The 113,787-nt window shown below is 57.6% G+C and carries 115 protein-coding genes and 2 tRNA genes (2 of these 117 running past the window's edge); 38 read left to right on the top strand and 79 right to left on the bottom strand.

What is annotated here, in order from left to right:
- The 4 genes from MWU49_RS08980 to topA all read right to left on the bottom strand — a co-directional run.
- On the bottom strand, positions 1 to 19 hold the 5' portion of the coding sequence (locus tag MWU49_RS08980) for an outer membrane lipoprotein-sorting protein (protein WP_246970899.1). The gene continues 776 nt to the left of window position 1, outside the view; only the first 19 of its 795 coding nucleotides appear in the window; it begins with the start codon at positions 17 to 19; its stop codon lies beyond the left edge, outside the window.
- Between the two features lie 155 nt (positions 20 to 174).
- Positions 175 to 948, bottom strand: a complete 774-nt coding sequence (locus MWU49_RS08985; protein WP_246970901.1) for an alpha/beta fold hydrolase — start codon at positions 946 to 948, stop codon at positions 175 to 177.
- A gap of 121 nt (positions 949 to 1,069) precedes the next feature.
- The gene (locus MWU49_RS08990; protein WP_246970903.1) at positions 1,070 to 1,600 is read right to left on the bottom strand and encodes a DUF6586 family protein; all 531 of its coding nucleotides are present in this window, start codon (positions 1,598 to 1,600) and stop codon (positions 1,070 to 1,072) included.
- Between the two features lie 177 nt (positions 1,601 to 1,777).
- Positions 1,778 to 4,510: a type I DNA topoisomerase gene (topA, locus tag MWU49_RS08995; protein WP_246970906.1), complete on the bottom strand. Its 2,733-nt coding sequence runs from the start codon at positions 4,508 to 4,510 to the stop codon at positions 1,778 to 1,780.
- 278 nt (positions 4,511 to 4,788) lie between these two features.
- Here topA and MWU49_RS09000 point away from each other — a divergent pair, with 278 nt between their 5' ends.
- The gene (locus tag MWU49_RS09000; RefSeq protein ID WP_246970908.1) at positions 4,789 to 5,247 is read left to right on the top strand and encodes a universal stress protein; all 459 of its coding nucleotides are present in this window, start codon (positions 4,789 to 4,791) and stop codon (positions 5,245 to 5,247) included.
- A 169-nt stretch (positions 5,248 to 5,416) separates the two neighbouring features.
- Here the strand turns inward: MWU49_RS09000 and MWU49_RS09005 are convergent, their stop codons facing one another.
- Positions 5,417 to 6,067 carry a cyclic nucleotide-binding domain-containing protein gene (locus MWU49_RS09005; protein WP_246970910.1) on the bottom strand — a complete coding sequence of 217 codons (651 nt, stop codon included), beginning with the start codon at positions 6,065 to 6,067 and terminating at the stop codon, positions 5,417 to 5,419.
- Between the two features lie 320 nt (positions 6,068 to 6,387).
- Here MWU49_RS09005 and lexA point away from each other — a divergent pair, with 320 nt between their 5' ends.
- The 3 genes from lexA to MWU49_RS09020 are packed head-to-tail and all read left to right on the top strand — an operon-like array spanning position 6,388 to position 8,225.
- Positions 6,388 to 7,002: a transcriptional repressor LexA gene (gene lexA / locus MWU49_RS09010; protein ID WP_153501689.1), complete on the top strand. Its 615-nt coding sequence runs from the start codon at positions 6,388 to 6,390 to the stop codon at positions 7,000 to 7,002.
- Between the two features lie 31 nt (positions 7,003 to 7,033).
- Positions 7,034 to 7,450, top strand: coding sequence for a DUF1499 domain-containing protein (locus MWU49_RS09015; protein WP_246970912.1), 417 nt, complete (start codon positions 7,034 to 7,036; stop codon positions 7,448 to 7,450).
- Complete coding sequence (locus MWU49_RS09020; protein WP_246970914.1) at positions 7,401 to 8,225, top strand: TatD family hydrolase; 825 nt, start codon at positions 7,401 to 7,403, stop codon at positions 8,223 to 8,225. The genes MWU49_RS09015 and MWU49_RS09020 overlap by 50 nt, the downstream gene beginning before the upstream one ends.
- Positions 8,226 to 8,712: 487 nt before the next feature.
- Here MWU49_RS09020 and MWU49_RS09025 read toward each other — a convergent pair whose 3' ends face one another.
- The 3 genes from MWU49_RS09025 to rlmKL form a co-directional block, all read right to left on the bottom strand.
- Positions 8,713 to 9,021, bottom strand: a complete 309-nt coding sequence (locus MWU49_RS09025) for a DUF6482 family protein (RefSeq protein ID WP_246970916.1) — start codon at positions 9,019 to 9,021, stop codon at positions 8,713 to 8,715.
- A gap of 317 nt (positions 9,022 to 9,338) precedes the next feature.
- Positions 9,339 to 9,566, bottom strand: coding sequence for a glutaredoxin family protein (locus MWU49_RS09030; RefSeq protein WP_246970918.1), 228 nt, complete (start codon positions 9,564 to 9,566; stop codon positions 9,339 to 9,341).
- A complete protein-coding gene (rlmKL, locus tag MWU49_RS09035; protein WP_246970920.1) occupies positions 9,563 to 11,677 on the bottom strand; it encodes a bifunctional 23S rRNA (guanine(2069)-N(7))-methyltransferase RlmK/23S rRNA (guanine(2445)-N(2))-methyltransferase RlmL in 2,115 nt (704 codons plus the stop codon). The genes MWU49_RS09030 and rlmKL overlap by 4 nt, the downstream gene beginning before the upstream one ends.
- Positions 11,678 to 11,952: 275 nt before the next feature.
- Between rlmKL and rmf the strand changes: the two genes are divergently transcribed.
- Both rmf and MWU49_RS09045 read left to right on the top strand, forming a co-directional pair.
- Positions 11,953 to 12,159: a ribosome modulation factor gene (rmf, locus tag MWU49_RS09040; RefSeq protein WP_035229665.1), complete on the top strand. Its 207-nt coding sequence runs from the start codon at positions 11,953 to 11,955 to the stop codon at positions 12,157 to 12,159.
- A 263-nt stretch (positions 12,160 to 12,422) separates the two neighbouring features.
- Positions 12,423 to 12,851, top strand: a complete 429-nt coding sequence (locus tag MWU49_RS09045) for a S24 family peptidase (RefSeq protein WP_246970922.1) — start codon at positions 12,423 to 12,425, stop codon at positions 12,849 to 12,851.
- 576 nt (positions 12,852 to 13,427) lie between these two features.
- On the opposite strand, the gene MWU49_RS09050 is transcribed toward MWU49_RS09045, so the two are convergent.
- The 22 genes from MWU49_RS09050 to MWU49_RS09155 all read right to left on the bottom strand — a co-directional run bounded on the left by MWU49_RS09050 (position 13,428) and on the right by MWU49_RS09155 (position 32,836).
- A complete protein-coding gene (locus MWU49_RS09050; protein ID WP_246970925.1) occupies positions 13,428 to 15,500 on the bottom strand; it encodes a sialate O-acetylesterase in 2,073 nt (690 codons plus the stop codon).
- A 28-nt stretch (positions 15,501 to 15,528) separates the two neighbouring features.
- Positions 15,529 to 18,525, bottom strand: coding sequence for a host specificity factor TipJ family phage tail protein (locus tag MWU49_RS09055; protein ID WP_246970927.1), 2,997 nt, complete (start codon positions 18,523 to 18,525; stop codon positions 15,529 to 15,531).
- Positions 18,518 to 18,904 (bottom strand): hypothetical protein, encoded by a 387-nt coding sequence (locus tag MWU49_RS09060; RefSeq protein WP_246970929.1) that lies wholly within the window; start codon positions 18,902 to 18,904, stop codon positions 18,518 to 18,520. The genes MWU49_RS09055 and MWU49_RS09060 overlap by 8 nt, the downstream gene beginning before the upstream one ends.
- A complete protein-coding gene (locus tag MWU49_RS09065; RefSeq protein WP_246970931.1) occupies positions 18,901 to 19,389 on the bottom strand; it encodes a DUF1833 family protein in 489 nt (162 codons plus the stop codon). The genes MWU49_RS09060 and MWU49_RS09065 overlap by 4 nt, the downstream gene beginning before the upstream one ends.
- 1 nt (position 19,390) lies before the next feature.
- Positions 19,391 to 19,870, bottom strand: a complete 480-nt coding sequence (locus tag MWU49_RS09070) for a hypothetical protein (protein WP_246970933.1) — start codon at positions 19,868 to 19,870, stop codon at positions 19,391 to 19,393.
- Entirely contained in the window at positions 19,870 to 22,074 is a 2,205-nt protein-coding gene (locus tag MWU49_RS09075) for a hypothetical protein (RefSeq protein ID WP_246970935.1), read from the bottom strand. Before MWU49_RS09075 ends, MWU49_RS09070 begins: the two co-directional genes overlap by 1 nt.
- A complete protein-coding gene (locus MWU49_RS09080; RefSeq protein ID WP_246970937.1) occupies positions 22,075 to 22,335 on the bottom strand; it encodes a hypothetical protein in 261 nt (86 codons plus the stop codon).
- Between the two features lie 29 nt (positions 22,336 to 22,364).
- Positions 22,365 to 22,799 carry a phage tail assembly chaperone family protein, TAC gene (locus tag MWU49_RS09085; protein ID WP_246970939.1) on the bottom strand — a complete coding sequence of 145 codons (435 nt, stop codon included), beginning with the start codon at positions 22,797 to 22,799 and terminating at the stop codon, positions 22,365 to 22,367.
- Positions 22,800 to 22,808: 9 nt separating this feature from the next.
- Positions 22,809 to 23,312, bottom strand: coding sequence for a phage tail tube protein (locus tag MWU49_RS09090; RefSeq protein ID WP_246970942.1), 504 nt, complete (start codon positions 23,310 to 23,312; stop codon positions 22,809 to 22,811).
- A gap of 156 nt (positions 23,313 to 23,468) precedes the next feature.
- Positions 23,469 to 23,759, bottom strand: coding sequence for a hypothetical protein (locus tag MWU49_RS09095; RefSeq protein ID WP_246970945.1), 291 nt, complete (start codon positions 23,757 to 23,759; stop codon positions 23,469 to 23,471).
- Positions 23,760 to 23,785: 26 nt separating this feature from the next.
- On the bottom strand, positions 23,786 to 24,151 hold the full coding sequence (locus tag MWU49_RS09100) for a DUF3168 domain-containing protein (RefSeq protein WP_246970948.1): 366 nt from the start codon (positions 24,149 to 24,151) through the stop codon (positions 23,786 to 23,788).
- On the bottom strand, positions 24,151 to 24,642 hold the full coding sequence (locus tag MWU49_RS09105) for an HK97-gp10 family putative phage morphogenesis protein (RefSeq protein ID WP_246970950.1): 492 nt from the start codon (positions 24,640 to 24,642) through the stop codon (positions 24,151 to 24,153). Before MWU49_RS09105 ends, MWU49_RS09100 begins: the two co-directional genes overlap by 1 nt.
- The gene (locus MWU49_RS09110) at positions 24,635 to 24,988 is read right to left on the bottom strand and encodes a phage head closure protein (protein ID WP_246970952.1); all 354 of its coding nucleotides are present in this window, start codon (positions 24,986 to 24,988) and stop codon (positions 24,635 to 24,637) included. The genes MWU49_RS09105 and MWU49_RS09110 overlap by 8 nt, the downstream gene beginning before the upstream one ends.
- Positions 24,988 to 25,296, bottom strand: coding sequence for a head-tail connector protein (locus MWU49_RS09115; protein ID WP_246970954.1), 309 nt, complete (start codon positions 25,294 to 25,296; stop codon positions 24,988 to 24,990). Before MWU49_RS09115 ends, MWU49_RS09110 begins: the two co-directional genes overlap by 1 nt.
- Positions 25,293 to 25,892: a hypothetical protein gene (locus MWU49_RS09120; RefSeq protein WP_246970956.1), complete on the bottom strand. Its 600-nt coding sequence runs from the start codon at positions 25,890 to 25,892 to the stop codon at positions 25,293 to 25,295. Before MWU49_RS09120 ends, MWU49_RS09115 begins: the two co-directional genes overlap by 4 nt.
- Positions 25,880 to 26,422, bottom strand: a complete 543-nt coding sequence (locus MWU49_RS09125) for a hypothetical protein (RefSeq protein WP_246970958.1) — start codon at positions 26,420 to 26,422, stop codon at positions 25,880 to 25,882. Before MWU49_RS09125 ends, MWU49_RS09120 begins: the two co-directional genes overlap by 13 nt.
- Positions 26,415 to 26,807 (bottom strand): hypothetical protein, encoded by a 393-nt coding sequence (locus MWU49_RS09130; protein ID WP_246970961.1) that lies wholly within the window; start codon positions 26,805 to 26,807, stop codon positions 26,415 to 26,417. The genes MWU49_RS09125 and MWU49_RS09130 overlap by 8 nt, the downstream gene beginning before the upstream one ends.
- Before the next feature lie 346 nt (positions 26,808 to 27,153).
- Positions 27,154 to 28,575, bottom strand: coding sequence for a phage major capsid protein (locus MWU49_RS09135; protein WP_246970962.1), 1,422 nt, complete (start codon positions 28,573 to 28,575; stop codon positions 27,154 to 27,156).
- Between the two features lie 10 nt (positions 28,576 to 28,585).
- The gene (locus MWU49_RS09140; protein WP_246970964.1) at positions 28,586 to 29,437 is read right to left on the bottom strand and encodes a head maturation protease, ClpP-related; all 852 of its coding nucleotides are present in this window, start codon (positions 29,435 to 29,437) and stop codon (positions 28,586 to 28,588) included.
- Complete coding sequence (locus MWU49_RS09145) at positions 29,434 to 30,738, bottom strand: phage portal protein (RefSeq protein ID WP_246970966.1); 1,305 nt, start codon at positions 30,736 to 30,738, stop codon at positions 29,434 to 29,436. The genes MWU49_RS09140 and MWU49_RS09145 overlap by 4 nt, the downstream gene beginning before the upstream one ends.
- On the bottom strand, positions 30,735 to 32,483 hold the full coding sequence (locus MWU49_RS09150) for a terminase TerL endonuclease subunit (RefSeq protein WP_246970968.1): 1,749 nt from the start codon (positions 32,481 to 32,483) through the stop codon (positions 30,735 to 30,737). Before MWU49_RS09150 ends, MWU49_RS09145 begins: the two co-directional genes overlap by 4 nt.
- Positions 32,480 to 32,836: a P27 family phage terminase small subunit gene (locus tag MWU49_RS09155; protein ID WP_246970970.1), complete on the bottom strand. Its 357-nt coding sequence runs from the start codon at positions 32,834 to 32,836 to the stop codon at positions 32,480 to 32,482. The genes MWU49_RS09150 and MWU49_RS09155 overlap by 4 nt, the downstream gene beginning before the upstream one ends.
- 657 nt (positions 32,837 to 33,493) lie before the next feature.
- On the opposite strand from MWU49_RS09155, the gene MWU49_RS09160 reads away from it, so the two are divergent.
- Positions 33,494 to 33,727, top strand: a complete 234-nt coding sequence (locus MWU49_RS09160; protein ID WP_246970972.1) for a hypothetical protein — start codon at positions 33,494 to 33,496, stop codon at positions 33,725 to 33,727.
- A 176-nt stretch (positions 33,728 to 33,903) separates the two neighbouring features.
- Here MWU49_RS09160 and MWU49_RS09165 read toward each other — a convergent pair whose 3' ends face one another.
- From MWU49_RS09165 to MWU49_RS09195, 7 genes are all read right to left on the bottom strand, one after another.
- Positions 33,904 to 34,101, bottom strand: coding sequence for a hypothetical protein (locus tag MWU49_RS09165; protein ID WP_246970974.1), 198 nt, complete (start codon positions 34,099 to 34,101; stop codon positions 33,904 to 33,906).
- A gap of 50 nt (positions 34,102 to 34,151) precedes the next feature.
- Positions 34,152 to 34,634: a lysis system i-spanin subunit Rz gene (locus MWU49_RS09170; RefSeq protein ID WP_246970977.1), complete on the bottom strand. Its 483-nt coding sequence runs from the start codon at positions 34,632 to 34,634 to the stop codon at positions 34,152 to 34,154.
- A complete protein-coding gene (locus MWU49_RS09175; protein ID WP_246970981.1) occupies positions 34,631 to 35,101 on the bottom strand; it encodes a lysozyme in 471 nt (156 codons plus the stop codon). The genes MWU49_RS09170 and MWU49_RS09175 overlap by 4 nt, the downstream gene beginning before the upstream one ends.
- Positions 35,091 to 35,321, bottom strand: a complete 231-nt coding sequence (locus MWU49_RS09180; RefSeq protein ID WP_246970984.1) for a holin — start codon at positions 35,319 to 35,321, stop codon at positions 35,091 to 35,093. Before MWU49_RS09180 ends, MWU49_RS09175 begins: the two co-directional genes overlap by 11 nt.
- Positions 35,322 to 35,507: 186 nt before the next feature.
- Positions 35,508 to 36,104, bottom strand: a complete 597-nt coding sequence (locus MWU49_RS09185) for a hypothetical protein (protein ID WP_246970987.1) — start codon at positions 36,102 to 36,104, stop codon at positions 35,508 to 35,510.
- Positions 36,105 to 36,404: 300 nt separating this feature from the next.
- Positions 36,405 to 37,838 carry a primase-helicase family protein gene (locus MWU49_RS09190; protein WP_246970989.1) on the bottom strand — a complete coding sequence of 478 codons (1,434 nt, stop codon included), beginning with the start codon at positions 37,836 to 37,838 and terminating at the stop codon, positions 36,405 to 36,407.
- Positions 37,838 to 38,893 carry a PriCT-2 domain-containing protein gene (locus tag MWU49_RS09195; RefSeq protein WP_246970991.1) on the bottom strand — a complete coding sequence of 352 codons (1,056 nt, stop codon included), beginning with the start codon at positions 38,891 to 38,893 and terminating at the stop codon, positions 37,838 to 37,840. Before MWU49_RS09195 ends, MWU49_RS09190 begins: the two co-directional genes overlap by 1 nt.
- A gap of 101 nt (positions 38,894 to 38,994) precedes the next feature.
- On the opposite strand from MWU49_RS09195, the gene MWU49_RS09200 reads away from it, so the two are divergent.
- On the top strand, positions 38,995 to 39,375 hold the full coding sequence (locus MWU49_RS09200; protein ID WP_246970993.1) for a hypothetical protein: 381 nt from the start codon (positions 38,995 to 38,997) through the stop codon (positions 39,373 to 39,375).
- Between the two features lie 236 nt (positions 39,376 to 39,611).
- On the opposite strand, the gene MWU49_RS09205 is transcribed toward MWU49_RS09200, so the two are convergent.
- Complete coding sequence (locus MWU49_RS09205) at positions 39,612 to 40,109, bottom strand: phage regulatory CII family protein (protein ID WP_246970995.1); 498 nt, start codon at positions 40,107 to 40,109, stop codon at positions 39,612 to 39,614.
- Positions 40,110 to 40,170: 61 nt separating this feature from the next.
- The gene (locus tag MWU49_RS09210; RefSeq protein WP_246970997.1) at positions 40,171 to 40,398 is read right to left on the bottom strand and encodes a hypothetical protein; all 228 of its coding nucleotides are present in this window, start codon (positions 40,396 to 40,398) and stop codon (positions 40,171 to 40,173) included.
- A 115-nt stretch (positions 40,399 to 40,513) separates the two neighbouring features.
- Between MWU49_RS09210 and MWU49_RS09215 the strand changes: the two genes are divergently transcribed.
- The 7 genes from MWU49_RS09215 (at position 40,514) to MWU49_RS09245 (ending at position 43,541) form a co-directional block, all read left to right on the top strand.
- Positions 40,514 to 41,179 carry a S24 family peptidase gene (locus MWU49_RS09215; RefSeq protein ID WP_246970999.1) on the top strand — a complete coding sequence of 222 codons (666 nt, stop codon included), beginning with the start codon at positions 40,514 to 40,516 and terminating at the stop codon, positions 41,177 to 41,179.
- Between the two features lie 32 nt (positions 41,180 to 41,211).
- Positions 41,212 to 41,877, top strand: coding sequence for a type VI secretion system-associated protein TagO (locus MWU49_RS09220; RefSeq protein WP_246971003.1), 666 nt, complete (start codon positions 41,212 to 41,214; stop codon positions 41,875 to 41,877).
- 142 nt (positions 41,878 to 42,019) lie between these two features.
- A complete protein-coding gene (locus tag MWU49_RS09225) occupies positions 42,020 to 42,217 on the top strand; it encodes a hypothetical protein (protein WP_246971006.1) in 198 nt (65 codons plus the stop codon).
- Positions 42,218 to 42,230: 13 nt separating this feature from the next.
- Entirely contained in the window at positions 42,231 to 42,461 is a 231-nt protein-coding gene (locus MWU49_RS09230; RefSeq protein ID WP_246971008.1) for a hypothetical protein, read from the top strand.
- On the top strand, positions 42,458 to 42,709 hold the full coding sequence (locus MWU49_RS09235; RefSeq protein ID WP_246971010.1) for a hypothetical protein: 252 nt from the start codon (positions 42,458 to 42,460) through the stop codon (positions 42,707 to 42,709). Before MWU49_RS09230 ends, MWU49_RS09235 begins: the two co-directional genes overlap by 4 nt.
- A complete protein-coding gene (locus tag MWU49_RS09240; RefSeq protein WP_246971012.1) occupies positions 42,706 to 42,975 on the top strand; it encodes a hypothetical protein in 270 nt (89 codons plus the stop codon). The genes MWU49_RS09235 and MWU49_RS09240 overlap by 4 nt, the downstream gene beginning before the upstream one ends.
- The gene (locus tag MWU49_RS09245) at positions 42,972 to 43,541 is read left to right on the top strand and encodes a hypothetical protein (RefSeq protein ID WP_246971015.1); all 570 of its coding nucleotides are present in this window, start codon (positions 42,972 to 42,974) and stop codon (positions 43,539 to 43,541) included. Before MWU49_RS09240 ends, MWU49_RS09245 begins: the two co-directional genes overlap by 4 nt.
- On the opposite strand, the gene MWU49_RS09250 is transcribed toward MWU49_RS09245, so the two are convergent.
- Positions 43,526 to 44,212: a hypothetical protein gene (locus MWU49_RS09250; RefSeq protein ID WP_246971019.1), complete on the bottom strand. Its 687-nt coding sequence runs from the start codon at positions 44,210 to 44,212 to the stop codon at positions 43,526 to 43,528. The genes MWU49_RS09245 and MWU49_RS09250 overlap by 16 nt on opposite strands.
- Positions 44,213 to 44,289: 77 nt before the next feature.
- On the opposite strand from MWU49_RS09250, the gene MWU49_RS09255 reads away from it, so the two are divergent.
- The 7 genes from MWU49_RS09255 (at position 44,290) to MWU49_RS09285 (ending at position 47,110) form a co-directional block, all read left to right on the top strand.
- Positions 44,290 to 44,823, top strand: a complete 534-nt coding sequence (locus MWU49_RS09255; protein ID WP_246971022.1) for a hypothetical protein — start codon at positions 44,290 to 44,292, stop codon at positions 44,821 to 44,823.
- Between the two features lie 3 nt (positions 44,824 to 44,826).
- The gene (locus MWU49_RS09260; protein WP_246971024.1) at positions 44,827 to 45,087 is read left to right on the top strand and encodes a hypothetical protein; all 261 of its coding nucleotides are present in this window, start codon (positions 44,827 to 44,829) and stop codon (positions 45,085 to 45,087) included.
- A gap of 8 nt (positions 45,088 to 45,095) precedes the next feature.
- Entirely contained in the window at positions 45,096 to 45,365 is a 270-nt protein-coding gene (locus MWU49_RS09265) for a hypothetical protein (protein ID WP_246971026.1), read from the top strand.
- 96 nt (positions 45,366 to 45,461) lie between these two features.
- Positions 45,462 to 45,803 (top strand): hypothetical protein, encoded by a 342-nt coding sequence (locus MWU49_RS09270; RefSeq protein ID WP_246971028.1) that lies wholly within the window; start codon positions 45,462 to 45,464, stop codon positions 45,801 to 45,803.
- 4 nt (positions 45,804 to 45,807) lie between these two features.
- Positions 45,808 to 46,635, top strand: a complete 828-nt coding sequence (locus MWU49_RS09275) for a DUF2303 family protein (RefSeq protein ID WP_246971030.1) — start codon at positions 45,808 to 45,810, stop codon at positions 46,633 to 46,635.
- A 12-nt stretch (positions 46,636 to 46,647) separates the two neighbouring features.
- Positions 46,648 to 46,905, top strand: coding sequence for a hypothetical protein (locus MWU49_RS09280; protein ID WP_246971032.1), 258 nt, complete (start codon positions 46,648 to 46,650; stop codon positions 46,903 to 46,905).
- A gap of 10 nt (positions 46,906 to 46,915) precedes the next feature.
- Positions 46,916 to 47,110, top strand: a complete 195-nt coding sequence (locus MWU49_RS09285; protein WP_246971034.1) for a hypothetical protein — start codon at positions 46,916 to 46,918, stop codon at positions 47,108 to 47,110.
- Between the two features lies 1 nt (position 47,111).
- Here the strand turns inward: MWU49_RS09285 and MWU49_RS09290 are convergent, their stop codons facing one another.
- On the bottom strand, positions 47,112 to 47,711 hold the full coding sequence (locus MWU49_RS09290) for a hypothetical protein (RefSeq protein WP_246971036.1): 600 nt from the start codon (positions 47,709 to 47,711) through the stop codon (positions 47,112 to 47,114).
- Positions 47,712 to 47,779: 68 nt separating this feature from the next.
- Between MWU49_RS09290 and MWU49_RS09295 the strand changes: the two genes are divergently transcribed.
- Genes MWU49_RS09295 through MWU49_RS09305 form a run of 3 tightly spaced genes read left to right on the top strand, consistent with a single transcriptional unit; the run spans position 47,780 to position 49,672 of the window.
- On the top strand, positions 47,780 to 49,210 hold the full coding sequence (locus MWU49_RS09295) for a DNA cytosine methyltransferase (protein ID WP_246971038.1): 1,431 nt from the start codon (positions 47,780 to 47,782) through the stop codon (positions 49,208 to 49,210).
- Complete coding sequence (locus MWU49_RS09300; RefSeq protein ID WP_246971041.1) at positions 49,207 to 49,431, top strand: hypothetical protein; 225 nt, start codon at positions 49,207 to 49,209, stop codon at positions 49,429 to 49,431. The genes MWU49_RS09295 and MWU49_RS09300 overlap by 4 nt, the downstream gene beginning before the upstream one ends.
- Positions 49,424 to 49,672: a hypothetical protein gene (locus MWU49_RS09305; RefSeq protein ID WP_246971043.1), complete on the top strand. Its 249-nt coding sequence runs from the start codon at positions 49,424 to 49,426 to the stop codon at positions 49,670 to 49,672. Before MWU49_RS09300 ends, MWU49_RS09305 begins: the two co-directional genes overlap by 8 nt.
- A gap of 5 nt (positions 49,673 to 49,677) precedes the next feature.
- On the opposite strand, the gene MWU49_RS09310 is transcribed toward MWU49_RS09305, so the two are convergent.
- From MWU49_RS09310 to MWU49_RS09385, 16 genes are all read right to left on the bottom strand, one after another.
- Positions 49,678 to 50,610 (bottom strand): site-specific integrase, encoded by a 933-nt coding sequence (locus MWU49_RS09310; protein WP_246971045.1) that lies wholly within the window; start codon positions 50,608 to 50,610, stop codon positions 49,678 to 49,680.
- 548 nt (positions 50,611 to 51,158) lie between these two features.
- Positions 51,159 to 52,160 (bottom strand): quinone-dependent dihydroorotate dehydrogenase, encoded by a 1,002-nt coding sequence (locus tag MWU49_RS09315; protein ID WP_246971047.1) that lies wholly within the window; start codon positions 52,158 to 52,160, stop codon positions 51,159 to 51,161.
- 336 nt (positions 52,161 to 52,496) lie between these two features.
- Entirely contained in the window at positions 52,497 to 54,866 is a 2,370-nt protein-coding gene (locus tag MWU49_RS09320; RefSeq protein ID WP_246971049.1) for an MMPL family transporter, read from the bottom strand.
- 10 nt (positions 54,867 to 54,876) lie between these two features.
- Positions 54,877 to 56,010: a YCF48-related protein gene (locus tag MWU49_RS09325; protein WP_246971051.1), complete on the bottom strand. Its 1,134-nt coding sequence runs from the start codon at positions 56,008 to 56,010 to the stop codon at positions 54,877 to 54,879.
- A gap of 114 nt (positions 56,011 to 56,124) precedes the next feature.
- Complete coding sequence (locus MWU49_RS09330) at positions 56,125 to 57,534, bottom strand: DUF1329 domain-containing protein (protein ID WP_246971053.1); 1,410 nt, start codon at positions 57,532 to 57,534, stop codon at positions 56,125 to 56,127.
- Positions 57,535 to 57,579: 45 nt separating this feature from the next.
- Positions 57,580 to 59,571, bottom strand: a complete 1,992-nt coding sequence (locus tag MWU49_RS09335) for a DUF1302 domain-containing protein (protein ID WP_246971055.1) — start codon at positions 59,569 to 59,571, stop codon at positions 57,580 to 57,582.
- Positions 59,572 to 59,779: 208 nt separating this feature from the next.
- Positions 59,780 to 62,383: an aminopeptidase N gene (pepN, locus tag MWU49_RS09340; RefSeq protein WP_246971058.1), complete on the bottom strand. Its 2,604-nt coding sequence runs from the start codon at positions 62,381 to 62,383 to the stop codon at positions 59,780 to 59,782.
- Positions 62,384 to 62,495: 112 nt separating this feature from the next.
- Complete coding sequence (locus tag MWU49_RS09345) at positions 62,496 to 64,880, bottom strand: hypothetical protein (RefSeq protein ID WP_246971061.1); 2,385 nt, start codon at positions 64,878 to 64,880, stop codon at positions 62,496 to 62,498.
- A 229-nt stretch (positions 64,881 to 65,109) separates the two neighbouring features.
- Positions 65,110 to 65,382: a DUF1315 family protein gene (locus MWU49_RS09350; protein WP_246971063.1), complete on the bottom strand. Its 273-nt coding sequence runs from the start codon at positions 65,380 to 65,382 to the stop codon at positions 65,110 to 65,112.
- A gap of 132 nt (positions 65,383 to 65,514) precedes the next feature.
- Positions 65,515 to 66,405, bottom strand: a complete 891-nt coding sequence (locus MWU49_RS09355; RefSeq protein WP_246971065.1) for an NAD(+) kinase — start codon at positions 66,403 to 66,405, stop codon at positions 65,515 to 65,517.
- 60 nt (positions 66,406 to 66,465) lie between these two features.
- Complete coding sequence (locus MWU49_RS09360) at positions 66,466 to 67,539, bottom strand: cyclic nucleotide-binding domain-containing protein (RefSeq protein WP_246971067.1); 1,074 nt, start codon at positions 67,537 to 67,539, stop codon at positions 66,466 to 66,468.
- A gap of 110 nt (positions 67,540 to 67,649) precedes the next feature.
- Positions 67,650 to 69,008, bottom strand: coding sequence for a hypothetical protein (locus MWU49_RS09365; protein ID WP_246971069.1), 1,359 nt, complete (start codon positions 69,006 to 69,008; stop codon positions 67,650 to 67,652).
- 683 nt (positions 69,009 to 69,691) lie between these two features.
- Positions 69,692 to 69,768 (bottom strand) — tRNA-Asp (locus MWU49_RS09370).
- A 19-nt stretch (positions 69,769 to 69,787) separates the two neighbouring features.
- Positions 69,788 to 69,863: transfer RNA gene (locus tag MWU49_RS09375), tRNA-Val, on the bottom strand.
- 270 nt (positions 69,864 to 70,133) lie between these two features.
- The gene (locus MWU49_RS09380) at positions 70,134 to 70,322 is read right to left on the bottom strand and encodes a hypothetical protein (RefSeq protein WP_246971071.1); all 189 of its coding nucleotides are present in this window, start codon (positions 70,320 to 70,322) and stop codon (positions 70,134 to 70,136) included.
- Positions 70,319 to 70,912 (bottom strand): TetR/AcrR family transcriptional regulator, encoded by a 594-nt coding sequence (locus tag MWU49_RS09385; RefSeq protein ID WP_246971073.1) that lies wholly within the window; start codon positions 70,910 to 70,912, stop codon positions 70,319 to 70,321. The genes MWU49_RS09380 and MWU49_RS09385 overlap by 4 nt, the downstream gene beginning before the upstream one ends.
- A gap of 264 nt (positions 70,913 to 71,176) precedes the next feature.
- Between MWU49_RS09385 and MWU49_RS09390 the strand changes: the two genes are divergently transcribed.
- The 7 genes from MWU49_RS09390 (at position 71,177) to MWU49_RS09420 (ending at position 82,057) form a co-directional block, all read left to right on the top strand.
- Complete coding sequence (locus MWU49_RS09390; RefSeq protein ID WP_246971075.1) at positions 71,177 to 72,982, top strand: acyclic terpene utilization AtuA family protein; 1,806 nt, start codon at positions 71,177 to 71,179, stop codon at positions 72,980 to 72,982.
- 61 nt (positions 72,983 to 73,043) lie between these two features.
- Positions 73,044 to 73,913 (top strand): SDR family oxidoreductase, encoded by an 870-nt coding sequence (locus tag MWU49_RS09395; protein ID WP_246971078.1) that lies wholly within the window; start codon positions 73,044 to 73,046, stop codon positions 73,911 to 73,913.
- Positions 73,913 to 75,523 (top strand): acyl-CoA carboxylase subunit beta, encoded by a 1,611-nt coding sequence (locus MWU49_RS09400; RefSeq protein WP_246971080.1) that lies wholly within the window; start codon positions 73,913 to 73,915, stop codon positions 75,521 to 75,523. The genes MWU49_RS09395 and MWU49_RS09400 overlap by 1 nt, the downstream gene beginning before the upstream one ends.
- Before the next feature lie 179 nt (positions 75,524 to 75,702).
- Positions 75,703 to 76,860, top strand: coding sequence for an acyl-CoA dehydrogenase family protein (locus MWU49_RS09405; protein WP_246971082.1), 1,158 nt, complete (start codon positions 75,703 to 75,705; stop codon positions 76,858 to 76,860).
- 208 nt (positions 76,861 to 77,068) lie between these two features.
- Positions 77,069 to 77,875 (top strand): enoyl-CoA hydratase-related protein, encoded by an 807-nt coding sequence (locus tag MWU49_RS09410; RefSeq protein WP_246971084.1) that lies wholly within the window; start codon positions 77,069 to 77,071, stop codon positions 77,873 to 77,875.
- Positions 77,876 to 78,019: 144 nt separating this feature from the next.
- Complete coding sequence (locus tag MWU49_RS09415; protein ID WP_246971087.1) at positions 78,020 to 79,984, top strand: acetyl/propionyl/methylcrotonyl-CoA carboxylase subunit alpha; 1,965 nt, start codon at positions 78,020 to 78,022, stop codon at positions 79,982 to 79,984.
- Between the two features lie 243 nt (positions 79,985 to 80,227).
- Positions 80,228 to 82,057: a long-chain-acyl-CoA synthetase gene (locus tag MWU49_RS09420; RefSeq protein ID WP_246971089.1), complete on the top strand. Its 1,830-nt coding sequence runs from the start codon at positions 80,228 to 80,230 to the stop codon at positions 82,055 to 82,057.
- A 433-nt stretch (positions 82,058 to 82,490) separates the two neighbouring features.
- On the opposite strand, the gene MWU49_RS09425 is transcribed toward MWU49_RS09420, so the two are convergent.
- From MWU49_RS09425 to cysM, 6 genes are all read right to left on the bottom strand, one after another.
- On the bottom strand, positions 82,491 to 83,579 hold the full coding sequence (locus tag MWU49_RS09425) for a porin (protein WP_246971091.1): 1,089 nt from the start codon (positions 83,577 to 83,579) through the stop codon (positions 82,491 to 82,493).
- Between the two features lie 175 nt (positions 83,580 to 83,754).
- The gene (gene mazG, locus MWU49_RS09430; protein WP_246971094.1) at positions 83,755 to 84,537 is read right to left on the bottom strand and encodes a nucleoside triphosphate pyrophosphohydrolase; all 783 of its coding nucleotides are present in this window, start codon (positions 84,535 to 84,537) and stop codon (positions 83,755 to 83,757) included.
- A gap of 160 nt (positions 84,538 to 84,697) precedes the next feature.
- Positions 84,698 to 86,935 (bottom strand): GTP diphosphokinase, encoded by a 2,238-nt coding sequence (relA, locus tag MWU49_RS09435; RefSeq protein WP_246971096.1) that lies wholly within the window; start codon positions 86,933 to 86,935, stop codon positions 84,698 to 84,700.
- Positions 86,936 to 87,027: 92 nt separating this feature from the next.
- Entirely contained in the window at positions 87,028 to 88,368 is a 1,341-nt protein-coding gene (rlmD, locus tag MWU49_RS09440; protein WP_246971098.1) for a 23S rRNA (uracil(1939)-C(5))-methyltransferase RlmD, read from the bottom strand.
- Positions 88,369 to 88,467: 99 nt separating this feature from the next.
- The gene (locus MWU49_RS09445; protein ID WP_246971100.1) at positions 88,468 to 89,244 is read right to left on the bottom strand and encodes a 3'-5' exonuclease; all 777 of its coding nucleotides are present in this window, start codon (positions 89,242 to 89,244) and stop codon (positions 88,468 to 88,470) included.
- Complete coding sequence (gene cysM / locus MWU49_RS09450) at positions 89,241 to 90,146, bottom strand: cysteine synthase CysM (protein WP_246971102.1); 906 nt, start codon at positions 90,144 to 90,146, stop codon at positions 89,241 to 89,243. The genes MWU49_RS09445 and cysM overlap by 4 nt, the downstream gene beginning before the upstream one ends.
- 137 nt (positions 90,147 to 90,283) lie before the next feature.
- On the opposite strand from cysM, the gene MWU49_RS09455 reads away from it, so the two are divergent.
- The 5 genes from MWU49_RS09455 (at position 90,284) to MWU49_RS09475 (ending at position 98,740) form a co-directional block, all read left to right on the top strand.
- Positions 90,284 to 92,980, top strand: a complete 2,697-nt coding sequence (locus tag MWU49_RS09455; RefSeq protein ID WP_246971104.1) for a response regulator — start codon at positions 90,284 to 90,286, stop codon at positions 92,978 to 92,980.
- Between the two features lie 55 nt (positions 92,981 to 93,035).
- Entirely contained in the window at positions 93,036 to 94,136 is a 1,101-nt protein-coding gene (mnmH, locus tag MWU49_RS09460) for a tRNA 2-selenouridine(34) synthase MnmH (RefSeq protein WP_246971106.1), read from the top strand.
- Positions 94,137 to 94,648: 512 nt separating this feature from the next.
- Positions 94,649 to 95,956 carry an acyl-CoA dehydrogenase family protein gene (locus MWU49_RS09465; protein ID WP_246971110.1) on the top strand — a complete coding sequence of 436 codons (1,308 nt, stop codon included), beginning with the start codon at positions 94,649 to 94,651 and terminating at the stop codon, positions 95,954 to 95,956.
- A gap of 14 nt (positions 95,957 to 95,970) precedes the next feature.
- Complete coding sequence (locus tag MWU49_RS09470; protein ID WP_246971112.1) at positions 95,971 to 97,176, top strand: acyl-CoA dehydrogenase family protein; 1,206 nt, start codon at positions 95,971 to 95,973, stop codon at positions 97,174 to 97,176.
- A gap of 241 nt (positions 97,177 to 97,417) precedes the next feature.
- Positions 97,418 to 98,740 carry a GGDEF domain-containing protein gene (locus MWU49_RS09475; RefSeq protein WP_246971127.1) on the top strand — a complete coding sequence of 441 codons (1,323 nt, stop codon included), beginning with the start codon at positions 97,418 to 97,420 and terminating at the stop codon, positions 98,738 to 98,740.
- Positions 98,741 to 98,746: 6 nt separating this feature from the next.
- Here the strand turns inward: MWU49_RS09475 and MWU49_RS09480 are convergent, their stop codons facing one another.
- Complete coding sequence (locus MWU49_RS09480) at positions 98,747 to 99,181, bottom strand: hypothetical protein (RefSeq protein WP_246971138.1); 435 nt, start codon at positions 99,179 to 99,181, stop codon at positions 98,747 to 98,749.
- Positions 99,181 to 99,510, bottom strand: a complete 330-nt coding sequence (locus tag MWU49_RS09485) for a winged helix-turn-helix domain-containing protein (protein ID WP_246971141.1) — start codon at positions 99,508 to 99,510, stop codon at positions 99,181 to 99,183. The genes MWU49_RS09480 and MWU49_RS09485 overlap by 1 nt, the downstream gene beginning before the upstream one ends.
- 102 nt (positions 99,511 to 99,612) lie before the next feature.
- On the opposite strand from MWU49_RS09485, the gene MWU49_RS09490 reads away from it, so the two are divergent.
- The gene (locus tag MWU49_RS09490; protein WP_246971144.1) at positions 99,613 to 100,866 is read left to right on the top strand and encodes an NADH:flavin oxidoreductase/NADH oxidase family protein; all 1,254 of its coding nucleotides are present in this window, start codon (positions 99,613 to 99,615) and stop codon (positions 100,864 to 100,866) included.
- A gap of 123 nt (positions 100,867 to 100,989) precedes the next feature.
- Here the strand turns inward: MWU49_RS09490 and MWU49_RS09495 are convergent, their stop codons facing one another.
- From MWU49_RS09495 to MWU49_RS09560, 14 genes are all read right to left on the bottom strand, one after another.
- Positions 100,990 to 101,904: a hypothetical protein gene (locus MWU49_RS09495; protein WP_246971148.1), complete on the bottom strand. Its 915-nt coding sequence runs from the start codon at positions 101,902 to 101,904 to the stop codon at positions 100,990 to 100,992.
- An 11-nt stretch (positions 101,905 to 101,915) separates the two neighbouring features.
- A complete protein-coding gene (locus MWU49_RS09500) occupies positions 101,916 to 102,677 on the bottom strand; it encodes a TadE family protein (RefSeq protein WP_246971150.1) in 762 nt (253 codons plus the stop codon).
- Positions 102,678 to 102,712: 35 nt separating this feature from the next.
- Entirely contained in the window at positions 102,713 to 103,174 is a 462-nt protein-coding gene (locus MWU49_RS09505; RefSeq protein WP_246971153.1) for a tetratricopeptide repeat protein, read from the bottom strand.
- Entirely contained in the window at positions 103,143 to 103,493 is a 351-nt protein-coding gene (locus tag MWU49_RS09510) for a DUF192 domain-containing protein (RefSeq protein WP_246971156.1), read from the bottom strand. The genes MWU49_RS09505 and MWU49_RS09510 overlap by 32 nt, the downstream gene beginning before the upstream one ends.
- Positions 103,490 to 104,377: a type II secretion system F family protein gene (locus tag MWU49_RS09515; RefSeq protein WP_246971159.1), complete on the bottom strand. Its 888-nt coding sequence runs from the start codon at positions 104,375 to 104,377 to the stop codon at positions 103,490 to 103,492. Before MWU49_RS09515 ends, MWU49_RS09510 begins: the two co-directional genes overlap by 4 nt.
- Positions 104,370 to 105,224: a type II secretion system F family protein gene (locus MWU49_RS09520; RefSeq protein WP_246971164.1), complete on the bottom strand. Its 855-nt coding sequence runs from the start codon at positions 105,222 to 105,224 to the stop codon at positions 104,370 to 104,372. Before MWU49_RS09520 ends, MWU49_RS09515 begins: the two co-directional genes overlap by 8 nt.
- Positions 105,214 to 106,893 (bottom strand): ATPase, T2SS/T4P/T4SS family, encoded by a 1,680-nt coding sequence (locus MWU49_RS09525; protein WP_246971166.1) that lies wholly within the window; start codon positions 106,891 to 106,893, stop codon positions 105,214 to 105,216. The genes MWU49_RS09520 and MWU49_RS09525 overlap by 11 nt, the downstream gene beginning before the upstream one ends.
- A gap of 3 nt (positions 106,894 to 106,896) precedes the next feature.
- Positions 106,897 to 108,210: a pilus assembly protein N-terminal domain-containing protein gene (locus tag MWU49_RS09530; RefSeq protein WP_246971168.1), complete on the bottom strand. Its 1,314-nt coding sequence runs from the start codon at positions 108,208 to 108,210 to the stop codon at positions 106,897 to 106,899.
- A gap of 45 nt (positions 108,211 to 108,255) precedes the next feature.
- Positions 108,256 to 109,158 (bottom strand): Flp pilus assembly protein CpaB, encoded by a 903-nt coding sequence (gene cpaB, locus MWU49_RS09535; RefSeq protein ID WP_246971170.1) that lies wholly within the window; start codon positions 109,156 to 109,158, stop codon positions 108,256 to 108,258.
- A 49-nt stretch (positions 109,159 to 109,207) separates the two neighbouring features.
- Positions 109,208 to 109,414 carry a hypothetical protein gene (locus tag MWU49_RS09540; protein WP_246971172.1) on the bottom strand — a complete coding sequence of 69 codons (207 nt, stop codon included), beginning with the start codon at positions 109,412 to 109,414 and terminating at the stop codon, positions 109,208 to 109,210.
- 14 nt (positions 109,415 to 109,428) lie between these two features.
- Positions 109,429 to 110,106, bottom strand: a complete 678-nt coding sequence (locus MWU49_RS09545) for a hypothetical protein (RefSeq protein WP_246971174.1) — start codon at positions 110,104 to 110,106, stop codon at positions 109,429 to 109,431.
- A gap of 8 nt (positions 110,107 to 110,114) precedes the next feature.
- Complete coding sequence (locus MWU49_RS09550) at positions 110,115 to 110,951, bottom strand: hypothetical protein (protein ID WP_246971176.1); 837 nt, start codon at positions 110,949 to 110,951, stop codon at positions 110,115 to 110,117.
- A 188-nt stretch (positions 110,952 to 111,139) separates the two neighbouring features.
- Positions 111,140 to 111,700, bottom strand: a complete 561-nt coding sequence (locus MWU49_RS09555) for a hypothetical protein (RefSeq protein ID WP_246971178.1) — start codon at positions 111,698 to 111,700, stop codon at positions 111,140 to 111,142.
- A gap of 107 nt (positions 111,701 to 111,807) precedes the next feature.
- On the bottom strand, positions 111,808 to 113,787 hold the final stretch of the coding sequence (locus MWU49_RS09560; RefSeq protein ID WP_246971181.1) for a DUF6531 domain-containing protein. It continues 3,099 nt past the right edge of the window; only the last 1,980 of its 5,079 coding nucleotides appear in the window; the start codon falls outside the window, past its right edge — the gene reads right to left on this strand; the stop codon is at positions 111,808 to 111,810.

Consider the following 113,787-nt stretch of genomic DNA (forward strand, 5'->3'; position numbering starts at 1 on the left):
TGAGAAAACGAGATGTCATGGGGACCTCATACTGTCTGGAATCATTGTTATAGCGACGATGATGCAGGCAACACCGTGTTTACCATGATACCTGCCCCGCCGGAAACGGCGAGGCTGATGAGGCCAAAATGTGCGGCCGTCGTGTCAAGAGATGTTAATAAAACCGCTTTAATGTCAGGCCGAACCTTCTTCATGGCCGGCGAAGTAACCGTGCTGGAGGAAGGTCAGAACCTGTTTGATAACGGCCTTCTTGCGCATGATGAAAGCATGGCTGGCGGGAACCACCAGATAGTCGCGCATTTCCTTCAGTCGGGTGCTGGGCAGGGAAACCTTGCCGTCATCGTCGCCGGGGATCATCCAGGAGAGCCAGGGATCCACCGTGCGGGTACCGGCGATGACGCCGATTTCCGCCGTCACGGGCTCCAGGCTCGCGGCAATACCATCGGGGCCGGTGCCCAGCTGCTGACCTGCTGGCCCTGTGAGTTTGCGAAACAGCCACCAGTCGCCCACCCGATCCACCACTTCACTCCCCTGGTTGGGCGGCGCCAGCATGACCACCCGACCCAGTTCCGGGATGTCCCGCTCCTGCAGGTAACTGCGCACCAGAATGCCGCCCATGGAATGGGTCACGAAATGAATCTGTTCCACTGCACGGGCCCGACACCAATCCAGTGCCTGGCTGATTTCCTGCTGCGCGAGGGTTTCCACCGGTGCGGAGGTGGAGGGGTAATCCTGGTTGTAGACCTGATAACCCACGTCAGTGAGCGTGTCTTCGATACGGGACATGGCCCAGGCCGATCGCCGCAGGCCATGGAGCACCACCACGCAATCAGATTGGCCACCCGTCAATGCCGGCAGCATTTGCGCCCGGGCCGGCTGCATGCTCATCAGCAACCAGCCTGACAGGACCAGTAACAGGGCAGACATCCAGCGATAGGGTTTGGTCATCGGGGCTCCGGCGAAAGGCAACGCCGGACGATTATGGCCGGCAGACCAAGCATTCCGTCTGCCGGGGGCTTTTTCAAGATTCGGGGTACCTAGCGGTCAAATCCCCGGGCTGACCTGCCGGTTACCACTCTTCCAGGTAGCCGACGCAGTGCTCAATGAGTTCACCCACCCGGGTGGCCGCCTGGGCCAGACGCTCCAGATCCCCTTCGGCCAGGGGCGCGTAGCGGTCTTCTGCCATCAGGTTAAGGGCATTGGCTTCGCTGGGCGGGGTCGGCCGACGGGCCAGCCCGGAGGCGCCCAGTGCAGACTGCATTTCCGTATCCAGCCAGGCGATCAGATCACCGCGGTCCTGACGGGCCTGGGCCAGCACCGAGACCTCCGGCGCTTCCACCCCCGCCTCCACAAAGGCCTGCTCCAGCGCGGCCAGGCTGAACAGGGCATCCGCCCCGGCTACCTGATAAGTCTTGGCGGACTGACGAATCATCCCCACCAGCGCGGAATAAAGGTGGAACACCACCGCCCCTCGCAACGCCAGACGAATAGTCGGCGAGGCTTCGCGTTGCTCATGACTCAGCTGGCGCAGCATGGCGTTGGCAAAATAGATCCGCTCACGCAGACCGCTGACGGTGTTTTCACGAACCATTCGGGACATAACAAAATCCTGGAAAGAAGCTGCAAGCTACAAGCCTCAAGCTGCAAGGCGCGGGGGAGGCCATCGCGGAGATGGGGCCGTGCCCGCGCTCCGGTGCCGTCGCAGCACGGAGCACAGTGCCTTCAGAGCATGAGACGCGAGCCTCGTGTTGTAGCTTGCAGCTTGTAGCTTGTGTCTTTACTTCTTCGCTGCGGCCTTCTTCTTGGCCGGAGCCTTCTTCTTCGCGGCGGCTTTTTTCTTGGCGGGGGCCTTCTTCTTGGTCTGCTCCTCCACCCATTTTCCGTCGCGATAGAACGCCATCCAGCCGGTGGCCTTGCCGTCGATCTCGCTCATCACATACTGCTCTTTGGCCTTGCGGCTGTAGCGCAGTACGCCTGGATTGCCGTCCGGATCTTTCGCCGGCGCTTCCGCCAGATACTTGTGCTTGGGATCCAGCTGCTCTGCCACACTCTGGATCTCTTCGATCAGCGGCGGGCGGGTTTCCCGGTTTTTCGGGAACTTGCTGGCTGCCATGAACAGACCGGAAGCACCGTCACGAAGCAGGTAGTGATCGTCGTCGTACTTCTCGCACTTGAGGTGCGGCATGGGAATCGGGTCAGCGCGCGGCGGTGCCGGCTCGCCACTCTTGAGCAGCTTGCGGGTATTGCCACAGGCCTCATTGGTGCATTTGAAGAACTTGCCGAAGCGACCGGTGCGCAGCTGCATCTCGTGGTTACATTTTTCGCAGTCCAGGGTCGGACCGTCATAACCCTTGATACGGAATTCGCCCTGCTCGACCACGTAGCCGTCACAGTCCGGGTTGTTACCACAGACATGCAGCTTGCGCTTCTCGTCGATCAGGTAATTTTCCATGGCGGTGCCGCACTTCTGGCAACGCTTCTTCTTGCGCAGTTCGTTGATTTCCGCTTCTTCGTCATCCGCTTTCACGTCCACGGCTTCTTCGCCGGGCAGCAGATTCAGGGTGGCGGTGCAGCGCTCCTTGGGCGGCAGGCTGTAGCCTGAACAGCCCAGGAAGACCCCGGTGGAGCCGGTGCGAATCTGCATGGGACGGCCACAGGTAGGGCACTGGATATCCGTATCGGTGGGCAGGTTGGCGCGCATGCCGCCGATGGCCTGCTTGCCGGAGCCTTCGCCCTGGGCCGCTTCCAGCTTGCCGACAAAGTCCTTGTAGAACTCGTCCAGCACGTCTTTCCAGTTACGCTCACCCTCGGCGATTTCATCGAGGGTTTCTTCCATGCTGGCGGTGAAGCCGTAGTCCATCAGGTGCGGGAAATTTTCCACCAACCGGTCAGTGACGATGTCACCCATTTTTTCGGCGTAGAAACGGCGGTTGTCCTGACGCACATAGCCTCGGTCCTGAATGGTGGAAATGATCGCCGCGTAGGTGGACGGGCGGCCGATGCCACGTTTTTCCAGCTCTTTCACCAGGCTGGCTTCAGTGTATCGGGCCGGCGGCTTGGTGAAGTGCTGCTCGGCATCCACCTGATCAATGGTGAGGATGTCGCCTTCCTTCACGTCCGGCAGCAGGGTGTCTTCCTGTCCTTTGCGGGAAGCCGGCGGCTGGATGCGGGTCCAGCCGTCGAATTTCATGATGCGCCCTTTCGCCTTCAGCTCGTAATTGTTGCCGGTGGCAGTCAGGGTGCTGCTCAGGTACTCCGCCGGGGGCATCTGGCAGGCAATGAACTGGCGACGGATCAGCTCGTAGAGACGCTGGGCATCGCGTTCCATGTCCTTGAGGTGCTCGGAACGACGATTCACATCGGAAGGACGAATCGCTTCGTGGGCTTCCTGGGCGCCTTCCTTGCTGGAATAGGAGAGTGGTTTCTCCGGCAGGTACTTGTCACCCAGATTCTGGCCAATCCACTCCCGACAGGCGGCAACCGCATCGGTGCTCAGGTTGGTGGAATCGGTACGCATATAAGTGATGTGGCCGGCTTCGTAGAGCCGCTGGGCCATCATCATGGTCTTCTTCACCCCGAAACCGAGGCGGGTACTGGCCGCCTGCTGCAGGGTCGAAGTAATAAAAGGTGCAGAGGGGCGAGATTTGGTGGGCCGCTGTTCCAGCTGGGTAATGGTCAGCTTGCCGGCTGCTTCCAGCGCCACACGGTGCGCATGGGCATCATCGCCGTTATTGGGGCGGAAGTTCTCACCGTTGTGCTTGGCCACCTGCAGACGCAGGGCTTCACCCTCTGCACTGTGGGTGTCGGAATACATTTCCCAGTATTCTTCCGGGATAAAGGCACGGATTTCCCGCTCGCGCTCTACCACCAGCTCCACCGCCACGGACTGTACCCGTCCGGCAGACAGGCCACGGGCAATCTTTTCCCACAGCAGCGGGGAAATCATGAAGCCCACTACCCGATCCAGGAAGCGGCGGGCCTGCTGGGCTTCTACTCGGTGCAGATCCAGTTTCCCCGGCTCTTCAAAGGCCGCCTGAATGGCTTTCTTGGTAATTTCGTTGAATACGACCCGGTCAAAACGGGCGTCATCGCCACCGATCACTTCCCGCAGGTGCCAGGCAATGGCCTCCCCTTCGCGGTCCAAATCGGTTGCGAGATAGATGCGGTCAGCTTTTTCTGCCAGACGCTTGAGTTCGTCAACCACCTTGTCCTTGCCAGGCAGAACCTCGTAGTGCGCATCCCAGCCCTTCTCCGGGTCGATCCCCATGCGGTTGATCAGCTGGGCCTTGGCCTTCTTCTTTTTATAAGCTTCGCGCTCTTCCTTGGGCAGGGAGCGGGTATAAGCTGCTTCCTTGGCACGTTCCTGAGGGGTGCTTTTTTTGGAGCCGCCACTGACAGGCAGATCCCGCACGTGGCCGACACTGGACTTCACAATGAAGTCATCGCCCAGGTAGCGGTTAATGGTTTTGGCCTTGGCAGGCGACTCCACAATGACTAGCGATTTTCCCATTCTCAGGTACTCAACATCCGATCTAAGGCTTGCGATGGGCGCTATTTAGACAGCGCCGGTATGGCCGGGTCAAGCAGGTTCTGACTTGCCCTTCCTTTTTTAGTACTAGACCAGAGGCGGCCCCAAGGGCAAGCCCGGAGTCAGAAACACGTCGTCTCCTTCACTGCCGCTCCCCCCTGAAACCCGCATGAAACAAGGCATTGATCCGGATCAGAAATCATGACCAAGGCCTCTGGAAAGCAGGACAAAGACCGTTATACTCAGGGAAAAAGCCGTTCATGGAGAAGATCGTGCCCACCCCCTATCGCAAGATCCTGGTTGCCATTGATGGCAGCGACGAATCCGCCCAAGTACTCTCCCGCGCCGCTGGCGTACTGTCCGGCAACGAAGGCGAACTGCATCTGATTCATGTGATTGAACCGCTGGCACTGGCCTACGGTGCCGATGTCCCCATGGATGTCACCGATCTGCAGACCGGCCTGATGGATCAGGCCAAGGCCATGGCATCGCGCTATGCCGCCCAGTACGACATCGCTGACGCCAATGTTCACGTGGAGCTGGGCTCCATTGAGAAAACCATCCTCGACATGGCCGACAAACTGGAAGCCGACCTGATCGCCGTTGGCAGCCACACCCGCAGCGGCCTGGCCCTGCTACTCGGCTCCACCGCCCGCGGCCTGGTACCGGGGGCGCACTGTGATGTGTTGGCGGTGAAGGTCGACCAGAAAGGCAGTTAATAGTTAACAGTGAATAGTGAATAGTTGCGCGAGCAACGGTTTCCCGGCTTTCAAAAGAATGAGGCCGCGCCCAACCCCTGGGCGCGGCCTCATTGCTTTAATCAAATCAAAACCTGGATCGCGTCGCTGTTAACTATTCACTGTTAACTGTTAACTCTCTTCACTGCTTCTAGGTTAGCTGGAGAGCCCCCGTATTCCCCTGCCCTTCCTCGTTCCATCGACACAGTAATTCTGCCAGCCCCTGGGCTTGCTCGCGCAGGGCTTCCAGCTCTTCCTGACTGCCTTTTTCGCCGTGGAATACCGGTAGCTTGCGCATGGACTGGACCAGTTCGTGGTTCGGGTTGGCCATGCGTTTGACTTCCAGGGTCCAGCGGATGTGGTGGACGATCATATGGTAGAAGGCCAGACGGGTGGTCAGGGTGTAGGGGGAATCATCTTCGCTGAAGTCATTGAAATCCAGACTGGCAATTACCGCTTCACGGGCACTCTCGGAAACCCGGATATCCGCACTGCGCGGCGTTCCGAGAAGCATGGAGAGTGTGCCGAAGGCCTCTCCCGGAGACACGTAGTAAAGCGGTGGCTGAGCCGGTGAATCCGCCAGCACTTCCAGCTGCCCCCGCAGCAGAAAGTAGAGAGTGGAATCCACGTCCCCGGCGCGGATGACTTCATCACCGGAACCGGCCACCCAAAGACGGGTGTTGTTCTCCAGCAGGTCAAACTGTTCCGCATCGTCACGGTAAATTTCGTTGAAGAACGGCACACCGGAAAGCAATTGGCGGACACGTTCCTGGCCGTAATCGTTGTTATTGGCCTTTTCCATCGGTTACCCCACAAACTTGGATGGACTGAAAGCACTCTATGCTATTCGTCCCTTAAAGGGAGAACAATGTCCCACAGAATCAGATTCAGGGTTATTGCCAGAATGGCGCATTCAGAGCCCCGGAAAAGGTGATGACCGCCACTTGAGCACGGCCATAAAGCGCCATTGACCTTATGGACAGGCTGGACAAATAACACTGTTCATATTATCAGTATCCGTGCTAGCATCGAAAATATCGTACAAGAAAGCGCCGGTTTGTCAGCCTTCGCTGACACGACGGACACACCTCCGCCGCCCTCTGCGCCAACATGGAGAAGGTTATGAGCAGCAAACTCACTGATCGTCAGCAGCAGGTACTGGACTGTATTCGCGAGTGCATCGCCGATACCGGCATGGCCCCTACCCGGGCTGAAATTGCCGACATCATGGGCTTCCAGTCCAAGAATGCCGCTTCAGACCATCTCCGCGCGCTGGAGCGCAAGGGCTATATCCGTCTTCACAGCGACCGCTCCCGCGGCATCCAGTTGCTGGATAACGCCTACTGGTCCGAAGAAGAGCTGCCTATCGTTGGCAAGGTAGCCGCCGGTGTCCCTATTGAAGCCATCGAAAACGTGGAGCGCACCGTTCCCGTTCCGCAGGGGCTGTTCAAACAGCGCCCCACCTACCTGCTCAAGGTGCAGGGGGACAGCATGGTAGACGCAGGTATATTCGATGGCGATCTGATTGCCGTACGAAAGTCTAACGTTGCCCGCTCCGGCGAAATCGTAGTGGCAAGAATTGACGAAGAAGTCACGGTCAAGACATTAAAACTGAACAAGTCCAGTGCTACCCTGCTTCCTGCGAATGAGGCTTATGAGCCCATCAAGGTGCCAGCTGACCAGCTGGTGATCGAAGGCATTTTTGTGGGGTTGATCCGTGATCCGAATTCTTACTAGCTTATTTATTATGGTGTTGAGTAGCAGCGTCATGGCAGAAGACAACAACTTGCTTCCTCCCTGTCCGAACTCACCCAACTGTGTGTCCAGCCTGAGTGGTGACAAGGACCGCTGGGTGGCACCTTTGCAGGTGTCGGACAACCGTGAAACGAGCTTGCAGCGTGTTCAGTCCGTGCTCGATGGCCTGCCCCGGGTGCAGTATGACGTGGTTGGCCAGGCTCGCATCCAGGCCCGCTTCAAGAGCATGGTGCTGCGCTTCACTGACGACGTGACCTTCTATGTCCGTGAGAACGGTGTTGTCGAGGTACGCTCTGCTTCCCGTGTCGGTTACTGGGATTTAGGTGCCAACCGTCGTCGGGTAGAATCCCTGCGCGACCAGCTGGCAGAGATGCAATCCAATGACCGAAGCGCACAACTCGACAACGAATCCGCCCGTCCAGTGGGCTGATATCGGCGTCAATCTTACCGACAAGCAATTCCGCGATGACCGCGATGCGGTCATCGTTCGCGCCCGGGAGGCGGGTGTCAGCTGGCAACTGATCACCGGTACCAGCCTGGACGAATCCCGTGAGGCCATTGCGCTTGCAGAGCAACACGACGATCTGTTCGCCACCGCAGGACTCCACCCGCACAGCGCCCGTTTTTATTCCCCTGATCTCGAGAAAGAACTGCGTGATCTGCTTCAGCACCCTGCCGTGCGCGCAGCGGGTGAAATGGGGTTGGATTTCAATCGGGATTTCTCCCCCCGTCCGGATCAGGAAGCCGCTTTCGAGGCACAGCTGGGTCTGGCCGTCGACGCCGGGCTACCGGTGTTTCTCCATGAGCGTGATGCCCACGAGCGTTTCCAGCCGATTCTGAAAGCCTTCCGCGATGATCTGGTCGGCGCGGTGGTGCACTGCTTTACTGGCTCCAAAACCGCCCTGTTCGACTATCTGGATCTGGATTGCCATATCGGCATTACTGGCTGGGTGTGTGATGAGCGTCGGGGCAAGGAGTTGGCCGATCTAGTGCACAATATCCCTGATAACCGCCTGCTTATCGAAACCGATGCGCCCTATCTGCTGCCGCGAGACCTGCCGGAAGCCCCTCCGAAAAAGCGCCGCAACGAACCCTCACTTCTACCCTGGATCGGCCAGCGAATCGCCACTCTGCGAGGCCAGAAAATGGAAGCCGTGGCGGCCATGACCAGCGCCAATGCAAGGACGTTGTTTACGGCTCGGTAGAAAAGAATTTTTTACCACAGAGATCACAAAGGGAAGTGCTTCACGCCTCACGCAACAGGCTCCACGCTAAAGCCAAAAGCATGCAGGATCGTAACTCCCCCTCTGTAGGAGCCACAGTTATTTGCTTCGCTCACCCCTTCGGGGCCGCCTTACAGGCGTTCCTTCGTTACGCTCGGTGAGGTGCAAACCCGAGCTTCGGCGAGACAAGTACAACGCTCTCGTAGGGCGGAAATGCCTCAGGGCATCTCCGCCATTGGCGCCATGGCGGAGACAGGCCTTCACCTGTTTCCGCCCTACGCAAAGATTCTGGTTTTCGCATCTGGACGGCCACATACGCTCAGCAAGCTGAGTCTCCCATACAGAGACGCGGCATGCTGCACGCTTCAGGCTACACGCCAAAACCAAAGACACCATTAACACAGGAAAAACAGAGAAATACCAAAGGCACTTAGTGTCCTCTGTGTGAAAATGCTTTTGATCTGAACTGTCAGGCGTGATCGCTACGCCAGTGAAAATCCACTTTCAGGGGCGGAATCACCTCCCCTTCCGGCTGCCCTACCATCTCCGCATGGGCGGAGTGATGCAACAGCGTAGCCTTGGGCGTGGAGACTTGGCTTAACAGGTTATTGGCGTGTTCCGGGCCGTTGAAGCGCTGGATCTTGCCATGTTGATCCGTGACCCAGTACCACTCACCGTCGAGCCGAACCCTCACGGTGCATACGGACAAACAGGCTGAGGTAATTTCAATTTCCTCGGCCTGACGTTTGTTGAGTTTGTGAGCGCTGATCGTTTTCATGGCTTTAGAATTACGCCACTACCGTGAACCCCGCGTCATGAGGAGACGATCCCCCCTGGCCATGCTACCAACCCACATGGACTGCGCTGTTCCAGTCACAAGGAAAAGCCGTTTACCCCAGATGCCACAAAGCACCCATTGGGAAACCTGTCTATTGCTGCCTGAATCCTGTCTTCTGGAATCCGGGCTCCGTATCCAGGCTGGCGGTGATCGCCATGCGAGCATGGGCTCCTACGGCTACCGTTTGTGTATTGCCAAGTGCGCAATCTTAATCACGATCAAAAGCAGCCTTAGCGACATATCTCAGCCTGAACCGCTTACGGCTTTTGCAGAAACGCCTGTACATCCAGCAAACCGAACGGCCAGGCCAGTTCATGGCCGTTGCGGGACAGCACCGGGATACGCTCCCCGTACTGCGCAATCAGATCGTCGTCCTCGGCCACATCCACTGACTCCAGTTCCACATTGGGGTTGACCATCATCAGCAAATCCTTCGCCTGCTCACACAGGTGGCAGCCGAGGGTGGTGTACAGCACAACGGTCATGGTTCCTCCACGTGGCGAATGGCGTAGAGCACATGGATCTTGTCATTCCGGCGGAAGTCCTCCGGGATGCTCCAGCGGGTCAGGTCTTCCACGTCGTACCATTTGGTAATCGACTCATCCAGTTTGAAGCGGCGGAAGTTACAGGAGAAGTACAGCACCCCGCCCGGCTCGAGCCGGCGCATGATCTTGCGAATCAGGTCGCCATGGTGCTCTTCCACCACAAAGTCACTGCGTGACTTGTTGTTGGAAAAGGTGGGCGGATCGCAGAACACCAGATCGAACTGCTCCTTGCACTCATCCAGCCAGCGCATGGTATCGGCCCGCTCCAGGCTGTGCTGGTCGGTGGAGAAGCCATTCAGTGCCAGATTGCTGGCCGCCCACTCCAGATACTTCTTGGAGGCATCCACCGTGACCGTACGCTTGGCGCCCCCGACCGCGGCATGGACAGTGGCCGAACCGGTGTAGGCAAACAGGTTGAGGAAACGCTTGCCGGACGCTTCTTCGGCAATACGCAGCCGGACCGGACGGTGGTCGAGAAACAAGCCGGTATCCAGATAATCCTGCAGGTTCACCAACAGCTGCGCCTGCCCTTCACGGACCGGGCGATAGTGCCCCTGACCATCCAGCTTCTGATACTGCTGCTTGCCCTTCTGCCGTTCGCGGGTACGCAAATGCACTTGCTCGCGATGCACCCCCAGAGCCGCCCGCACTGCGGTGACCGCCAGATCACGGCGCTCACGGGCCTTGTCCGGGTCCACAGTCTTGGGGGCCTTGAATTCCTGCACCAACACCTGATCGCCGTAGATATCCACCGCCACATTGAATTCCGGTAAATCCCGGTCGTAGAGGCGGTAGCACTGGATGTCCTCACGCTCCAGCCAGCGGCGCAGATGCTTGCCGTTTTTCTTCAGGCGATTCACCAGCGGCATGGCCAACTCGGGAACTTCAAAGGCGGCACTGTCTGCCACCTGAACCACCTGGACAGCTTGCTGCTGACGCGGTGTATAAAGACGAATGAAGTTGTTGAATGGCCCGTTCCTGAGGCGCCACTGGGTATCCAGATGCATGCCGGAACGATCCATGACTTCGGCATCCGCGCCCAGCAGTATCACTTTCCATTGCGGTGCCAGTCTGGCCATGATGCGGCCCAACCCCAGGTGCAGCCAGCCAGCCTGCTCCTGCTCTTCCAGGCGTTCCCCCCAGGGCGGGTTGGTCACCATGATGCCGTCGTCTGCCACATCCCGGGGGCGCAGGGCGCCCAGTTCGCGGCGCTCGAAGTGAATGGCGCTGCGCACACCGGCACGTTCGGCATTCTGCTGGGCCAGCTGGATCGCCTTGAGATCCGCATCGAAGCCCTTCAAGGACAGTGACGGCACGGGCCGATCTGCACTGGCAGCGGCTTCGTCCATGGCGGCCTGCCAGAGTTGCCGGCGGCAGCCACGCCATTGCTGGAAACCATAGTGTCGGCGCATGGCGCCCGGGGCGCGACCTGCGGCCATCAAGGCAGCCTCAATCAACAGGGTGCCGGAACCGCAGAACGGGTCCAGCATGGCGCCGGGACGCTCAGGCTTGTGCCAGCCCGCCGCCCAGAGCATGGCCGCCGCCAGCGTTTCGCGAAGGGGAGCACGGCCACCGGCAAGGCGGTAGCCACGACGGTGCAACGGGTCACCAGCCAGATCCAGCCACAGGTGCGCTTCGTTCTGATCCAGTCGCGCACGGACACAGCAGCTGCCGCGCAGATCACGGGAAATGGTGAATTGCGGCGGCAATGCCTGGATAAAACGCTTGGCACTGATGCGGTTATCACCGCGCACACCGGCACCATGCTCCACATTCACATGGATGGGTGCATCGTTACCCACCAGTGAAAGCCAGTCCTGGCTGGCAGCCAGTTTCTCCGGTGCGATGTCCGGTGTTACCCCCAGTGTGGCCAGCGGTAACAACACCCGCTCGGCAAGACGGGACCACAGGCAAACCCTGAGCGCATCAGCGGTGCCACCGGAGAATTCCACGTGGGCCTTGCCAGTCTCCGTTACTGTTATGCCCAATGAGCTCAGTTCATCGGCCAGCAGAGGCGCCAGCCCGGGCATGCTGGTGGCAACAAATTCCATTATCTCTTCCTCGTAAGTGACTGTTTCGTGCAATCACAAAAATTAAATATTCAACATTTTCAATTAGTTACACGAACTGTCATCTTGCTGTCCTTTAGACGTCATATGCCTAAAGAAGCGCTCTGATATTGCTACTTGGTATTCGACACTACTCTAGCCGTTTTCCATACTGATTTTGTCGACCCCGGAAGTGAAGTCCAAAACACAACGGGCCTGTTCACATTGCCCGGGGTTATTTCTTGTTTGTACCGATGTATGTGAAAGGATAAGCGTCTATGAAGCGACAAAAACGAAACAGAGACGACCGCGCCTACAACAAAGGCTACAACGCTGGCCTTGATGGTAAATCCCGAGAAGATTGTCCCTTCGGCTCACTTCAGGCCCGTACCAACTGGATGGGTGGCTGGCGTGAAGGTCGTACCAACCTCGCTCAAGGCATGCTGGGTGTCGCCAGTATTCAGAATCTGAAAAATATCGGTTAATTCATCCCAAGTTCATCCAAGCCGACGCGCTCGCCGCGCCGACCCACAGGGCCCCACCAGGGCCCTTTTTAATGCCTGACATTCAGCAACTTACCCTACCTTTGGCGTAAATATGGCGTAATAGAAAGCAGCGGGATTGGGCCCTACGCCAGGCTGAGGGCGCTATTCTGATGAGCCCACCCGCAAAATGCCAGCAAGAGAAAATAGGAAAGGAAAGGATGCGGTACTACACTGTCCACATAGACAGTACTGGAGCCACCGACATGCACACCGTTCTATTATCTATGTTCTCAGAAACCATCAGCGCCGGATTTCCCTCCCCCGCCCAGGGCTACATGGAGGATCCTGTCAGCCTGAATGATTTGTGCATCAAGCACCCTGCCGCCACCACGCTGATGGTCTGCGACACCAACGCCATGGAGGGATTCGGGATCTTCGAGGGTGACATTCTGGTGGTAGATCGGAGCCTGACGCCCCGCAATGAGGATGTGGTGATTGTGGAGGTGGGTGGCCAGAGCCTGGTGCGCAAGCTGCTTACGCGGGTGAAGCCGAGACTGGTGGCCAGTACCGGCGATGCCATCATGCTGGAGGATCACCGGATCATTGGCGTGGTGTCGAGCAGGCTTAAACCGCTGCATGACGGGAGCAACAGAGGTTGTGCGGAGGGTTTGACAGCTGGGTGGAGCGAGTAGCACCTGACGAACGGGGCCAAATTCCTTTTGACTGCGAACACAGCACTGATACCATCAACATATCTCGCGGCTATATTCAACAGAAAGTGTGTTGTATTTCGGTAAAGAAATGTAACCAGAACAAGCTGTGATTTTGGAATGCTGACTGGTGGCGAAAGCCCCCAGAGGGAGCAGGCCCGGGCGGGGCCTGCTGTGACACTAACCCGCAGGTGTGGGCTGGCGCCGTTCGTTGTGGTAGGCGAACAAATCCATTGTTTCAGCGCAGTGGCATGGCGTCAACTCCCACCGGCACCGCACAGGAGAAGGCCATGATCGCCCATGAGTACGACCCGATCTGGCTGGTGATTGCGCGATCGCTTGAGCTGCTGCTCTTCGTTTTGCGTAAAAACCGTCTGAAGTAACGCCCAGGCCGGCAGCAATGCCGGCCACCTACATTCCCCAGGGCCATTTTCCTGCGCCAGCTTAATCCATCGCCTACAGACGCCTTCCCTGGCACCTGAGACGATGACCCTGCCCGTCGCCGGTACACACCAGCGACAGACGTGTCAGCGCTATGCGGCGGGCTCCATCACTCGATCAGATCAGCCCCGCTACATTGGTTGCTGCGATTTCACCGGCCTCATTAAGCGCAGACTGGTCCCAGTGCACGCTATCCACCAACTTGCCCTGCCCGACAAAATCCTGGTAAGGCATGACCAGGTGAACGTCCGCGTTTTCGCTTGCGACTTCTGACAGCGCATCCCTGACTTCTGCAAAAGCTGCATCTTGCCCAGAGTCGGTGGTTCTATCGATTGAGAACAGATAGGCCGGCATGTCTGCAATGTCGGCACGCACTCGCACCGCATCAATGACTGTCATCATGTTGGCTTTCACTGTCGCCTTCGCTATGCCGGAAGTGGCGTCTGTCTCGCCACCAAGGTAGCACATGGCCACATTGTTAATTTTTCCGCCGCGCCCCTCAACCAACGCTTTGGCCTCCAGATACATATCCACCATCTGATTTCTGTAAAGATCACTCCCTGCCCAACTGTTAATGCCAAGACCACTCACACCACCACCTACGATTAACGCTATTCTTCCGGTCAGTTCGTAGTATTTGTTTGCGAAAGCGGGCCATGCAGACCCTGTATCAGACACATTGCCAGCAACGTTTGTAGCGTAATGACGCGTCGGGTCTGCCAGCGCTTTGAATACGCCGCCCTGCTGGTATTCAGCCCCTTCACCGAATGAAACGCTGGTCGATGTCAGGCTGTCACCCTGGCCGCTGCAATTAGATTGCCCGCCGCACATGAACACGTCGTATTCCAGCTGCTCAAGATGGCGGCTACCTGTGCGAACTTTGAAAAATTCTGACACCCGCCTGATTCCTGCTTCCTGCATGTCGCCGCCCGTGATGATGGCGCCGCCATAAAATCGGTCGCCCACAGTGCTATACGGACCGCCTACTGTGTACCTTGTTCCCGCTGGTGCAACAGCAGTTTCAGGCGAAAAGGCAGAGGATGTTTCAGGGGAGCCATTGATTGAGTTTGTCATCTGGCCCTCGATATAGCGCCCAGCTATTACAAAAGGCAGATCGTCAGAGACAGATCCCAGCGCGGATGTGGTGCCATTGACGCCGGACGCCGCGTTTGTCAGCTGCGAAAAACCCCGGAATGAGCTGCCCTGTTTCAGATACATCCCGTAGGAGGTGGCTCCCTCGTGCATCCCAAACCAGCACCCATTTTGCACTGCGGCTACGATGCTTGTCGGGAATGAATACGTAACGCCAGGTGCAGAGACCAGCCGCTGCCCGTATGCTGTTACTGCCAAGTAAGGCACTCCTCGCTCGTCGATTCGGTATGTCATCCGGGCTGAGTCAGTCGGTGCAGCCAAATGGTCACCGTGTCCAGACAAGTCACGGATGAAGCCCACCTTCTGCTCAACCGCCGTGACCGGCACAAGCCCAAGTATGTCTTGAAAAAGGGACGGCCTCACAATAGCGTCCCACCAACGGACCTCGCGGCCACCGTTTGCAAATCGAAGCGGCGACGCCACAGGCACCCCGTCATCATCTATGCCATAACCATTCATAACGCCGGTAAAAGATGACGCTATATCTATGTCTGCGTCACGCAAGCTGGAAATTCTTGCCGAGCTAGGCGCCCTCCCAACCTCAGTTGCAGTTGGCCCGGAGTCGTGCCGATAAAGAATCAGCAGCTCGCCAGATACACCGGAGGGCACATAGAAATAATCATCAACACTAGTAGCCGCCAAACCAGCTGTGGTGTCGGCATAAATACTTGGAGCAGCTGCGGCCGCATCCGCATACGTTTGGGCGTCACCTGCGCTGGTGGCTGCTGCTGAGGCAGACACACCGGCATTGGCTTCTGCTAACTCAGCACCCGCTTGCGCGGCAACCGCATCATCCCTGGCATCCTCCGTTTCGCCTTGAGCGACCAAGGTATCTGCCAGCGCCGCTTCCGCCCGATCCGCATCCACGCCGGCCTGCGGGTAGTCATCCTCCAACCGCTTCAGCGTAGGCCGAGAATTCCCCAGGCGATCCGTCCAGCTATCGCCCGTGCCATTGACGGCCTCATCCATGTTTTCGGCGTTATCAACAAGGTCGCGCGGATCCTTCGACGGAACCGGATTACCAGTGTCGTAAGACATTCTGAAAGCCTCTTTTCAAACAGCCTGATCAGGCTGGCGGGGTTTGGTCATCGTAGTCGTACACGCGGTCGTCGTAGTTGGTGGCGGTGACGCTGGCCCCCAACATCCCTCGCGGGCGGACTGATGTGATCAATGCTTTGAAGGCCCACCGTTCGGTGGTGCCGAAGTAAACGTGGGGCGGCTCTTGCCGGGCAGTGAGATCCGGCCAGGGCAGCGGGATGTCGGCGATGATGTGGTAATCATCATCGCCCCGGGTGGCTGGCCATGGGCCTGCCACGGTGCCGTCCGGATTGCGATAGGCCACTACATAGCTGGCACCAGAATCGCTCCAATCCATAGGCTCGCTGACCGTGAGCAGCGCGCCGCTGCTACCTGCATACTCAATAGCCAGCAGGATGCTGCTTTGCCCGTAGCTGGGCAGGTCGTCGAGGATGGGCACATAGCTCATGTAATTGGCGTTGAGGCCATCCAGCTCCGTATCGAAGCTGAACTCCCAACGGCGATACTTCATGGCTAGCCGGGCACGCATACCGATCTGCCAGGCCTGGGTGCGGTCGGTAACACCATCGAGGCGGATCTTTTCAACCTTGATGCCAAGATCCCCCGGCAACCGGCATTCCACGGTTTGCTTCGTCCAGTTCGACCCGTTGGTGAACTCCACATCCACGCCATCAGCATCATCAGGCCGCTGCGCCTTGAAGCTGCGGGTGAGCGGCCCGGTCATGTTCTGAGGCGAAAAGCCCTGCCCTCTTTCGAAGGTGGTGCGGGGTTCGTCCCTCACCGGCAAGATGACACCCTGGTCCAGCGTCAATTCCGACATGCCAGCCCGCAGCACCATCTTCATGGCATCGCGAACCGTGGTTTCATCAAACACGAACCCGAACTTGTCACCGCGACCCTTCCAGATGCCATCCAACCGCACCAGCTCATCGTGGTCGATCTCCATGCCCACAGACTCCGCGATGTGGTAGAGCGCCGGGGCAATGTCGCTATTCTCTTCTGCTGGCTGCCAGACGCCACCAGATAGCACTGGAAGCTTCCGCTCGGCCTCAACATTGATCTGGTTTTCGGAAGCGCTGGCAATTTTGCTGGAGTTCACCAGCTTCACAGCCATGGTGGTCCATGGGTAGCTGGTTGGCGGATTCAGCTTCGCCCGCATCCCATACCACTCAATATCCCGGTTACCCTTTGCCGTGGACGGGCCGGTGCCACGGCGAACCCTCACCTCTGCCTGGATACTGGACGGGAGATTAAGCGTTTCCGTAAAGCCGATCTGGTTCAGTGTTGATTCGAAGTAGCTGAAGCCCACATCTGTCCAGCTGTCCGCCGTGCCAGCCTCTCTCCACTGAACGCGAACGCTCGCATTGAGGTACCCCGTACCACCGTCACCACTGAAGTACACCAGCCCCTTGGGGAACATGAAATCCAATTCAATTTCATCTGTTACCTCGCCATCAGGGCAAGCCAAAAATGGACCCGCCCACCCTACAGAGGCCGAGTTCCCCTCAACATAGACCACCCCATCGGTAGTGGTGACTGTGTCGAACCCTGGCCAGCCTGAATCGGCGTTCAGTTCGTCATCAAGCCGGGTCAGCTCTATCTCGCTGGTAGTGGCGCCATCGACCAGGTAGAGCATGCCGCGATAGCCGATAGCCATGCGCGCAGCGTCTGGCGTCAAGCCGGTCACCGGATCGCCAGAATCGTAGGAGAGCGTCATTTCGGCTTCAGCCGCCACCGTGGTCTCATCGCCAGTGACACCCACCGGAGAAGCTCCCAGCACATCGGTGTAATCGCCACTCACAGTGATCGCAGCGCCGGAGTAACTTGGGCCCTGCTCCACCAGCTGCACTTTTCCGCTGCCGTCATCCTGCGCCTGAATGGTGGCGTCCAGCTGGCTGTTCAGTTCCGTGATCAGCCCAGACAAATCCGTGACATCGGTGTTCAGGGTGACGGTTTGGCTGTTGCCATCCAGTAGCACGCTGAAACTGGCTGATGTCACATCAAAGTCGTAGCGCGCCGGTACGGCGTTACCAGTTAGCGTTGAGGCAGAGCCAGTAGCGTCAGGCACTGACGCTGTGAAACTTTCCACCGTGTAGTTGCCGAAATTGTCACCGGCGATCTCAATCAGCATCCCCGCGAAGGCGCCCAGCTGATCCAGTGGGCCGCGGATAATGTCACGGGTGCCGCCGGACTCAATGGTGTAATCCAGGTATTGCTCAACCCTTACCACCAGCGTGTTATTCCACCCCGCCGGAAAGCTACCGGCACCAGCAGGGATACTGATGGTGTCACCGCTGAAGGTGAATGCAGAGGCATCTGGATAATCAGAAACATTCGATACACTGCCTAGGGCAATGCCGGCATTCCCGCCCGCTGTTGCCCCGACCTCTCGGCAGTTGTGCCACCACTCTGCCGCCTCCTCAGCAGACAAATCCGCGTTCGGCTCGTAGATAGTGAATTCCGCATCCGCCCCCAGCGCCGTCAGCGGGGTATTACCCACCTTCACTCCGCTGATGGGGATGTCGTACTCACCGGGCCCAACACACAACAGCATATTTAACTGCTGCTTCTTTTTCCCGGTAAACCACCGGCGAGGAGGCAATAGGTAATCCGGATACCGGCGGTATCTGCCAATAGGCTCCGGGACGGCCTGCCCCAACCTGGCAATGTTTGCCTGGGCGCTGACAGGCGAGAATGCGGAACCGCTGCCAGTCTGAGACGGGAAGTCTGGCTGCAGGGCGTTGATGATCGGTCGGAAGGTTTCGCGCAGCGAAATCGCGCCGATCAGCAGCTGCACCCCAGCCGGCTGAATCCGGATAGCAACATTGTCCGGCGCATTAACCACCGTGCAGCCCCACCGGCTTGGCGGCAAAAGATCACCGTTGATGGTGATGCTCACAGGCTGGTTATTGCCCGGCTTATATTCGGCCACATTGTCCGCCATCCACTGCCCAACAGTGATGCCTTCGACTTCGTGCTCCTCGATAGGCTCACAAGGGCCAATGCTGGGATAGACCTTAATCATCGTAATAGGTGACCTTCAGAAAGCGGGCTTCAAAATCACGGATGCGGGTAAGCACCGGGCCGGTACTGGAATCGGTTTCCAGCACCCACTTGCGTCCGTCGACTTCCACTACAATGCCGACATGGATGCAGAGCCTGCCGCGCCACCCCATTGCCATTGCGCCCGGCACTGGATTGGCTGGCTTCAGATGCTTGTGGATGGTTGCGTTGACTGCCTCTGTCATTTCCCGGGCCATCTGGCCGCCGATCTCGCCATAGCTGGCAAGCAATGGCTTGCCAAACATGACGGCACGCGCTTCACGCACCAGTCCCCAGCAGTCATAGGCGTCCGGCCCACGGCCATACCGGCGGTAGGTGCTGCTCAAGTAATGCTGGATCACAGGTAGGCGATGCCGGGGGCATTCAGTTGGGTGTAGCGTTCACGAGGCCATGCGGTGTTCAGGATGTCGTAATAGCTGGCCTCAAGCTGCACTTCCACGCCCTCGAAACTGCCACCCACCAGGGTGAAGCTTTGCGGCAGGCTGGCCGGGGCGCTCAGGTCGCTGCTGTCGAATTCCCGATAGATGATCTCCGTGGGCGTGGTTGCTTCCAGCGCGGCCACCACTGCCGCCTGGGCGTCGCCGTTGGCGTTCCACAGGCCAAACTTCAGGGTCTGCTTCCCGGTGTCGTTCTTCTCAGGAAGATCGATCACCAGATTGCCCGCAGTGAAGGTGACCGTGCTGTCATCTTCCAGCGTGACCTCAATATCCTCGAAGCCGTTACACACCCGGATCGGCGCCTCACCCGGAACGCGAATATCCAGCGTCGGGATCAGCACCACCCCCGTAGGCGCGCTGGCATAAATTACATCCAGTGCAGTAGGCATATCAGGGCTCCGGCCATTCCTGGTTCATGGCAATGTCGATCAGCGACATACCCAGCACCAGATCCGGGAAGAGGCCCCAACCTACAGGGATCAGCGGCCGCTCGATGATTTCCAGCTTGGCACTGATGCGCCATTCAAAGGCACCAACCGGTGCCGGCCCGGAATACATTTCCGTGAAGCGGCATTCATACTGGCTCACGCCCGGGTTGTCCCGACCATCCAGCGGACTGCGCAGCTCACAATTGAACCAGTCCGCACCGTCATTAATAGAATCACGGAACCACCCCTCGAACAGGGCCGCCTCCTCTGGCGTCATCAGCCAGGACACATCCACCATGGTCGGCACATTGGTAAAGGTGCGCCGCTGCCTGGCCCGCCCGGTGGCCATGGGCGTGCGGGCAAACGGCTGCACCGGCTGCAGGCTATACCCTTCACGCTGACCACAGGGCAGCTGCGACGGGAAATCGATATCAGTCGCCATCAGCTGCCCACCCTTTTCAGGCCATAGGTTTGCTCAAGCGCCCGCGCTGCAGGGCCATCATCACGGATATTCGACACGAACGCGGTGATATCCATCCCCCCTGCCCGCGGGGTTTTCTGCACCTGCCCTGCCTTGCTGGCATCCTCCACCAGGTTCACCGTCACATCACCACCGCCAAGCATCTTGGCGGTATCGGCCCGGCTGGTGACATGGGCCGGGCCCTGGACGATCTCGGGGCCACGCTCACCGACGATCCCGAAGGAACCGCCCGGGATGGTGCCGCCTTTGTCGAAGGCACCTGCGAAAGCAAGCGCCCCCACTGATGCGGCCAGAGGTTCGGCCGCAGCCGATGCAGCCGCAGCGGCTGCCGGAGCCGCTGCCGGACCTACAATTGGAATGGCAGCGGTGCTTGCATACGCACTCAGTGCTGCCTGCTTCGCTGTAGCCTGAGCCTGGAACGCCATGGCAGATGCCGCAGAGGCCGCCGTTGATTTCCCTACCAGCTGCTGCACAACGGAATAAGCCACCCACTCCGCTGCCATCTTGCCCAGGGCATTCACGATGGAGCGGGCCATACCTTCGCCCAGCTGCTGGAACGCCTCGCGGGCTGTTTCAGCATCGAAAATCATGCCTTCCAGTGCGTCACCGATGCCACTGGAGAAGCGATCCACCGTGGACAGCGCAAGGTCATCCAGGGAGGTTAACGTCCGCTCTGCAGCCAGGAGATATTTTTCCCAAAAGCTGCCATTGATCTCAGTGAGCTGTTCGTTGGTTTGTTGCTCAAGGCGAGCGAGAAGATCACGCCGCTTAAGAGAGGTTTCTTCCGTATTCTGCAGGATGATGTCCCGCCGGCGGCGATAACTTTCCAGGATGGTATCTTCTTCAGTCATCAGCGACTGAGTGACAGAATCCAGCGCAGCTGCTGACGATTCACGGGCCTTCCGCCATTCAGCGGTGGACGCACTAGCCGATTCAATCAGCTTGTCCAGCTCCTCCGCTTGAGCCCTGGCTGCCTCTGCCACATCGAAGGAACCGCTACCACCCACTGCAGGCGGCGAGGTATTCATCATGTCAAGCAGTTCACGCACGCGCGAAATAGAGGACCCCGTCTTGTCGCCAGCCTTCTCTCCGATCTTGTCGATGGCCGAGCCATACTTCAGCAGCGTTGCCTCGACATCCTCAAAACCAACAGAGAGCGCCGCTTTTCCCTCTCCAAAACCTTTGTATATCTGCTTAAGCACAGCTGCAGGGTTCATCCGCTCAGCAATGGAAAGATCATTCAAGCCGGCAGCATCCACAGCCGCAGCAAGCGCGCCCATGCTTTTACCCAGAAGATGAACCGAAGCCACCGCGCCAAGCCCGGCCTTTGCAATCCACTCCATGCTGGTAGCAAGCGCCTGCCCCAACTCGCTGGCAATTGCGCCATCAGTGGACAGATCCGTGAAGGCTTCGGCCAAGTTCGCCACAATCGGCAGAGTTTCAGCTGCAATGCGATTACGGAATCCTTCAGTGGATTGATCAAGCAGATACATGGCCGCCTGAAGGTCCTTGGCAGCATTGATCGTGTTGTCATCCAGGATCGCACCGGCACGCTCCGCCTGGTCACCCAGCTCCTTAAACCCTTTCGCACCGTCACGCAGCAACGGGGCCAGCGCTGGCGCCTGATCATTAATTTCCTTGAGATAGAACAGCATCTGGCTCTGATCCAGATTCGCTTTCTCAAGCGCCGAGAAGTACAGCTCCAGCCCCTGCGGGCCGCTCAACTTCTTGAATTCCTCAGCCGTGACACCAGCCTGCGGCGCAATGTTCTCAAAGAAATCAGCCAGCGGGCCCGCCCCTGTTTCCAGGAAATCCCCCACCTTCTCGCTCAGGTCGGAATACACATCCGACAGGCCATCCATGTCCACACCAACCAACTTGGCTGCCGCTGCGCCTTTCTGGAATTCCTGAACACTGGTATTTGAGATGGACGCCAATCGACTGAACTGTTGCGCAGAGTCGTAAACCTCCTTGTTCATCAAGGCCAGGCTGGCTGCTACACCCGTCGCCATGCCAGCGATCGCAGTACCCAGCAGCTTCGCATCACGCTTGATGTCGCCCATGCGCTTTTTGGAGGCACGAGCAGCGGCATCCATGCCTTTCTCAAAGCCCCCTGTACGAGCAATGAGATCCAGCGTCAATGTGCCAAGGCTACGACTTGCCATTTATTGCCACCTCTCCATTGCCTCACCGAGGCTGATTTCTTGTTCATCCGCACTGGCGTATGGCATGAAGTCCGCCATCTCCGCCGTTCCGCCGCCCAAGCGATTCAGGTACATCGCCAGCAGAGCAAAAGGCCATTCCATCCGACGCTGCATGGCCAGGGAGCCACGCTTGCGCATGTAGGCCATCCATTGCTGTACTTCGCGGTAGCTAAGTGCCAGCTTGGCTTCCGCAATGGTTCGCCCACCCACACCGGCCAGCACGAGTTCGTGCCAGAACTCATCGGCAGGCGTTATTTCTTTACCGCTACAGATTCCCCAATGGCCTTCATGAAAGCAGCCGCCAAAGAGGGTTTGAGTTGAAACGCCTGCTCATAAGTGAGCTGCTCTTCACCCTCTTTGCCTAAACGGATAGATTCGGAAATCATTACCGCTTCGATACTCCGAGAAGGGTTCTCCGGATCCACCGGGGTATTACGGATACGGTCCACATCCCCGAAAGAAAGCTGCTTCACCCAGGCGTCGAAAGTCACCACCTCACCCTTGTAGGTAGGCACCCAATTCGGGTTGTCCACCGCCACAAGTTTCCCGGTAGCATCCAGCTGCTTGAGCATGGGCAACCGGCCTTCAGGGTCGGGCAATTTCACCCGATCGTCCCATTCGATTTCACAGAGTTCCGGCTTGGCGGACACCAGCCCGCCAAGCGATTGCAGCTTCTTCAGATCCATGGGGATTCCTTACGGGGTTTTCTTGATCCAGCTGCTACCACCCGTGCGCTGAATTGACACGTTGGTGGTCACCACAGCGTTAAGCTGGAAGTCGAACGGAAAGTCAGCCACATACCCTTCAAACACGAACCAGGTACGGTCAGCCGGCAAGTTAAAGTCGCCACTGCTATCGATACCCGGGATTGAGGTCGGCAGGCCATCCGCATCCAGCGGGCCATCAGACCAGCCCACAGCCCATTTCAAGGACGGGGAAGGGTTGTCTTCAGAGAGCTCATGCAGGCGGATATGGCTAGCATTCTCCGGGTCTGCATTGATCGTCATGGAAGCTTGGCCAGGAGTACGCAGCCCAGGCTTGTAGGACCGGTTATTCGCCGCCAGGCAGGTATCTTCAATCTGATCCGCCGGGGCACCACCGGGGTTGAACGAGGTGGCACATTCCACTTCCACCACAGACGGGTCACTGCCCTCCGGGTCAATGAAAAATACCTGGGTGCCTTGAGTAAGCTTACTCATGGTTGGGTCTCCATCGTTGGGATTGGCCCCGCTTAACAGCGGTGCTGTTACAGAAATAGTGCGCCACACCCCCTCGCCTCACGGCGATGACATGCAACGGCTTTAAACGGGCATAAAAAAACCCGCCGAAGCGGGTTTTCATGAAATGGGGTAGAACTAGTTATCTAAACAAGCCTTAAAGACGGCATTACTAAATCTATTGACCATCTCTTCCTTATGACCATCGGGCATTACATCAATATCATAAGCAGCCCGAATCAAAGGCAAGATCAGCTCAATAGCATCAGGATCAATGCGATCTACCAGCTCATACATCGGGACATCCTGCTGCCGCGCAATCATCGTGCCCTCTGCCAGCTTAGCAACATGCTTACAGTGTCCAATTTTTTCTTCGCTAGCGACGACGAATGAACACCAAAATAAAAATAATACCACCAGATATCGCATAACCACTCCCTTTACTAACGGTTAAATCATAACCGCAAATGCAGAAAGGAGGCATCAAAATTGACCCGCCATCGCTTAGTCGCCGGATCTTGACTATGGCCACCCCAGCGGGAAATATACGCCCGCGCTTCCATGGCATCACGAATAGCCTTGGCCACTGCCAGCACATCCGCTTCATCTCTGCCGTACACATCCATCTGCACGTCGTAGCTGTCAGCGTCCGGGCGATCCTGCAGGTAGTTCTCCGCCGCACCGCCGATGACCTGCCAGACCACATACGGGTCTTGCACGCCTTGCGGGGCACTGCCGAACGGATAGCAGCGGATCGGGTTGCCCAGCAGGGCCACCACGGCGGCATTGGCAGAAAGTATGGGATACACCGGCGGGACCATCAGGCGGCACCCCCTTTCTTCTTCGCACGCTTGATAGCGCGATCAATGCCCTTCTCGAACTCGCGGATAAATGTGTCCGTTACGGGGTTGATGTTGTCTTCCAGTGCCGGCCGCAGGAAAGGCTGCGCCCGCATCTTCTCGGTACCGAGCTCCCAGAAGCGCCAGTGCGGAGTGGGACCTGCCACCCCCTCATCCGGGTTACCCTTTTTTTCCACCTTGGAACCATGGCGCACACCAACACGAAATGCCGGGTCACCCGTTCGCTTGAAGTGCTTGGTGTTCCATTTGATTGCCACGTTGTCCGCTATGGAACGGCCCGTGGCGGGGTCATCCAACCGCTCAGCATTCTGCTTGGCAGCATCCCGCACCAGATTGGCAGCTTTACGCAGTGCAGCCCGGCCCGTCTTACGGCGAGTTTCCTGCTTGATGCTGTCGAGCTTGCCCAGCAGGGTATTGAGGCCGGTGATGCTGAACTTAATGTCATCAGCCATCACTCACCCCCTCTTTACAGGTGAGGCGCCACTCTTGCCGCCCGGTGCGATCGGTGGCCATGCCATCGATGTCGTAGATACGGCCATCCCAAAGGATCCGCATCGCCTGGTTGAGCCCCGGGAACCAGCGCAGATTAATGCGCGCATCGGTTTCCGCCTGCACGGCACCTGCCGCACGACTCTCTCTGCCCGGCCCAGTCAGCACTTCCGCCGGTACCGAGCCCATGGCTGTGCCGCTGATCACCAGCGTTTGCCAGCTGTAAATCTGGCCCCCGGTGTCCGGGTTCCGGCCGGATTCCACTTTTTCCTGAATCTCGATGCGATGGCGCAGGCGATAGCTGAGCATCAGACCCCCAAGCCGCAGCGATACGGCATGAGTATCACTTCAGCTACATGGCGCAGCTGCTCGGCATCATCCGGGCTGGCCTGGTAGGCCGCCTGCAGCAGGATCAGTACGCCCAGCCGCACACTGGCTGGCATCACCGAGCCGCTGCTGCTGGAGCTGCTGCACTCGCAGACTTCTCCGAAATCACTACGGTTCATGAACTGCAGGGCCTCATCGTGGGCCGCATCCAGCAGCATCTGCAGCTTGCTGTCATCCGCATCATGGATGACATCCAGATAATCTTTGGCTTCATCCAGAGAGATGGTCATAACGGCAATACCCATGATTGTTTGGCAGCCCAGGGCCGCGGGTTACCGTGAAAGCACACCACCCGGGCACCGTGGGGAATCTGTTTCTGGCAGTGCACTTTGTATGACACCACCTTGCCCGGCAGCGCCTGCTGCCAGGTTTGTGCAGGGAGCACATCTTGCAGGAAGCCCTGATCACCCCAGCGCTCCCGGGTTTGGCACCGAGCCTGATGACCTTCCGGATCTTCCAGCCAGGCATCCCACACTTGCGCTTTGTCTTCTTCGCGGATGTACATCAGGCCAGAGGCCAGCAACCCTGGCTTGTAGAAGTCATCCAGCAGGGTGGTCTCCCCTACCCCCTCTAGTGTGGCGAGGTCGCCAATAACCACGGTATCCAGATCCAGATAGAGCAGATCGCCCGGGATGGCACTGGAAAACAGGTTCATCTTGCTCCACCAGCCAGACCAGCCATGCTGCAGCGGCACCACCGGAACACCCGGCACAGGCACATCAGACAGACAGACCAGCCCTGGCACTTGCCGCGCCAACCACTGCACGTGCCTGGGCGTAAACTCACCACCGGATTTCAGCACACAGACGCGGGTTACTTTGTCCATAAAGCGGGATCCACCCAGGCCGCAGCGGCCTCTGCAGCGAATTCAATGCCGAGGGCATCCAGCACGGGCTGCAGGCCAGTGAAGTTGCCCTCTGCGAATTCGTCCGGACGAACACTGTGTGCACCGGGGATCTCGCCCATGAGCTCCCAGGCACGCTCGGTATGCCGATCGCTGGGGTCAAACCCTGCTCGCTCCCGGCTGGCCCGGATGGCTCGCAAGTCCCGGTAGCAGCACACCACCACCGGATTGAAAGCCTTGAACACAGGCCACCACTCGGGCCCCGCTTTTACCGCCCACTGCTGAGGAGCAGCATGCTGATCAAGCCATACCCGCCAGCTTTCCTGCCTGGCGATCGGGCCCGCGTTTTGCCAATCCATTTTCAGGAAGCGGGATTCATGGAAGCCCTTGGTATTGATGGGGCTGGCCGGCACACAAGGGCCAAACCAGACACCATGCGCCGCAAACAGGCCGGCCGTCATGCTGGTACCAGAGCGGGAGGCCCCGGTAATAAAGAGCGGACGGTCATGCATGCAGCGCTGCCTCCAATGAGATTCGCGGCCAAAGCTGGATGGCGGTTTCCCGGCTGGCGTTCAGAACTTCCGCACCATGCAGAAAGCTGCTGGCTTTCTGGAACTCTGCGGGCCACCGGTTTACCGACACCGCATTGCCCAACCCCTTGGGGTGATCACCATGCCAGTGCCGCTTGCCATCCGGGGCGTATTTGCAGTCGTACCCCAGCATGATGATCCGGCGAGCACCGTAGTGATGGGCCAGGATCAATGCACCGGCGCCACTGTTGCCGGAGTACGGCAGATCCACCATCGCCGCTCCGCGGGCATTCTTGGCGATGGTGAGCTTTTCACCCTTGAAGCCATGGGTGTCGTCGTAATGCTTACGCCACCAGGCGAGATCCATTGCATAAAGGATGTCGGCCCAGGGCGCTATTCGGAAGGTGGTGTTGGTGACGATGACGCCGCGCGTTTCCGGCGAGGCTTCCTTCCAGGCTTTGACTTGTTCAACGTCTGCTTCGTTGAGGCTGGGGCCACTGGCGAGGCAGACGACTTCGTGCCAGCGGCCTTCCGGGGGTGGGCCTCAATCTCCCGAACCAGCTTCTTCGCCGCCAGCTCGCCGGCCAGATGCGGGGAACAATGGAACCGCTCACCTTGCACCCGGTTATCAAAATACGTCAGGGCTACCACTTCTGGCATGGTTCACTCCTGGTAATAAAAAAGGGGCCCGAAGGCCCCAATCACGCCAGTGATCAGCTACCGCTCAGCGGGCCCTTCACAAAGGCTTCGTCACGGTAGATGGCCAGCACCGCGCGCTCTTCAATGCGAATGGTCGCCATGTTCCGTTCGAAGTTGTCCTTGTTCTCGTAGGAGATCGCCACGCTGGCATCTTCGCGATCCAGCAGCTGGGCATGGGTAGCGAAATCGCCCACCACCGTTTGACCCTGCGGCATGGACTGGGTGGACACCACATCACGGCCCCAGATGCGACCCGTGGTAGTGTTCTGCGGGTTGGTGAACAGGTACTGCTTGTTCGCATCCTTCTGCAGTTCGATGTTCGCCCAGTTGACGGGGTTGAGAACCACACCGGTTGCCATGGCTTCCGCCAATTCGACCTGCAGCATCATGAGGCGCAGGCGGTCGAGAGGGGTTTCGTCAGTGACAACAGCACCCGCCGGCTGAGCGTACGCAGCAGCTGCAGTAAACAGGCCTTCCAGGTTGCCACCGGTACCGGAGCCCAGCAGCAGCTGCAGTTCTTCTTTGAGCTTCAAGCCATGCATACCACGGCCATCCAGGTAGCTCATCAGGTAGGGCACATCGGACAGCATCTGGATAGAGACATCCAGGGTATGCGCGATAGTGGCTACGGCCCGGGTCACATCCTCAAAGGTGATTTCAGACTTACCTTTCAAGCCCCCCTGGCTGGACTGGATGCCCGCGTTGTTGGTGAAGCCGGATTCACGCGGGAAGAAGATGGCAGAGCTGGAAGTGCGACCAGGCATCAACAGGTCACGAATCGTGAGACGACGCTGCAAAGGCGCCACCAGACCCCGATTATCCGCCGGATAGGTCAGGGAGCTACCGCCACCGCTGGTGTCAGTGAGCGCTGCCTGGAATGCACTACGTGGCACCGCCACACGCATGGTCTGACCCTGCACCGGGTTCGCCAGGAAGGCACGGGCATCTTCATGCTCTTCAATGTGAGCAGCCAGCAGCTGGCCACCAGTCTGCGCTTTAGCAGGGCCAGCATTGGCGGAATCCTGCAAACCCGCCATGGTCTGCTCCAGCGCACGCAGATTTTCCTGCAGGCCACCCTGGGTAGTCAGCAGTTCGTCTACCTTGGCTTTCGTCTCTTCGCTCATGGAGCGATGCGCCTTGATGTCCTTCTCCGACTGCTCGGCGTGCGCCTTTAGCTTGTCACCAATGTCTTTCAGGTTGGTCTGTACTTCCTTGTACTGGGCTTCGATATCTTCTTCCGAACCCACCTTACCGAACTGGGCACGCATGCCACCGCGATAGTGAGTATGACCGGGCTCGACCAGCAGGCCAGAGGCTGCAACGATCAGGACAGAGGCCACGATGGTTTCCGGGGTAATACCGAAAGCCAGCGGCAGGGACGCCGCAATGGCGATGGTGGCCAGCACAAAGCCAGCCGTCAGTTGAAAGCGTTTCATAACGGTTTCCTCAAGCAGGGAATTGGATTTTGTTCAGGGGTTGCAGGTCGTACTCAGCAGCGTGTCGCGTGCTGTCATCGGTAGCGTTACGCATACCGGGGCCACCAGCGTTGCGCGTGGTGGACTTGAATTCGTTGAGCAACTGGCGGCGATCGGCACGGCTGAGGCCGGCTTTGGCCAGGGCGATATCCAGTTTCTTGGCGGCGTACTTGCCGCCGCTGGCATTGGCATCCGCATCGATCTGGTCGGAATCCAGCAGGGAGTCGGCAAAGTTCTGCGTCACTGCATCGCTACCGCCAATCCAGGTCTCTTGATCCATGAGTGCCTGCAGATCGTCCAGATCATCACCAGTGCGGGCGCTGTACACATCTGCCATGGAGCGATCCAGCGGCTCAAGGAAGTCCGCAATGTCACGGAAGTCGTGCCGGTTACCGGCGGCCAGGGTCCAGGCATTGTGGATCATGAAGAAGCCAGCCCGGGAGATCTGCACTTCATCACCCGCCATGGCGATGATGCTGGCCGCGCTCGCAGCCAGGCCCATCACTTTTACAGTGACGGTGCCTTTGTGTTCCTTGAGCAGGTTGTAGATGGTGAGGCCTTCGAACAGGTCACCACCCGGGGAGTTGATGTTCACGGTGACCGGGTTGTCGGTACCGATGCCTCGCAGCGCCGCGGCGATGCGCTTGCTGCTGACGCCCTCACCCCAGTAATCCTCACCGATCACATCAAAGATGCCGATGTCGCTGTCACCTTCTGCCGCGGCCTGGACGCCGGGGTTCCAGCGCTGCAGGGCCACCGGGGACAGATCGAAACGGACGTTGGCGCCCTTGTGCAGTTGCGGGAAGCGGGTGCGCAGGTTCATTGCAGGGGCTCCTGTTTTTGCGTGGCGTCATCGCCTTGATCCAGCCAGGCTTTCAGCGCCGCGCGGGCGCTGTCGCCATCGTTCTGGGTACCGATCAGATCCAGCGGCACCATGGCACTCTGGACGGTCAGCACGTTGGCGTTGCCACCCCGTGCCGGCATGTTCTCTTTCTCGCGCACTTCGTCACGGCTCCAGATGCCGTTGTTCACCATGACGGAGTACAGGGCAGCCCGGGCAGCAGCGTCGCCGCGCAGCAGGCCTTCAATGCTGAATTCAGCGTAGTAGCGGCCCTGATCCTGTGGCGGTAGCAGGCTCTTGTTGATGGCCTGCTCAATACGGGTGAGCCAGGGGCGCAGGGTAAAGGTGATGAAGCGGAGCATTTTCTGCTCCAGCCCGGTGCCCCAGTTGCTGTCCTTGTTGCCGTGGCCAACCATGCTCGGGTCCACCAGGTACCAGCGGCAGACTTCTTCCACCGAAAAGGAACGACTTTCCAGCAGCTGAGCATCCTTGGGATTGATCCCAATGGCTTCGGCATCCATTCCCGCTTCCAGCAGGGGCGCTTCACCTGCCTGCATGGAACCGCGGATCGTTTTCAGGTTGGTCCGGAATTCATCGCGCTGCTCTTTCTTCAGCACACGATCCAGCTTGAAATAGACCGCAGGCTGCAGCCCTTTCTCAAAGGTGCTATTGGCTGCCTGCGAGGCAGCCAGTGCGGAACCGAACACCCGCGCCCCATAGCTGATGGCAGAAACGCCCCAACGCCCATCCAGCGAGAAGCCCGGCACATGGAACAGCCGGCTGTTCTGCACCGGGCGCTGCTGGCCGTTGTCTTCGGTGTAGAAGAACTGGTACTGGCCGTCAGCCATACGGCGCCGGGTGAGTCGATTCGGCGCCAAAAACTTCAGGCCAACCAAACGCCCATTCAGGATCTGCTTTTCAGAAAGCCCATTGCCCTGGTTCAGCAGGGCAGCGGATTTTGCTTCCCAGTAGGTGCTGGCCGTGGCATTGGCATTTGGGCTGGAATGCAAGATCCGGTACAGCGGGTGCTCTGTGGCCAGCCGGCGCCCGGCATCCGTGCGCTCATAAAGCTGAAGCGGCAAGGTACCAATGGTTTCAGAGATCAGACGCGTGCAGGCCCAGGCAGCAGACAGGGTCATCACGCTGTTGGGCGTGATGTTTTGCCCAGCGGTATCGGTGCTGGCCGGGACGGTGGAATCCAGCGTGCGCCAGTCCACACCCAGCCAGCCCAGCAGCGCCGCTTTGAAGCGCCCAGGCTTTTCTGCGTTGCTGCGGTTTTTCACAGTATCGGATCCTTCAGGAAGTCATCGATGTCGTCTTCATCGTCCGGCTCGTGCGCGGCAATGAAGGCCATCAGCGCCGCCACGGCGCCATCGATCTTGCTGTCTCGGTTTTCTTTAACGGGGCGTAGCATCTTCCCGTCTTCGGTTTCCTTGGCCACCACGTTGCTGAACATCCAGCTGAGGCAAGGGTTGCCATCGTGGTGGATTCGCCCGGCCTTGAGCAGGCGCTCAAAGTCACGCATCGGGGCGGAAAAGTTGGTGTAGGTCTGCCCGACCTTCACGGCCTCAATGCCGTGGTGCTTGTCCAGGCGTTGTGCCAGGTGCGCCGCGCCATGCGGATCGTAAAAGCTCTGCTCGATATCGAACTGCTCCGCATCCTGGATAATATGGTCTTCCACATCGTCATAGTCGATGGTCTCGCCATCGCACTGGATCAGATGGCCGCTCTGCACCCATTCGTCGTAATGATCGTGGTCCTGCACTTTCGCTTCAGTGGCGTAGTAGCGGCCGAAGAAGTAATAGTGCTGTTCTCCATCCACCACCCGGGTGAAGCACTTCACCGCGGCGGTGAGGTCATCGGTTTCAGACAGGTCGATGCCCAGCTTGGCGGCTTCGCCCTCGAACTGGCTGACATGCAGCGCGGGATCTGCCTGACGGTTCCAGTCCAGCATGTTGAGCCAGGCGTTCTTGCCGGTAACCCAGACATTGAAGTGTTTGGTGAGCACGATGCTCCGCTTGCGTGGGCTCTGCTCTGCATCCCGCACCCGGGCTTCCAGGAACTCACGGCTCACAGAGATCCCCATGTTGGGGTTGGCCTTGATCAGGCCCTCCTCAGTGCGCCACTCGTTTTCCGGGTCATCCACGGTGTAAATCACACCGAAGAGTTCTTCATTCACGATGCTGCCCTGCAGCACCGCTTCCAGTTCCTTCTGCTGGGCATAACAGGGCCCGGCAATGTTCGACCCGGCAGTGGTAATCATCAGCAGCAACGGCTGATCCCGTGCACCCATGCCGGTAAGCATGGTGTCGTACAAGGTGTCATCCGGGTGTTCGTGCACTTCATCCAGGATGGCGCAGCTGGGTGAAGCACCGTCACCGGGTTTACCGATAACAGGTTCAAAGCGGCTGCCATCCGGGAAGCGCTTGCTGCCATCTTCCCGGGGCTTGGTGCCCACCTGGTCCGCTTCCAGCCGTTTCGCATGGCTGGTGATGCCGTAGGCTCGGCGGAAGGATGGCTGCTTCTCCGCCATCTTCTTGGCGGGCCGGAACACCTCCCACGCCTGCTTCTCGCTGGTGGCACCGCAATACACTTCAGCGCCGTACTCCCCATCCTGAGCCAGCATGTAATTTGCGATTACAGCGGCCTTGATGGATTTGCCGTTCTTGCGGGGCTCGCAGTCGTACACGATCCGGAACCGACGCAGGCCGGTGTCGGGATGCACCCAGCCGAAAATGTTGGCCAGTCCAAACTTCTGCCACGCCTCGAAGCGGATCCGGTTTGCCTTACCGCTGGCCCGGGCCCACTTCCCTTTCACGTGCGGGAAGAGCTGGCCGAAATCGATGATCTTGCAGGCCCTGGTTTCATCAAACACGTAGGGGAAGCCGTCCGTGTTCTGCCGCTCCAGATCATTCAGGAAGCGCTGCACCGCCAGGCGCTCCCACTTACAAGCAGGCCGCTCACCGCTGGTCACTGCATCGCAATAGGCGTGGATATCCGCCAGATGATCGTCACTGATCGGGATCACAGCGCCCCGAACTCATCGTCATCGAACAGGCCGGCCTGCTTATCGTTGAAGCGCAGTTCGGTAGCCGGGGACAGGCCCAACTGTGCCACCAGGGAATTCCACTTCCGCCAGTCATCGTTCAGCTGCGCCACCTGCGGGCGGCTCTTGTGCTGGATGCCATGGCGGCCGCTGGTCGCGTAGCTCCAATCTTGTTCATCCAGAAGGGAGCGCAGATCATCCATCCGCACCTTCACCACGCAGTACTGCTCGATGAAGTCAACGTAGTGAGGCCGCAGCCGACCCAGGCGGCTGAGCTCCGGAGCGATCCGGTCCCACACTTTCTTTTCGTCGCGGGTCAGCCCGCGGGGTTTCATCTGTTTGGCGCGGTCTTTGTGGAGCTGGTCGTTTTCAGCAGATGCAGCTTGGGCTTCCTCAAACTTCGGGTGCCTGGCTATCGCTGACTCTTTGTATCGACCGGCCATAACAGGTCATCACCACCAGCAAATCGGCCAATGGTGAAACTCCTTTCAATTCCAAACGCATAAAAATTCGACTGGGGGGGCGGTGTCCGTGAGGGACGGCTTAGAGTTTCGACGTACCCCCTCCATTCCGGTACTTACCAGAACAGAGCTGATAAATATAACCCTCTGAAACACCGAAACTATTTGCTAATTCTCTTGCAGAAGCTCCGTCAATCTTTCGCCGCCGAATAAGCGCCACATCAAAGTCATCAAGCCGGCAGTTTGGCGCCCTTTCTCCGGGCCCATAGGTGCCATGCTTAGCTGCATCGCTTAAATTATCTTTGGGGCTTCCCCAATAAAGATTCTCTACACGGTTATCTGTTGATTGTCCGTTTCTGTGACAACAGTAAGGCTTACCTACAGGCGGCGGACCCATGAATGACAAAGCAACTGCACGGTGAACAGGCATTCTCATTCTGTACTTTGATTTGCCAGTGCCCACAGTGAGGTTAACAACTAAATATCCACGATTATCACGAGCTTTAAGTAAACGAAGCTCACCAGACCTCATTGAATAGACACGGCCATCACTGGTCACAAAATATCCATCATGGCCTGGAACTGGCTTCACTGCTTTCTCCCTTTCTGGGCTTCCAGCTGGGTCTTCAGGTCACTGCATGGCTGGCAAAGCGTCTGCAGATTGCTCTCTGCATCACTGCCGCCCTCAGCTTTCGGGACAATGTGGTCACAAATGCCGGCTTTCGTGCCATGCAACGTGACAACCGTGACGATTCCCTGCCGTAAACATTCCCGGCAAAGGAAACCATCACGCTCGAATACGCGCTCTCGCTTGCGCCGCCATGGCCGGCCACCCCGGCCAGACTTGGCCTTCACGGGCTTCTGCCATGCCACACGGTTGGGGCAGTCACCGGCATGCACCTTGCGGCACTTACCGCACCAGCGAGACGGGCGTGTCGCCATTAGATCGGACGGCCTGAAAGATCCACACAAGGCGGAACATCAGGGTCAGGCCCCTCATCATCCAGCAGGGTTGCTATCAGCTCCTGGTTCACTGCTACCAACTCCTGATTGGTCTGCACCATCAGGCTCAGCTGCTGAGTCAGTTCCTGCTGGCTCTTGATCAGCTGGCGGATCAACGATTCCTCTTGCTCGCTCATAAGCCAACCTGCTCATCTTGCGGATCCATTCACGCCGCCGCCGGCAGCCTTCACATGCCATTGGCTTGGCACACCTCCCGAACGTAATCCTGCAACCCGCTCAGGGCGCGGATCGCTCGGTCTCCGTCTCGGGTGATGCGGATAACTCGTGCACCATGCGCGGGGTCAAGTTCGGCTCGAACTGCTCCATCATCCACGCTGGTGGTGCCGGCCGCTTCACTGGATCCACATTGCCTGATAAGCACTGACAGCCGCTGACGGCCAGACTCAACATCAGCCAGCAGATCAGCCTCACGTTCGGCAGCCGCTTGCCTGTCTTCAGTGTGCGTTGCATCAAGGGTCTCCAGTCGGTTCTGCAGGTTGTCGCGCTGTGTCATCACGTGCGCCACATCCACCAGGGCATCCAGTGCCTGCTCTTCACGATACTCAGCAAACACACCCTTCTGCCATTGCCAGGCAGACACAAAGCCAACACCGTAAATGCCTGCCACCACCACCAGCAGGGCCAAGCCGCGAATCATTGCCGGGCTCATGCATCACCCATGCAAAGCTGATATTCCGCCTCACGGCGCCGCACCAGGCCCCGCAACTTATTGCCTCCGGCATACACCCAGCGCTTCAGCTCAGGGCACCAGGCACTGTACTCAGCGCCTTGATTGATCTTCTTCACCAGCGTGCTGTTACACGCTGCACCCACACCCACGTTGTACGTCCAGCTGAGCACAGCGGCCCACTGGTTCGGGGTCAGGTAACCATCGATGCAAGCCTCAATACCGGCCAAATGCGTCAACAGCTCATGCTGCAGCGCTGCATCGCACTCAGCATCTGAAGCGGTGTCACCCAGCTGCACACCCGCTGTCACACCTTCACAGATCGTCGGGATGCCAACAGGATCCAGATAAGCCACCAGGGAACGCCCCTCGAACGGCGCCACCACGGCGCCTGCGATCGTCAGCACACCGGCAGCAACCAATCCTGCCAAACGCGCCTTACTCGCCATCGCGAACATCCTCCTGGATCTGTTCCACCTTCAGCTGGAACAGCTTCTCTTCCCGGCGATCCTTGCGCTGCTGATAAATGAAGTTGATCAGCAACGTCACAATCGCCGTCACGATCCCGACAATCACGCCCCACTCAGTCAATGTCAGGCCGGCAATCACAGAAATTCCGGCACCGGCGTAACTGGTGGCCGACACAGCCGTGTCAGTCTTTGGCGTCATTCGGGCTGCCCCTTCAGTCGGAATTCGCACAAATAAAAAAGCCCACCAAAGGTGGGCCGGGGGAGAGTATCGCGCATAAAAAAACCCGCCGCTGATTTCTCAGGGCGGGTTTTCGCACGATGGGAAAATGATGGTGTTTTTTGTCCGGTCCGTCAACAGGTCAAGAGCAGAAAACCAAAAAAACTCTCATGCCGCCTCATCAGCAAACTGGTGATAAAGGTGACGCAGCACTTTTTCCTCAAGTGACCACAGCAGCTTCATCACATCATCAGAGCGCTCTTGCCAGGCATCAGCAAACTGGCTTTTACCAATCCCCGCCACCGCCGCTTTACTGCGCACCGTCAGCTTGGCCTGGCCAGATCCCTTGCAGCGATCGCATTCCACCCAGCTGGATTCCACCGCCTTCAGTTTTCCGCTGGCACGCTTTACGGGCTTCTGTTGCCACACACTGCCGCGACCAACGCAGTGGCTACAGCGCATCGGGTGGACCAGCTCAAACACGCACAGCTGCGCCAACCCTTCGCAGTAATCCTTCTTCCAGCCATTGCGATCGCACCGCCGCTGAAATTCATCGCGTACCCACACCGCTAGATCCAACTGCGCCTGGTTGTCATCGCAGAACTTGGCACGTCCCACCAGAGCAGCCTCAAGCGGCAGCCTGCCCATGCCCAGGGCGCCCGCCACATCCACTGGACGAATCGCCACAGGCCCACTGCCGAAGCCCGCACCATCAATGAGTAAACCCTTGGCCGTCATCTTTCCCAGCAACCGGATCGGATTCATAACACTCCCCTGTCCATTTCCTGTTTGTTCAACGTGGAACACCCTGTTTTTGGCTGCCGACACCTGAATTTTAGGTGTCTGGTTAGGTGTCTAGCCGTAACTCTCTGAATTGCCTTACTGTTTTATCTATTTCCGACACCTAGACACCTAGACACATGAATTACACATGCGCATGCGTGCCTGCGCGCACCTGCGCACGAGGGCCGTTTTTATCCGTCTAGGCGTCTAGGCCAGTAACCATGCGCACTACAGCTGTCGGCCAGCTGTCGGCGCAGGTGTCTAGGTGTCGGATAAACACGATCATGCGGCCACCTCACGGAACCATTCACCCTGGGCAGCAGCATGAAACGCCCTCGCCTGCTCACCCAGCTGATCAACGTAGCCAGGCATATCACGGCCCTTATAAACCTCAGGCGGCACCCAGAGGCGCACCGTCTTCTTGGGGGTCATATCCTTGGGGATGGAAACGTCACGACGCTCTTGCTTCATCACGCGCTTCAAATCAGCAGCCAGATCACGCTGCCGCCGCTTGTATTCGTTATTGCGTTCACACCACCGCACAAATACATGCCACAGGTCAGCAGACGCCACAGCGCCATAGGGCAGGCCCAACTCGCCATCCTTCCACAGCTTGTGGAAATACAGCGCCGTACTCATCCCCATCTCTACCAGGCCTTCTTTTTCCTCGCTCAAGGGCGGCCGGGTCCAGGTACCAAAGTCACCAAGATCCAGCGATAACAGGTACTGGAAAAAACACCCCACACCATCACCATGGATCTCTTCAAACAACAACTGGAAGTAATCCGCCCCAGGCACATCATCGGCATAAAGCACCATGTACCGGCGATCACCCTGATCAAGCAGCAAAGGCACCGTCTCGTTTGAGAGGAACACCATGTTCATGTGGTTCGATTCCACCCGTTCAGGCGCGTGCTTCTCATTGATCCGCACGGTTTTCCCGGTCACCAGGTGCTTCAGCTGCCCCTTGTAATGGCTCTTTTCTGCCCGGCTCACCACTTCCTCTGCCAGAGCGAAGCACTTGCCTGCCTGCCATCCGGTAAACTGGCTTTCCAGCTGGGCCTGCCCGATCGTGGTCGCAGCATCGCCATAAATCGGCATTACCACGTTTTCCCACACCGCGCTTTTACCCGGCCCCTCAGCACCAAACATCACCACACTGGTATCCATCTTGGCGCCAGGGTACTGCAGCGGGTAAGCAATCCAACGCATCAACCAGCTGAACATCTCATTGCGGCTACCACACAACTTCCAGAAGTGCTCAATAATCCGCTTGCAACCGGCTTCACCCTTCGGGTTCGGTTCAACACCAAAGCCCCTCCAGAGATTTACCCAGTCCTTACCCAAATCTCGGCCAGGTTCAAACTTCAGCCCGTACACAATTTTCCGGCTGGGGCTATCCTCCCAGCTTTTGAACAACTCCCTGCCCACCGCATGCCGCAAATGAGATAGCCGCATGTAGATCTGGTTTCGGGAGTCCCAAACCATATCCGTGCCGTAGACCAGCATGCAGTGCTGCACCAACCCGGACTTGTTCCATTTGGTACCACCCCCCTCGCCCCCTTGCGCGTGACCGCGCTCTTCAGGAGTGGGCGCGGGAGAGGACGGTTCTTCTGTGTCATTGGCAGCCAGGGCCTGCTTCAGCCCCTCTTCCATCTGCCGCTTCGCCTCGCGCTTACCTTCCTGCTGCGCGAGATCATTCCAATCTCCATACATCAGGCAGCATCCTTCTTCGGGAAACTCGGCACCAGAATCACACCGCCAAAGGCCTCCTGGCACTTCAACGCCGCATCCTGCCCTGCACGCTTGCCGTTCTTCGGGTCTGGCTTATCGTTGTCTGCCAGCCAGATCGGCGTCTTGTCCACCAGCATGCTGGCCTTGTGCATCTCAGCCGCAACCGCCTTCATGTTCCCTGAATCGAAACAGCAGACCACGGGATAACCACTACCCAGTTCATAGGCGGTAGCCGCGGTGGCATAGCCCTCAGCAAAGCCCACCAGCTGCGCACCCTCCAGACTGCCCAGCACATGGAACAGGCCCTTCTTGCGGCCATACTTCGGGAACAGCTTGGTGCCCTGCTCGTTTACCGTCTGGATGGACCACACCATGCCCTGGGTATCACACAACGGTACCGCGATGGCGCCACTCTTGAGCAGCTGGAAGGAAATATGCTCCGGGCGAGGATTCGGCAAAGAATTGAAAAAGGCCCGTATCTCGGGCCCTAGCTTTATCTCACAGGTCTGCGCCTGGTCATCGATCACCAGCAGCACCGCATTGCGGAAAAACCGCACACCATGCGCCCCCACCCCTTTCTTGCCGAGGTAAGCACTCTTGCCCATGGTTTCGGTGTGCCGCTCCCAAACGGTATGACATGCCGAGGCAACGGCATCCTGCATGGCCATGGATCGGGCTTCATCCGCCTCGATCTCGGCTTGCCGCTCGCGACGCCGCGCTTCATGCGCATCACTCAGCTGCCGCTTTTCTTCCACGGTGAGCTCACGTTTCGGGCGATCCCAGCCGCCATCCTTCGCCAGCTTGATCAGCGTACCGATCGAGTAATGCCCCGGCTTAGCACTGCGCCAGGTAGCCCTGCAGGCCCCCTTGTCATAGGACTGCCCCTGCTGGCTCCAGCTTTCGAACATATCCCATCCAGCATCGCCGTATTCATTCTTCAGGGCCCCAGCAATGGAAAACCAGGTATCCCGATCGCAATTGGCATCGATGTAGAGCAGAGCCTGCTCGGCTTCATGGATAGGTAGCGGATCAGACATGCAGCACCTCCGAAAACTTGCGCTGATGATCAACCGGAGTTCCCGGATTACGAACAGGCGGCAATCCCGCACCACGCGCCGGCGGTTCAGCAGGAGGGTCCTTGGGCGGTATTTGGGAATTACCCTTTCTACGCTTACGAAAAGGCCAGAAGAAGGCGGCAGCTTCCACCATGCTACGATTGAGTTCACCACAAACAACAACCCACAAGAGAGGAAGCCACCATAAAAAGTGGCGGCAAAACAAAGTCATGAAACCAAAAGAATGGATCAAAACACGCTGGGAAAATCTGAAAAATAAATACTGGGATACGAAACCAAGGTACGACGCGGAAATGATAAGCATGGGAGAAGACGTACCCTGGCTCAGGCAGCAATGGGAACGCTTACAAAAGGCCAATAACGGGAATTGGCCACTAAATGCTGCTAAGTGGACGCTATTACTCATCGCCGGGGGGCTCCTGCTCAAGGCTTTGGGAATCTGAAATCCTGTCCTCTTCCAAAAGCCGCAGAATCTTACCGACAAACTCAATACGCTGAGCCTTGCTTTGATCAGGATCAAACCTGAAATAACATCGCGGATAGTCCGCATTGAGCATGAACACCTGCCCAGGTTTTCGCGCTTTCTTCTTACAATCAAGATACCCACGAGCAAGGCCTAGAACGTAAAAAATCCCAATCCATACCCCTCCCGCTATGAATGCAATCGATAAATCCGACATCACTCACCCCCAAAGCAACGGGCCGCTTCCACCAGGCTGAACCCGGACTGACAAAGGCGGTGCAGACTCTTTTCCAGCACCGCCAGTTCGTCCTGGTCCACCTTCCCATCGGCCAGCGCATCGCGTACATCACTGGTCATCTTGCCTACTCGGCTCACCAGATCGGCCAGGCCGCTGAACAGCTCCGACTCCTCTGCCCCTTCCAGCTTCGGCATGGGTAACCAGACACAACCGGTGATCAGCGACAGCGCATCCAGAATCTGATCCAGATCCCCATGGTCACGAGCGTACTCCGTGATCAGCTCGAACTGATGGAGTGTTGGATTGCGATCGGGATCGTTGAGGGCAAGGTTGTTGTAGAGCTGCTGGGGGTTCAGATCGTAAGTGACAGCGATCTTCTTGATGTTCTGGCGCTTGGCCGTCATGGACAGAGCAGTTTTCAGGTCGGGCAAGGTGCTCTGAGCAAGCTCGACGCGGCTCATACGTGAAGTCTTCATGTGGAAACTCTCTCCCGGGTTTCTCTCAACAGGCGGCCTCGCCGCCCCTATTCTGGAATCGTTAGGCGGCGGATTTACCGGTCTCAAGAAGACCGAAATGCCGAAAGACGTCGTCCAGGGAAACCTCCCCAGATGACTCTACAGAAAGCGCTTTCATTAACGCCGGTCTGGGAATACGTGTTGCGCCTTTAATGTGCCCTCGCAGGTATTTTCCTGTAGTGCCACACCTCCCGGCATAAGCATCTTGCTCAGCCTCTGTGAGGCCATCGATATATTCGTAAAGGGTCATGGTCGCCTCCTAATACCAAAAATATAACCTTTTAGGTTATGTGCATCAACACCTTTTTGGTTGTTCACCAGAAAGGTTATTTGCTGGGACAATGGCAACACTTATTGGAGGGGTCATGGATTCCAAAACTATTCGGTATAAGAACACTCGGCAGCTTGTTCACTCTGTGGGAGGAGTTTCAGCATTTGCTGAAAGACTTAGCAAACAACAATCCCAGGTGAGCGCATTTGCAGGCGAGAAACCGGTAAAAGGAATCGGCCCTAAGATCGCCCGGCAAATAGAATCAGCTTTCGGGAAGCCTAACGGCTGGCTGGACATACCCCATCAAGACTTATGGGAGGGCCTGACTAACATTGCGGAGCCCCCATCCACTTATGGCAACACCAGGACAGCCCCAGTTATCAGCTGGGTCCAAGCTGGGGAATGGACCGAAGCCATTGATATTTATCAACCTGGCTACGGAGATAGCTATGAGTCCGTTTCCGACCAATCCTCGCCTAACGTGTTCTGGTTAAAGGTTGTTGGCGATAGCATGACCGCTCCGTCCGGTTTAAGCATTCCTGAAGGGCATCTCATTCTGGTTGATCCAGATAAAGACCCCATAAACGGAAACCTAGTTGTCGCAAAGCTAGAAGAAAGCCAGGAAGTAACCTTCAAAAAGCTTGTCATTGATGCAGGACAGAAATACCTAAAGCCCCTTAATCCCAACTACAAGACATTGCCCATCAACGGTAATTGCCGAATCGTTGGCGTCGTCACGGAGGCGAAGGTTAAGCTGTGAGGTAGACCCAAATTCGCCACAAGGAGGAAATAATGGCGCTAATAAAATGTAAGGAATGCGGTAAAGAGATTAGCAAATCAGCCAAAAGCTGCCCTCACTGCGGAGCGCCGGCTGATAAAGCAAAAGGCGGATTTAACCTTGCCAAGTTCATGGTGGTCTTACTTGGAGCCGTCTTTATCATTTCTCTCTTTAATGATGAACCAACTACAAACACAAGAACCCCGGCCACCACATCAACAACACCAAAGCCCCCTCCAAAGAAATGGGATTACTATGAATCCCAGAACCCGGTTGATGACACAATCACCAACTCTTTCATTCTTTCACCTGACTCAGGGCAAAACTACAAGGGCACTTTCGACCTTGTTGTACGCTGCAAATCCAATAAAACTGAACTCTACGTCAAATGGCATGACTACCTTGGCGATGACTCCAGCAGTGTTTATGAGGACTGGAAAAACGTTATTGTCCGCGTAGGGGATTCCAAGGCGGTTACTCAGCGATGGAGCATATCGACAGATAAAACAGCCACATTTGCAAGCAGTGCCATCCCTCTACTGAAGAAGATTGCAAATGCAGACAAGCTGCTACTGCAAACAACCCCTTACAATGAGAATCCTGCGCAAGCTATTTACGACACAAAGGGCCTGGAAGAGCCCATCTCGAAGATAGCAAAACGCTGCAACTGGAAACTCTAAGCCCCAGCAATACACCCCACACCCAGCCGGCATTTTCTTTGCCGGCTTTTGACTTCCGACAAATATAACCTTTTTGGTGTTGCCATGATAACAACCTTTATGGTTATATAACCATATTGGTTAAGTCAGATGGAGTCAAGCAATGTCAATCCACATCCACCCCACTGCCGCCAACCCGGCAGACCTGCACCGCCTTCAAGTGCAAACCGGCATGGTGGCCGTCATCAGCGGCAAGCGCGCTGACCTGGTAAGCGCTGGCGAATTCGCCAACCGCCGTCAGAGCAGCCAGCGCACCACCGGCCACAACTTCACCCACGACGACGGCCCCTCTGCGGCCTGATCGGGTGACAGCCATGACCAGCATCCCAGCACGCATTCACAACGCCCAGCGCGCCTTCAAGCGCCTGCAGCCCACTGCCGACATGGATCAGGCCATGGTACGCAGCGGCCGCCTGCTGGACCGCTACATGGCCGAACTACCCGTGAGCAACCAGACGCTCACCGCCCGGGCACGCATCACCGAAGCCGCTGACCAGTACATCCAGCGATGCCGCCGGAAACACACAGGGAGTAACGCCGCATGAGACTCACCATGCAGAACGAAAGGGAATTGCGCGCAGCGATCCGGGGCGCGGGGTCTGAGATCAGCAGCAACAAACTGATCCGGGTGCATGGCATCACCCTCACCGTGGCTGTTGCCAAGCAGGCCGATACCACCGCTGTGACCATCTACCCGGCCAGCGACCCCAGCAACGTGATCTACCACGGCACCGGCACAGCAGGCGCCTGCTATGCGGATGCAGCTGATGCGATTGAGGGAGCCATCGTATGAAGACGATCTCAGAGCGCAGCGCCCACACCCTGGCGACGCTTTACCTCATTGAAGACGCCCTGCCCCTCGGGGAATGCAATGGCCGTTACCAGCGCTCGTTCGCTGATGCCATCGCCCTGAAAGGGAAACCCATTCTGGAATACACGCTGGCCGAGCTGATCACGCTGGCAGAGCAACACCGTGAACAGTGGCTGGAAAGCGAGCGCTTCTGGCAGGCCGAACACCAACACCTGGCCGACACCGGCGGACTGGAGTACACCCAATGAAAATCATCGCCTTCACTGGCCCCGGCGGGGCCGGAAAGAACACCGCCGCCCAGGCACTGGGTACCCTGTACCACACCGCAGAGGTGTCGTTTGCAGCCCCGCTGTATGAAATGGCAGCGGTAGCGCTGGGCCACACCGTGGAAGAGATTCACGCGCTCAAGCAGCAAGGCGATGAAGCCATCCGTGCCCTGCTGGAGCAGCTGGGCGATGCCGTCCGCAAGACCATCCGCGAGGACTACCTGATCGTGCGCCTGGTGGACACTCTGCGCGAACTGGAAGAGAGCCAGGACACTCCCGACCTGGCCGTGATCACCGACCTGCGCACCGAAGACGAAGCCTACTGGGTACGCGCCATGCGCGGCCTGGTGATCCACGTCAGCCGCCCGGAAGGCACCAGTGACAGCCAGCACATCACCAACCGGCCCATCGTGTACGCCCAGGGCGACCAGTACCTGCTGAATAACGGCACCGAGGAAGACCTGAGCAAAACCGTCTGCGCGATCGTCAGGGCATGGATTGTTGCGAAAGAGTGCGCAAACCGGACTGAGCATCAGGGGGCGGCATGAAAATGTGCAGCGCGTTCAATGTCCTCAAACTTCTCTGGTTCCGCGTTTCTATCGTGGGCGAACTGCTTCTCATGATAGTTCTGAAGATGCCCGTGCAGCTTGTCCAGCCGTTTACCAATATAAACGGCTTCATCCCGGTCAGCCAAAAGGGGCGTACAGGAAAGAGAGTGCACAAGCAGACTCTTCAAATCCTCGGCCATTACCACCCCAAAATTCATCAGGGAAATCGTAGCCGGATTCGGCAAATCCCCAAGCATAACTTCGCGCATTGCAGCAAGATCTTCTCTAACCGTACCCAGCGTGTCCTCAAGAGCAACACGGTACATGCCAGGGTCGTCTGGCATATTTGCCTCAATATATTCAGCAATGTTGTTAGCGCTACCAAGCAGCCTAAGGATCAGAACTTTCCCTCTGACCAAACCTTTGCTGTAAGCCTCCTGACGCTCAAATATCAGCCGGTCAATATCTTCCTTCCAGGCGCGCTTATGGAGCGCAGTCTGGTGACGCATCATTCGCCGGGCGAGACGCTGATCTTTTTGGAAGGTCTCTCTGGTTGCATTAATGGACCATACGAAAGCAGCAATTGTGGCCGCCACCTGTACCCAAGCAGCAGCTGCCGAGCCAAAAACATTGCTCCAAATACACGGCCAATCCCAGCCACACCATTCCATAGCGGTTTTCCTCCCCACAACAAAAGGCTAACCATCGGCCAGTTTGCTCAAGCAAGTCAATGGGCAGGAGGTGCGGCATGAAACTGCTCGCCCGCCTGCTCTACCGGCTCACGGCCAACCGCCCCTGCCGGCTGATCGAGATCAACGGCCACCCCTACCTGGAACGCTACTTCATCGGCCAGGTACTGGGCATCACCGTGTACCTGCACCGGTTTGTGCGCGATGACGACGAACGCCACCTGCACAACCACCCGTGGAACCATGCCCTGAGCGTGGTGCTGTGTGGCCGCTATACCGAAACCCAGGCCGACTCCACCACCCACGCCCGGATCTGCACCTGCAGAGAAAATCTGGTGTGGCTGAGCAAGCACACCGTGCGCTGGGTGAATTACATCAACCGTGATCACTTCCATCAGATCACGGGCGTAAAACCGGAAACCTGGACGCTGTTCATGCATACCCCGTGGCGCCACCGCTGGGGCTTCCTCTGCCGGATCGACCAGCAGGTACCGCTCTACGAATTCCAGACCTACATCACCACGCGGCCCCGGGAATGGTGGCATCACGCCCCCGCTGCGAAGCATGCCGGCCGCTGGCCATTCGGAGCCTGAACCATGAGCCAGCCCGCCCTCCGCATCAGTGAAGCCGCGCAACGCCTGGGCACCAACCCCAGCCACCTGCGCCAGCGCCTGCACCAGCTGGGCGCCATCACCCCGGAAGGCCGGGCCCACCCGGAATGGGTGCGCGAGGGCTGGCTGAAAGAAGAGCAGTTTCAGTATCAGCACCCCGTGGTGGGCTGGCGCTGGAGCACCCGCATCGACATCACCGAAGCCGGCCTGGTGGAACTGTTTGGCCAGCTGGACAACGCCGCTTGAGGGAGCACATGGAATGGACGCAAAAGCACAAATACGCGCTCAAGGCCGGGGTCTACCAGGTAAGCAAGACCTTCTCAGCCGGCAATGCCGTTTACACAGCATGGCCACCCAAACCGGCCTACGAAAAGCTGAACTGGCGGGCAACCCTTCACGCCTGCATCGGCTGCTACAGCACTGCAGAACAGGCAAAAGCCGCCTGCGAGGCTCACGCCGCCACACAGGCGCTGTGCAGCTACGCCTGCCAACTGAGCCACCGCGGCACCACGGCGAGCGGGTAATGATCGCCCTGCTCTGCGCCGCCGGTACCGGCCTGTTTCTGATTCTGACGCTCACCTGAGCACCAACAAACCACCACCCTTATGGGAGAGAGAACCATGTCTACCAAAGTAGATGATTTCGTGTACGACCTGGACGGCGGCGTCTTCGCCGAAAAACTCAGCCGCGCCCTGTCCGATGTGGCTGCCGGTACCGTGGATCACGGCAACGGTAAGAAGAAGGGCAAGGTCGTGATTGAGCTGGATATGCAACAGATCGGCGAGTCCCACCAGATCCAGATCAGCCACACCCTGAAGGTGTCCCGCCCGACCTTGCGCGGCAAGGCCACGGAAGAAGACACCACCACCACCCCGATGTATGTGGGCCGCGGCGGCAAGATGACCATCGCCCCGGATGCCCAGATCGATTTCCTGAAAACCCCTGCCAACGAGGAGCAATAAGCCCATGGAAGCGAACAACACTGCTACCCTGCTCAAATACATCCAGGACAACACCGTGCGCCTGGAATTCAACCGTGCCCACAATGGCACCGAACTGGATGTGGCCGCCCTGCCTAACGATACCAAGGTGCTGAACCTGGAACAGTACCGCCCCTTGCGTAGCCGCTTCCGTGGAGAGTTCATCACCCGCCGTATTGATGACTTTGTCAGCTACACCACTGCCAAGGCTGATGCTGGGGCGGAATGCTTTGTCTGGGCCGATGATATGACGGCTAAAGCCGTATTGAACCTGGGCGACCTGCATAACCCCGGCCATGCCGACAACACAGCCACGATCAAGCTGAAAACCACAGCCGCCTTCGATGCGATTAAGCGCATGGACGGTAACACTCGCACCCAGCAGCAGCTGGCCGAATGGCTGGAAGACTGGCGCGACAACATTCAGGGCCTCACCAGCGACGGCCAGCAGCTCAGCCCCAGCAAGGTCATTGCCGCCATCCGCCGCATCACCATCAAGGCCAACCGCTCAAGCGACCACACTGAGGGACAACTCAGTGCCTCCCGCTCTGCCATGGAGCAAGTGGAAGCCAGCAGCAACAGCGAACCGCTGCCCAGCTTCATTATGTTCCACTGCGAGCCCTACACCGGCCTGGCGGAACGCACCTTCATGCTGCGCCTGAGCATGCGCTTCGATGAAGAAAAGCCCCTGCTGGCCCTGCGGATTATCCGCCCGGAACAGCACGAAGAAGAAATGGCTGAGGAGTTCGCCACCCTGCTGCAGGAGCAGTTCGGCGACAAGCTGCCCGTCACCATCGGCAGCTTCACCGCCTAACCGGAGCCAATCATGCTGATCGCCCGTTACTCCGTACACGACGCCGAGCCCTGGATAAGCCCCAACGCCAGCGGCATGGGTTGCCGTAAGTGGCTGGTGCGCCTGCACGCGAGTAACGGTGACGACAGCAGCACCGACAAGATCCGCAACCAAAACCCCTGCAACCTGGTGGACATGCTCGCCACGGCCCAAGACTGCATTGATGAAATGCTGGAAGAGCTGGACATGACGGTCACGGATGCCGGGTTTCAGGTGTTTTTGTTGAGGTAGGGAGAGAGAGATGACTTCACTAGCAGAGAGCCACCAGGAACTGCTGCGCTTTGTGATCGCTGAACGTGACGCGTTCTACGATTGCGCCACTGACGCCGAAGGAAACTTCACCGATCCGACTGACCGGGTTGAGCTGGATCGCATTGATCAGATAATTGACTGCGCGCAGGCCTTCCATGCCGAGAAAGACCTAAGCCATGAATAATTTAGCGAAGCCTCTCCAACTCAGACCGCTTATCCTGCATTACCTGTTCGATCATTGTTTCCGTTTTAGACAAGCGGCTGTAAAGGTCGGCAGTATTCAAGTTATCAAAGGCCGCTTCTTCAGTGAAAGCTTTAAGGAGTTCCGGCGCATCAGCTGGCTCCGCATTAGTGGAAAGCAAAAATTCATCAATCGCAAGAATGAGCAGCTTTACCTCCTTTGTAAGCTCAATGACAGCATCAACTATTCTCCTATCTCCCAGATCATGAAGGGGGATAGAGTTGCATGCGGATTCATTGATATGGAAAAGAATCTGAATTCGCTTGAGCTGCGGGATACCGCCATTTTTGTCATTAATCCATTGATTCAAAAGTTTTCCCGTTCCCTTAAGCCTATCGTCCATGGAAGAAAGCAACTCCAAAATCCCAATATGGGTACCAAGTTTGGCTTTGCTCTCCTTAACAGCCTGGTGTTGGCGTTCCCTTCTGGGAGCCCAAATCGCAATACATGCAATAGCAAAAGAGGCAAGCGCTTGAAGCCAGCGAACCAAGCTGGTGTCAATCCAAAGCATCCAACAACCCCAATCATTGCCACACAATTCCATATCAGCACCCTCCCTTTCGATGCCGCAAGCATCAACCAGAGATGCGAAACAAGTCAACGAGGGAAGACATGAACCGATTCCGCACCCACCCCCAAGCCGGATTCAACTTTGACGAACTGGTCGTGGACAACTTCGCCGGCGGCGGCGGCGCCAGCACCGGCATCGAGCAGGCCATTGGCCGTCCCGTAGACATCGCCATCAACCACAACCCGGTGGCGCTGGCTATGCATGAGACCAACCACCCCCACACCAAGCATTACTGCGAATCAGTCTGGGATGTGGATCCGCGCAAGGTCACCCAGGGCCGCCCGGTTGGCCTGGCCTGGTTCAGCCCGGACTGCCGTCATTTCAGCAAGGCGAAAGGTAGTAAGCCGGTTTCCCCGCAGGTGCGCGGCTTGGCCTGGGTAGTAATGCGCTGGGTGGGCACGGTGAAGCCCCGGGTGATCATGCTGGAGAACGTGGAAGAATTCGTTACTTGGGGCCCGGTGATCAAACAGGAAACCCCTGACGGCATCACCCATCTGCCCTGCCCCAAGCGCAAGGGCCACACTTTCCGCAGCTTTGTGAACGCCCTGAAGCGGCACGGCTACCAGGTAGAGTGGAAAGAACTGCGCGCCTGCGACTACGGCGCCCCCACCATCCGCAAGCGCCTGTTTCTGGTGGCCCGCTGTGATGGCCAGCCCATCGCCTGGCCAGCAGCCACCCACGGCCCGGGCCTCAAGCCCTACCGCACCGCGGCAGACATCATCGACTGGAGCCTGCCCTGCCCCAGCATCTTCGAGCGCAAGAAACCACTGGCCGATGCCACCTGCCGCCGAATCGCAGAAGGCATCCGCCGCTTTGTGGTGGAATCCGGCGATCCCTTCATTGTCCCGATCGCCAACTTCAATGGCCGGGACACCGTGCATGACATCCGTGACCCGCTCCGGACGATCACGGCATGGCCCAAAGGGGGTCACTTTGCACTGGTTCAGGCCTTCCTTGCCAAACACTACACCGGCGTGATCGGTACCGACCTGCGCAAGCCCCTGGGCACCGTCACCACCGTGGATCACCACAGCCTGGTAACCAGCCACATGGTGAAGCTGAGGGGCACCAATGTCGGCCACGATGCCCGGGAGCCCCTGCATACCATCAGCGCCCAAGGCACCCACCACGGGGAAGTCAGGGCCTTCCTGATGAAGTATTACAGCGAGGGCGGCCAATGGCAGGCCCTGAAGGAGCCATTACACACCATCCCCACCAAGGACCGCCTGGGGTTGGTGATGGTAAAAGGCGAGCCCTACCAGATCGTAGATATCGGCATGCGCATGCTGCAGCCCCACGAACTGTTCATGGGCCAGGGCTTCCCGGCCGACTACATCCACACCCACACCTTCGACGGCGCCCGCCTCACCAAGGCCGACCAGGTGAAGATGTGCGGCAACAGCGTTTCCCCCTACCCGTGCAAGGCACTGGTGGAAGGCAATATGATGGAACCCATGGAGGCAGCAGCATGAAGACAGACGAACAACGCCTGCAGGAAATGGGGCATGAGATCCTTTCCGATCGCGCCAAGGATATCTGCGCGGTGCAGTACCAGAAGGCCGGCCCCATCGAGGGCTGCACCACCTGCCCGCTGGCCGCGCCCTGCCGGGACATTCGACTGAATCCGACCTACGAGCAGCACCAGGGCAGAATCAGAGCGATCAACGCCGCAGCGGAGCAGTGCCATGAGTGAACAAAACGTACTGGAAGCCATTCTGGAAGAGCTGCGCCGGCAGAGAATCCCGGACGCGCTGTGGAGCACCAAGGAGATTGGCACCTATTTCGGAGTGACCGCCAAGCGGGCCACCTACATCACCAACCTGCACACCTTCCCGGATCCGGTGCACGCTCCGGACATTGGCCGCCGCTGGATTCCGGATGAGGTGCGAGACTGGGCAAAGCGAAACCGGCAACCCAAGCGCCGCGCCGCCTGATGGGCTCAGCCCAGTTGCGCGGCAATCTCGCTGGCGGTGGCGTTGTAGTACACCTGCAGGCTGCGCAGATCCCGGTGGCCGGTCATGCGGGCCAGATCCAGCACATCCAGTTTCTTCGCCAGGCGGGTGATGGCCTCATGCCGGGTATCATGGAAGGTGAAGCCCGACAGCTTGGCCTTCTCGCGGTAATAGTTGAATGACAGCGCCAGCTGGTTGGAGTTGATGGAAAACACCTTGCCCCCTTCCACGGCTGACAACGTCAGCAGCTGCCTGGCCCGCTGCGACAACGGCACCCGCCGAGCATCCCCATTCTTGGTGGTACTCAGCGTCAGATAACCCTCATTAAGATGGATCTGGCTCCACTCGAGGCTCAATATCTCTCCTGCCCGCATGGCGGTTTCCAGTGCCAGCTGAAAGGCCAGCGCCATTTGTTCCGGTGTGCTGCTGGCCTGCGCCCCTTCCCTGTAGCCGGCGGCAGCCATGAGCGCTTTGATTTCATCGTCACTGATGCGCCGATCGCGGGCTTTGCCCGAAGGCGGCTTGCGGACCCCCTTGCAGGGATTCTCCGGCAGCCAGTGCCACTCCTCGACGGCATATCGGAACACCCCGCCCATCAGGTTCATTTCACGCCGCACGGTGGCAGGCAGCACTTTCTTCAGCCTGGCATCGCGATATTCGATCACGTGGATGTTCCCCACGTCTTCGAGGGGAACGTCAGCCAGCGGCATGGAGAGCATCAGTGAGATGCGCTCACCATCACGACGGGCACCCCGGTTGCGCGGCGCCACCTCATCGGCGTAACGCTGCAACACATCACGAACGCGTCGCCCGGTCGATCCGATGGCTTTGCCGGCACGGATCTCACCTTCCACTTCTGCCGCCCAGGCCTGGGCCTGAGCTTTGGTTTGCCAGGTGCTGGACGCATACTGACCGCGCATGCGAACCTCTACCCGCCATCCTCCTGCACGCTTCCGGTAACTGGCCACTTCTCCCCCATGGCGTAAATTTGGCGTAATGATTTAGAGAATGTACAGGATTGCGGGGGAAAATACTGTACATCCGGTCTTAAAAAACCCTTTACGGGCGTACAGATGGGAAAATACAGGAAGAATGGGGAGTATAAAAAAGGCGGTTTAGGGCCCCACCAGGGCCCTTTTTAATGGGCGCTCCGCGTAGAGTGCCTCATCCAGCAGGCAACGATCCGACCCGTTATCACCGCAGGAGAGCCAACGCATTCGCCGAAAGGCTTTCAGGTTGGCTCTCCTTAAAAGACTCCCCCCTACCCTTAAACAGCGTTTCTGGGATCCTTACCTCGCTTAAGCTCGGATCGCCCCCTGGAAGGGGGCTCCTACAGCGGCTTCATAGAAATGCAAAAACGCGGGAACCTTTTGGGTTTTCCTAATCCAAGCATAGCTTGTAGCTTGTAGCTTGTAGCTTGTAGCTTGTAGCTTGTAGCTTGTAGCTTGTAGCTTGTAGCTTGTACTTCCTACTTCCAGGCGCGGGCGATCTTGCTGATCAGGCCCGGGCCCTGGTAAATCAGGCCGCTATAGATCTGCACCAGTTCGGCACCCAGAGCTTTCTTGGCCAGGGCGTCTTCCGGGCTGTTGATGCCACCCACGCCGATAATCGGGATGCGGCCGTTGAGCGCCTTGCTCATGATCTCCAGGGCCTGGTTGGCAATGGGGGTCAGCGGTGCGCCACTGAGACCGCCCTGCTCGTCACCATGAGGAAGATCGCTCACCCCTTCACGGGACAGGGTGGTGTTGCCAACGCAGACACCATCGATACCGTGCTTCACAAAGGCCTCGGCCATGGCCTGCAGCTCTTCGGCGCTGTTGTCCGGGGCGATCTTGATCACCAGCGGCACCTTGCGACGATGTTGTTCATCAAGACGATCCTGGGCTTCGCGCAGGGTGGCCAGCAGGGTGTTCAGGGCATCACCGTGCTGCAGTTCACGCAGACCCGGGGTGTTCGGGGAAGAGACGTTGACCACCAGGTAGGTGGCATAGGCATGCACTTTCTGCTGGCAGATCAGGTAGTCATCCACGGCATTTTCCACCGGGGTGTCCTTGTTCTTGCCGATATTGATGCCCAGTACGCCCTCGTACTTGCTCTGCTTCACCGCGTTGACCAGGTAATCCACGCCCTGGTTGTTGAAGCCCATGCGGTTGATGATGGCGCTGGCTTTCGGCAGGCGGAACAGGCGCGGTTTCGGGTTACCCGGCTGGGGCCGCGGAGTGATGGTGCCGATTTCGATAAAACCGAAGCCCAGATCCGCCAGGCCATCGATGCAATCACCGTTCTTGTCGAGCCCGGCGGCCAGCCCCACCGCATTGGGGAATTCGATACCCATGACCTTCACTGGCGCCGACACCTGACAGCCCGGCCACAGCTTGCCTGCCCGCTTGCGCAGCATGTTCAGGGTCAGGTCATGGGACTGTTCGGCAGAGAGGGAAAACAGGAATGGTCTGGCAAGGGAATACAACATGAGGGCGTCCGCAACTGGTGAGCTGGCGCGCATTATAGCCAAGGGGGGCGGCTACTTCGATGCTTTGTGTCGGACGAAGAGACGCTGCATGCTCCACGCAACACGCGGCACGCAAAACCCGCTTTCTTTTCCGCCGTAGGCGCCTGCCTGCAGGCGATTCACCCACGACACGGAAAGGATCACCTGCAGGCAAGCGCCTACGGCGGAGTGGTGCGATGAATTTAGGTTTTGCGTGAAGCGTAATGCGTGGTACGTGGTGCAGCCGCGAAGCGGCCACAAAAAAAGCCCGGCTTTCGCCGGGCTTGCACACACAACCAACAATAATCAGCGCGCCGGTTATTTCGCGGCGCTGGCCGGCTTGAGCAGGAAACGACCCAATGCCGGGAGTAACCACAGGGCACCAATCATGTTCCACAGGAACATGAAGGTCAGCAGGATGCCCATGTCCGCCTGGAACTTGATGGAGCTGAAGACCCAGAAGATCACGCCAACGGCCAGGGTAATGCCGGTGAACGCCACCGCCTTGCCTGTGGTCTTGAGCGTCTCTTTATAGGCTGATTCAAGATCCATACCTTGTTTCAGGTACTCGGACAATTTGCTGTAGATATAAATGCCGTAATCCACCCCGATGCCCACGCCCAGCGCGATCACCGGCAAGGTAGCCACCTTCACACCAATGCCCATCTGCGCCATCAGCGCCTGACAGAGGATAGAAGTCAGACCCAGCGGCACAATGATACAGATCACTGCACGGATGGAACGGAAGGCAATCAGCACCAGAATGGACACCACGGCGTAAACCAGTGCAAGCATCGGGTACTGGCTGGCTTCGATAGTCTGGTTGGTGGCAGCTTCCACACCGGCGTTACCCGAGGCCAGTTTGAACTCAATGACATCCGCGTTGTTACGGGTTGCCGAGAACTCCGCCACCGCCTTGGTGACCCGATCCAGGGTTTCTGCCTTGTGGTCATCCAGGAACACGTAGATAGGTGTCAGGGAACAGTCCAGGTTGTAGAGACTGTCCGGCATGAAACTCATCACGTTGTTCAGGGCAAACTGATCACGGGAAATGGTGGCCCACTTCATGGAGCCTTCATTCATGTTGGTAGAAATCAGCTTGGTGGCAGAGGCGATGGTCGCCACATCCTGCACCCCTTCCACGTTCTGCAGGGTCCACGCCATGTCATCGGCGGCCTGCATGGCCTGGTAGGTGTTACAGGATTCCTGCGGGGTCTTGCCCATCACCACCAACACGTCCGCACTCACGGAATAGTTGGAGACCAGGAAGTTCACGTCATGGTTATAGCGGTAACGATCCTTGGGTTCGTAGCCGCGGGGACAATCCATTTCTTCACACGGATCCGGCCACAGTTCCGGCGCGCCCTTGTCCAGATCCCCGATTTTCAGGTCCTGACTCAGGTAGATACCCCCGGCGTAGCCGACAACCGCAACCAACACAGAGGCCGCCGCCATACCCGGACGGGTGAAGCGTGCAAACAGGCCAGCCAGCGGGTGATCCTTCTCGTCACCAGCCTTGATCTTGCGTACCGCGGCAGCACCAACTCCCAGATAGGACAACACCACAGGAACCACGATCAGGTTGGTGATGATGATCACCGCCACACCGATACTGGCTGCCATGGCCAGCTCACGGATCACACCAATATCGATCATGTAGAGGGTGAGGAAGCCGATGGCATCGGATACCAGCGCCACCATACCCGGCACCACCAGTGCATGCAGGGTGGACTTGGAGGCATCCAGCGAACTCAGCCCGGACGCCACATAGTTGGCCAGGGTGTTAACGATCTGCACACCATGGGACACCGCAATGGCAAACACCAGGAACGGTACCAGCATGGAGTAGGGATCGATGGTAAAGCCGAGGGTGCTGACAATACCCAGCTGCCAGATCACCGCCACAAAGGAACAGATGGAAACGGTAAGCGCACTGCGGATACAACGGGTATCCAGCAACAGCAACAGGGCAATCAGGCCCAGGGTCAGGAAGAAGAACATGGCCACTTCCTGGGCCGCAGACATCACGTCGCCCGCTTTCTTGGCCAGACCGACAATGTGAATGCGCACATTGGGGTACTTGTCCTGATAGGTCTGACGAATCTCTTCCAGGCTGGCTGTCAGGGCAGGAATATCGATTCCCTCCTCACCCAGCGCATCCAGCAGATAGGCATGCACCACACTGGACTGGAAGTTGTCCGCCACCAGGCGACCCACCTGACCGGAACGCAGCACATTGGTACGCAGCTGCTCGAGACTGTCAGAAGAGCCATCATAGCCAGCCGGGATCACCTCCCCGCCCTGAAAGCCCTGCTCGGTCACTTCGTTCCAGCGTACGTTACTGGTCCACAGCGAACTGATCTTGCTGGGGTCCACGCCTTCCAGAGCAAACACCTCATCGGTGATCTCCTTCAGAGCGTTCATGTACTCTTCGTTGAAAATATCCTCGCCCTTGGTCTCCGCCACAATCAGGCGGATATCGTTCCCCAGGCTGAGATCATTCTTGTGTTCGAAAAAATTCTGGATATAGGGATGGTCCAGCGGGACCATCTTGCTGATATCCGTGTTGAGCTGAATCTTGGACGCCTGGTATCCCAATACGGCAGTCAACGCCACAAAGAGGACCAACACGACCTTGCGCGCCTTGAACAGCGCACCGGCAATATTCTGAGAAATGCTACCTGACATGCTGGGCCCCTTATTTCACGTCTTCAATCACACGCACACCACCCTGACCGGCGATCAGGATGCCGCCCTTTTCACGGGGCAGTACGGCGGAGATGGATTCACGGTCCGGCAGGAACCGCAGAGAAAAGCTCTTGCCTTCATCGTCACTGGTAAGAATGCCGCCCGCATTGGTAACCAGTACCAGAGAGCCGTTGGCCAGTACCGCACCATCGTTGATTCCCCGGCTCAAACCACTGGGCACCTTGCTCCAGCTCACACCACGGTTGCCGGTGAGCCAGATATTGCCTTGCAGGCCATACACCAGTGCCTTGGCATCAGACAGAGCCAGAGCGCCAAACAGGGTGCCACTGTAGGGGCTTTTCAGACGTTCCCAGCTGGCGCCTTCATCCACGGAACGGAACATGGCGCCCTTTTCACCAACCAGATAGCGGGTAGCACTTTTACTCACCGCGGTCAGATCATAGAGATGCCAGCCATCGCCGTTTTTCAGTCGATCCAGCTTCTTGCTCCAGCTGGCACCACCGTCGGTGGTTTCCAGATAGTAGCCATAGCCACCCACGGCCACCGCATGGTCACGGCTTTCGCACTGCACATCCAGCAGCGGCGCACCGGAGGTATCTACCGGCCCGGATGAACTACCTGCGTCATCCGCATAGGGATCATCGCTGTAGGGGTCGTCGCCGTAGGGGTCATCGCTATATTCTTCGTCGGCATAGGGATCACCATAGATATCGTCCATGGACAGATCATCCATGGCCACGTCTCCGCCGTCTGCGATATCGCCGGCATCATCGGTGCCGTCGCCACCCAGGGGATCGCTGTACTGCAGTGTCCAGGTTTCGCCGCCATCACTGGTGCCGAGCACCAGGGCATCATGCCCCACCGCCCAGCCATGACGGGCATCGGCGAAACAGACACTGGTCAGCAACACTTCCGACGGGGTGCTGGCTACTTGCCAGTGGCCACCTTCATCGTCGGAGTAGAGAATTTTTCCACGATCGCCCACTGCGACAATACGGCCACCTGCATCAGCAAGATCCAGGTAGGTATTGGCTTTCACCAGAGGGGAATCGCCTGCGATAAAGTCTGCCTGCACAGTTGCAGACAGGGCGGCCGAAACGGCCAAAAGCATTATTTTTTTCATTGTCCCATCTCTTCCCGAGAGCTCCCTGAGCGGGAGCCGAGTACAAAACGACCGGGGTAAAAGCCCCGGCCGTCTTGTGCATGCGAACAGCAGACTGATCGCGGTTTTCCAATGTTAGCCACGGCCACGACGACGCAGGGCGGCGGGATGGAAATAACGGTCATCCGGAACCGGCTGGCTGTAGTCGAGGATGGAAGGCTCTTCGTTATCCAGGAACTGTACGTGGTAACGCTGCGCACGCAGGTCGTGGAAGGTATCCAGAGCAGTCCACTGGGCCGGCACTTCATAGTAGTTCTTGATGAAGGCCAGGCTAACACGCCACAGCTCACCACGACGGTCATACTGGTCGATGGCGGCGATCTGCCAGGAATCTTCGTCAATGTAGAAGCGACGCTTCTGGTAGATGTGACGCTCACCATCTTTCAGATTGGCTTCCACTACCCACACGCGGTGCAGTTCCCAACGCTGGTAGTCAGGGTTCACGTGACCTTTCTGCAGCAGGGTCTCGTAGCTCACGTCCGGGCTATCCAGCTTGTAGTTGTTGTAGGGAATGAACATTTCCACCGGCTTGGCGTGTACCAGCTTCCAGTTGTACTTGTCCGGAGCACCGTTATACATGTCGGTGTCGTCCGCAGTACGCAGGCCATCGGCGGCAGCAATCGGGGTATCGTAGGCCAGGTTCGGCGCACGACGCACACGACGCTGACCGGCGTTGTAGCCCCAGGCCTGACGCGGCATCTTCTTCTGATCCTGCATTTCGTGTACCAGTACCGCACCACCGGCCAGACGCGCCGGCGCCTTGGTGAAGGACAGGTAATAGAACAGTACGTTATCCAGGGTCTCGTAGTTGTACTTCGGATCGTAGTAACGGAAGTAGATTTCCTGCTGGGAGGTGATCAGGGAATACGCACCGCTACGCTGTACCGCCACTTCGGACGCACGACGCACCACGTACAGACCGCGCCAGCGCAGAATGTGGTTCCAGATCGCCTGCATGGCCTGCTCTTCATTGCTGCCGCTGAGGATCGGGAACGGGATACCGCCAAAGGTATCTTTCACACCGGTTTCGCCCAGCTCCGCCTTGGTAGCATTGCTCTTGGTGTTGTCATACACCCACTGCGGCGCAGAGGTGGAGCGGTGGCTCGGGTACACATTCAGCTTGAAGGTATCCGGGTAGGTCTTGAGCATGGCCTGCACACCATCTGGCAGCTTGTCAGCATACTGACCTGCATTCTGCGCAGTGATGGTGAATACCGGCTTTTCACTGGCATAAGGATCAGGGTGATGCTGGCCCGGACGGGTATAGCTCTTGGGAATGTCCTTGCGCTGAATACCGCCAGTCCAGTCCGGGATACCCAGACCGGTAGAAACGGCCTTGCCGTTACCTTTTACCTGTGCGCCAAAGGGAGTAAGGCTCTTGCCCAGTTTGGCAGCCTCGGAAGCGGGAACAGCCGCCTGTACAGTGGCCGCCACGCTCAGGGACAACGCCAGTGCGCTCCCCATTGCGGTCAATTTCTTCAACATGATTTGCTCTCCGATAAACCGGGCCGCAATGCGGCCCGCAAAAATTTAGAAAGAGTACTTAACAGAAACCGAGGCGTTGTTACGGTCGGCCAGCTTGTTGGAGTAATCGGCACCCCAGAAGGTGGTACCAGACATGCCCACTTCCAGGTTGTTCAAGTACACAAAATTCACGCCCAGCGTGGCGGCTTTACGATCTTCCATAAAGTTGCCGCCGATGGGGGAGTTGCCGTTCACATCATGGGCGAAACGGAAACTCGGGCTCATGGAAATACCTGCGAAAACGTTGCTGTAATCCGCTTTCACGACCGCACGGTAACCCCAGGAAGTGGGATCCATGTAGTACTTGTCGGGATTTTCCGGGCTCAGGATCTGGGCTTCGCTGTCCAGAATCGCGGCAGTGGAGTTGTAATTCAGGTCTTCGTTTTCCAGACCTTCAATGTGCTCCACACCCAGTTCCAGCAGGGCAACCAGACCATCAGAACCGAAGGTCGGGCCGAAGTTGAAAATGCTGACAAGGGAACCGTTATAGCTTTCTACTTCGTCATAGAAGTAATAAAGCTGGCCATCCTGAACAACGGTATCCTTGGACAGACAGCTGCCGCCCATTTCGGCGCGAACACAGTGGTCGGTCAAGTTACCCAAAGTCACAGGCGCAGGGCTGAGTGCTGACTGACCTGCTGCCCCTGCAAGAGCCGCGATCAGATTGTCACCGCCTTCGTTAATGATGGCGCGCTCGGGACGGTAAGCCACTTCACCAGCCAGGGACATGTTGCCCACCATGGTGTTGAAGCTGAAACCGAACATGTCCTGATCTTCCGCGTAGGCCATCTGATACTCCGCGGTATCGATGATCAGCGGAATGGCACCAGCACCACCACCCTGACCTGCCTGTACATTATTCAGGCGCGCACCGACAACCGGAGTGCGGGCGTGAGTGCGGGTGTAGTAGAGCGCGAATTCGGTGCCGTTCAGGTTCTCGGCGAAGTAGCGATACGCCAGACCAAACTGACCATTGTCATCGGCTTCCAAATCGCGGATACGATCCACAGTCACCTGGGTGGATTCATACTGATAATTGCTATAGTTGGCGGAGGTATAAGTATCAAAGGCTGCTTCCAGACCCGGCGCGCCAGCACTCAACGCAATCACGCGGCCATCCAGAATCACATTATCCGCCCCTTTGCCCGGGAAGGCATCGTGGGTGGAGAAATAGGTTCCGGTAGGCGCATCTTCGGAATTTTTCCACTCAAACTGGTAGAAACCTTCCAGGGTAGCGTTGTAGGTCAGACCGTAGGAGAAGTAGACACTGTCCAGCGGCAGCAGCGCTTCCTTGATCTCGGAGCCGGGCAGACGCAGCGCATTGAGATCAAAGTAGTTGGCGGTGTTGATACCGTTCTGCATGAACAGGGCTTCACCCCAGTTGATCACCTGCTGACCGAGACGCACGTTCAACGGACGCTCGAACACATCGAAGTTGCCCCACACATAGGCATCCAGCAGACGGGCCCGCTCACCGGCATAACGCTCGGCATCGCTGGTGAAATCGTCACCGGTACCGTTGTTGGCGTAGTCCGAGTAAAGCGCGTAACGATTGAAGCCATTCACATTGGTCGGCCCACCAGGAATGAGCAGGCCACCATCGTGACCGCCATCCATGATTACCTGATCATAGAAAGCGGTGCCACGCAGGAACATGCCGTACTTGCCCTGCCAGCTCAGATCCAGTTCCGGGGTGATCTTGTAAACCAGGGATGCCAGACCAGTGTCAAAATTGTTGTTGGCATCGTTCTTGTTGATCTGCGAGCCATAACCCATTTTCGTCATTTGAATGACGTCATCGGTAGCAGCCAGCATGGGATCCTGGGATTCGGTCCGGAACAACGCACCCACAGACAGCGTGGTGTCGATTCGGCCTTGCCAGTCAGGATTTTCAAACTCAAGTTGAATCGCCGACGCTGGCGCAGAGAAAGCCCCGAGGGCTGAGATACTGGCGACAGCCATCGCCAGCCTGGTTTTACGCAGGTGGTTATTATTCATGTAGCTACTCCGAGTTGCCAAATGGCTTTATTGTTCTCACTGCTGCGTCCCTATACGGATTCAGATCCCATCTTTCCTACTGAAACACGCCGCAAACAGCTAATACCTAATTCTTACACATTGAAACCTAAAATAAATCCCCCCTGAGGGGCGATTTACGACCGGCCGGTCACGATTATTTCAGGGCTCCAGCGTATGCAACTACTGACTAATTTTCCGCCAGAATCCGCCCCAGCACTTCACCCAGATTGGACGATGCCGACGCATTGACGCCCTGCAACAGAGACCGGAAGACCTGCTGGCGGCCAGGCTCCAGTCGATGCAGACGGGCCGCTGCATTGGCAATGCGCGCGGCAATCTGCGGATTCAGGCCATCCACCGTCCTCAGCGCATCGGTAAAGAGACGGTAGCCTTTGTCAGTATTGAAGGCGGAAGGGTTACTGCCCGCCAGCACACCCAGCACGGAACGCACCCGGTTGGGCACCTTCCAGTCGAACGCAGGGTGGGCCAGCAAGCGCTCCACCACATCAATTGTCACCTCACCCGGCGCGGACGCCTGCACCGAGAACCACTGATCCATCACCAGCGCCTCTTCTACCCATTTGTGGGCAAACTGCTCCAGTGCCTGTTCGGCACCCGCCAAGCGATGATGCACCAAGACACGCAGCGCTCCCAGCTCCTCCGACATGCACAGAGGCAACTCAAATAGCTCTATGGCGATACGTGCTGCTTCCGGATGGCCGCCCGCCGCCAGGTAGTCCAGTGCCAGGTTGCGCAGCTGACGACGCCCCATGGCCACACCGTCCATTTCCAGCTCCGTGGCCAGCAGGTTCTCCGACAGGGACAGCCATCGCGATTGCAGGGCAACGCCCAGCGCCCGCTTCAGTGCCTGATGCGCCACATGGATCGCCGCCGGGTCCAGCGGCGTGTGCCGATCCCCCAGGGCAATCTCGGTGGGCAGGGTCAGCAACAGCGCCGCCTGGGCCGGGTCCTCCCCTGCACGCTCGATCACCTGCTCCAGCACCGGCGCCAGGGCAGCAGCTTCGTCCTCTGCTCGACCCTTGCCAAGCACCAGACGATCAAGAGCCGTGAAGTAGAGTCGCTGGGCCGCAGACCAGCGGCAGTAGCCGTCGCTGTCATGGGCCAGCAGAGTAGCCAGCTGATCGGTACCATAATCAAATTCCAGCACCACGGGAGCAGAAAAACCGCGCAGCAGGGACGGCGTCACCGGCCCACTGACCGGGAAGTGGAACGTCTGCTCCGCGTCCTCCAGGATCAGCACCGTCTCACGCAGCCCACTGTCATCCAGCGCCACCGGCTCACCATCCTGGCCCAACAGCGCCAGACGCACCGGAATCACCAGAGGCGCCTTGTCGGCCTGCCCCGGCGTCGGCGGGGTGTGCTGCCGGAAGGTGATGGCATAGCCATCCGCCGTCTGCTCATCGCTCACCGACAGGATCGGGGTGCCCGCCTGACTGTACCAGCGACGGAATTGGGTCATGTCCCGGCCGGAGACTTCCTGCATGCAGTCGACAAAGTCATCACAAGTCACCGCCTGGCCATCGAAACGCTCGAAGTAAAGATCGGTGGCTTTACGGAAGCCCTCGGCGCCCAGCAGGTGATATTGCATGCGGACAATTTCAGCCCCCTTCTCATAGATGGTAAGGGTGTAGAAATTATCGATTTTCTGGAACTCCGCCGGACGCACCGGATGCGCCATGGGCCCCTGATCTTCCGGGAACTGATGGTTCACCAGAAAATCCACATCGTTCACCCGCTGCACCGCATCGGAATTCATATCAGCGGAGAACATCTGGTCACGAAATACGGTAAAGCCTTCCTTGAGACTGAGCTGGAACCAGTCACGACAGGTAACCCGATTACCGGACCAGTTATGGAAATACTCATGGGCCACCACGGATTCCACTCGCTGAAAACCGGCATCGGTAGTGGTGGCCGGGTGCGCCAGCACGCAGGAAGTATTGAAGATATTGAGCCCCTTGTTTTCCATGGCGCCCATATTGAAGTGGCTCACCGCCACGATCATGTAGATGTCCAGATCGTACTCCCGGCCATAGGTTTCCTCATCCCAGCGCATGGCATTCTTGAGGGATTCCATAGCGTGATCCAGCTTGTCCAGATCCCGGTGCTCGGCATAAAGGCGAAGCGCCACTTCGCGACCGGACATCGTGGTAAAGCTGTCCTCCAGGCAGGCCAGATCCCCGGCCACCAGAGCGAACAGATAACAGGGCTTCGGGAACGGATCTTCCCAGGTCACCCAGTGACGCTCACCCTCTTCGCCCTGCGCCACCGGATTACCGTTGGAAAGCAGCAAGGGATAACGCTGCTTGTCCGCACGCACCGTGGTGCGGAAGCGGGAAAGCACATCCGGGCGATCCGGGAAGAAGGTGATGTGGCGGAAACCCTGGGCTTCGCACTGGGTACAGTACATACCGTTGGACATGTACAGGCCTTCCAGGGCAGTGTTCTTTTCCGGTTCGATATCCACAACGGAAACCAGGGTTGCCTGTTCCGCCAGACCGGAAAGCAACAGCTCACCATTGTCGTAACGGTACTCCCCCTCCCCAAGCACCTTGCCGTCCAAGGTCAATGAACGAATCACCAGACCTTCACCGTTGAAGGTCATGGCATCGGAAACCGCCGCATCCGGATTACGCCGCAACGCCAGCTCACTGGTAACGGTGGTCACACCATCGCGAATATCCACATCCAGTTTCACGCTATCCACCAGATAGGCCGGAGGCTGGTAATCCGCAAGACGGGTGGTGACAGCAGCGTGGGCAGTTTCCATGCAAAAACTCCAGACAAGGGAAATGTGGGACTAGTTTAACGCGTCCCGAAAACGACAACACCCCGCTAAAGCGGGGTGTTGTTTATCACCGTGAAGTCAGTAAAAAAACGTCTTACGGACCTACTACTTCAACGTCCTGAGGAGCCTGAGAGCCGATGGCTACCTGAGCACCGCCGGAAAGCACAAAGCTCATGACCTGGGCCTGCAGTTCCGCAGTCACCTGCGGAGCGCCACCGGAGGGAGTCAGCAAGGAACCATGGCCACCCGCAGTCATCTTCACAATACCGGCATTACCCAGAGCCGTCAGATCAACCGCACCCGGAGAAAGCTGGACCGCACTCGACAGTGAAGCCATGCCCTCTGTGCCCATCATCGGCAGTGAGGGATCACCATTCGGGACAACGGTGTCACCATTCACCTGCTGCAGCAAGACAGGCAAACCCACAACCGCCAAAGCACCAACGTTGCTTGAGAAGTTGACAGGATCACCGGATGAAACCGTGCTCTGAGCAACATACAGGAAGCTTTCGTAGTCAGAGGTACCCACATTCACGCCGTTCGCCGCCAGGCCTGCCTGGATGCGCGGTGCAAACGCCTGGGAGTTATTCAGCAGATGCGCCAGCTGGGTACCACCCACAGAGGCAACCAAGCCGTTAATTGTGTTGAGGTTACTGCCAAAGTTGCTATCTGCCGAGATCGCCACCTGGTTGGTGCTAGTGAAGGTAGTCCCAACCATCGCACCCAGAGAAGCCCCGACGACGGTAACATTCCCCGTATCCAGCGTGCCATTACCATCAATATCCAGTGTGCTGATGGCGCCCAGGCTGGCATTCAGGTTGAGCAGATCCATCACGGCCTGGCGCAGGTTATCACGGGTGTTCTTGAGATTGGCCAGGTTAATGAACCAGCTACCGGAACCATCCAGCGCCGTTGGCGACTCAAAGTTCATTGGCGCCGGGTTGCCAGAGGCATCCTGTGCCACATTGAAGTGTCGCTCATGCAGGCCAAGACCATCATAGATGGCTGCGAGAGGACTATTTTCTACATTCAACGCAGTCGCAAACGCGCTGTTCGCCGGCACACCATGGACTGGCAAGTCGATAGCTACGGTTGCAATACAACGAGACGCCAGGGTATGCGCCAGTGCCATCACTGAAGTACGGTCGCTGGTAATACCGTGCACGTAGATTACCGTCGGGTAACCAGTGTTGTCACGAACATTGGCACAGGATGCGCCCTGTAGCTCAGCAGGAGTCAAGGCAGGATTCGGCAGGGTCACCTGCAGCGGCACGGTTTCCACGCCGGTCTGGGCTGCAAACGGATAGCGGTAGGTCACATTGTAGCTACCGTCCACATCCATCGGAGGGATACCCATACCCAAATAGGACCCAAGCACCTGATCCGCAGTCCAGGATTTTTGCAGGAAACTGAAATCTCCCGCGCTGGCCGGTGCAGACTGGTAGTAAGGCAGCTCAATGGCACCCGTAAACAGCTTGCCGACATTCGGAGCCAGCGCGTTTAGGGTGAGGTTAGCAAAATCTACCCCGGACAAATCGCTTACAACCACATCCCGGGCTTTCGGCGTGCTCAGCAAACCAAGCCCTTCCAAGTCAGCGGCATTACCCAAGGCGGTTTGTGCATCGACACCCGCCTCAATTTGAGACAGCGCGATGGCTCCACGCGGTGCCGCCATGGCGGTAAGTGGAGTTTGAGGATCGGTAGTGGTGAAGGTGTAGGAAATCGCCACACTATCCTTGGCCACATCCACCGGAATACCACCCATGGAGAGGGCATTGATCAAGCCCCCGGCAATAGTTTCCCAGCCCTGGATCGCGCCACGAACGGGAGCCAGCGAGCTGGTCACTTCTGGCTGGTCTTCACCCAGGATGTTATAGGCCGTGGAAGCCTTGATCGGATCACCATTGGTATCCAGCACGCCATTGGTGACAAAAACCAGGTACTTGGTTTTCGGCATCAGAGGCTTCAGGGGTGTAATCCGCAGCGTATTGTCAGTGCCGCCATTCAGTGACACGACTGAAGCACTGATCGCCGTGGTGCCAAATGCGGCCTGGTTCACCCCGGTGATATTGGCAGGGTTCAGCGCATCACCATCACCACCGCTTGTATCAAGTGGAACCAGATAAACATTTGGCAGGCCTTCGCAACCACCGGGAACACAGACGGTGGCAGCATCAATGCTTCCGCCCGCAAAACCGATATCGAAGTAAGCGGTGGTGGAAAAACCGTCAAGCGCGTTTACCGCGGCTTCGATGGCATTTTCCGGAACACCCACATTCGCAGTACCGTCACTGGTCGCGGCATCTGCAAAAATCAGATCGGTATTCAGCGGAAGTTCAGAGGTTACCGGGTTAAATTTGGGATAGGTACCCGCGGGGTTACCGCCGGCAGTCTGGTCCTCGAAAGAGTCGCTACCGCCACCGCAGGCAGCCAGCGCCATAGCAACTGCAGCAGGCAGTACTTTCTTGTAAATATGCATGTGGTCTCCCGAACCGTTTGTTATTTAATTCTTTTATTACCCATAGGGTAAAACATCGTTACAGACAGGCAGTCTGTTGGTCCTTTCGGCCAGATAAAAAATACCTAGCCCGGAATTGGTCTCATAGGAAGATTACAGTATGTAATGCCACCGACCAATGCCAGATGACAGCAAAACACCCCGAAGGGCCAATAAAAGGATGACTTGCCGGTCACTCTTCACGTGAATTTTACTGCAGCGTATCCGGCCCACGCAGGGTTATCGGCTGCTCTTCCACTTCATCCTTGTCGCCCTTGCAGGCCTGCTCCATATAGCCAGTGCGCTGCTCTTCAGGCAGGTTCTTCGCCTCCCAGGCCAGCACCGCCTGCATGCACGTCTCACGCTGCTCTTTCGTCAGCACCCGGCCATCCGGCCACTTGCCCAACTCCACCGCACGACGCATGTTGTCGCAAATTTCCGGCGTCATGGTGGCAATCAAATCTTCAAAGCTTTGGTAGGTCATGGTCTGTTCCAGTAGCGATGAGCGCCATCAATCGGCGGAGATCGGCTAACGCCGATTTCCGCCCTACGAGGGGCTTCTGTCTGTCTTTTGACTTTCGCTATTAACTATTAATTATTAACTATTAACTGCTCTTCAGTTGCCCTCACCCGGCCGGGTACTCCAGCCGAGCTTGGAGCGACAGGCCTGATAGAAATCATGGCCCGGCGGATGAATCAGGTAAAGGCGATGGGGCTTCTTGCGGATCACCAGCACGTCATCCACCTGCAGACGAATGCCCTCAGTACCATCACAGCTGACCAGCGGACGCACCTTTTCCGTGGTGATATGAATCTTGATTTCCGAATCGCCGGCCACCACCAGCGGGCGGCTGGTGAGGGTGTGCGGGTTGAGCGGCACCAGCACCATGGCATCCAGCTTGGGATGCATGATCGGGCCACCACCGGACAGGGCGTAGGCGGTGGAGCCGGTAGGCGTGGAGATAATCAGGCCATCGGAGCGCTGGCCATAGACAAAGTGGCCATCAATACCCAGCTCGAAATCGATCATATGTACGCTGTCACCGGACAGCAGCACGACGTCGTTGAGTGCTGTGCCCTCGCCCACCACGGTCTTGCCACGGCGCACTTCCAGATCCAGCAGGAAACGCTTTTCCGTGGTGTACTCGCCATCCAGCACCTGCCCCACACGGGACTCGATTTCAGAGGGGAGAATATCGGTGAGGAAACCCAGGTGGCCACGGTTGACGCCCAGCACCGGCACCTTGAAGCGGGCCAGGGTACGGGCCGCTCCCAGCAGGCTGCCGTCACCGCCTACCACGATCACCAGATCGCAGGCTTCACCCATCTGCGCAGGCGTCGCCCCCTGCAGACCCATTTCCGGCAGGTTGTCGATGATGTTCTTGTCGAGGATGACGGTGCAATCGCGGCCGTGCAGAAAGTGAATCAACTGGCGCAGGGAATACAGCGCCTGCTCACTTTCAGAACGGGCAATCAGACCGATATTGCGAAACTTGTCGTGAACCACAGAGATCCCGGGGCAGCGGCGGCTGCTGTCGGTTGCGGGGGCCGCCACCGTCAGCAGCGATCACCCCTGGGTCATGCTCTCGTTCAGGGTAGCAGCATTGGCATTCAGGCCGCCATCCAGGACGATCACATCCAGGCCGGCGTTTTTTAACAAAAATGCCGCGGTTGCGCTACGTCTTCCGGTGTCACAGTAGGCCACATAGGTGCGGGATGGGTCCAAAAGACGGGATTTCAGCCGCAAAACGTTGAGCGGCATGTTGGAGGCACCCTCCAGGTGCCCCTGGTCGAATTCATCGCTGGTGCGCACATCCAGCCAGGTGGCGCCTTTCTCGATGGCGTCCTGCACCTGATCCACCGGCAGGGTATTGATGATCGGCTCGCGCAACAGGGCATCGAAATCCTTGCGATCCAGACGCATCAGCACGCCATCGGTGGCCATGGTCACGGTGGCATTACGGGGCTTGCCGGACAGCAGCGCCTCCTCACCGAACCACTGCCCTTCTTCCAGCATGGCCACCGGGGTGGGCTCGCTGTCACCCATGCTCACCGCCACCTCACAGACGCCTTCCTTGAGGATGTAGCAGCAATCTGCGGCCTCCCCCTGGCGAATGATCACATCGCCTTCTTTCTGGCGGAATGCGCGCAGGCGACGGAAGATTTCCAGGATATTGGTGGGCGGCACGCGGTGAAACAGCTTGGAACGCAGCAGACGGATCATCCACTCGCGGTCGTTCTGGTAGGCCGAGTTGGCATTGATATCAAGAATCACGTAACCAGCAGACTGGTCCCAGGACAGGATGGTATCCAGACGGAAGCTGTCGAACCGGACCACACTGACTTCGCTGATCGCGCGGGCAGTGCTGCGGCGGGGCTGAGCATGATCCAGGGGGTGCCAGGAGGCGGAATCGCCGGCGCTGACCACTTCGGTGTTGCCGTTTTCGTCGGTGAGCTCCACCTTGCCGCTGAGCAGGTAAATCGTGGTGTTGTCCTCGTCACCTAACGAAAAAAGGACATCACCTGACACATAGCGGCACACCTCTTGCTGATCCAGCAGCCAATCCAGCTGGTCGCCAGACAGGGCATTTACTGGCACAAACGTCTGCAAAAGGCTTTTATCAATGGATTCTCGCGCCATAACTGCCGCTCCCGGTCTTTTTGATCACGCGTTTTCTGGTTATATCCAGACTAACTACTGCAAAAAGCCGACCACTTCCGCCTTTGAGGGAACTGGTTCACAGTTTTTGTTTACCGAAACTTCAGCACATTGTCGATGGCAGAGTCATTGCGGCAGTTGGGGCAGCGATTGGCATTACGGTCGGAGACGCCCGGCTTGAACTGGTTGGGCACTTCCACACGGATCACCCGCTTGCCGCACACCTGCCCCTCAACACCGGCGCTGACCTGACACACCGGGTTTTCGTAGTGGGCCAGCCAGGCGCGGTAGTGATCCTCGGTGACCAGACACTTGCGCGCCGCAAAGGCCACCGGATTTTCCATGTATTCGGCAATCTGGTCCGCCGGGATGGAGATATGCCCTGCCCCCGGGTGGAAGGCGATAAAGCTCAACCCCAGGTCTTCCAGCTTTTCCAGCACCTTCTGGGCGCCAGAGCTGGCTTCACGGGTCTGGTTACGCTTGAGCTCGGCAATCTCTTCCTTCTGCTGGCTGATCAGGTCATCACGGGTGAGCACGTCCATTTCCTTGGCATGGATCTCCTCGGACAGCTTGGCACGCTCTTCCTCAAGCCGCTGCTCCAGGGCCAGCTTGTACTGCTCGGTGAGCACTTCCAGTTCGCTCCCCTGATTGGCGCTCTGGTGGCTCTGCTCCTCCAGGCTCTTGTTCAGGCTCATCACCTGGGCCTTGAGGGAATCATTCTGCTCTCGCAGGGCACCGCTCTGGGCTTTGAGGGTCTTGAACTGGCCCAGCACCTTTTCCAGCTGGGCATTGAGAATTTCTTCTTTCTGCTGGGCGGCATAACGCAGCTTGGCCACTTCCTCACTCTGGGAGTTTTCCAGCGTCTGCACCCGCAGGCGCAACTCCTTGATGATCCGTGCCAGACGGACACGCTCTTCATCATCCTTCTTGCGGGCGTCTTCATCATCTGCAGTGATGGTGGGCAGCACCGGAGGCGAAGTCGGCGCAGAGGTGTCCATGTCATCGTCGATTTCCAGGCCCATCTTGGGCCCGCGTTCGCGGATCAGATCACGGATAGCGATAAAGTCGTTACTGCCCGGCTTCATGCCCGGATCCCACAACTGATCCTGATGCCAGGCCACCGGACACTGGCTGCGGCAGGCCAGCCGGATGGGCCCAGCCCCCATATCCGGGCCCTGGGCACCGTGTTCGGCGAGATGTCGCAGGGGCACATTCCAGGTGGTGTCGGCCATGCCATCTTCATCGAAATCGATGGTGAACAGCACGATGGCGCGCACTCTCAGGCGCCCGTCCACCAGGCAGTAGGCACCACGCATTTCCTTGTCCGCGAACTCAGGCACCCCAACCATGCCATCGAGAATCGCCTCGAAATCCGAGTACAGCATGCTCTTGCTGATGCCCCGATGGTCAAAAAACAGAATGGCTTCGGAGGTCACTGCAGATGCAGACATGTGCGCCTTTCCTTTCCCTGAAATTATTGTAAGTGGCTACCGACCCAGACGGCGCCCCACCCAAAAAGTGACGCCCAGAGTCAGAATGCTGCCAATTATAGTCAGCCCCAAAACTGAAGTGTGACCTGAATGGCTCGCAAAAAAAAGCACATTCGTTGACCCTCTAGCATGCCGCAGAGGAATCCCTGCAACCGCAACCGGGATCACGTTGTGAGACTTATGTGAAAAAATGCATCAGGTGAATCTGATTCTTTTAAACACGGGGCCAGTGGAGCAGGATCAGGGGAGATACAGGAAAGACGGGAGGGGGATCAGGGGCAGGATTTCAGGACGGGGACGGGAGGATTAAAGTTCCTCGCCGTCGTCAGCCCAACCATCTTCTTCCAGCCATTCTTCCAGGCTTTCCATCATCTGGCGCTCTTCCAGGCGCTCTTCAAACAGCTCTTCCATTGTTTCTTCCTTCTTTTGGTTTGGTCTTTTCACATGTTGTGAGAAGGATTAGACAGGGGAAACGTGACAAGTTCATTAAGAGACGCAACAGGCAGCACGCTTTACGCAACACGGGAAGATCAAAGGCAAGACAACGGCAGGAAAAAGCGGGCGTGCTGCGTGAAGCGTGGTGCGTGCAGCATCTCCTGAAACAAAAAAGGCCCTCCTTTCGGAGAGCCTTTATTGCGAAATAGTGGCGGAGCGGACGGGACTCGAACCCGCGACCCCCGGCGTGACAGGCCGGTATTCTAACCAACTGAACTACCGCTCCACATATTCCTTTCGGAATTTGGTGGGTGATGACGGGATCGAACCGCCGACCCTCTGCTTGTAAGGCAGATGCTCTCCCAGCTGAGCTAATCACCCCTTGCTTGCGTCGCTTGCGCGTCGCTGCGAAGTGGGCGCCATTTTAGGGATTGGGCCGGGGGTGTCAACGGCTTTTTTCAGAAAAATGATCGTTTGCCTACAAATTGGTCGAAACGGCCAAAAAAGGAGCAAGCTGCAAGCTTCAAGCTGCAACACGGCTTATCCGCCGAAGGATTTTCCAAGATTATCGCCGCGCTCAAGCCCGGTTCGCGACAGCATCCTTTCTCTACAAACCTGACACTTGATCGCGTTGTAGCTTGCTGCTTGTAGCTATTCTTTCTCCAGGGCCTCGATCTTCGCTTTTGCCTCTTCCAGCGTATAGCGCCCGGGCACCGGGTCGCCGTTAGGTTTGGCGATCAGGTAGTGGTGGATATCCAGGGCCCAGGTCTGGCGATTGAGCTCACCCTCTTCAAGGATGGTGTAGCCGGTGTGGCCCCAGGCCATGGCGTTGCCAATCATGGTTTTTCACCAATGATTCTGGCCAGCATGATGTCGGCCAGGTCATCCAGACTGAGGGGCCCGTCGCGGTCGAACCAGTTGGGGGTCCAGCCGGTCATGCCGGTGAGCAGCCGACGCATGATGAAGGGATCATCTTTCATGGCCCCCTCGGCATGGAGGGCATTGAGAGCATCCAGCCACAGCTGCTCATAGATGCTGCGCAGGGCAAGGGCCTTGCGCTGCTTGTCCTCACTCAGGCAGCGCCACTCGGTCACCATCACCGTCATGGCCTCGGCAGTATCGCCGACAATGGATTGCAGCTCGGCACGAATCAGCGCTCGCAACTGCCCTTCTGCCGTGCTTTCACTGGCCACCGCCTGCTGAAGACGGGCGGTATTGAAATGAATCACCTCCTCCATCACCGCATAGAGGATATCTTCCTTGGTCTTGAAATGATGAAAGATCGAACCGCTCTGAATACCCACCGCCGCAGCAATATCCCGCACTGTGGTCCGGTCAAACCCCTTGTCCCGGAACAGGTGCGCCGCCGCACTGAGCAACCGCCCGCGAGGAGAATCATCGATTCCATTGATTGCCAGTGATTCAGCCATTGTTACCCTCTTCTATTAAGCCGCGCATTATCTCAGGACAGTTACAAGCTGCAAGCTTCAAGCTGCAACACGGCATGACCGCGACAAGGACCTCAAATGTCACGGCCGCGCCCCAAAGCCGGTTCGCGACAAGGGGCTGCCAGCAAACCACAAACACATCATCGCGTTGTTGCGTGAAGCATGTTACGTGCAGCGGCTCTTTACAAACCAAGCGCTTGCTTGGTAGCTTACGAGACCATGCTCAAACAGGCAAATGGAGCCAACATGACCGATCCGATTCGCATCGGCTGTGCCGCCGGTTTCTGGGGCGACACCAATACTGCGGCCTTTCAGCTGGTCAAGCAGGCGGACATTGATTATCTGGTCTTCGACTACCTGGCCGAGGTGACCCTGTCGATCATGGCCGGGGCGCGGATGAAAGACCCTTCTGCCGGCTACGCCCATGACTTCGTCAACAACGTGATGGCGCCGCTGGCGAAGGACATCAAGGCCAAAAAGATCAAGGTGATCAGTAATGCCGGTGGGGTGAATCCGCGGGCCTGTCGCGACGCTCTGCAAAAGGCGTTTGCTGAAGCGGGTGTGGAGATGAACATCGCCCTGGTGGAAGGGGATGATCTAAACCCGCGCCGCAACGAATTTGCCGATGCCACTGAAATGGACACCGGCACTCCCCTGCCCCCCATGACCCTGACCATGAATGCCTATCTGGGGGCCCTGCCGATCAAGGCGGCACTGGATGCCGGGGCCGATATTGTACTCACCGGGCGAATCGCCGATTCGGTGCTGGTGCTGGGCCCACTGATGCATGAGTTCGGCTGGGCGGAAGACGACTACGACAAGCTGGCCCAGGGCTCACTGGCCGGCCATGTGATCGAATGCGGCGCCCAATGTACCGGCGGCAACTTCACCGACTGGCGCGAGGTGCCCGACTTTCACAACATGGGTTTCCCCATCGCCGAATGCCATGCCGATGGCCACTTCATTATCAGCAAGCCGGACAACACCGGCGGTCTGATCACGCCGGCCACGGTGGGCGAGCAGATCGTCTACGAAATTGGCGATCCCCGTGCTTATCTGCTCCCGGATGTGGTGTGCGACTTTACTGGCGTGCAACTGGAGCAGGTGGGCGCAAACCGGGTCAGCGTCAGCGGTGCCCGCGGCCGCGCCCCCACCGACAACTACAAGGTGTCCGCCACCTACCCGGATGGCAACAAGATTACCGCCTCTTTTCTGATGGGAGGCATCGATGCGCCTGAGAAAGGGCGCGTTGTTGCCAATGCCATCCTGAAAAAGGTCAGCGGCCTGTTCCAGCAGCTGGGTATGGCCCCCTTCCGGGAAACCAGCGTGGAAATTCTCGGCAGCGAAAGTACCTATGGTTCCCAGGCCTTGCGCAGCGATACCCGCGAAGTGGTGGTCAAGATCGCCGCCCTGCACGATGACAGGAAAGCACTGGGTCTGTTTGCCCGCGAAATTGCCCAGGCCGCCACCGGCATGGCGCCGGGCCTGTCCGGCCTGGTCGGCGGCCGACCCAAGCCATTCCCTCGCATTCGTCTGTTCTCGACACTGGTGAACAAAAGCCTCGTTCCCGTCACCGTGGATGTGAATGGAGAAACGGTACCCGTGAGTATTCCCGCTGGTCAGCCGTTCGACGTAACTCAACTGCCTGCCGACGCGACACTGGATCTGGCCGATGGCGATGTCACTGTTCCTCTGGTCAAGCTGGCCTGGGCACGTAGTGGCGACAAGGGCAACCACGCCAATATCGGTGTCATTGCCCGCCAGCCCGAGTATCTGCCCTTTATCAATGCGGCGCTGACCGAACAAAGCGTTGCCAACTACATGCAGCACGTGATCGACCCGGATAGCGGCAGCGTCAGCCGCTGGGCCATGCCGGGCATGAATGCCTTCAACTTCCTGCTGAAGAATGCGCTGGGCGGCGGCGGTATTGCCTCCCTGCGCATTGATCCGCAGGGCAAGGCCTTCGCCCAGCAGTTGCTGGATATGCCCATCCCGGTCAGCAAGGACATTGCACAACGTCTGCAGGCTTCAGAAGCTGATCCAAACCACTAATTTTTTGCGTGATGCATTCCGCGTGATGCGTGCTGCGCTTCAGGACTTCAAGGACTAAAAGATGTCATATCGCTCCGTTTTCAAACCCGACCTGTTCGCCGGCAAGAACATCATCGTCACCGGTGGCGGATCCGGCATCGGTCGTTGTACCGCCCATGAGCTGGCCTCCCTCGGCGCCCGGGTAGTACTGATCGGACGCAAGCAGGAAAAGCTGGACACGGTGATAGCCGAGATCGAAGAAGATGGCGGACAAGCCATCGGCTTCGCCTGCGACATCCGTGACGAGGAAGTGGTCAAGGCCACCGTGGCCGAGGTCTACAAGGCCGTTGAGGTTGTGCACGGTCTGGTGAATAACGCCGGCGGCCAGTTCCCCAGCCCCCTGGCCCTGATTAATCAGAAAGGCTGGGAAACCGTGGTGCGCACCAACCTGACCGGCGGCTTTCTGATGGCCAGGGAAGTGTTCACCCAGGGCATGAACCGCAACGGCGGCGCCATCGTCAATATCGTCGCCGACATGTGGGGCGGCATGCCCGGCATGGGGCACTCCGGCGCCGCCCGTGCCGGCATGGTGAATTTCACCCAGACGGCAGCCTATGAATGGGGCAGCTGCGGAGTACGGGTTAACGCCGTGGCGCCGGGCTGGATCATGTCCAGTGGCATGGACACCTACCCGGAAGGGTTCAAGCAGACCCTCAAGACCCTAAAGGCCGCCGTGCCGCTACAGCGCATGGGCAACGAGTCCGAGGTGTCCGGTGCTATCTGTTTCCTGCTCAGCGATGCCGCCGCCTTTATCAGTGGCGACACCCTGCGCATCGATGGAGCCGCCAGCCAGGGCAACATCGCCATCTTTCCGCTACCGGCCCACGACAAGAGCCAACCGTTCGACGGCTTCCACCGTGCCTCCACCCCGGATGTGTTCAAGGATCTCTAATGTCTGTTATCGAATCTGCACTGGATACCCAGAGCGAGGAATACCGCCAGAACCGCGATGCCCTGCTGGCGGCCGTGGCGGAATTCCGCGGTATCGAACAAACCGTGATGGACGCCACCGAGAGCAAGCGCCCGAAGTTTGAGAAGCGTGGCCAGTTGTTGCCCAATGAGCGCATCTCCCGGCTGCTGGATCCCGGCTCCCCGTTCCTGAGCCTGATGAATCTGGCCGGTTTCAAGATGCACGACGACAAGGACGGTACCGAAGCCGGCGGCGGCGTCATCGCCGGCATCGGCTATGTGTCCGGAGTACGCTGTCTGGTCACCGCCTCCAACTCGGCCATCAAGGGTGGCACCGTTACGCCGTCGGGCCTGCACAAGACCCTGCGCCTGCAGCGCATCGCTCTGGAGAACAAGTTGCCGGTGGTGAGCCTGTCCGAGTCCGGCGGCGCCAACCTGAACTATGCCGCCGACGTGTTTGTGGAAGGCGCCCGCACCTTTGCCAATCAGGCGAGACTGTCCGCCGCTGGCGTACCGCAAATCACGGTGGTGCATGGCAACGCCACGGCGGGTGGCGCCTATCAGCCAGGGCTCTCCGATTACGTGATCGTGGTACGCAACCGCGCAAAGATGTTCCTGGCCGGCCCTCCCCTGCTGAAAGCCGCCACCGGCGAAGTCGCCACCGATGAAGAACTGGGCGGCGCAGAAATGCACGCCGGTATCGCCGGTACCGCCGAGTATCTGGTGGAGAATGATGCCGATGGCATTCGCCAGGCCCGCGAACTGATGAAGATGCTGGGCTGGCAGCGCACAGCAGAGTCTGCCCCCGACCATCAGGAACCCGCCTACGACCCGGAAGAACTGCTCGGCGTCATTCCGGCAGATTCCAAAAAACCCTACGACGTGCGTGAAGTCATTGCCCGTATCGTCGACGGCTCCGAATTCCTGGATTTCAAGAGCGAGTGGGACAACGCCACGGTGTGTGGCTGGAGCACTATCGAAGGCAAGCCCGTGGGCATCATCGGTAACAACGGCCCGATCACCCCCCGCGGTGCCGCCAAGGCCGCACAGTTCATTCAGCTATGCGACCAGACCCGCCGCCCTCTACTGTTTCTTCACAACACCACCGGCTTCATGGTGGGTACCGATGCCGAACAGAATGGCGTCATCAAGCATGGTTCCAAAATGCTGCAGGCGGTGGCCAACGCCCGCGTACCGAAGATCTCCGTGGTCATTGGCGGCTCCTACGGGGCAGGTAACTACGCCATGTGCGGTCGCGGCCTGGACCCGCGTTTCATCTTTGCCTGGCCCAATTCAAAGGTGGCCGTGATGGGTGGCCAACAAGCTGGCACCGTGCTGCGTATTGTGGCCGAAGCCAAGCAACGCGCCGCCGGCATTGAGCCCGATGAAAAAGTGCTGGAGATGCTGCAGCAAAGCACGGCGCAGAAACTGGACAGCCAGTCCACCGCCCTCTACGGCACCGCACGACTCTGGGATGACGGCATCATCGACCCCAGAGACACCCGCAAGGTCGTGGCCTACGCACTGGATGTCTGTGCCGACGCCGACCAGCGGCAGCTGCACCCGAATGCGTTCGGGGTGGCAAGACTTTAGAGGCAGTTAACAGTGAATAGTGAACAGTTAACAGCGAAACCCCGGGCTCGCGGGCTCTTACAGGTTTTGACTTCGCTGTTCACTGTTAACTCTTAACTGTTCACTCAACCACTAAATTCATAAACAACGACAGATCAAGAAGCGCTCGGCAAACCGAGCCAAACAACAGGACGCTTCCAATGATTTTCACTCAGGAACACGAAGAACTTCGCCGTACCGTCCGCAATTTTGTGGAGAAGGAACTGAACCCCCATGTGCGTGAGTGGGAGGACGCCGGGCGTTTTCCGATTCATGAGGTTTTCAAGAAGATGGGCGATCTGGGCCTGCTGGGGGTGACCAAGCCCGAAGAGTTTGGCGGCATGGGGCTGGATTATTCCTACGGTCTGGTAATGAGTGAAGAGATGGGCCGGGTTCACTGCGGCGGTGTACCGTTGGCAGTAGGCGTGCAGACCGACATGGCCACCCCGGCACTGGCCCGTTTCGGCAGTGACGAACTGCGCCGCAACTATCTGGCACCCGCTATCGCCGGAGACATGGTGGCGTCCATTGCGGTGTCCGAGCCCCATGCCGGTTCGGATGTTGCCAACACCCGCACCAGCGCGAAAAAAGATGGTGACGACTATGTGATCAACGGCACCAAGATGTGGATCACCAACTCCCCCAGCGCCGACTTTTTCTGTCTGCTGGCCTGCACCTCCGACGACAAGCCCCACGTCAACAAATCCCTGATCGTGGTGCCCCGTGATGCGGCCGGCATCACCGTGGACAAGCCGCTCAACAAGCTTGGCATGCGCTCCACCGAAACCGCCCAGGTGTTCTTCGACAACGTTCGTGTGCCGCAGCGCAACCTGATCGGCCAGGAAGGCATGGGCTTCATGATGCAGATGATGCAGTTCCAGGAAGAGCGCCTGTTCGCCGCGGCCAACAGCCTGATGGGCATGCAGCATGTGATCGACGAAACCATCGCCTACGCCAAGGATCGTGAAATCTTCGGCATGCCGCTGATCGATAACCAGAGCGTGCATTTCCGTCTCGCCGAACTGCAGACCGAAGTGGAAGCCCTGCGCGCCCTCACCTATCGCGCCTGTGAAATGTATGTGGGTGGCAAGGATGTGTTGCAGCTGGCCTCCATGGCCAAACTGAAAGTGGGCCGCCTGAGCCGCGAAGTGGCCGACAGCTGCCTGCAGTACTGGGGCGGTAACGGCTTCATGTGGGAAAACCCCGCCGGCCAACTCTACCGCGATGGCCGCCTCGGCTCCATCGGCGGCGGCGCGGATGAAGTGATGCTCGGGATTATCTGCAAGACCATGGACATCCTGCCGGGCAAGAAGAAATAACAGGAGCAAGCTACAAGCTTCAAGCTGCAAGGCGCGGATTAGGCACCTGTGAATTTGTACGCTTTGGCCGCGCACCAATCATTAAGCGCGGGCAAGGCGGCTCAAAACAGCCAAAGCCTCGACCGCGTTGAAGCTTGTAGCTTGAAGCTTTCGTCTCAGCAATTGCGCCTCAAGTGGCACTTCGGCAGCGGCTCTATAGAGAGGATTTATGACTTTACCCACAACCGAAACACTCAACCTCAACCTGGACGGGCCGGTGCTGCACGTCACCCTGAACCGTCCTGACAGCCGTAATGCCATGAGCCTGACCATGGTCAACGAGTTGATGGCAGTGTTCGAGGCGGTGAAGGACGACCTGGCTATCCGCGCCATTGTGCTGCGCGGAGCCGGCGGCCACTTCTGCGCCGGTGGCGACATCAAGGATATGGCCGGTGCTCGCCAACAGGCCGCGCAAGGCAATGGCGACGCCTATGTGAGCCTCAACCGTCGCTTTGGCGAAATGATTACTGCGGCCAATCAACAGCCCCAGGTGGTGATCACGGTGCTGGAAGGCGCGGTGCTGGGCGGCGGTTTCGGGCTGGCCTGTATTTCCGATGTGGCACTTGCCCATAGCGAGGCCACCTTTGGTCTGCCAGAGACCGGCCTGGGTGTGATCCCCGCGCAAATCGCCCCCTTCGTGGTGGAACGAATCGGTCTGACCCAGGCACGCCGGCTGGCGTTGACCGGGGTGCGTTTCAAGGGCGAAGAGGCTCTGCGTCTCGGCATTGTCCATGAAGTCGCCAATGACGAGGCTGCACTGGAAGCCGCTCTGGCCAACACCCTCAAGGCGGTGCGCCGCTGTGCGCCCCATGCCAACCGGGTGACCAAAGCGCTGGTTCTCAAGGTAGGCCATGAAGCCATGGATACCCTGCTCGATCAGGCCGCCATCGACTTCGCCGCCGCCGTTAACGGCGAGGAAGGCCAGGAGGGCACCATGGCCTTCGTGCAAAAACGTCCGGCAAGCTGGAATCAATGATCCTGATTTACCACAGAGGTCACAGAGCACACAGAGTAAAAAAATTTGGTACTGCCTGGTGGAGCAATCCCGCTCTTTGGACTCTGTGCCCTCTGTGGTGAAAAGTATTTAGACCACCGGCCGGCTGACCGGTAAGGAAACACAATGAGCTTTGAAAAAATCCTGATTGCCAACCGTGGCGAAATTGCCTGCCGGGTTATCCATACCGCCCAGTCGCTGGGCTATCGGACGGTGGCTGTGTACTCCGAACCGGATGCCGGGGCCCGTCATGTATTGATGGCCGACGAAGCCGTGTGTATCGGACCTGCCCAGGCCGCCGCCTCTTACCTGAATGTAGAGGCACTGCTGGAAGCCTGCCGGAAAACCGGTGCCGATGCGGTGCACCCGGGTTACGGATTCCTGTCCGAGAATGCGGGCTTTGCCCGGGCCTGCAAGGATGCCGGCATTACCTTTATCGGCCCGGACGAAGACGCCATTCACCTGATGGGCTCCAAACGTCTTTCCAAGATCGCCATGATCGAAGCTGGCGTACCCTGCATTCCCGGCTACGAAGGTGAGGACCAGAGTGACGCCACCCTGTTGAAAGAAGCTGAACGCATTGGTTTGCCACTGATGATCAAGGCCAGCGCCGGGGGCGGTGGCCGCGGCATGCGCGTAGTCACCGATGCCAGTGAGATCCCCGCCCAACTGAAGAGTGCCCGGCAGGAAGCCGCCAGTGCTTTTGGCAGTGACGAATTGATCCTGGAACGCGCGGTGATGGAACCCCGTCATGTGGAGATTCAGGTGTTCGGCGATCGCCATGGCAATGTGATTCATCTGGGCGAACGCGACTGCTCTGTGCAGCGCCGTCACCAGAAGGTGGTGGAAGAAGCCCCCTCCCCCGTCGTCAGCGAAGCGCTGCGACAGCAAATGGGCGAGGCTGCCGTGAACGCCGCCAAGGCCTGCAACTATGTTGGCGCAGGCACGGTGGAGTTCCTGCTCGCCCCCAATGGCGAGTTCTATTTCCTGGAAATGAACACCCGCCTGCAGGTGGAGCATCCCGTTACCGAGCTGGTTACCGGTCAGGATCTGGTGGCATGGCAAATCAAGGTGGCCCGCGGAGAGGCCCTGCCGCTCAGCCAGGAACAGGTCACGCTGACCGGCCATGCCATGGAAGTGCGCCTGTACGCCGAAGACCCGGCACAGAATTACATGCCCCAGACCGGTCCGGTGCTGCAGTGGCAGCCTGCCCGGGGCGATGGCGTGCGCATTGACCACGGGCTGGTAGAAGGCCAGGAGATTGGCAGCCACTATGACCCCATGCTGGCCAAGATCATCGCCTGGGGCGATACCCGCGACGATGCCCGGCGACGCCTGATCCGCGCGGTGGAGGACACCGGCCTGATGGGAGTGAAGGATAATCGCCGCTACCTGGCGGCCATTCTACGCCACCCGGTGTTCGCCAACGGCGAGGCCACTACCGCCTTTATCGGCAACGACTTTGCCAGTGACACCAGCCTCAGCGACACCGCCGTGCCTGACAGCCTGTGGGCACTGGCCGCGCTGCTGCTGAGTCGGCAGCACAAGGCCCACCCCGCGCTGGCCGGCTGGCACTCCAGCTCGGTAGGCCAGCAGCCGCTACAACTGGGCTGCCAGGGCGAGGAAAAGGCTGTTTCCCTGCACTATCAGGGAGACCGGGTGGACGTCACCCTGGGCGACACCACCCTTTGTCTGGCAGAAACTGCCAGCGGCCGCATCAGTGTGGACGGCATCAGCCGCGACTATCAGATTTATCAGCATGAGGGCCAGCTGTGGCTGACTTTCATGGGCCACACCGCCTGTTTCGAGGACCGCACCCATGTGGCCGTGGGCGGTGCGGAACAGGCCGGCTCCGGCCAGATCCGCGCGCCGATGGATGGCGCCATCGTGGAGGTGCTGGTGCAGGCCGGCGACACGGTCAGCAAGGGGCAGGTGCTGGTCACCCTGGAGGCCATGAAAATGGAGCACAGCCTCAAGGCTGACTGCGACGGCGTGGTGGAATCCCTGTCCCTGAAAGCGGGTGATCAGGTTAAACGTCAACAAATACTGGTTAACCTGACAGCCACAGACAGCGCTTCGGCCATTGCGTGATAATGACGCAAATATCGGCCGTGCATTTTGGGCCAAAACCTTCCAGCCCCCGTGTTTCGTGGGCTGGAAGGGGGCTGTCAACTTGCCCTGCCCTGGTGCTGCGGTTAAGGTAAGCGCCCCGCTTGCCAATTTCCAGGGCCTGACCGAGACGTCAGGGTGACACAGTTATGCCCACTCGGTCAGGGCACTGTTTCCCCTCAGACTTCTCCGGCCTTACCAAGAACACACAAGAATGGAGCGTCCATGAGCAGCGCAGACATCATTACGTTGCCCCAGATTTTGTCCCGGGTTCCCGAGCTGGTCTCCAACCTCCCTGCCATGGTGAAAGGTTCGCGGATGGCCAAGACCACCGACACCCGCAAGCCTCTTGGTCTGGGTGTTGCCATCGAGCATGCCACCAGCATCAACCCCAACGGCGCCGCCGTGCTCTATCAGGACACCGAACTGACCTACAAGCAGTTCAACGCCTGGGCCAACCGTATTGCTGACTATCTGGCTTCCATCGGCCTGAAGAAAGGCGACACCATCGCGGTCAACATCGAGAACCGCCCGGAGTTGCTGGCCACCGTTGTGGGCTGTGCCAAGCTGGGTATTTGCGCCGCCCTGATCAATACCTCCCAGCGCGGCAAGGTGCTGATCCACTCCTTCAATCTGGTCAACCCCAAGGCCGCCATCGTTGGCGCCGAACTGGTGGATGCCATTGAAGAAGTCCGTGCGGATCTGGACCTGAAAGACAACTTCTTCTACTTCGCGGATCAGGACACCCTGGAAAACCCGGGCGACGCCCCTGAGGGTTACAAGAACCTGGCCACCGAAATCAAGGATTGCTCCAGCGAGAATCCGGCCTCTACCAAGCAGACCTTCCTCAAGGATCCGCTGTTCTACATCTACACCTCAGGCACCACCGGCCTGCCAAAGGCGGTAGTGTTCAACCACGGGCGCTGGGAAAAAGCCTACGGCGGCTTTGGTTTCTCTGCTGTACGCCTTGGCAAGAACGATCGCATCTACACCACCCTGCCCTTCTACCATGCCACCGGCATGGTGGTGTGCTGGGCCTCGGCCATTGCCAACGCCGGCTCCCTGGTCATCGCCCGCAAGTTCTCAGCCAGTGGTTTCTGGGACGACATCCGTCGCTATAACTGCACCGCCTTCGGTTACGTGGGTGAACTCTGTCGCTACCTGCACGAGCAGCCGGAAAAGCCCAACGATCAGGACAACCAGATCCACACCATCGTCGGCAACGGCCTGCGCCCGAGCATCTGGAAAGACTTCAAGCAGCGTTTCGGCATCGACCGCGTGGTCGAGCTGTATGCCTCCTCTGAAGGCAACGTGGCGTTCTCCAACGTATTCAACTTTGACAACACCGTGGGCTTCTCCCCGGTGAGCTATGCCATCGTCAAATACGACAAGGAACGCGAAGAGCCGGTCCGCAACAGCAACGGCAACATGATCAAGGTGAAGCGCGGCGAAGCGGGCCTGATGCTCGGTGAAATCACCGACAAGACCCCCTTCGACGGCTACACCGATCCGGAAAAGACCGAGAAGTCCATCTTCCGTGATGTGTTCAAGAAAGGTGATGCCTGGTTCAACACCGGTGACATGATGCGTGACATCGGCTTCCGCCATGCCCAGTTCGTGGATCGCCTGGGTGACACCTTCCGCTGGAAAGGCGAGAACGTGTCAACCACCGAGGTGGAGCAGATTCTGGATGGCTTCGACGGCATCCAGGAATCCGTGGTCTATGGAGTGGAAATCCCCAACACCAACGGCCGCGCCGGCATGGCCCAGGTACGCATGACCTGCTCCCACGAGGAGTTTGACTATCAGGGGCTGTGTGCCTACCTGAAGCAGGAACTGCCCGCCTACGCCATCCCGGTATTCCTGCGCATCAACGAGCAGGAAATGGAAACCACCGGTACCTTCAAGCACCAGAAGAACAAGCTGAAAGATCAGAAGTACGATCTGGCCCAGCAGGACAACCCGGTGTATGTGCTCCTGCCCGGCGAAAGCTGCTATCAGCGTCTGGACGAAGAGACCCAGAAAGGCATCGACGGCGGCGCTTACCGTTTCTAGGATACGCTGCAAGCATCACGCCTGAGGCAACACGCTCAGGTATGCCACAAAAGAGCCGCGCCCAATTGGGTGCGGCTTTTTTGTTACCCGCTTCGCGGGCGCAAGAGGCATCGCGCTTCACGCAGCATGCTAAAGGCAAAACCGGGAGAAGCCGCACCGTGCGAGCAGGCTGGCGCGCGAAACGGTTTTGGTAAAGGTTGGGAAAGGCTTCGTTTGCAAGCAAACTCCCACAGCGGAAAAAGGTACCTGTGGGCAGGCTACTACGGAGAGAGGTGCGACGCATTTCAGGTTTTGCGTGATGCCTGTTGCGTGAAGCGTGACGCAGCCGCAGAGCGGCAACAAAAAAAGCCCGCCAAAAGGCGGGCAGCTGTCACTTGCGTCGAGGAAATCATGGCCGGGGTTCCTCAGTGACGAAGACCCCGGCCTTATTATTTTAGAACTTGTGTTCCATACCGATGCCGAAGGTATCAGCAATCGGATCGTCCAGACCCGGGGCGTCGTCGATGGCCAGTTCCAGGTTGCTGTAGTAGGCGTAAACCTTGGAGGCTTTGGCCAGCTTGTAGTCAGCACCCAGGCTCCACTGAGTCAGCTCGTCCTTCAACACGTCGCCTTCGGTCATGCCGTACTGGGCCTTCAGCTTCACACGGTCAATCTTCATGGCGCCGCTCAGGACAACAGAGGTTTCTTCACCTTTGTCGACACCCGGCAGGGACTCGGTTTCTTCAGCCATCTGGTACAGGGCACCAAATTCGAAGTTGCCCGGCTTCAGGCCAACGGCCACACGGGTAATGTCGATGGTGGTGCTGTTGCCAGTCTCATCGACAGACAGCTCGTCTACCATGTCGCTGTCGTGGGAGATGGCACCGAAGAACAGGTCTTTTTCGGCTACCAGGGACACAGACAGGGTATCGGCCAGGCCAGTTTCCGGCTTGCCGTCGTTGTCCAGATCCGCGCCTTCAGCCGGGATGAAAGCGGCGTTCAGGGTCACGATGTCAGCCAGCGCAGGAGTGCTGTACTGGATGATGTTCTTGGAACGGTTTTCACCGGACAGGATGTTCTTGATATCGCCACCGATATCATTGAACTGATCGATCTTGCCCTGGGCTTTCTTGGTGGGGGTGTCGAACATACCGGCTTTCAGGGTACCGAAGGCGCCTTTGAAACCACCGAAGATGTTACGCTGCTTGAATACTGCATCACCGTCGTCTACGGCAATTTCATATTCCAGCTGGTAGATAGCTTTCAGGTTGGCCACGTCCAGATCAAAATCACCTTTCACACCCAGGCGAGAGGCGTTGCTGTTCAGGGCCCACACATCTTCAGCATCGCTGATGGCGGTGTTGGCTTCTTCGATGGTCGGTACGGCGGCACCGTCCAGGTAGTCAAACAGCGCTTCCACTTCGTCAGTGCTGTTTTCCAGAGAAACGTTAACTTTACCGTAAACGGTCGGACCGTCAGCCAGAGCTACAACAGGCATGGCAACGGCAGCCCCCACAGCGATCGCAAGCAAATTCTTCTTCATTCCAACACTCCTCAATCAGGCAATATGTAATTGGCAAAGCAGCAGCGTGACTGATGCTTTGTCTTAAAAGCATTGATTAACTGCTTGGCTGCGCAGTATGGGGAGGGGTAATGACGGAAAAGTTGCTCTTATGTGAAGTTTTTATTTCAGTGGAACCTGAAGGGGGCAAAACCGGTCAATCTGCAGTTTTTTTCGCAGCTTTCCAAGCCTGCTCCAGAGCCTCCACACCCAGAGAATTCAATGGGTTAGCATTATTTCGCTCCATGGTGCGAAAGCGCCTTTCAAACTTGGCCGTGGATTTTCGCAAGGCCTGTTCGGGGTCAATTTTCAGGTGCCGGGAGAGGTTGACCAAGGTAAATATGACATCCCCGAGTTCATCTTCGATGGCATCTTTGTGACCGTTGTGCAGCGCCTCATCCAGTTCCGCCAGCTCCAGATTCACCTGTTCCCGCACCGGTTCGACATCCGGCCAGTCGAATCCCACCCGAGCGGCCTTTTTCTGAATCTTGGCAGCACGCTGCAAGGCCGGCATGCCCGCAGGCACGCCATCCAGGGCACTGTCATGCTCGCGTCCCTTGGCGGCGCGCTCCTGCTGCTTGATCTGCTCCCAGTTCACCTTCACGGCCTGCTCGTCCGCCGCCGGGTCATCCGCAAAAACATGGGGGTGGCGACGAATCATCTTGTCGCACAGCACCTGCACCACCTCATTGAAATCAAACAGCCCCTGCTCCCGCGCCATCTGCGAGTGAAAGACCACCTGTAACAACAAGTCACCCAGCTCTTCCTTCAACTCCGGGTAATCCCGCTGCGCAATCGCCTCCGCCACCTCAAACGCTTCTTCGATGGTATATGGCGCGATGGAATCAAAGTCCTGCTTGATATCCCACGGGCAGCCAGACTCGGGGTCGCGTAGCTGGGCCATGATGGAAAGGAGCTGAGAGATTGGCGAGTCAGACATAGCAGTGAACAGTTAACAGTGAATAGTGAACAGCGGAGCGATCACTCGCCGGTCATTCTTCATGGCTTTACGCCGCGCCCAAACCCCGGGCGCGGCCCCCTGCTTTCAGCAAAGAGAACACGCGCTCGCGAACTGTTAACTATTCACTGTTAACTGTTCACTATTTTTTATAGCGCCGCACCTCAAGCACACCCTTGAGCTGATCCATCTTGGCCAGCACCTTGCCCAGGTTGCCCAGGGAGGCGATTTCCAGGGTGAGTAGCATGGTGGCGGTGTTGTCGTCCTGGTGGGACTGGGTGTGCACCGCGGTGACGTTGACCTTTTCGTTGGCCAGTACCGCAATGACATCCTTGAGCAGGCCCTGGCGATCCCAGGCGCGCAGGAAGATATCCACCGGATAGGTAATGCGGTCGGCTTCGCCCCAGCTGACTTCGATGACCCGGTTGGGATCTTCGCTCTGCATGGCCAGCAGCTTTTCACAATCGGCCCGGTGCACGGTAACGCCACGGCCCTGGGTAATGAACCCCATCACCTGGTCACCTGGTACCGGCTGACAGCACTTGGCCATGTGGGTGAGCAGGTTGCCCACGCCCTGAATGGTCACATCGCCAGTCTGGGTCGCCTTGGGACGGGACGGGACAAAATCCAGTTCCTGCTGGCTGCTGTCTGGCTGCAGGGCCTGCACCTGATTGACCACATGGCCGGGACGCAGATCGCCCGCTCCCAGCGCCGCCAGCACGTCCTCACCGCTCTTCAGGTTCAGATGCGGGGCGAGCTCTTCCAGATCCACCTTGTCCAGCGCCAGGCGGGAGATCTCTTTCTCGAGAATGGCCCGGCCCTGGGTGATGTGCACATCACGGTCCTGTTTCTTGAACCATTGCTGGATACGGGCGCGGGCAGAGGAACTGGCCACATAGCCCAGCGACGGGGTCAGCCAGTCGCGGCTGGGACCGCCCTCCTTGGCCGTCAGGATCGACACCTGCTCGCCAGTGTTGAGGGTGTAGTTGAGCGGCACGATATGGCCGTTCACCTTGGCACCGCGACAACGATGCCCGACTTCGGTGTGGATGTGATAGGCGAAATCTACCGGGGTAGAGCCCGATTCCAGATCCACCACATGGCCTTCCGGGGTGAACACATAGACCCGGTCGCTGGCCATGCCGTGACGCAGCTCGTCGACCATGGCATCCGGGCTGTCTTCACCCAGCTCTTCATGCCACTCCAGCACCTGCCGCAACCAGGCGATACGCTGCTCGTAATCGCTGACGCCACCCTTGCCCTTCTTGGCGCCTTCCTTGTAGCGCCAGTGCGCGCAGACACCCAGCTCCGCTTCTTCATGCATGTCGAAGGTACGAATCTGCACCTCCAGCATCTTGCGCTCCGGGCCAACTACCGCGGTGTGCAGGCTCTGGTAACCGTTACCCTTGGGGCTGGCAATGTAATCATCGAATTCCTTGGGCACGTGCTTCCACAGGGAATGCACGATACCCAGCACGCCATAACAATCACGGACTTCCGGTACCAGGATACGCACCGCACGCACATCGTAGACTTCACCGAAGTCCAGATGCTTCTTCTGCATTTTCCGCCAGATGCTGTAGATATGCTTGGCGCGGCCATGTACTTCCGCACCCTTGATACCGTTCTTGTCCAGATAGCCGCGCAGCTGTTCCAGCACATCCTGAATGTACTGCTCGCGATCCAGCCGCTTCTCGTCCAGCAGTTTCGCAATCTTCTTGTAGGCACCGGGTTGCAGGTAGCGGAAGGACAGATCCTCCAGCTCCCACTTCAGCTGCCCTACCCCCAAGCGATGGGCCAGCGGGGCATAGATATCGAAGATTTCCTGGGCGACCTTGCGCTGCCGATCAGGCTCGGCTTCCTTCACCGCACGGATGATAACGGTCCGTTCCGCCAGCTTGACCAGTGCCACGCGGACGTCGTCCACCATGGCCACCAGCATCTTGCGCATGTTGTCGAGCTGACCATCCTGCTGGCCAAGCACCGCCTTGCGGGTGGGATTCAGAGAGGTACTGATCGCCGCCATGCGCAGCACGCCCTCGATCAGGCGGGCCAGATCCGGTCCGAATTCCTTCTCCACTTCTACCAGGGAGATCTGCCCTTCACGGACCGACCGGTAGAGGATGGCGGACGGCAACACGTCCGTATCCGCACCCAGATCCACCAGCACTTCGGCCATTTCCAGGCCGATATCCAGACAGCCCTTGCCGTAGGGCCAGTGACGCCCGGCGGCTTCACCCGCTTGCTGACATTGCTCGGCCCGTTCACAGGCCTGCTCCAGCTGCTCACGGTTACGCAGCGGCGCCCGGGCTTCCAGCTGGGCCAGCCAGTCACGCCAGTGACTGGCCGCCCCTTCGGGCTGTCGACGAACAGTTACCATTTGTCTCTCCGAGGCGCTGGACGCGCGACGCATGACGCCTGACGCTGAAGAACACTACGCGTCAGGCGTCCGGCATCAGGCGTCCGGCGCTTTTATTTCTTTTCAAACAGCGCGATGGATTCCACATGAGTGGTATGCGGGAACATGTCCATCACGCCCGCCGCCTTGAGACGGTATCCCAGGGCAGTCAGTTCCCCTGCATCCCGAGCCAGCGTGGCCGGGTTGCAGGAGACGTAAACAATCTTCTTTGCACCAAATTTGGGCATGAGCTTCACCATCTCCAGCGCACCGGTGCGCGGTGGATCGATGAGAATACGATCATACTCCTTTGTGGCCCAGGCCTGACCATGCACATCCTGGCTCAAATCCCAGGCGTGAAACTCCAGGTTATTCAAGCCGTTACGCTCGGCGTTCTCGTAGCCACGCTTGACCATGGCCTGACTCACTTCCACGCCAACCACCTTCGCGGCACGCTTTGCCGCCGGGATGGTGAAGTTGCCCAGACCACAGAACAGATCCAGCACCGTGTGATCCGGCGCTATGTCCAGCAAATCCAGTGCCAACGGCACCATCTTGCGGTTGATCTCTCCGTTCACCTGGGTGAAATCGGTGGGATGGAAGGCCAGTTCCACATCCGCAGAGGGATGGCGGTAGTAAAGCCGTTCTTCATGCTCTGCGCCGGTCAGTGCCGGCCAGATGCGATGCACCGTGCTTTCGTTGCCCGGTTGCAGGTACAGATGCCAGCCAAGGGGCTGACAGAAATCCAGCAGCGCCTGTTGATCCTCATCAGGAAGCGGATCCAGATGGCGAATAATCAGCGCAACAATGTCATCACCGGCAGCCAGCTCGATCTGCGGTATACGGCTACGACTCTTGAGGCTGTGCATCAAGGCCCGCAGCTCATCAAGGCGATGCCCTACTTGTGGCACCAGCACTTCACAACCATGCAGCTGGGCAATGAAGCTGTTTCGTTTCTCGCGGAAGCCCACCAGGGTTTCATCCTTGGCTTCCACATACTTCACACCCATGCGTGCCTTGCTGCGGTAGCCGGTGACCGGCCCGGTGAGTGGCGGCAGCCACTCTTTCGGCTCCAGGCCACCAAAGTGTTGCAGCTGTTCACGCAGCACCGCTTCCTTGCGCGCGATCTGCACTTCGGGGCTCATGTGTTGCAGGCTGCACCCGCCACACAGGTTGCTGTGTTCACAAGGAGGCGTCACCCGGTCCGGCGATGCCTTGACGATCTCCACCGCCTTGCCCTCGTCGAACTTCTTGCGCATGTAGGTGAACTTGAACAGCACCTCTTCGCCAGGCAGGGCATTGTCAATAAAGGTGGTCTTGCCATCCCGGCGGGCAATGCCCCGGCCGTCGTGACTCAGGGTTTCAATGCTGGCGGGTTCCGGCGTCTCCGGAAGCGGCTTGCGTTTACGTGCCATGGTTTCTCAATCGGTGGGATTCATGAACCCCAGGACGTCATCACCGACGTCCTGCAGAGTATCGGATTGGTTTCGCTGTTAACTGTTCACTGATAACTGTTAACTGCCTTTTTGCCAGGAATTCAGGAAAGACTGGAAATGCGCCAGGCCTTCTTCCGCCAGGTAGTCTTTCAGCAGGGTCAGTTCCTGCTCGTAACCGACCGGATCCAGCTCCCCGCGCATCAATTGGAAGCGCAGATACACCAGCCAGGTATTCAGCACATCGGTTTCGCAGTAATCACGAATCCCCTTGATGTCGCCGTCCTGGAAGGCATCGAACACCTTGGCGCCACTCATGCCCATCTTGCCGGGGAAGCCCAGCAGGGTAGCAATCTGGTCCAGCGGCGCATTGGCGCGGCCATTGTACATGGCCAGCACATCCATCAGGTCCAGATGGCGCTGGTGGTAGCGGCTCAGATAGTTGTTCCATTTGAAGCTGGAATCCTCGTTCCCGGTATCCCAGTAGCGGCGTGCCTGCACACCATGCTTGAGGGCACGGTAATGCAGCACCGGCAGATCAAAGCCGCCGCCGTTCCAGCTGACCAGGTTGGGAGTGAAACGCTCGATACCGTCAAAGAACCGTTCGATCAGCTCTTTCTCGGTGCTGTCTTCATCGCCCAGTGACCACACCTTGATGCCCTGGGTGGAACGCAGCACCACGGAAATGGCGACGATGCGATGCAGGTGCAGACGCAGAAACTCGGTGCCGTTTTCCTGGCGGCGCAGGTTGAACAAGGCACTGGCCGTGTCCTTGTCATTGAGGCCATTCAGATCATAGATCTGGCGCCCCCCGTCCAGATCCGGAATGGTCTCGATATCAAATACCAGTACGTTCATCCCTGCTCCCCGTTTGCCTGAAATACGCCGGTAGACAGATAACGATCGCCGCGGTCACAGATAATCGCCACGATCACCGCATTTTCCAGCTGCTCGCTAAGACGCAGGGCGCCCGCCACCGCGCCCCCGGAGGAAACACCACAACAGATGCCTTCTTCCCGAGCCAGCCGGCGCATGGTCTGTTCCGCCAGCGCCTGATCCATGTCCATCACCTGATCCACGCGGCGATCATCGTAGATGGACGGCAGGTACTCTTTCGGCCAGCGACGGATCCCCGGAATGGCGGAGCCTTCGGTGGGCTGCAGGCCAACAATCTGGATATCCGGGTTCTGTTCCTTGAGGTACATGCTGCAGCCCATGATGGTACCGGTGGTGCCCATGGAGCTGACGAAATGGGTAATGCTGCCCTCGGTATCACGCCAGATTTCCGGCCCGGTGCTCTCGTAATGGGCCAGCGGATTGTCCGGGTTGGCGAACTGATCCAGCACCCGGCCTTCGCCGCGAGCCTGCATGGCCTGAGCCAGATCCCGCGCTCCCTCCATGCCTTCTTCCTGGCTTACGGAGATCAACTCGGCGCCATAGGCAGCCATGGCATCTCGACGTTCCTGGCTCTGGTTGGCCGGCATGATCAGCTTCATGCGGTAGCCGCGCATGGCCGCGGCCATCGCCAGGGCAATACCGGTATTGCCGCTGGTGGCTTCGATCAGGGTGTCACCGGGCTTGATCTCCCCGCGGCCTTCCGCCTTGAGGATCATGTTCAGGGCCGGACGGTCCTTCACGGAACCTGCCGGATTGTTCCCTTCCAGCTTCACCAGAATAGTATTGGTGGTGTCACCCGGCATCCGCTGCAGGCGCACCAGGGGCGTATTGCCCACGGTCTGTTCGATGGTTTTCACATTCATGGCGCGAATTGTACCTAATTCCAGAAGGCTTGGGCGGTCAGGATGAAAATGAGTTCCTTGCCCGGGTTGCCAGCAGTCCGGCATTCTCGGGCATAATGGAATGAAACAACAGACCGCCAACAGATACCTGGGGATTCATGGCAAATCGAAGTCTGCAATCACGCCTGATGGTCATGGCCGTCCTGCCCGCCATGCTGGCAGCCCTGCTGGTGGGCGGCTATGCCCTGGTCAGCCACCTGCTCAATGTTCAGGAAAGCAATGCCAACCGTCAGCAGCTGATCGCCGACAGCTTTGCCGCGCAGCTGGAAAGCATCCGCCCCAATGACAGAGAGGCCCAACAGGTTCTGCTGCGCGATCTGCTGGAAGAGCAGGATGTGCGCGCCGCCGACCTGGTATTTTATGACGGCCGCCCGCATCAGCATGCCGGGCCTCGGCTGCTGCCCGCGGATGATGCCTCCCGAACTCCTGACGGCCGCCTCGATACCGGCCAGAGTTGGCAACTTCACCGGGACATCAACCCCGGCAATCCGGCCACCCTGACAGTGGAGTTCTCCCGACAGGGTCAGTACGTGGCGATTCTTGAAAGCGTGGTCATTCTTATCCTGATCATGCTGGCTGTACTCATTCTCGCCATAATTCCTGCTGTGCGTTTCGGGCGCCAGCTGACACAGCCGATCAAGGACATGGTCTCTGCGGTGCAGCGCATCCGCGATGGCGACCTGGCAATGGATCTGAACATGCAGGGCCGGGGTGAACTGGCCGATCTGGAAACCGCCCTGCAACAGATGGTCTCCGCCCTGGACGATGCCCAGGCCGAGCTGCAGCAGAACGTGGACCAGGCTACCCAGGATCTGCGCGAAACCCTGGAAACCATCGAAATCCAGAACATCGAACTGGACATGGCCCGCAAGGAAGCGCTCAAGGCCAGCCAGATCAAATCCGAATTCCTGGCCAACATGAGCCATGAAATTCGCACGCCCCTCAACGGTATTCTCGGTTTCACCAAGTTGCTGGGGCGCTCCAACATGACCTCACGCCAACAGGACTACCTCAACACCATTCACAAGAGTGCGGACTCCCTGCTGGCGATCATCAATGACATCCTCGATTTCTCGAAGATCGAGGCCGGCAAACTGTCGCTGGATCACACGCCACTGAATCTGCATGACCTGATTGAAGATGTGCAGACCATGCTGGCGCCCATGGCCCAGGAGCGAGGCCTCGAACAGGCCGCCATCATCTATTCTGACGTCCCCCTGAATCTGCTCGGCGACCCGCAGCGCATTCGCCAGGTACTCACCAACCTGATCAGCAATGCCATCAAGTTCACCGATCAGGGATCTGTGGTGGTCCGCGCCATGCTGGAAGAAAACCGCGGCGCTGAAGCCGTGATCAAGATGACCGTAACCGATACCGGCAACGGGCTCAGTGTCGAACAGCAAAAATCCCTGTTCAGCGCCTTTACCCAGGCAGACCAGAGTGCCCGCCGCCAGGAAGGCGGCACCGGGCTGGGGCTGGCCATCAGCAAACGTCTGGTGGAGGGCATGGGCGGCGAAATTGGCATTGAGAGCAGCGAGGGCAAGGGCTCCACATTCTGGTTTACCCTGCGCGCGGAGCGGGACCCGAGACAACATACCGCCATGTTCACTGAAGAACTCAGGCACAAGACTGTCACCCTGGTGGAAACCGATGAATACGGCCGCCTTGGGCTTTATCACATGCTCAGTCACTGGCAGATGGAAATCCGCGAATACCATAGCCTCAAGCATTTGATGGATGCCGCCGACAAGGGCGAGCTGGCAGAAAGTGATTTCATGGTGGTGGGTGTACCCAATCTGAACACCACCCCGAATCTCCAGCAGCAAGTGGACGACCTTGCCGCACTGGGGCGCCCCATGCTGGTACTCAGCAACAACCCGGAAACCGTATCGCGCTGGCTGGAAGACCTGCCACATTGCCAGGTACAAGGCAAACCAGCCACTCGCCAGCGGCTGCTCAATGCCCTGCTCGCACTGGGCGGTGAAGATAACACCGACAACCTGGTCATGAACCCTTCCCTGCAGTTACCCCAGTCAGTCTCGGTAATGGTGGTGGACGATCACCCCGGCAACCTCAAGCTGGCCCGGGTATTCCTGGAAGAGCTGGGTGCCGATGTCACCGCCTGTGACAGTGGCGCCGCAGCACTGGACGCCTTTCGGGAAGAGGATTTTGACCTGGTGTTCATGGACATCCAGATGCCGGGCATGGACGGCAAGGCCACCACGGCCAAGATGCGTTCACTGGAAACCGGCAGCAAGCATACCCCCATCGTGGCACTCACCGCTCATGCCCTTGAGAATGAGCGCCGCGATCTTCTCGACAGCGGTCTCGATGACTACCTCAGCAAGCCCATCAGCGAGAAACAGCTTCGCCATACCCTGGAGAAATGGGTGCTCAAGACCACCCGTGATGACCTGATCCAGAAACCGGAAGTGCCGGACACCGGCACCCTGGAAGTCTTTGATGCCGCCCTGGCCCGGCGCCGGGCCGGTGGCCGGGAGGGCCTTGCCAACGAAATGCTGACCATGCTGCTGGAAAGTCTCGGCACCGACCGGCCAGCCATTTCAGCAGCCTTTGACAGTGGCGATGACGAGACCCTGCTGGAAAAAGTGCACAAGCTGCATGGCGCCACCCGTTACTGTGGCACACCGCGGCTCGAGCGGGCTGCCAAGGCCCTTGAGGAGGCCCTGAAAACCGGCGTCCCGCGGGAAGACTTTGCCCCCATGGTGGCCACACTCTGTGATGAAATCTGCGCGCTGGAGCATTACTGCCAGGCACCCGCGGTCACCGAATAGACGCTAACAGGTTACGCATGGATCGCCTCAATAATCTCCATTAAACTCGGCCACCATGCGTGACAATACCCGTGATTACCTCGACCTGTTTCTGAACGACATCCCGTTGCTGGATGTCCGCGCCCCTGTGGAATTCAGCAAGGGCGCCTTTCCTGGCGCGACTAACCTGGCGCTGATCAACGATGATGAACGTCACCAGATCGGGATCTGCTACAAGCAGCAGGGCCAGCAAGCCGCCATTGATCTGGGCAACAAACTGGTCAGCGGAGCAGAACGGGACGCTCGCATGCAAGCCTGGCAGGACTGGTGGCAGGCCAACCCGGAAGGCTACCTGTACTGTTTTCGTGGCGGGCTGCGCAGCCAGACCACCCAGGCCTGGCTACAGGAAGCCGGGATTGACGCGCCACTGGTGACCGGCGGCTACAAGGCCATGCGTACCTTCCTGCTGGAACAGCTGGAGCAATGCATCGCCACCCTGCCCTTCGAAATCCTCTGCGGCCGCACCGGCTGTGCCAAGACCCGGGTGATCGTCGCCCAACCCAACGCGGTGGATCTGGAAGGTCTGGCTCACCATCGTGGCTCGGCCTTCGGCCGCCGCCCCGGCGGGCAACCGAGCCAGATCGATTTCGAAAATGCCCTGGCCATTGCCCTGATCAAGATGCGCGCACAGCAATACCCTGCCGTGCTGCTGGAAGACGAAAGCAAACTGATTGGCCGCTGCCACCTGCCCTTCTCCCTGCAGGACAAGATCAAGTCTCAGCCTCGCATCATCATCAATGAATCACTGGAATCCCGGGTGCAAGTCACGCTGGAAGATTATGTGGCAGGACCACTGCAGGAGTATCGCCAGCACTTCGGCGATCAGGAAGCGTTGCAACAGCTGGGCGAGGCCTTGCTGTCTGCCATGGATCGCATCAAGCGCCGCCTCGGCGGCTTGCGCCACCAGCAATTGCGACAGCAGCTGGAAGAAGCGTTGGCGGTGCAGGCCATCAATGGCGACACCGAACTGCATCGCGAATGGATCCATACCCTGCTGGCGGATTACTACGACCCCATGTATGACTACATGATGTCGAAACGCGAAGGCGAGGTGCTTTTCGAAGGCAGCCGCGATGAAGTCAGTGCCTTTCTGAACGAGCGCGCCGCCACCAGCTGAAAAGACGGTTTTACCACAGAGGTCACCGAGATCACGGAGGAAGATGGGAGGTTGTCCCTGAGCCTTGGCGTTCGCTGTGATGAGGGTGGTGCTCACGCAAGCCAGATAAGAAACAAACATCGCCAGCAGGCTGGCTCCTACGGTAAAGAATAGCGACAAGCCTCAAGATGCAAGCTACAAGGCGAGGGCAAGGTCCGATGGTGTTGCAGGGCCATGCCCGCGCCTGAGTTATCGGCGCGGCTGAGGGCGGAGAAGCTACCTCCAAATTTCGGCTCGCGTTGTAGCTTGTAGCTTGTTGCTTGCGCTCCTTCGCCAGCAGGCTGGCTCCTGCGGCAAGGGATCATCACCGGCATAGCGGCCATGCCATACCCTTTACGGGTGGTAATGGCTAGGCCTGCAGCGTCATTACGGTTGCCTGCTGGCCCGACCGGCCGGTCACATTGGTCAATGTGACTCCCCGCCCCATCTTCATAATCGACTGCATCAGTCAAAAACAACAGGGACAACAACCCATGGCTAAAGATGCAGTTGGTTACGCGCTTACCGCGCTGAACCGTCTCGCCAGTTCAGATGTGCTCGACAAGCTGGGCATGCGCAAGAGTGTCGAGCGCCTTGCCTACACGCTCACCAAGGGCGGCTTCCAGGTGATCACCACCAGCGCCCGTACTTTCAAGTCCAGCAAACCAGGCAGCAAGCCCGAGCGGCTTAATGCCCCCGGCCATACCCGTGACCTGTTTGATCTGGGCATCACCGATGAACAGCAGATGATCCGCGAAAGCATGCAGGCGTTCGCCCGTGACGTGCTGCGTGAACAGGGTGAGCATGCCGACGCCCAGCAAAAGACCAGTGATGAAGTCCTCGCCCAGGCGCAGGAACTGGGGCTCAATTTCTTTGCGGTACCGGAATCCCTCGGCGGCGCGGCCAGTGAACGTTCCACTGTAACCACCATGCTGATTGCCGAAGATCTGGCCCACGGCGACATGGGTCAGGCGGTTGCCATTCTGGCGCCCATGGGCGTTGCCAATGCGCTGACCCAATGGGGTTCCGCCCTGCAACAGGACAAGTACCTGAGCGCCTTTGCAGAAGAGAACCCGCCCAAGGCGGCCATTGCTGTGGCTGAACCCCGTCCGCTGTTCGATCCCATGGTGCTGCAGACCACCGCCCGCAAGGACGGTGACAGCTATGTGCTCAATGGCGAGAAATCACTGGTGCCTCTGGCCGGTGAGGCAGAGCTGTTTCTGGTCGCGGCCCAGACCGAAGAAGGTCCGGCGGTCTTCATTGTGGAAGGTGGCAGCGAAGGCTTTACCGTCGGCGAAGATCCGTCCATGGGCGTTCGCGCCAGTGCCCAGCGCCCGCTGAAACTGGATAACGTGCGCGTCCCCGCCGAAAACCGCCTGGGCAATGGTGACTTTGATTACCGCGCCTTTGTGGATCTGGGCACCCTGGCCTGGTGTGCCCTGGCCATCGGCACCTGTCAGGCAGTGCTCGACTATGTGGGCCCTTACTGTAACGAGCGCACCGCCTTCGGTGAGCCCATCAGTCACCGCCAGGCTGTGGCGTTCATGATCGCCGACATGGCCATCGAACTGGATGCCATGCGCATGCTCACCTACCGCGCGGTGTGCCGGGCAGAACAGGGCAAATCCTTCCAGCGTGAAGCCCATCTCGCGCGCACCCTGGTCAAGGACAAGGCCATGAAGATCGGCACCGACGGCGTGCAATTGCTCGGCGGCCACGGCTTTACCCATGAGTACCCGGTCGAGCGCTGGTATCGGGATCTGCGTGCCATCGCTGTCGCCTTTGGCGGCCTGCACCTGTAAGGAGGGTTCACACAATGAATATCGAGATTCCCAAGAAGTTCAAACCCCTGATCAACAATGCCTATCAGGTGGCGCAAAGCACCCTCCGCCCGCTGTCCCGCAAGTACGACCGTGGCGAGCATGACTATCCCAAAGAGCTGGACATGCTGGCGTCGGTACTGGACGGCTTCAATGAAGGCGACCCGGCCAATTCCGCCGGTGCCGCCACCACTGGCAGCGGCAAGGTTCAGGACGACGGCAGCGTCAAGAACGGCGGCAACATGGGCGTGTGCCTCGGCGCCATGGAAATGTGCTATGGCGATACGGGCTTCCTGCTGGCCATGCCCCGTCAGGGCCTGGGTAATGCCGCCATTGCAGCGGTTGCCAACGACGAGCAGCTGGAACGCTTCAAGGGCAAGTGGGCGGCCATGGCCATCACCGAGCCCAGCTGCGGCTCCGACTCTGCCGCCATTCGCACCACCGCCAAAAAGGACGGCGATCATTACGTTCTGAATGGTGAAAAAATCTACGTGACATCCGGCCAGCGGGCCGACTGCGTGGTGGTCTGGGCGAGCCTGGATCCCAAGCTGGGTCGCGCCGCCATCAAGTCCTTCGTGGTGGACTGGGGCACCCCGGGCATGGAACTGGCCCGGCTGGAAAAGAAACTGGGCATTCGCGCCTCCGACACTGCGGCCATCAACTTCATTGATTGCCGTGTGCCCGCAGAGAACCTGCTCGGCAGCCCGGAGATCGACACCAAGAAAGGGTTTGCCGGGGTCATGGAGACTTTCGACAACACCCGCCCCCTGGTCGCGGCCATGGCCATCGGTTGTGCCAAGGCATCCCTGGAGCGCATCAAGGAGCTGCTCAAGGATCACATGCAGTACGACTACGCAAAGCCGGTGGATAACTGCTCAGCCATCGAAGCGGAAATCTACAAGATGGAAGCGGAATGGGAAGCCGCCTACTGGCTGGCCGTGAAAGCCGCCTGGATGGCCGACAACAAGAAGGCCAACACCCTGGAAGCCTCCATCTCCAAGGCCAAGGCCGGCCGGGTAGGTAATGCCATCACCCTGCGTTGTGTCGAACTGGCCGGCACCCTGGGCTACACCGAAGATGAATTGCTGGAAAAATGGGCTCGTGATTCGAAGATTCTCGATATCTTCGAGGGCACTCAGCAGATTCAGCAACTGGTTATCGCCCGCCGGGTACTGGGGCTGAGTTCCAAAGAACTGAAGTAACTTGTACCACTCCACACCACTCCCCGGCACAGCCCGCTCGTGCGGACTGTGCCGGGTTTCCAGCCATTGATCAAAAAACAGAAAAACCGACAGAATCAACCATTTAGCCCCCCTCTCAACCGGCCATCCGAAATACCTTCCGGCCAACCTTGTGACCTAGGTGACCGCACAGTCAGATGTTATTTTGCTATCGTATGGGAAAGGGATTTTGTCCGCTCATGGAACCACACGATATTTGCTAATGACCCAGCATAAAAGCGAAGAAAAACAACAACAAAACGCAGGTACCGAGGACGTCATTGTCGCCGGTGCTCCTGTCACTCCGGCAGAGAAAGCAGAGCTGGCGCATTTGAACGCCATGCTCCATCAGCGCCTGCGCGAACCCAAAGGGATGCACCGCGCATTTCCAGAACCACTGGAAACCATTTATCGACGCAGTCATCTTGAGATTACGCAGATGCTGCAGAATACCTTTTGGCCTTGGGTCGTTGTCAGTGTCGGTTTGTTCTGTATCCTGGGCGCATTGATGGCCCAGAATCAGCAAGCCGTTATCTACCCGTTAAATGCGGTGATTTCCGTGGCGGTGCTGGTACCGGTTGCCGTGCTCAAAATCAAGCGCCTGGCTCGGTTCATTCTCTACGTCAATGGACTTGCTGCCAGCGTCACCCTGCTTGCTTTCCAGATCGCCAGTGTGGTCCTGCCAGACCAGGCTCGCCAGAAAAGTGTATCCGAATACGCCATCATCTTTATCACCATTGCGGCATTCACTATTGCAAGGCTCCCTCTACGCCATGCTGTGGTCTGGGTTGGTGTCAGCATGATCTCGTCACGAGTCCTCGCCCTCATGCTGGGGCTGGATCCAGAGCTGGACGTCCTACTGTATTTTGGCGGCGGCTCGCTCATATTCGGCTATCTCCTCGGTTTCATTCAGGACGCCCGCGAGCGCACCGTGTTTGCCCAGGAATACCTGCTGGAAGAAGAGAAACGCCAGCTGAAACAACTGTCCAGCGAGCTGGCACAACTATCACGCAGCGATCAGCTTACCGGGCTGCCCAACCGACGCTACTTCGATGAGATGCTGGATATGCAGTGGCAGAAGGCCCTGCGTGAAGGCACCGACGTGAACCTGATGTTCATGGATATCGACTACTTCAAGCTTTACAACGACCACTATGGCCATCAGGCCGGAGACGACTGCCTGTTGCAGGTCGCCAAGGCCCTGGGTGGCCAGGTACTGCGCTCTTCAGACTTTGTGGCCCGCTATGGCGGTGAGGAATTCGTCGCCCTGTTCCACCGCACCAACCGTGAGGGTCTGGAGAAAATCGCTCACCGTCTGATCCAGTCCGTGGACGAACTGCAACTGCCCCACGAGAAAAGCTGTTGCAGCGACTTTGTCACCCTGTCCATCGGTATCGCCAGCCTGCGCCCCACCGCAGACAATTGCCCGGAAACATTGATCAAGCTGGCCGACGAAGCCCTTTATGAAGCGAAAAAGCAGGGCCGGCACCGTTTCCTGTTCAGCGACACCACAGAGACGCAAGCCGCCGTCAAACCAGCTTCCTGAGCGAGGTCAGCGAACGGCAAAGCCCGCGAACAAGACCAGAAAGCCGCCAACTTCGGCGGCGATCAGCAGGACCATGAAACCCGTCATGACACCACCCGGCAGGTGGGCACTGCCCAATCGGTGAGGGGACTGAAGCTGATTACGGGTGTCCTGCAACCAGCCATGCAGGATGTAGCTGCCCACCGCCAACGCAAAGAACAGCATGCTGGCCAACACCGCCGCCGTATTCACTGCATTGCTCCAGACACTGAGCGCGGCAAAGCGTTCCAGCACCAGGCAGGCAAAGGCATACATCAGGCTGGCCCGGTGGGCCACATCCACGTAGTAGTGAGCCCGGGATTTTTCACTGCGGGCGATCTGCCAGTACTTCCATACCCCGGTGAGCAAACCGGTCAGGAAAAACAATCCACCGCCCCACAACGCCCATTCCGCTGCCGTCATTATTGCCCCTCCATGGCGAAAAAGGCCGCCAGTTGTTTCTGCATGGCCGGTTCCGCATGGCAGTACCGCCGCCGCCCTGCCCGCTCGACGCGAATCAGACCTGCTTCCGCCAGCTCACGGACATGGTGTGACACCGTCGGAGCGCCAATATTAAGTCGCTTCATGAAGTCACCGAAGGCGCAGCCAGCGGGTACGTCTGCAAGATTGGCCTTACCGTGTTCACGGCAATGCGACACGATGACCTGATAAATACGCAAACGGTTAGCGTTGGAAAGCGCCCGGAATGCACCCGCCAGTTGCTCCGCTGTCTGTGTGTCCTTCTGTGCCAAAACGGTAACTCCCCGACAGAATAGTTTGACGGGTATAAAACTAACGGATAGTTTGATCAACATCAAACTAAACAGCATTGCAACTTCATACCGGGAGGCCCCGTGAGCTACGCTGAAACCCTGAACCAGTCCCTGCCCCTGCCCTGTGGCGTAAGTATTCCCAATCGTTTCGGCAAGTCCGCCATGAGTGAAGCGCTGGGCACCATCGACAACCATGCCACCCCTGCGCTGGAAACGCTTTACGGGCGCTGGTCCGACGGCGGCACCGGCCTGCTGATCACCGGCAACATCATGGTCGACCGCCTGCACACTGGTGAGCCCAACAACGTGGTGCTGGAAAACGAAAATGATCTTCCGCTGCTGACCCGCTGGGCCGAAGCCGGCAAGCGACAGGGAAATCAGATCTGGGTACAGCTCAATCACCCCGGCAAACAGATCCCGCGCATGCTCGCCAGCGGCGACACCCTGGCCCCCTCTGCCGTGCCGTTCGGCAAGGAACTGAAAAGCGCCTTCAAGACACCCCGTGCGCTCACCGAAGAAGAAATCCGCGACATCATCAAACGCTTTGCCACCAGTGCTGCCATCGCCAAAAAAGCCGGCTTCACCGGCGTGCAGATTCATGGCGCCCACGGCTATCTGGTCAGCCAGTTCCTGTCCGGCCATCACAACCAGCGTGATGATCAATGGGGCGGCTCACTGGAAAACCGCATGCGCTTCCCGCTGGAAATCTATCGCGCCATCCGCAAGGCCGTGGGTGAGGATTATCCGGTGAGCATCAAACTGAACTCCGCAGACTTCCAGCGCGGCGGCTTCACCGAAGAAGAATCCATGAGCGTGGCCCAGACCCTGGCTGAGGAAGGTCTGGACCTGCTGGAAATTTCCGGGGGCAACTATGAAAACCCGGCCATGGCGGGTGCCAAGGGCGTTCGTGACAGCACCGCTGCTCGTGAAGCCTACTTCCTGGATTACGCTCACAAGATCCGCGAGCGCGTTTCCATCCCGCTAATGGTCACCGGTGGCTTCCGCTCCGCCAAAGCCATGGCAGAAGCGGTAGAAAGTGGCGCCACCGACATTGTTGGTATCGCCCGTCCACTGGCCGTGGAACCGGACCTGCCGAAACGCATTCTCGCCGGACAGGATGGGGTGATCAGCCGTGTGACTCCGCGCAAGACCGGCATCAAGGCCATTGATGAAATGGCCATGATGGAAGTGTCCTGGTTCTCCCGCCAGCTGCATCGCATGGGCAAGGGGCAGGACCCCAAACCTGACGAAAGCGTATTGCTTTCATTGTTCAAGGTGATTACCAGCATGGGGCTTGGCAGTTTTCGGACGAGGCGTATGCGGGCAAACACCTAACAGCAGTTAATAGTTAACAGTGAATAGTTAATAGCTGAAAACAAAAAGCCCCGAACGTTCGGGGCTTTTTGGTAAATGGCTTAGTCGCGGACTGGCTTGATCTACAGCCTTTCCCCTTGTCGCTTAACCATCGGTCGCGGAGTACTCGCGGTCTCGGTGCACGATCTTTTCGTCCGGGAGAATGACGGTCAGGTCTACTCGGCGGTTGGCCTGGGATCTGACGCCCTCCTGGGCCACTCGTCCACCGCTGTTGGAGACTGATGCGTAACTGCTGTTCAGGCGGGTCAGCAACGCGCTGTGAACGGTTTCGGCCCGGTTGGAAGCGAGCACATCATTATCTTCGGTACGCTCGCCATCCGCGAAGCCTTCTACCACCACGCGGCCATCCGTATTGCGGTTGAGTGACAGGGCGATGGCTTCGACGGCAATCACGCCTTTCAGGCCCATCTCGGACTGCCCCAACGGGTAGTAGAGGGACACCTTGCCGGCCTGCTGGGGCAAGGCGTGCACCTTTTTGAGGGTGCCCGTACGAACTACTCTGGCCACGCTGCGCGGCTGGTTATCGACTTCATTCACATAGATCGACACATACTCTCCGGATCGGCCACCTTTACCCTTGTAGGCAAGCAGGTAGGACTGGTCATCCGCATTTCCGGCCACCGCACGGCCCAACAGCAGCCGCCAGCCTGCGGTATCGCCGCACGCCCGGCCTTCGCACTCATAGGCCAATTCATAACCCCGTGAGGCAAGCGCCTTGCGGTAATGTGCAGTAATACTGAGGTTGCTGTCTGCCGGACGATGGTCCAGCACGTAATCCGTGGTTTTGCCGACCACAATGATTTCTCCACCGCTGGCGTAACCCGCCTGTTCCGGATTGCTGTCCAGATAGCGCACCGGCGCGCTCTGCAGCGCCACCTTGTCCAGTGCCTCATAGTGGCGAGAGACAAGGATTTCATTCTTGAACAGGCTGGCCGGATCCAGTGCCAGAGAAACAGAAGCAAGGCTGCATAGTGCTGCCATCAACGCAGGACGAAACATGAGAAAGCTCCCTATTTGAGATTTTTGCAGTTGCGATTAGCGGTGACATTCCCTTCGCAGCGGATTGGCGTCTGCATGCGAATCACCGAGTGGGCGGATAATGGCAGGTGGTAACCACCGTGCAGAGCGCCATAGGTCTTGCAACGTAACCAGTCACCGGGCCCGCCGAAGCCACCAAACAGATCCAGGCTCTCCCAGACCAGCGCATTGATAACCGGTACGGTCATTTCCTGACACCACATGGTCCTTACGGACAACAGGTTGGCATCCTGCACGTTCATGGCGGTACCACCGGCAGAGATGGCGGTCGTTGGCCTTTGCTTGAGGTTGTCATTGGGAATCTGGTAGGGACGCCGGTTACCGGACACTTCCCGAAACTTGCCGCCATGGGGACAAGCCGAACCCGTGCAGGGCTCCAGGACCCAGGCAGGTTTGGCCAGTTGGCTGAAGACCGCCTGGGTCGGAGAGGTCACTTCCACCTTTGCCCCCAGTGCATGAGTGGTTTGATACGCCAGCACGTGCTTGAGCATCTCGGCTTCATAATCCACCAGGCCCGGGGTTTCTCCCGGAGCGACCCGGTAGTTATCCGGCATCATGCCCCTCACCAGTGCCGATTTCATGTCGGCCGTATAGGCATGATTGAGACTGCCGGCGCGGGCCGCCCTGAAGGTGGCATCGTTAAGCGTGGCCTTGGTCCGGTAGAGCATACCGAACTGGAGAATGGCAAATATCAGCGGCACACCCCAGGCGAAGGTAATCAGAAACTCCGTCATGGCTTGCCCTTTCTGGCGTCCTTGCCGAACCGGGCTCACGGTGCACCACTCCCACCCTTCCCGGTCAGAGCGGATGCCAGCCGGTCGCGGAAATTAGTGAACTTTTGCGCTTCTTCGGGAGAACTGCCGACAAAGCGCCTCTGCGCCTGCATTGCCAGTTGCAACGATTGCCGGGCTCTGACCACCGAAAGGTTATACCAGCCGCGTGCCTGCTCAGGATCCAGTTCCAGACAACGCTCGTACATGGTGACCGCGGCATCGAGCTGGCCACTTCGGGCATAAATGTTCCCCAACCGAAACCAGGCCTGGTACAGCTCGGGGTTGGCGTCGACCAGCTGCTGATAATAGGATTCAGCCTCGGACCACAATCCATAGCGATAACTTTCTTCAGCCAGCGCCAGAGTATTCGACGTCTCCTCCTGGTGCTTCGAATTCGATGCGCTAGTGGCACATCCGACCAGCAGGCTAACGGCCAGCAGCATCAATAATCTGTACATAACATCCCTCATCAAAACCTCTTGCCCGGGCCACGTTGGCCGCAAGCTCGATTACTGTGTCTGCCTTGATTGCAAAGGCCATAGTCCAGGGCTTTAGTGACTCACAAATCCGCACAACCCTTCCCGACTTGTCGAGAAAAACCACATCAATGGGAAAGCGCATAAAGAACATGTGGATGGACCGGCAGCGGCGGAAAAACAGGCCTTTATCAACAGGTAAATGGCTATAGACAGTCAGTCCCAGAAACCGCTGGGAAAACGTCCTTGCCTCGGTCAGCTCCAGATCCGCGGCGGGATCTCCGTCGATGACCACCTTCACTGCAGGGTCTCCCAAAGCTTCATGCCAATCGGGAAACCGATAACAATAAAGGTGGCGGGAAAAATGAACGCCACCAGCGGGAAGATCAGTTTTACCGGTGCCTCCATGGCTTTTTTCTCCGCCAGCTGGAAACGCTCGATACGACGCTGGTTGGCCTGGATCTTTAGCGTCTCGCCGATACTGGCCCCGGTTTTCTCTGCCTGGACCACCGCATTAACGAAGGTGTTGACCGAGTCGATATCAATCCGGTCCGCCATCAGACGGAGCGCATCAAAGCGGCCCATCCCCGCTCTCAGATCACGAACCACCTTGGACATTTCTTCCTTGAACGGGCCATCAGGGCCCTTCTCCACCGCATGATTGATTGCCCCGGTAAAGTTGGTGCCGGCCTGAATACTCATGGACAGATAATCCAGATAGGTAGGTAACTGGCGAACAATGCGGTCCCTGCGCTTGTTGGCCAACTCCCGGGACTTGAGCAAGGGCAGAATGAAACCCACCACCAGCGCACACAACACCCAGAACCAGTCAAACGCATCGAGCATAAGAGCGCCGATCACGCAGCCCACGGCTGCCAGAATCCCAACTACCATCTGCAACCCCAGAAATTGTTGCGCATTGAACATGAAAGACTGCCCGGACTGGGCCAGCATCCGGTTACGTCTGGCCACCTGCTCCGCCTTCATGGCACCACCAAAGTAGTGGGCAAAAAAGGTAATCAGGGGCCATATCAACCTGAGCAAAGGCGGCAGGGGATCCATGAACTCCCGTTCATCCTGTTCCACCTCACTGAAAACACGGCGGAACGCCACGAACAGCACCACCAGCGAACAAGCCAGCAGCACCAGGGCTGCTACCGCATAGATACTCTGCATCTCAGACATCGATCGACACTATCTTCCGGATAAACCAGAAGCCCATCAGTTCCATCACCACAATCAGGGCACAGGCGCCCCACCCAATATAGGTGGTGAAAAACTTGTCCACCGCATCCGGTTCGATCTGGGCAATGGCGAAGCCCACCACAAAAGGCAGCAATGCCATCACTGCTCCCTGCGCTTTACCCATGGCCGTTAATGAGCGGATCTTGCCTTCAATCTCGATCTTTCTGCGGATCGTATCGGAAAGCCGCTCCAATACTTCCGCCAGGCTGCCGCCCACATCCCGGGCGATCTTCATTCCCGCTACAGTCATCTGCAGTTCGTCACTGGAAATTCGCTGCAGCATGTTGTCCAGGGACACACTGAAATCGACACCCATCTTCACTTCCCGAAGCAACAGGCCAAATTCCTGCTGAATCGGCCCCTTGGATTCCTGAACCATCAGTTCCAGCGCGGATGAAAGGTTGGAGCCAGCCCGTAGCATGGCGGCAATGGAAGACAAACCGTCCGGGAGAGCGAGATTGAATTTCTCCCGACGTTTGGCATGCAGAAAGGAATACACCACCCGAGGGGATGCGGCGAGAATGGCTGCCAGAAACACACTGAAAAACAGGTTGCCGCTGATCAGCCACACCAGCAGGGACGACACCAACAGCACCCAGAAACCAATCACCAGCAGCCGGGAAGGATCGATGAAGATGAACATGTCCGCCAGATTGGTTTCGGCGTTCATCTTGAAGTGGTCCTGATACTTGTGCAGTGCCGTGGTGAAGATCTTGTACGTCACAAGCGACAGTGCGAACACACTGATACAGAGCAGAACCAGAACAACCGCCAGACTAGAATCCATGGCCAAGATCCTGAGGTTGCTGAACGTTATTGAACAGGCGCATGTCTATCTTCACATTGCGCTGTCGCAGCCCTTCGATGAAGTCCGGCACATTCCCGGTAGAAACGAACTCACCACTCACCTTGCCGTCGGCGCCATAGCCAGAGTGGGCAAAACGGAAGATTTCGGAGAGTTGAATCACCCCCGCTTCGATCCCGTTGACTTCAGTAATGCTGGTGACCTTTCTGGAACCACAGGAGAAACGGGTCTGCTGAACAATAATGTCGATGGCAGACGAAATCTGTTCACGGATGGCCTGCACCGGCAGCTCCATGCCGGACATCAGTACCAGCACTTCAATCCGCGACAGGCAGTCACGGGGGGTATTGGCATGGATGGTGGTGAGAGAGCCATCATGGCCGGTGTTCATTGCCTGAAGCATGTCCAGAGCCTCGCCACCTCGACACTCACCGACCACGATGCGGTCAGGGCGCATACGCAGACAGTTCTTCACCAGGTCACGGATGGTGACCTCCCCCTTACCTTCCTGGTTCGATGGCCGCGCCTCAAGGGAAATCAGGTTGGGCTGATAGAGCTTGAGTTCGGCCGCATCTTCCACGGTGATGATGCGCTCCCCGTCGGGAATGAAATTGGACAGCACGTTCAGCAAGGTGGTTTTACCGGAACCTGTCCCCCCGGAAATCAGAATGTTCTTCTTCTGCTCTACCGCCAGTTCCAGGAACGCCACCATCTTTTCGTCCATGGAGCCAAAACGCAGCAAGTGATCGGACGTGAGCCGTTCCTTCATGAACTTACGAATCGTGATATTCGGCCCTTTCAGTGCCAGCGGAGGAATCACCGCATTCACACGGGAACCATCCTTGAGTCGCGCATCCACCATAGGAGAGCTTTCATCAATGCGCCGCCCCAGTGGCGAAACGATCCTCTCAATGGCCGAGATCACGGCAGAATCGTCAGTAAAGGTTACCTCGGATTTCTGTAATACCCCGGACTTCTCGTAGAAAATCTCATCCCGGGAATTGACCATGATTTCGGAAATCGTCTCGTCCGCAATCAGCGGCTCCAGCGGCCCGAGCCCCACCGCTTCTGCCAGTACCTGGCGGGCCAGCTCTTCCCTGTCGATGTCGGCGTCCAGATCCGCCTGATCCTGAATGATTCTATCGACGGCTTCGGAAGTCAGTACCCGCAAGGCACTGTCATCCATCTCCGCCACATTGATACGGCGCAGGTCCATGTAGGTGACCAGAGAACGACGGATCGTGGCACGCCAGAACGCCATTCTTTGTGCCTGGGCACTGCCAGCCGTACTGATATCCGCATCATGAAGCACAGGCACGCTGTCTCCCGCGCTGCTACTGCTGCTGGCAACCTCAAGCCCCTCCGCATGGCACTGCAGGCGATAATCGCCAATGGAGATCGTATCCTCGCGTTTTAAAGGCCCATACTCGGTCACTCTGGCGTCGTTGACATAGGTGCCCGCCTTGTGGCCCTTGTCTACGATGAAGACCCCGCCTTCACGAATTTCAAGCAAGGCATGGTCAGGACCAATCTTGCGTCCCACCATGGGGACCAGACTGGCGTCACTGCGACCCAACACATGCTGGGGGCTGTCACTGCGATAACTGCCAACCAGGGTTCCCTTGCGGGTTTTGACCAGGACATACAGCATGATCTACTCCAGCAGCAGGGTGTCGAGTTCAGTATCGAGTTTGACTTCCTCGACATAGCTCTGAACCTTACTCACCAGGGCCTGATTGTCGTCATCTTCAACCTGAACAATGTGTGGAGTCACCATGATCAGCACCTCTGCTTCTTCCACTCGGTCATCCTTGCTGCTGAACAATCTGCCCAGGATCGGAATATCACCAAGGAAAGGCACTTTCTGGGTCTGGGATGAGCTGACATTGGAAATCAGGCCAGAGACGACCAACGAATCGTGATTCTTGAGATTGATGGTGGTGGCGGTACTGCGATTAAGAAGACCGGGGATACCGTTTACCTGGACGGCAGGGTCAATATTGCTGACCTCAGCCGCAAGGGAAATCATGATGTCTTCACCCTGCACCACTGGCGCGATATTCAGCAGAACACCGTAATCACGAAAATCCACATTGGTGAAACCATCCTGGTTAATCACCGGGATGGGGAATTCACCACCAGCTTGAAATTCTGCAGTCGCACCACTACGGGCAATCAGTCTCGGCGCGGTAAGGATCCGTGCATTGCCTGCCTCTGCCATGGCATCAATGGTGGAAGTGATGCCTGTGGTGACCCCAAAATACTGCAGGGTGTCATAGCTGTTCACCGGATAGTTGGCATTTTGCAGGGCATTGCGAATTTCGCCGGGCAGGCCATTTTGTGCCGGACTGATTACACCAAACACCGGATTGGTAGTCACCGGCGCATGGACGCCATAGGCTGGACCAGCAATCTCGTTGTCCCACCTGACTCCCAGCTTCTGGATATCCTGGCGTTTGATCTCAACAATTTTGACATCCAGACGAACCAGTTCTGCCTTTTCAAAACCGTCGTCACGTACCAGGTTAATCGCTCCCGGGAGCTGACCAATAATACGGTTGATGGTTTGGGTAAAATCGCTGGAAACCCGGCCCTTGAAAACCAGGTTCTGGCCCATTTTCTCGACGGTAAGGCCATCCACATGGCTGGCCAGCTGCTCAGCCACCTTCATCTGACGATCCACCGGCAGCGGGGTCACAGATACCTCAAGAGAAACCTGCCGATCCGCCTCCTTCCACACCGATACCGTAGAAATACCGGGCTGGACCCCGATCAACAGCAGATTACCGTCATCCAGTACCTTGTAGTTGACGACATCGGGATTACCCACCGCAACGCGGGTCACCGTCCCCAGAGTGAACGTTCTGGCCTGGCCGGCAAACAAATCCACATTCCAGTTAGCCGCTTGTGACAGCCCCGGTGTCAACACCCCAAAAACCAGTGACAGAAAGAGCAATACCTTTTGCACCGGAAAACACCTGGTTATTACATCCATGAAGAATCCATCCACCATTTAATTCGAGCTTTGCGCGTCGTCATCCCACTGATGCCGCGCAAGGCTGTATACACGACCACTTTCAGCTGCCTGTTCCTGCCAGACACCCTCTTCCTGCCGGGAAATGACCTGGCTGCTGGAACTCAGAACTCCGCCGTTGGAGCGCCCGCCAGCAATAATCTCCACCCCATTACCGTTACCCAGCTCATCACCGAAGCGGGCGACGCCGGTATCATCGGGATGTCTCAGAAGAAAGAAGACCTCTCCTTTTTCCTCAGCCGTGAGTACCGACTGGATCTTGTCCACAGGAATACCGAGAGTGATCGAGTTATAGAGTGTGCCGTCGCCCTGCTGCCCCACGTCCGCAAGAGTACGCACCCCGGTGGCCAGAACCGTGGCGTTATCGAGCAAGTTGATGATCGGAGGGCTGTCCGAGACATCGGACTCTTCACTATCGAGCAGCAACACAAGATCCACGCTGTCGCCAGAATTGATCATCCCTTCGATGGATTTCAGGGGGTCGGCTTCCAGGGTGACCGCTCGCTCTCCAGGCCTCAGCAACTCGGCAAAGCTGCCAGAGCCCGGAGCACCCGCGACAAAAGCCTGAATAAGGGGGGATCCAGACCGCATGGGCACCTTCAAGCGGAGTCCTTCAACGGCGCCAAAGGCATCCACTACAATGACACCGGACGGCAGATACTGGCCTGGCATATCCATCACCGCCATGTTGTGGGAACCAATAACGTCACCCGGGTACAAATCCGACTTGGCGACCACCACGGTGACGGGCTGCTCCATCTGGTTTAATTCCTGCCTCAACGCGGTTTCACGCTGCTCCAGGTAGCTGAATCCCAACCAACCGGCGAGAGCGGAAAGCCCCACTGCAACCACCAGCATGATGAGAGCGGCGTACTTTTTCATTTGAAATACCCTGCTATTTATAATGGCTAACTAATCGAGAAACTCAGTTTCAATCCGGCACCGACATGGCCCATACATAGGATTCCTGATTCGCCTGGAAGGCGGCGATCAGCAAAGTCATTGCACTTTCACCGTTGAACACCGGTGCATACAGCGCGGCGATCAAAAAGACTGTGGCGACGATATACTCCACATAGGCCTGCCCGCGCTGATGCCGTTTCAGACCCGACGTAGTTCTCGTAACACTGTGACTCATCGTTTCTTCCATGATTAATGAATAATCTCGACGGCAAATATGTGAGACTTGCTACCCTGTTGAGTGAGGACAATCTCCATTTCACGGTCATCCCTGGCGACTGTGAGAGCAGCAGCGCCTTTCTTGACATCAAGATTGCTCCTGACCACATTCCAGTGCTGACGCTGGTAATGCCCCATGTAGTAGCGATAGTTACTGGCAATGGAATGGCCGTTCTCGACCAGCAATGTGCGGGATCGACGACCTGAATCAGTGGCACTGATATCATTCACCACCAGCGAGTCAGGCAGCCGCGGGAAGCCTGTTCCAGGGTCAGGGGTTTTCTTGCTGACGGCACCCCAGTTGCTGATACCAATCTGCGCATAACCGGTGTTTCCCAGCTGGGAAACCTGAACCGTGACGTAGAACTTGTCGTGAGGGGCACTCAGGATCACCCACTGCCCCTGCTCATGCTCTTTGAACTCGATCTCTTCCTCGCGCCAAGTATTCCGATAGAAATCAAGCAGCTTTTGTCTGCCAGGAAGGTATTCAAAACTGAATATCTTCATGGGCACGCCATTGAAGACCATGTCCTCAGAAACCTGGGTCACGCTGACGCTCTCAGGCACGGGAACATCTGGCCACCCTGAAGCATGTGTAATACTGGAAAGCAGCAGGCCAGCACAAACAAGAAATCGATTCACTAGTGTCATGATGTCACTCAACGACAGGCAGAAGGGGTTGTAGAACCTGAATAAGTGGATAATCGCTGGCATGGCGCCACTTCAACATCCACCTTGCCAAACTCAAGATTGTCACTTCTGATTTCAGGAAAGAGGAAACCAACAAGGTTTAGGCCTGTCCTGATAACCCCGTTATCCAACAGATCAGTGGGAACAATGTTCTTTACACGGGATTTTGCCTGAACAGGGCTAGCGGCATTCCATGCGTTATCAAGCAAAACGTAATGGTGCTTCATGGAAAGATTACTGGCTGGAATCCAGTCCTGATCCGGATCTTCAAGGGGCATCGCGACAGCAGCCTTGCGATAACCAGTGGTATCCAGATCCAAGCCTTGCACCACCAGTCTCATTCCACCTGAACCAAGAATCCCACCCAGATCTGCCTTCAGAGTGCTGGATGTTACGGCTGCACCGGTGGAAGATGTATTGGCACCTTTCGCTACAGTGTTGTATCCGGGCTTCTTCAAATAAGCGCTATACAACATGGGATCGAGTTTTGCCTGATCGGCGGAGCCCGGTGCCTGGTGATCCGTCCGGCTGTTAAATACATGATCCGGTTTGCCCATGACCCGGTAACGGGATTCCCATGCCAGCTGTTGATCGCTCTTGCTATGACCGGATCCCCCACCTGGCCAGGCGACTTTCTCCCAAGCGCTATAGCGCGCGGCTTCATAGGTCTTGTGGCGCAACTCGCCTGCCTTGGCGAGGTAAGAGACCCCGATAAAAGCAGGGACGAGAACAAAAATGGTTGCCACCAGAAAACCTACAAGGGACTGCCCTTGGGCCTTTCGTGATAACTGATAACTTTTTCTCATCCTTGAGAGCTCGACAGTCATGTTAAAATTTAAGAACAAAAATAGGGGTAGCAGCAAAAAGCCACGCCCAAAATATAGATAATTTAAATACCTTCACCCTAATTTATTATAAATTCAGCACCTAAGAGACCGCCGTTTTCAATAATAAAAAAAGACTCTGACAACTGAACAAAAGTCAGCATCTGACACTAATCAAAACCCTTTGCACGGGCCAAAGCATTATCTATATAACTCAAAACTTTCGCATGAACCTCATTCCATTTAAGACTCGTGCTACCATGAACGGTCATTTGATAAGAGATATGATAATATTCATTAAAACCCACAAGAAGACACTCACTGGTCTTTAAGGGAGCCCCGGAACAGACAGATACGAAACCCTCATCGTTATCAACAAAATATGTTTTCTCCCTAATCGTACCGTCACTTCGAGTTTTTTTCTCTGTAAAAACCTTTACACTCTCACGATCTTCAAACGGGGTTTCCGAACTCGCTATTGAAATCCAGCTTTTTACATTCACATCTCTTTTGTCGACATAAATACTCATATAGGTGTTAATTCCTCCATTACATCCCTCCACTGCAGGGAGACAAAACTTCATATTCAACGCTTTAGGGTTTCTATATGGGTTAGTAAACGGATCAGGAGAAGTATCAGAATCCAAACACTCCTCTGAAACAGCAATTTTTATAGAGTCATCACTGCCTGGGCCAGCAATATTTGAACCGTACCTATCAGATAACGCCATCTTTATCAGCTCTCCTTGAAGGCACCACCCATCTGGATCCTCATAACTTTTATCAGATGAGCACCCGACCATAATTATCAACACAACACACAATGACAGGTATCTCATCACTCCTCACCCTCAAAAATCAACAACGCTGAACTACCATAAATTAATCCGACAAGATCGAGGTAATGAGCTTTCATTTCATTCCTTATAATTTGTCGATCAGTCATAGGGAGCCACTCATCGAACTGAATACTAACTGGATCATTATTTGAAAACACAACCCCTTCTTTCTCCAAAAGGGCAGTTGCTTTAGTTTCTACAGACGACGCGTACTTCGCATTCCTTTCCGTATCTCCGGATACATTAATTGCTTCATCCATCCTTGCCACAACAAGCTCGAGAACTTCAGGGTCATACCCCCCACTTTCAATACTATCTTTGTTGTAATCGTCGTAATCTCTAATAGCTTGATCAGCAACTCTTCTAGCTGGAATGACTTTTCCATTGGCGATAATCTCAAGTTCTCTTATCTTTTCAAGATAATAGATAGTTTCCGTCGCATAGAGTTCTGATAGACTTTCCTTAGCCGCATCCTTTCCCTCTGAATGCAGCCTCATAGTGGCCTCCTCCACTCTTTCAAATCTTTCTCTATAACTGCGATAATAACCGTCCTGTAATGCAAGAGCTTCTTGAGTTAGCTCACCTTGTATCACTCCCAAAATCTCATATACCATCGAGAAATCAAGATCCAAATTTTCAATTTTAATTGCCTGATCCAAGGTGCTAATCCCATAATCAGAAAAAACACCCTTCACTATCCTCTCTATATTTCCGAAGGGGTCTTGCTCAATAAGCATTTTAATCGTGAACTCCATGAATAGATGATTTGCTCCTTTTTGAGCCAACGCACCTATTTTAATAACCGTCTCAGCTCCTTTATGTAGCTTTAGGGCGTCAACCGCAGCTTCACCCAACTCTTCCATTATGCTGACAGTAGCCTCTCCACTTTTTGAAGCAGCCGTCAGTCTGATTACAGCATCAATGCTATTTTTTAAAACCAAAAACTCATACGCTTTTAAATCATCAGACCAATACGAGGCATCAATTTTATCTGGGCCTAACACATCATCTGCGCACCTTGGCTCGTAATTCCCATAAGCCGCGTATATCAACGCCTCTTCTTTCCAGTTTTGTGAGTTTGGCATCAAGAGCTGACCAATAGCATCAAGGACAACACCACCGCTTGTGGACTGAACGTTACTTGCAGCCCATAGATCCTGTGTTGAATAATTAGTTCCGACCTGTTCTGCAGGCTTAACCAGGCCATATGGCATGCTATCTTCCCGGAGCGAATTCCGCTGACCTACAGCAGGAGCTCGACCATCCAAATCGACGAAACGGTGCGGCTGTCCAAGAGCAAACAGATGGAGATCAAGACCTACTTCCAACCCCTTCGGGTCGGGACTTAAATAGCGGCCTATCGCCGGATCCAGATATCGGTGAGTGTTATAATGTAAACCTGTCTCAGCATCGTGATACTGATTAGATCCACGCAATGGCATAGCCAACCAAGCCCCTTCCCGGGTATGACTGGCCCCGTTGTCACCCACTCCTGCTTGCCAGATAACCCTTTGTTTTTTATCCGTTACAGCAAGGGGGGCATATCGATGATCCGTATGAATCGGATAATATTCATTTCCTTGGTTCATCAGGACAGGCCTGTTTCCAAGATAGAGGAATTGCCGCTGTATTCCGGTTTTTGTGGCTTCAGCAACCAACTTATTCCCGTCATATAGAAATAGTGTTGTCACGCCACTATTTTGATCAAAATGATTATCTTCAGGATTTGCATAGACGGTTTTGGATATGCGTTCCCCAAAAAAATTGTATTTGTAGTTGGCCACCAGGGCCCGAGCACCACTGCTCTCTTCCTTGTAGACAGCAATCAACCGACCAAAAACATCCCTTTGATAGTGATGGCGTCCATCATTAATCAATTCACCGCGTTGATTATAATTCGCAGAGCTCCAATTTACCGGCTGCCCCTCCGGACCATCACCGTCTGGAGCAGTAAAGTTACTGACAAGCCCTATCATTTC

The organism is Alcanivorax sp. S6407, assembly GCF_023016115.1.
Taxonomy (GTDB): domain Bacteria; phylum Pseudomonadota; class Gammaproteobacteria; order Pseudomonadales; family Alcanivoracaceae; genus Alcanivorax.

Coding starts and splice junctions, on each gene's coding strand:
- MWU49_RS08985 (WP_246970901.1), bottom strand. CDS start 948: ATGACCAAACCCTATCGCTGGATGTCTGCCCTGTTACTGGTCCTGTCA.
- MWU49_RS08990 (WP_246970903.1), bottom strand. CDS start 1,600: ATGTCCCGAATGGTTCGTGAAAACACCGTCAGCGGTCTGCGTGAGCGG.
- topA (WP_246970906.1), bottom strand. CDS start 4,510: ATGGGAAAATCGCTAGTCATTGTGGAGTCGCCTGCCAAGGCCAAAACC.
- MWU49_RS09000 (WP_246970908.1), top strand. CDS start 4,789: ATGGAGAAGATCGTGCCCACCCCCTATCGCAAGATCCTGGTTGCCATT.
- MWU49_RS09005 (WP_246970910.1), bottom strand. CDS start 6,067: ATGGAAAAGGCCAATAACAACGATTACGGCCAGGAACGTGTCCGCCAA.
- lexA (WP_153501689.1), top strand. CDS start 6,388: ATGAGCAGCAAACTCACTGATCGTCAGCAGCAGGTACTGGACTGTATT.
- MWU49_RS09015 (WP_246970912.1), top strand. CDS start 7,034: ATGGCAGAAGACAACAACTTGCTTCCTCCCTGTCCGAACTCACCCAAC.
- MWU49_RS09020 (WP_246970914.1), top strand. CDS start 7,401: ATGACCGAAGCGCACAACTCGACAACGAATCCGCCCGTCCAGTGGGCT.
- MWU49_RS09025 (WP_246970916.1), bottom strand. CDS start 9,021: ATGAAAACGATCAGCGCTCACAAACTCAACAAACGTCAGGCCGAGGAA.
- MWU49_RS09030 (WP_246970918.1), bottom strand. CDS start 9,566: ATGACCGTTGTGCTGTACACCACCCTCGGCTGCCACCTGTGTGAGCAG.
- rlmKL (WP_246970920.1), bottom strand. CDS start 11,677: ATGGAATTTGTTGCCACCAGCATGCCCGGGCTGGCGCCTCTGCTGGCC.
- rmf (WP_035229665.1), top strand. CDS start 11,953: ATGAAGCGACAAAAACGAAACAGAGACGACCGCGCCTACAACAAAGGC.
- MWU49_RS09045 (WP_246970922.1), top strand. CDS start 12,423: ATGCACACCGTTCTATTATCTATGTTCTCAGAAACCATCAGCGCCGGA.
- MWU49_RS09050 (WP_246970925.1), bottom strand. CDS start 15,500: ATGTCTTACGACACTGGTAATCCGGTTCCGTCGAAGGATCCGCGCGAC.
- MWU49_RS09055 (WP_246970927.1), bottom strand. CDS start 18,525: ATGATTAAGGTCTATCCCAGCATTGGCCCTTGTGAGCCTATCGAGGAG.
- MWU49_RS09065 (WP_246970931.1), bottom strand. CDS start 19,389: ATGCCTACTGCACTGGATGTAATTTATGCCAGCGCGCCTACGGGGGTG.
- MWU49_RS09070 (WP_246970933.1), bottom strand. CDS start 19,870: ATGGCGACTGATATCGATTTCCCGTCGCAGCTGCCCTGTGGTCAGCGT.
- MWU49_RS09075 (WP_246970935.1), bottom strand. CDS start 22,074: ATGGCAAGTCGTAGCCTTGGCACATTGACGCTGGATCTCATTGCTCGT.
- MWU49_RS09085 (WP_246970939.1), bottom strand. CDS start 22,799: ATGGATCTGAAGAAGCTGCAATCGCTTGGCGGGCTGGTGTCCGCCAAG.
- MWU49_RS09090 (WP_246970942.1), bottom strand. CDS start 23,312: ATGAGTAAGCTTACTCAAGGCACCCAGGTATTTTTCATTGACCCGGAG.
- MWU49_RS09095 (WP_246970945.1), bottom strand. CDS start 23,759: ATGCGATATCTGGTGGTATTATTTTTATTTTGGTGTTCATTCGTCGTC.
- MWU49_RS09100 (WP_246970948.1), bottom strand. CDS start 24,151: ATGGTCCCGCCGGTGTATCCCATACTTTCTGCCAATGCCGCCGTGGTG.
- MWU49_RS09105 (WP_246970950.1), bottom strand. CDS start 24,642: ATGGCTGATGACATTAAGTTCAGCATCACCGGCCTCAATACCCTGCTG.
- MWU49_RS09110 (WP_246970952.1), bottom strand. CDS start 24,988: ATGCTCAGCTATCGCCTGCGCCATCGCATCGAGATTCAGGAAAAAGTG.
- MWU49_RS09115 (WP_246970954.1), bottom strand. CDS start 25,296: ATGACCATCTCTCTGGATGAAGCCAAAGATTATCTGGATGTCATCCAT.
- MWU49_RS09120 (WP_246970956.1), bottom strand. CDS start 25,892: ATGGACAAAGTAACCCGCGTCTGTGTGCTGAAATCCGGTGGTGAGTTT.
- MWU49_RS09125 (WP_246970958.1), bottom strand. CDS start 26,422: ATGCATGACCGTCCGCTCTTTATTACCGGGGCCTCCCGCTCTGGTACC.
- MWU49_RS09130 (WP_246970961.1), bottom strand. CDS start 26,807: ATGGATCTCGCCTGGTGGCGTAAGCATTACGACGACACCCATGGCTTC.
- MWU49_RS09135 (WP_246970962.1), bottom strand. CDS start 28,575: ATGAAACGCTTTCAACTGACGGCTGGCTTTGTGCTGGCCACCATCGCC.
- MWU49_RS09140 (WP_246970964.1), bottom strand. CDS start 29,437: ATGAACCTGCGCACCCGCTTCCCGCAACTGCACAAGGGCGCCAACGTC.
- MWU49_RS09155 (WP_246970970.1), bottom strand. CDS start 32,836: ATGAAACCCCGCGGGCTGACCCGCGACGAAAAGAAAGTGTGGGACCGG.
- MWU49_RS09165 (WP_246970974.1), bottom strand. CDS start 34,101: ATGAGCGAGCAAGAGGAATCGTTGATCCGCCAGCTGATCAAGAGCCAG.
- MWU49_RS09170 (WP_246970977.1), bottom strand. CDS start 34,634: ATGAGCCCGGCAATGATTCGCGGCTTGGCCCTGCTGGTGGTGGTGGCA.
- MWU49_RS09175 (WP_246970981.1), bottom strand. CDS start 35,101: ATGGCGAGTAAGGCGCGTTTGGCAGGATTGGTTGCTGCCGGTGTGCTG.
- MWU49_RS09180 (WP_246970984.1), bottom strand. CDS start 35,321: ATGACGCCAAAGACTGACACGGCTGTGTCGGCCACCAGTTACGCCGGT.
- MWU49_RS09185 (WP_246970987.1), bottom strand. CDS start 36,104: ATGAATCCGATCCGGTTGCTGGGAAAGATGACGGCCAAGGGTTTACTC.
- MWU49_RS09190 (WP_246970989.1), bottom strand. CDS start 37,838: ATGTATGGAGATTGGAATGATCTCGCGCAGCAGGAAGGTAAGCGCGAG.
- MWU49_RS09195 (WP_246970991.1), bottom strand. CDS start 38,893: ATGTCTGATCCGCTACCTATCCATGAAGCCGAGCAGGCTCTGCTCTAC.
- MWU49_RS09205 (WP_246970995.1), bottom strand. CDS start 40,109: ATGAAGACTTCACGTATGAGCCGCGTCGAGCTTGCTCAGAGCACCTTG.
- MWU49_RS09210 (WP_246970997.1), bottom strand. CDS start 40,398: ATGACCCTTTACGAATATATCGATGGCCTCACAGAGGCTGAGCAAGAT.
- MWU49_RS09215 (WP_246970999.1), top strand. CDS start 40,514: ATGGATTCCAAAACTATTCGGTATAAGAACACTCGGCAGCTTGTTCAC.
- MWU49_RS09220 (WP_246971003.1), top strand. CDS start 41,212: ATGGCGCTAATAAAATGTAAGGAATGCGGTAAAGAGATTAGCAAATCA.
- MWU49_RS09225 (WP_246971006.1), top strand. CDS start 42,020: ATGTCAATCCACATCCACCCCACTGCCGCCAACCCGGCAGACCTGCAC.
- MWU49_RS09230 (WP_246971008.1), top strand. CDS start 42,231: ATGACCAGCATCCCAGCACGCATTCACAACGCCCAGCGCGCCTTCAAG.
- MWU49_RS09235 (WP_246971010.1), top strand. CDS start 42,458: ATGAGACTCACCATGCAGAACGAAAGGGAATTGCGCGCAGCGATCCGG.
- MWU49_RS09240 (WP_246971012.1), top strand. CDS start 42,706: ATGAAGACGATCTCAGAGCGCAGCGCCCACACCCTGGCGACGCTTTAC.
- MWU49_RS09245 (WP_246971015.1), top strand. CDS start 42,972: ATGAAAATCATCGCCTTCACTGGCCCCGGCGGGGCCGGAAAGAACACC.
- MWU49_RS09250 (WP_246971019.1), bottom strand. CDS start 44,212: ATGGAATGGTGTGGCTGGGATTGGCCGTGTATTTGGAGCAATGTTTTT.
- MWU49_RS09255 (WP_246971022.1), top strand. CDS start 44,290: ATGAAACTGCTCGCCCGCCTGCTCTACCGGCTCACGGCCAACCGCCCC.
- MWU49_RS09260 (WP_246971024.1), top strand. CDS start 44,827: ATGAGCCAGCCCGCCCTCCGCATCAGTGAAGCCGCGCAACGCCTGGGC.
- MWU49_RS09265 (WP_246971026.1), top strand. CDS start 45,096: ATGGAATGGACGCAAAAGCACAAATACGCGCTCAAGGCCGGGGTCTAC.
- MWU49_RS09270 (WP_246971028.1), top strand. CDS start 45,462: ATGTCTACCAAAGTAGATGATTTCGTGTACGACCTGGACGGCGGCGTC.
- MWU49_RS09275 (WP_246971030.1), top strand. CDS start 45,808: ATGGAAGCGAACAACACTGCTACCCTGCTCAAATACATCCAGGACAAC.
- MWU49_RS09280 (WP_246971032.1), top strand. CDS start 46,648: ATGCTGATCGCCCGTTACTCCGTACACGACGCCGAGCCCTGGATAAGC.
- MWU49_RS09285 (WP_246971034.1), top strand. CDS start 46,916: ATGACTTCACTAGCAGAGAGCCACCAGGAACTGCTGCGCTTTGTGATC.
- MWU49_RS09290 (WP_246971036.1), bottom strand. CDS start 47,711: ATGGAATTGTGTGGCAATGATTGGGGTTGTTGGATGCTTTGGATTGAC.
- MWU49_RS09295 (WP_246971038.1), top strand. CDS start 47,780: ATGAACCGATTCCGCACCCACCCCCAAGCCGGATTCAACTTTGACGAA.
- MWU49_RS09300 (WP_246971041.1), top strand. CDS start 49,207: ATGAAGACAGACGAACAACGCCTGCAGGAAATGGGGCATGAGATCCTT.
- MWU49_RS09305 (WP_246971043.1), top strand. CDS start 49,424: ATGAGTGAACAAAACGTACTGGAAGCCATTCTGGAAGAGCTGCGCCGG.
- MWU49_RS09310 (WP_246971045.1), bottom strand. CDS start 50,610: ATGCGCGGTCAGTATGCGTCCAGCACCTGGCAAACCAAAGCTCAGGCC.
- MWU49_RS09315 (WP_246971047.1), bottom strand. CDS start 52,160: ATGTTGTATTCCCTTGCCAGACCATTCCTGTTTTCCCTCTCTGCCGAA.
- MWU49_RS09320 (WP_246971049.1), bottom strand. CDS start 54,866: ATGTCAGGTAGCATTTCTCAGAATATTGCCGGTGCGCTGTTCAAGGCG.
- MWU49_RS09325 (WP_246971051.1), bottom strand. CDS start 56,010: ATGAAAAAAATAATGCTTTTGGCCGTTTCGGCCGCCCTGTCTGCAACT.
- MWU49_RS09330 (WP_246971053.1), bottom strand. CDS start 57,534: ATGTTGAAGAAATTGACCGCAATGGGGAGCGCACTGGCGTTGTCCCTG.
- MWU49_RS09335 (WP_246971055.1), bottom strand. CDS start 59,571: ATGAATAATAACCACCTGCGTAAAACCAGGCTGGCGATGGCTGTCGCC.
- pepN (WP_246971058.1), bottom strand. CDS start 62,383: ATGGAAACTGCCCACGCTGCTGTCACCACCCGTCTTGCGGATTACCAG.
- MWU49_RS09345 (WP_246971061.1), bottom strand. CDS start 64,880: ATGCATATTTACAAGAAAGTACTGCCTGCTGCAGTTGCTATGGCGCTG.
- MWU49_RS09350 (WP_246971063.1), bottom strand. CDS start 65,382: ATGACCTACCAAAGCTTTGAAGATTTGATTGCCACCATGACGCCGGAA.
- MWU49_RS09360 (WP_246971067.1), bottom strand. CDS start 67,539: ATGGCGCGAGAATCCATTGATAAAAGCCTTTTGCAGACGTTTGTGCCA.
- MWU49_RS09365 (WP_246971069.1), bottom strand. CDS start 69,008: ATGTCTGCATCTGCAGTGACCTCCGAAGCCATTCTGTTTTTTGACCAT.
- MWU49_RS09380 (WP_246971071.1), bottom strand. CDS start 70,322: ATGATTGGCAACGCCATGGCCTGGGGCCACACCGGCTACACCATCCTT.
- MWU49_RS09385 (WP_246971073.1), bottom strand. CDS start 70,912: ATGGCTGAATCACTGGCAATCAATGGAATCGATGATTCTCCTCGCGGG.
- MWU49_RS09390 (WP_246971075.1), top strand. CDS start 71,177: ATGACCGATCCGATTCGCATCGGCTGTGCCGCCGGTTTCTGGGGCGAC.
- MWU49_RS09395 (WP_246971078.1), top strand. CDS start 73,044: ATGTCATATCGCTCCGTTTTCAAACCCGACCTGTTCGCCGGCAAGAAC.
- MWU49_RS09400 (WP_246971080.1), top strand. CDS start 73,913: ATGTCTGTTATCGAATCTGCACTGGATACCCAGAGCGAGGAATACCGC.
- MWU49_RS09405 (WP_246971082.1), top strand. CDS start 75,703: ATGATTTTCACTCAGGAACACGAAGAACTTCGCCGTACCGTCCGCAAT.
- MWU49_RS09410 (WP_246971084.1), top strand. CDS start 77,069: ATGACTTTACCCACAACCGAAACACTCAACCTCAACCTGGACGGGCCG.
- MWU49_RS09415 (WP_246971087.1), top strand. CDS start 78,020: ATGAGCTTTGAAAAAATCCTGATTGCCAACCGTGGCGAAATTGCCTGC.
- MWU49_RS09420 (WP_246971089.1), top strand. CDS start 80,228: ATGAGCAGCGCAGACATCATTACGTTGCCCCAGATTTTGTCCCGGGTT.
- MWU49_RS09425 (WP_246971091.1), bottom strand. CDS start 83,579: ATGAAGAAGAATTTGCTTGCGATCGCTGTGGGGGCTGCCGTTGCCATG.
- mazG (WP_246971094.1), bottom strand. CDS start 84,537: ATGTCTGACTCGCCAATCTCTCAGCTCCTTTCCATCATGGCCCAGCTA.
- relA (WP_246971096.1), bottom strand. CDS start 86,935: ATGGTAACTGTTCGTCGACAGCCCGAAGGGGCGGCCAGTCACTGGCGT.
- rlmD (WP_246971098.1), bottom strand. CDS start 88,368: ATGGCACGTAAACGCAAGCCGCTTCCGGAGACGCCGGAACCCGCCAGC.
- MWU49_RS09445 (WP_246971100.1), bottom strand. CDS start 89,244: ATGAACGTACTGGTATTTGATATCGAGACCATTCCGGATCTGGACGGG.
- cysM (WP_246971102.1), bottom strand. CDS start 90,146: ATGAATGTGAAAACCATCGAACAGACCGTGGGCAATACGCCCCTGGTG.
- MWU49_RS09455 (WP_246971104.1), top strand. CDS start 90,284: ATGGCAAATCGAAGTCTGCAATCACGCCTGATGGTCATGGCCGTCCTG.
- mnmH (WP_246971106.1), top strand. CDS start 93,036: ATGCGTGACAATACCCGTGATTACCTCGACCTGTTTCTGAACGACATC.
- MWU49_RS09465 (WP_246971110.1), top strand. CDS start 94,649: ATGGCTAAAGATGCAGTTGGTTACGCGCTTACCGCGCTGAACCGTCTC.
- MWU49_RS09470 (WP_246971112.1), top strand. CDS start 95,971: ATGAATATCGAGATTCCCAAGAAGTTCAAACCCCTGATCAACAATGCC.
- MWU49_RS09475 (WP_246971127.1), top strand. CDS start 97,418: ATGACCCAGCATAAAAGCGAAGAAAAACAACAACAAAACGCAGGTACC.
- MWU49_RS09480 (WP_246971138.1), bottom strand. CDS start 99,181: ATGACGGCAGCGGAATGGGCGTTGTGGGGCGGTGGATTGTTTTTCCTG.
- MWU49_RS09495 (WP_246971148.1), bottom strand. CDS start 101,904: ATGTTTCGTCCTGCGTTGATGGCAGCACTATGCAGCCTTGCTTCTGTT.
- MWU49_RS09500 (WP_246971150.1), bottom strand. CDS start 102,677: ATGACGGAGTTTCTGATTACCTTCGCCTGGGGTGTGCCGCTGATATTT.
- MWU49_RS09505 (WP_246971153.1), bottom strand. CDS start 103,174: ATGTACAGATTATTGATGCTGCTGGCCGTTAGCCTGCTGGTCGGATGT.
- MWU49_RS09515 (WP_246971159.1), bottom strand. CDS start 104,377: ATGTCTGAGATGCAGAGTATCTATGCGGTAGCAGCCCTGGTGCTGCTG.
- MWU49_RS09520 (WP_246971164.1), bottom strand. CDS start 105,224: ATGGATTCTAGTCTGGCGGTTGTTCTGGTTCTGCTCTGTATCAGTGTG.
- MWU49_RS09525 (WP_246971166.1), bottom strand. CDS start 106,893: ATGCTGTATGTCCTGGTCAAAACCCGCAAGGGAACCCTGGTTGGCAGT.
- cpaB (WP_246971170.1), bottom strand. CDS start 109,158: ATGAAAAAGTACGCCGCTCTCATCATGCTGGTGGTTGCAGTGGGGCTT.
- MWU49_RS09540 (WP_246971172.1), bottom strand. CDS start 109,414: ATGAGTCACAGTGTTACGAGAACTACGTCGGGTCTGAAACGGCATCAG.
- MWU49_RS09545 (WP_246971174.1), bottom strand. CDS start 110,106: ATGACACTAGTGAATCGATTTCTTGTTTGTGCTGGCCTGCTGCTTTCC.
- MWU49_RS09550 (WP_246971176.1), bottom strand. CDS start 110,951: ATGAGAAAAAGTTATCAGTTATCACGAAAGGCCCAAGGGCAGTCCCTT.
- MWU49_RS09555 (WP_246971178.1), bottom strand. CDS start 111,700: ATGGCGTTATCTGATAGGTACGGTTCAAATATTGCTGGCCCAGGCAGT.